75 protein-coding genes, 1 other RNA gene and 2 pseudogenes (1 of these 78 cut by a window edge) are annotated in these 93,403 nt (G+C 72.2%); 37 read left to right on the forward strand and 41 right to left on the reverse strand.

Features of this window, described 5'->3' with window-relative positions; genetic code table 11:
* The 4 genes in view from IPQ09_06740 to IPQ09_06755 are tightly spaced (at most 27 nt apart) and all read right to left on the reverse strand, a layout consistent with a single transcriptional unit that may run on beyond the window.
* Positions 1-16, reverse strand: the beginning of a protein-coding gene (locus IPQ09_06740) for a hypothetical protein (GenBank protein MBL0193912.1). It extends 1,679 nt beyond the left edge of the window; only the first 16 of its 1,695 coding nucleotides appear in the window; its start codon is at positions 14-16; its stop codon lies beyond the left edge, outside the window.
* On the reverse strand, positions 13-1,308 hold the full coding sequence (locus IPQ09_06745; GenBank protein MBL0193913.1) for a hypothetical protein: 1,296 nt from the start codon (positions 1,306-1,308) through the stop codon (positions 13-15). The genes IPQ09_06740 and IPQ09_06745 overlap by 4 nt, the downstream gene beginning before the upstream one ends.
* 27 nt (positions 1,309-1,335) lie before the next feature.
* Positions 1,336-1,656, reverse strand: a complete 321-nt coding sequence (locus IPQ09_06750) for a hypothetical protein (protein MBL0193914.1) — start codon at positions 1,654-1,656, stop codon at positions 1,336-1,338.
* A complete protein-coding gene (locus IPQ09_06755) occupies positions 1,653-2,393 on the reverse strand; it encodes a HesA/MoeB/ThiF family protein (protein ID MBL0193915.1) in 741 nt (246 codons plus the stop codon). The genes IPQ09_06750 and IPQ09_06755 overlap by 4 nt, the downstream gene beginning before the upstream one ends.
* Before the next feature lie 102 nt (positions 2,394-2,495).
* Here IPQ09_06755 and IPQ09_06760 point away from each other — a divergent pair, with 102 nt between their 5' ends.
* The 3 genes from IPQ09_06760 to IPQ09_06770 all read left to right on the forward strand — a co-directional run bounded on the left by IPQ09_06760 (position 2,496) and on the right by IPQ09_06770 (position 5,342).
* Complete coding sequence (locus IPQ09_06760; GenBank protein MBL0193916.1) at positions 2,496-3,497, forward strand: dipeptidase; 1,002 nt, start codon at positions 2,496-2,498, stop codon at positions 3,495-3,497.
* A 124-nt stretch (positions 3,498-3,621) separates the two neighbouring features.
* Complete coding sequence (locus tag IPQ09_06765) at positions 3,622-4,914, forward strand: HlyC/CorC family transporter (GenBank protein MBL0193917.1); 1,293 nt, start codon at positions 3,622-3,624, stop codon at positions 4,912-4,914.
* Positions 4,911-5,342, forward strand: a complete 432-nt coding sequence (locus IPQ09_06770) for a hypothetical protein (GenBank protein MBL0193918.1) — start codon at positions 4,911-4,913, stop codon at positions 5,340-5,342. The genes IPQ09_06765 and IPQ09_06770 overlap by 4 nt, the downstream gene beginning before the upstream one ends.
* Positions 5,343-5,513: 171 nt before the next feature.
* On the opposite strand, the gene IPQ09_06775 is transcribed toward IPQ09_06770, so the two are convergent.
* Entirely contained in the window at positions 5,514-6,728 is a 1,215-nt protein-coding gene (locus tag IPQ09_06775; GenBank protein ID MBL0193919.1) for a hypothetical protein, read from the reverse strand.
* Between the two features lie 181 nt (positions 6,729-6,909).
* Here IPQ09_06775 and IPQ09_06780 point away from each other — a divergent pair, with 181 nt between their 5' ends.
* Both IPQ09_06780 and xerD read left to right on the forward strand, forming a co-directional pair.
* Positions 6,910-7,341 carry a hypothetical protein gene (locus IPQ09_06780; GenBank protein ID MBL0193920.1) on the forward strand — a complete coding sequence of 144 codons (432 nt, stop codon included), beginning with the start codon at positions 6,910-6,912 and terminating at the stop codon, positions 7,339-7,341.
* A 39-nt stretch (positions 7,342-7,380) separates the two neighbouring features.
* A complete protein-coding gene (gene xerD / locus IPQ09_06785) occupies positions 7,381-8,346 on the forward strand; it encodes a site-specific tyrosine recombinase XerD (GenBank protein ID MBL0193921.1) in 966 nt (321 codons plus the stop codon).
* A gap of 65 nt (positions 8,347-8,411) precedes the next feature.
* Here xerD and IPQ09_06790 read toward each other — a convergent pair whose 3' ends face one another.
* The 3 genes from IPQ09_06790 to IPQ09_06800 form a co-directional block, all read right to left on the reverse strand.
* Positions 8,412-9,230 carry an N-formylglutamate amidohydrolase gene (locus tag IPQ09_06790; protein MBL0193922.1) on the reverse strand — a complete coding sequence of 273 codons (819 nt, stop codon included), beginning with the start codon at positions 9,228-9,230 and terminating at the stop codon, positions 8,412-8,414.
* Between the two features lie 100 nt (positions 9,231-9,330).
* Positions 9,331-9,555: a 50S ribosomal protein L28 gene (gene rpmB / locus IPQ09_06795; protein MBL0193923.1), complete on the reverse strand. Its 225-nt coding sequence runs from the start codon at positions 9,553-9,555 to the stop codon at positions 9,331-9,333.
* A gap of 112 nt (positions 9,556-9,667) precedes the next feature.
* Positions 9,668-10,453: a DUF2071 domain-containing protein gene (locus tag IPQ09_06800; GenBank protein ID MBL0193924.1), complete on the reverse strand. Its 786-nt coding sequence runs from the start codon at positions 10,451-10,453 to the stop codon at positions 9,668-9,670.
* Positions 10,454-10,571: 118 nt separating this feature from the next.
* Here IPQ09_06800 and IPQ09_06805 point away from each other — a divergent pair, with 118 nt between their 5' ends.
* A complete protein-coding gene (locus IPQ09_06805) occupies positions 10,572-11,468 on the forward strand; it encodes a matrixin family metalloprotease (protein ID MBL0193925.1) in 897 nt (298 codons plus the stop codon).
* 53 nt (positions 11,469-11,521) lie between these two features.
* Here the strand turns inward: IPQ09_06805 and IPQ09_06810 are convergent, their stop codons facing one another.
* The 5 genes and pseudogenes from IPQ09_06810 to IPQ09_06830 form a co-directional block, all read right to left on the reverse strand.
* Complete coding sequence (locus IPQ09_06810; protein MBL0193926.1) at positions 11,522-12,613, reverse strand: hypothetical protein; 1,092 nt, start codon at positions 12,611-12,613, stop codon at positions 11,522-11,524.
* A 6-nt stretch (positions 12,614-12,619) separates the two neighbouring features.
* A complete protein-coding gene (locus IPQ09_06815; protein MBL0193927.1) occupies positions 12,620-13,357 on the reverse strand; it encodes a DUF72 domain-containing protein in 738 nt (245 codons plus the stop codon).
* Positions 13,358-13,432: 75 nt separating this feature from the next.
* Positions 13,433-17,050 (reverse strand): annotated as a pseudogene (locus tag IPQ09_06820) (FAD-dependent oxidoreductase).
* 294 nt (positions 17,051-17,344) lie between these two features.
* A complete protein-coding gene (locus tag IPQ09_06825; protein ID MBL0193928.1) occupies positions 17,345-17,629 on the reverse strand; it encodes an oxidative damage protection protein in 285 nt (94 codons plus the stop codon).
* Positions 17,630-17,765: 136 nt separating this feature from the next.
* Positions 17,766-18,611 carry an MBL fold metallo-hydrolase gene (locus IPQ09_06830; protein MBL0193929.1) on the reverse strand — a complete coding sequence of 282 codons (846 nt, stop codon included), beginning with the start codon at positions 18,609-18,611 and terminating at the stop codon, positions 17,766-17,768.
* Positions 18,612-18,718: 107 nt separating this feature from the next.
* Here IPQ09_06830 and IPQ09_06835 point away from each other — a divergent pair, with 107 nt between their 5' ends.
* From IPQ09_06835 to IPQ09_06845, 3 genes are all read left to right on the forward strand, one after another.
* Positions 18,719-20,923, forward strand: coding sequence for a zinc ribbon domain-containing protein (locus IPQ09_06835; GenBank protein ID MBL0193930.1), 2,205 nt, complete (start codon positions 18,719-18,721; stop codon positions 20,921-20,923).
* A complete protein-coding gene (locus IPQ09_06840) occupies positions 20,920-22,206 on the forward strand; it encodes a hypothetical protein (GenBank protein ID MBL0193931.1) in 1,287 nt (428 codons plus the stop codon). The genes IPQ09_06835 and IPQ09_06840 overlap by 4 nt, the downstream gene beginning before the upstream one ends.
* Positions 22,207-22,308: 102 nt before the next feature.
* Positions 22,309-22,632 carry an iron-sulfur cluster assembly accessory protein gene (locus IPQ09_06845; protein MBL0193932.1) on the forward strand — a complete coding sequence of 108 codons (324 nt, stop codon included), beginning with the start codon at positions 22,309-22,311 and terminating at the stop codon, positions 22,630-22,632.
* Positions 22,633-22,757: 125 nt separating this feature from the next.
* Here IPQ09_06845 and IPQ09_06850 read toward each other — a convergent pair whose 3' ends face one another.
* Together IPQ09_06850 and metH are read right to left on the reverse strand one after the other, a co-directional pair.
* Positions 22,758-23,687, reverse strand: coding sequence for a hypothetical protein (locus tag IPQ09_06850; GenBank protein ID MBL0193933.1), 930 nt, complete (start codon positions 23,685-23,687; stop codon positions 22,758-22,760).
* A complete protein-coding gene (gene metH, locus IPQ09_06855) occupies positions 23,684-27,382 on the reverse strand; it encodes a methionine synthase (GenBank protein ID MBL0193934.1) in 3,699 nt (1,232 codons plus the stop codon). Before metH ends, IPQ09_06850 begins: the two co-directional genes overlap by 4 nt.
* A gap of 171 nt (positions 27,383-27,553) precedes the next feature.
* On the opposite strand from metH, the gene rnpB reads away from it, so the two are divergent.
* Positions 27,554-27,984, forward strand: an RNA gene (gene rnpB / locus IPQ09_06860) — RNase P RNA component class A.
* Positions 27,985-28,326: 342 nt separating this feature from the next.
* On the opposite strand, the gene IPQ09_06865 is transcribed toward rnpB, so the two are convergent.
* The 4 genes from IPQ09_06865 to IPQ09_06880 all read right to left on the reverse strand — a co-directional run bounded on the left by IPQ09_06865 (position 28,327) and on the right by IPQ09_06880 (position 32,884).
* On the reverse strand, positions 28,327-29,307 hold the full coding sequence (locus IPQ09_06865; GenBank protein ID MBL0193935.1) for an NAD-dependent epimerase/dehydratase family protein: 981 nt from the start codon (positions 29,305-29,307) through the stop codon (positions 28,327-28,329).
* Positions 29,304-30,914, reverse strand: a complete 1,611-nt coding sequence (locus IPQ09_06870) for an AMP-binding protein (GenBank protein ID MBL0193936.1) — start codon at positions 30,912-30,914, stop codon at positions 29,304-29,306. The genes IPQ09_06865 and IPQ09_06870 overlap by 4 nt, the downstream gene beginning before the upstream one ends.
* 67 nt (positions 30,915-30,981) lie before the next feature.
* Positions 30,982-31,863: an alpha/beta fold hydrolase gene (locus IPQ09_06875; GenBank protein MBL0193937.1), complete on the reverse strand. Its 882-nt coding sequence runs from the start codon at positions 31,861-31,863 to the stop codon at positions 30,982-30,984.
* Between the two features lie 4 nt (positions 31,864-31,867).
* Positions 31,868-32,884: a 3-oxoacyl-ACP synthase III gene (locus tag IPQ09_06880; GenBank protein MBL0193938.1), complete on the reverse strand. Its 1,017-nt coding sequence runs from the start codon at positions 32,882-32,884 to the stop codon at positions 31,868-31,870.
* A gap of 192 nt (positions 32,885-33,076) precedes the next feature.
* Here IPQ09_06880 and IPQ09_06885 point away from each other — a divergent pair, with 192 nt between their 5' ends.
* Positions 33,077-35,776 carry an SBBP repeat-containing protein gene (locus tag IPQ09_06885; GenBank protein ID MBL0193939.1) on the forward strand — a complete coding sequence of 900 codons (2,700 nt, stop codon included), beginning with the start codon at positions 33,077-33,079 and terminating at the stop codon, positions 35,774-35,776.
* A gap of 109 nt (positions 35,777-35,885) precedes the next feature.
* Here the strand turns inward: IPQ09_06885 and IPQ09_06890 are convergent, their stop codons facing one another.
* The gene (locus IPQ09_06890; protein ID MBL0193940.1) at positions 35,886-37,229 is read right to left on the reverse strand and encodes a glycosyltransferase family 39 protein; all 1,344 of its coding nucleotides are present in this window, start codon (positions 37,227-37,229) and stop codon (positions 35,886-35,888) included.
* On the reverse strand, positions 37,219-37,878 hold the full coding sequence (gene maf, locus IPQ09_06895) for a septum formation protein Maf (GenBank protein ID MBL0193941.1): 660 nt from the start codon (positions 37,876-37,878) through the stop codon (positions 37,219-37,221). The genes IPQ09_06890 and maf overlap by 11 nt, the downstream gene beginning before the upstream one ends.
* 290 nt (positions 37,879-38,168) lie before the next feature.
* Here maf and IPQ09_06900 point away from each other — a divergent pair, with 290 nt between their 5' ends.
* A complete protein-coding gene (locus IPQ09_06900) occupies positions 38,169-39,374 on the forward strand; it encodes a hypothetical protein (protein ID MBL0193942.1) in 1,206 nt (401 codons plus the stop codon).
* Positions 39,375-40,162: 788 nt separating this feature from the next.
* Here IPQ09_06900 and IPQ09_06905 read toward each other — a convergent pair.
* Positions 40,163-41,104, reverse strand: coding sequence for a hypothetical protein (locus IPQ09_06905; GenBank protein ID MBL0193943.1), 942 nt, complete (start codon positions 41,102-41,104; stop codon positions 40,163-40,165).
* A 159-nt stretch (positions 41,105-41,263) separates the two neighbouring features.
* Between IPQ09_06905 and IPQ09_06910 the strand changes: the two genes are divergently transcribed.
* The 7 genes from IPQ09_06910 (at position 41,264) to IPQ09_06940 (ending at position 47,071) form a co-directional block, all read left to right on the forward strand.
* Positions 41,264-42,214 carry a sphingosine kinase gene (locus IPQ09_06910; GenBank protein ID MBL0193944.1) on the forward strand — a complete coding sequence of 317 codons (951 nt, stop codon included), beginning with the start codon at positions 41,264-41,266 and terminating at the stop codon, positions 42,212-42,214.
* A 108-nt stretch (positions 42,215-42,322) separates the two neighbouring features.
* Positions 42,323-43,024 carry an SRPBCC family protein gene (locus tag IPQ09_06915; protein ID MBL0193945.1) on the forward strand — a complete coding sequence of 234 codons (702 nt, stop codon included), beginning with the start codon at positions 42,323-42,325 and terminating at the stop codon, positions 43,022-43,024.
* Positions 43,025-43,028: 4 nt separating this feature from the next.
* The gene (locus IPQ09_06920; protein MBL0193946.1) at positions 43,029-43,628 is read left to right on the forward strand and encodes a hypothetical protein; all 600 of its coding nucleotides are present in this window, start codon (positions 43,029-43,031) and stop codon (positions 43,626-43,628) included.
* Positions 43,628-43,963 (forward strand): hypothetical protein, encoded by a 336-nt coding sequence (locus tag IPQ09_06925; GenBank protein ID MBL0193947.1) that lies wholly within the window; start codon positions 43,628-43,630, stop codon positions 43,961-43,963. The genes IPQ09_06920 and IPQ09_06925 overlap by 1 nt, the downstream gene beginning before the upstream one ends.
* Positions 43,960-44,661, forward strand: a complete 702-nt coding sequence (locus IPQ09_06930) for a hypothetical protein (GenBank protein MBL0193948.1) — start codon at positions 43,960-43,962, stop codon at positions 44,659-44,661. The genes IPQ09_06925 and IPQ09_06930 overlap by 4 nt, the downstream gene beginning before the upstream one ends.
* 72 nt (positions 44,662-44,733) lie before the next feature.
* Positions 44,734-46,308, forward strand: coding sequence for a D-lysine 5,6-aminomutase subunit alpha (locus IPQ09_06935; protein MBL0193949.1), 1,575 nt, complete (start codon positions 44,734-44,736; stop codon positions 46,306-46,308).
* A gap of 1 nt (position 46,309) precedes the next feature.
* Positions 46,310-47,071, forward strand: coding sequence for a cobalamin-dependent protein (locus tag IPQ09_06940; GenBank protein MBL0193950.1), 762 nt, complete (start codon positions 46,310-46,312; stop codon positions 47,069-47,071).
* Between the two features lie 329 nt (positions 47,072-47,400).
* On the opposite strand, the gene IPQ09_06945 is transcribed toward IPQ09_06940, so the two are convergent.
* From IPQ09_06945 to IPQ09_06975, 7 genes are all read right to left on the reverse strand, one after another.
* Positions 47,401-47,610: a (2Fe-2S)-binding protein gene (locus tag IPQ09_06945; GenBank protein MBL0193951.1), complete on the reverse strand. Its 210-nt coding sequence runs from the start codon at positions 47,608-47,610 to the stop codon at positions 47,401-47,403.
* A 164-nt stretch (positions 47,611-47,774) separates the two neighbouring features.
* Positions 47,775-48,245, reverse strand: a complete 471-nt coding sequence (bfr, locus tag IPQ09_06950; GenBank protein MBL0193952.1) for a bacterioferritin — start codon at positions 48,243-48,245, stop codon at positions 47,775-47,777.
* Between the two features lie 81 nt (positions 48,246-48,326).
* Complete coding sequence (locus IPQ09_06955; GenBank protein MBL0193953.1) at positions 48,327-50,267, reverse strand: hypothetical protein; 1,941 nt, start codon at positions 50,265-50,267, stop codon at positions 48,327-48,329.
* 255 nt (positions 50,268-50,522) lie between these two features.
* Positions 50,523-51,029, reverse strand: coding sequence for a hypothetical protein (locus tag IPQ09_06960; GenBank protein MBL0193954.1), 507 nt, complete (start codon positions 51,027-51,029; stop codon positions 50,523-50,525).
* A gap of 163 nt (positions 51,030-51,192) precedes the next feature.
* Positions 51,193-53,004, reverse strand: coding sequence for a hypothetical protein (locus IPQ09_06965; GenBank protein MBL0193955.1), 1,812 nt, complete (start codon positions 53,002-53,004; stop codon positions 51,193-51,195).
* Between the two features lie 223 nt (positions 53,005-53,227).
* Positions 53,228-54,448 carry an aspartate kinase gene (locus IPQ09_06970; GenBank protein MBL0193956.1) on the reverse strand — a complete coding sequence of 407 codons (1,221 nt, stop codon included), beginning with the start codon at positions 54,446-54,448 and terminating at the stop codon, positions 53,228-53,230.
* A gap of 39 nt (positions 54,449-54,487) precedes the next feature.
* Complete coding sequence (locus IPQ09_06975) at positions 54,488-55,732, reverse strand: hypothetical protein (GenBank protein ID MBL0193957.1); 1,245 nt, start codon at positions 55,730-55,732, stop codon at positions 54,488-54,490.
* Positions 55,733-55,904: 172 nt separating this feature from the next.
* On the opposite strand from IPQ09_06975, the gene IPQ09_06980 reads away from it, so the two are divergent.
* The 4 genes from IPQ09_06980 (at position 55,905) to IPQ09_06995 (ending at position 59,756) form a co-directional block, all read left to right on the forward strand.
* A complete protein-coding gene (locus IPQ09_06980) occupies positions 55,905-56,891 on the forward strand; it encodes a RimK family alpha-L-glutamate ligase (protein MBL0193958.1) in 987 nt (328 codons plus the stop codon).
* Positions 56,888-57,643 (forward strand): enoyl-CoA hydratase/isomerase family protein, encoded by a 756-nt coding sequence (locus IPQ09_06985; protein MBL0193959.1) that lies wholly within the window; start codon positions 56,888-56,890, stop codon positions 57,641-57,643. Before IPQ09_06980 ends, IPQ09_06985 begins: the two co-directional genes overlap by 4 nt.
* Positions 57,644-57,715: 72 nt before the next feature.
* Positions 57,716-59,002, forward strand: coding sequence for a hypothetical protein (locus IPQ09_06990; GenBank protein ID MBL0193960.1), 1,287 nt, complete (start codon positions 57,716-57,718; stop codon positions 59,000-59,002).
* Between the two features lie 61 nt (positions 59,003-59,063).
* A complete protein-coding gene (locus IPQ09_06995; protein ID MBL0193961.1) occupies positions 59,064-59,756 on the forward strand; it encodes a metallophosphoesterase family protein in 693 nt (230 codons plus the stop codon).
* Between the two features lie 8 nt (positions 59,757-59,764).
* On the opposite strand, the gene IPQ09_07000 is transcribed toward IPQ09_06995, so the two are convergent.
* Positions 59,765-60,688 carry an LD-carboxypeptidase gene (locus IPQ09_07000; GenBank protein ID MBL0193962.1) on the reverse strand — a complete coding sequence of 308 codons (924 nt, stop codon included), beginning with the start codon at positions 60,686-60,688 and terminating at the stop codon, positions 59,765-59,767.
* 107 nt (positions 60,689-60,795) lie between these two features.
* Here IPQ09_07000 and IPQ09_07005 point away from each other — a divergent pair, with 107 nt between their 5' ends.
* Genes IPQ09_07005 through IPQ09_07020 form a run of 4 tightly spaced genes read left to right on the forward strand, consistent with a single transcriptional unit; the run spans position 60,796 to position 65,871 of the window.
* Positions 60,796-61,617 carry a hypothetical protein gene (locus tag IPQ09_07005; protein MBL0193963.1) on the forward strand — a complete coding sequence of 274 codons (822 nt, stop codon included), beginning with the start codon at positions 60,796-60,798 and terminating at the stop codon, positions 61,615-61,617.
* Between the two features lie 44 nt (positions 61,618-61,661).
* Positions 61,662-63,944: a hypothetical protein gene (locus tag IPQ09_07010; GenBank protein ID MBL0193964.1), complete on the forward strand. Its 2,283-nt coding sequence runs from the start codon at positions 61,662-61,664 to the stop codon at positions 63,942-63,944.
* Positions 63,941-65,095 carry a hypothetical protein gene (locus IPQ09_07015; GenBank protein ID MBL0193965.1) on the forward strand — a complete coding sequence of 385 codons (1,155 nt, stop codon included), beginning with the start codon at positions 63,941-63,943 and terminating at the stop codon, positions 65,093-65,095. Before IPQ09_07010 ends, IPQ09_07015 begins: the two co-directional genes overlap by 4 nt.
* Positions 65,092-65,871, forward strand: a complete 780-nt coding sequence (locus IPQ09_07020; GenBank protein ID MBL0193966.1) for a 1-acyl-sn-glycerol-3-phosphate acyltransferase — start codon at positions 65,092-65,094, stop codon at positions 65,869-65,871. The genes IPQ09_07015 and IPQ09_07020 overlap by 4 nt, the downstream gene beginning before the upstream one ends.
* A gap of 4 nt (positions 65,872-65,875) precedes the next feature.
* Here IPQ09_07020 and IPQ09_07025 read toward each other — a convergent pair whose 3' ends face one another.
* Both IPQ09_07025 and IPQ09_07030 read right to left on the reverse strand, forming a co-directional pair.
* The gene (locus tag IPQ09_07025; protein MBL0193967.1) at positions 65,876-66,670 is read right to left on the reverse strand and encodes a lytic polysaccharide monooxygenase; all 795 of its coding nucleotides are present in this window, start codon (positions 66,668-66,670) and stop codon (positions 65,876-65,878) included.
* 22 nt (positions 66,671-66,692) lie between these two features.
* A complete protein-coding gene (locus tag IPQ09_07030) occupies positions 66,693-67,301 on the reverse strand; it encodes a DNA-3-methyladenine glycosylase (protein ID MBL0193968.1) in 609 nt (202 codons plus the stop codon).
* Between the two features lie 129 nt (positions 67,302-67,430).
* On the opposite strand from IPQ09_07030, the gene IPQ09_07035 reads away from it, so the two are divergent.
* The 3 genes from IPQ09_07035 to IPQ09_07045 are packed head-to-tail and all read left to right on the forward strand — an operon-like array spanning position 67,431 to position 70,403.
* The gene (locus tag IPQ09_07035) at positions 67,431-68,015 is read left to right on the forward strand and encodes a hypothetical protein (GenBank protein ID MBL0193969.1); all 585 of its coding nucleotides are present in this window, start codon (positions 67,431-67,433) and stop codon (positions 68,013-68,015) included.
* Positions 68,015-69,211 (forward strand): hypothetical protein, encoded by a 1,197-nt coding sequence (locus tag IPQ09_07040; GenBank protein MBL0193970.1) that lies wholly within the window; start codon positions 68,015-68,017, stop codon positions 69,209-69,211. Before IPQ09_07035 ends, IPQ09_07040 begins: the two co-directional genes overlap by 1 nt.
* A gap of 22 nt (positions 69,212-69,233) precedes the next feature.
* Positions 69,234-70,403 carry a GNAT family N-acetyltransferase gene (locus IPQ09_07045; GenBank protein MBL0193971.1) on the forward strand — a complete coding sequence of 390 codons (1,170 nt, stop codon included), beginning with the start codon at positions 69,234-69,236 and terminating at the stop codon, positions 70,401-70,403.
* Positions 70,404-70,415: 12 nt separating this feature from the next.
* Here the strand turns inward: IPQ09_07045 and gloB are convergent, their stop codons facing one another.
* Together gloB and IPQ09_07055 are read right to left on the reverse strand one after the other, a co-directional pair.
* Positions 70,416-71,210, reverse strand: coding sequence for a hydroxyacylglutathione hydrolase (gene gloB, locus IPQ09_07050; GenBank protein MBL0193972.1), 795 nt, complete (start codon positions 71,208-71,210; stop codon positions 70,416-70,418).
* Positions 71,211-71,313: 103 nt separating this feature from the next.
* Positions 71,314-72,747: a sulfatase gene (locus IPQ09_07055; protein MBL0193973.1), complete on the reverse strand. Its 1,434-nt coding sequence runs from the start codon at positions 72,745-72,747 to the stop codon at positions 71,314-71,316.
* 126 nt (positions 72,748-72,873) lie between these two features.
* Here IPQ09_07055 and hemW point away from each other — a divergent pair, with 126 nt between their 5' ends.
* The 4 genes from hemW (at position 72,874) to IPQ09_07075 (ending at position 77,017) form a co-directional block, all read left to right on the forward strand.
* On the forward strand, positions 72,874-74,070 hold the full coding sequence (gene hemW, locus IPQ09_07060; protein ID MBL0193974.1) for a radical SAM family heme chaperone HemW: 1,197 nt from the start codon (positions 72,874-72,876) through the stop codon (positions 74,068-74,070).
* 78 nt (positions 74,071-74,148) lie between these two features.
* Positions 74,149-74,538: a YhbY family RNA-binding protein gene (locus IPQ09_07065; GenBank protein MBL0193975.1), complete on the forward strand. Its 390-nt coding sequence runs from the start codon at positions 74,149-74,151 to the stop codon at positions 74,536-74,538.
* Positions 74,539-74,603: 65 nt separating this feature from the next.
* Positions 74,604-75,656, forward strand: a complete 1,053-nt coding sequence (locus tag IPQ09_07070) for a D-alanyl-D-alanine carboxypeptidase (protein MBL0193976.1) — start codon at positions 74,604-74,606, stop codon at positions 75,654-75,656.
* A gap of 74 nt (positions 75,657-75,730) precedes the next feature.
* Positions 75,731-77,017 carry a hypothetical protein gene (locus IPQ09_07075; protein MBL0193977.1) on the forward strand — a complete coding sequence of 429 codons (1,287 nt, stop codon included), beginning with the start codon at positions 75,731-75,733 and terminating at the stop codon, positions 77,015-77,017.
* Positions 77,018-77,093: 76 nt separating this feature from the next.
* Here the strand turns inward: IPQ09_07075 and IPQ09_07080 are convergent, their stop codons facing one another.
* The 4 genes from IPQ09_07080 to IPQ09_07095 all read right to left on the reverse strand — a co-directional run bounded on the left by IPQ09_07080 (position 77,094) and on the right by IPQ09_07095 (position 81,530).
* On the reverse strand, positions 77,094-78,350 hold the full coding sequence (locus IPQ09_07080) for a twin-arginine translocation signal domain-containing protein (protein MBL0193978.1): 1,257 nt from the start codon (positions 78,348-78,350) through the stop codon (positions 77,094-77,096).
* 23 nt (positions 78,351-78,373) lie between these two features.
* Positions 78,374-79,141 carry a hypothetical protein gene (locus IPQ09_07085; GenBank protein MBL0193979.1) on the reverse strand — a complete coding sequence of 256 codons (768 nt, stop codon included), beginning with the start codon at positions 79,139-79,141 and terminating at the stop codon, positions 78,374-78,376.
* A gap of 17 nt (positions 79,142-79,158) precedes the next feature.
* Positions 79,159-80,142 (reverse strand): hypothetical protein, encoded by a 984-nt coding sequence (locus tag IPQ09_07090; GenBank protein MBL0193980.1) that lies wholly within the window; start codon positions 80,140-80,142, stop codon positions 79,159-79,161.
* A gap of 119 nt (positions 80,143-80,261) precedes the next feature.
* The gene (locus IPQ09_07095) at positions 80,262-81,530 is read right to left on the reverse strand and encodes a hypothetical protein (GenBank protein ID MBL0193981.1); all 1,269 of its coding nucleotides are present in this window, start codon (positions 81,528-81,530) and stop codon (positions 80,262-80,264) included.
* 612 nt (positions 81,531-82,142) lie between these two features.
* On the opposite strand from IPQ09_07095, the gene IPQ09_07100 reads away from it, so the two are divergent.
* On the forward strand, positions 82,143-85,463 hold the full coding sequence (locus IPQ09_07100; protein MBL0193982.1) for a vitamin B12-dependent ribonucleotide reductase: 3,321 nt from the start codon (positions 82,143-82,145) through the stop codon (positions 85,461-85,463).
* 176 nt (positions 85,464-85,639) lie between these two features.
* Here the strand turns inward: IPQ09_07100 and IPQ09_07105 are convergent, their stop codons facing one another.
* The 3 genes from IPQ09_07105 to IPQ09_07115 are packed head-to-tail and all read right to left on the reverse strand — an operon-like array spanning position 85,640 to position 90,341.
* Positions 85,640-87,397: an ABC transporter substrate-binding protein gene (locus IPQ09_07105; protein MBL0193983.1), complete on the reverse strand. Its 1,758-nt coding sequence runs from the start codon at positions 87,395-87,397 to the stop codon at positions 85,640-85,642.
* The gene (locus IPQ09_07110; GenBank protein MBL0193984.1) at positions 87,394-88,434 is read right to left on the reverse strand and encodes a hypothetical protein; all 1,041 of its coding nucleotides are present in this window, start codon (positions 88,432-88,434) and stop codon (positions 87,394-87,396) included. Before IPQ09_07110 ends, IPQ09_07105 begins: the two co-directional genes overlap by 4 nt.
* Positions 88,431-90,341, reverse strand: a complete 1,911-nt coding sequence (locus IPQ09_07115) for a serine/threonine protein kinase (GenBank protein MBL0193985.1) — start codon at positions 90,339-90,341, stop codon at positions 88,431-88,433. Before IPQ09_07115 ends, IPQ09_07110 begins: the two co-directional genes overlap by 4 nt.
* 729 nt (positions 90,342-91,070) lie before the next feature.
* Between IPQ09_07115 and ltrA the strand changes: the two are divergent.
* A pseudogene (gene ltrA / locus IPQ09_07120) lies at positions 91,071-92,418 on the forward strand (group II intron reverse transcriptase/maturase).
* 112 nt (positions 92,419-92,530) lie between these two features.
* Positions 92,531-93,250: a class I SAM-dependent methyltransferase gene (locus IPQ09_07125; GenBank protein MBL0193986.1), complete on the forward strand. Its 720-nt coding sequence runs from the start codon at positions 92,531-92,533 to the stop codon at positions 93,248-93,250.
* Positions 93,251-93,403 lie beyond the last annotated feature (153 nt).

The following is a 93,403-nucleotide window of genomic DNA, read 5'->3' on the forward strand; positions in this document are numbered from 1 at the left end:
TGCTCGCCGCGCTCACGGCGTGGCCGCCTTCCCCGCGCCCGCGGCCACGCGAAATACGGCGAGCCCCCAGCGCACCTGCGAGCCTCGCGCGGCGACCGAGAGCCGCGCGACCCGCTCGCGGCTCGCGCAGAACGCGACCACCCCTGCGTCGTCACCGGCGCCGCGCTCGTCGGCGGCCTCGAGTGGGCCGCCCTCCACATGGATCCCGAGACCGCGCGGCGTGCCGTGCGAGACCGCGCCCACCGCGACGTAGCAACTCAGTCCGTCGAGCGGCACGGGGACGCGGGTAGTGCCGGTCACCCCCTGCGCGACGAGGACGGGCGCCCCCTGCACGGAGGCCCGTCGCTTGCGCAGGGCCCTGTCCATGCGGAGTCGAGCGTCTTCGCCGAACACTCCGGGCACCGCGTCGCGCACGGGAAAGCGCGCCGACACGAGCGCGAGCTCGCTGCCCTCCGGTGCGCCCGTCACCGACACGGTGATGTCCTTCGCGGTGGTGGTGCAGGGCTCGATGCGGGCGTCGGGCGCGTCCGTCTTGTCGCGCGCGACGATCGCGCCCTCATCGTCCCGCGCCTCGGCGTCCACGTCGACGGCCTCGGCCTCGGCGCGGCCGAGCGCGGTGGCGACCACGGTGATCGCCGTGCACCCCGGGCGGAGCCGCAGCCGCAGCTGGCTCACCTGACCGGCGACGCGCACTCGCTGCTGGTCGCCATCGGTCGCGCCCGCGGCCAGGGCGATCGCCTCGGCTGCGCGCACCCGGCTCTCGGGAGCGGCGAGGTGGATCGGCAGCGGCGGCTCGGGAGGGTGCTCGCGCGGCGCGCCACGCTCCGGCAGCAGCGCGCCGAGCGTTGCCAAGGCGACCGTCGGCGCGTGGGACACGACGAGGACCTCCACTGCGCCGCGGCCCGACTCGCTGCTGACGACGAGGCGACTGGCGCCCTCCTGGCAGCGTGAGAGCTGCAGCGCCCCTGCGTGGCTCACGGCCCGAAGGGCGGCGTCGACGGCGCCGTCCGAGAAGCGCGCGCGGAGGCTCGCGCCGCGAGGCCCGATGACGGCGACCCGCACACACGCGCCGCGGGGCGGCGCTGGGAGGCGAAACGACGCCGACTCGTCGTCGAAGAAGTACCGCGAGCCCAGGAACAGAGGCTGCGCGCCCGCGCGGCGCCACGCCGCCCCCACCCGATCGCGATCCCCCTGAAGATCGGCGTGGGCCGGCGAGGCCTCCATCAGGCCGAGGACCGGGACCAGCGCGACGCTCGCGAACCGCGCGAGCCGCGAGGCGTGGCGGCGGCCGCTCCTCACGCGTCGCATCGCAGCAAGAGGAGGCGGCTCACGCGGTCACGGTAGCACCGTAGGACCGCGGGTGTCGTCGAGCGCGTCGTCGGGCGGCCCCAGCCCAAGCGCCGCGCGGAGGGCTACGAGCGCGGCGAGGGCCCCCTGACCGACGGCCTCCGGGCCGGACGAGAGGCCGAGAGGACGCACCTCGGAGGCCGGGCCCGGCGCGACCGTACAGCCCGCCCCACGCAGGTAGCGCGCCTCGATCTCGCGCGCGAGCGAGCCGTCGTCCGGGACGGTCACCCGGGCGGCGGCCAGCCGCTCTTGCCCCGCGGTCCCGACCTCGGGGAGGGTCATCTGACGCACGTAAGATCTTGAATTCATGAGGCATACCTGGAGGCGACCAACGGCGGCGCCACCGCGCCCTCACCGCAGAGCTCGCACCCGGCGCGCGACGCGACGCGGGTGGTGCGGCGCGTGAGGCGCTTTCCGTCGAAGGAGACGAGCGTCCCCGCGGCGGAGCCCGGCCTGCCCGCCCCATCCGGGCCCGCCAGGTCGGGCGCGACGAGGCGCAGCGCCAGGTCGGCCATGAGCGCCCCCACGACCCCACACACGGGCCCCATCACGCCCGCGTCCGCGCAGCTGGGCGCGGGACCGGGCGGCAGATCCTCGAACACGCAGCGGTAGCACGGGCGGCCGACGGCGCCGACAGCGAGGGCCGTGCCGAGCCAACGCAGCGCGGCTCCATGGACGACGGGCTTGCGCGCGAGGGCGCACGCGTCGGCGACCAGGAACTTCGTGGCGAAGTTGTCGGCGCCCTCGACCACCACGTCGACGCCGTCGAGGAGCTCAGCGGCGACGCTGGGCAGAAACCGCGTCGCGTGCCCTCGCACGGAGAGCGCCGGGTACCGCGTGGAGAGGGCCGCGACGGCCGTGGCGACCTTGTCGCGGCCCACGTCCGCGGGGCCGAAGAGGATCTGGCGGTGCAGGTTCGACACGTCGATCTCGTCGTCGTCGGCGAGCCACAAGGTGCCCACGCCGGCCTCGGCGAGCGCCCACGCCGCGGGGCACCCGAGCCCGCCCACCCCAACGACCAGCACGCGAAGCGACGACAGAGACATGGCGCCGCATGGGTAGCCGGGGCCGCCACGAGGAGCAAGCCCACGCGCTCTGCGCCGCACGCGTGGGCACCACAGCCAGCGAATCGGTGTACCCTCGGCCCGATGCTCGGCTCCGACGAAGCCCACGCGCTCCACGAGGCGCACCCCGCGATCGACCTCCACGCCGACACGCTCATGTGGTGCCGATGGCTGGGCTACGACCTGCACAAGATGCACGAGCCGCCGCTCTACAAGGCAGCGCTCGGCGGCCACGTCGACGTGCCGCGGATGGTCGAGGGCGGGATGGGCGCGCAGTTCTTCGGGCTGGTCTCGCTCCCCATCGCCGAGCGACCGCGGGGGATGGCGCGCGTCATCGACGAGCAGATCGACGCCCTCGAGCTCGCGCTCGCGCGGAACCCCTCCAGGCTCCGCTTGGTCCGCAAGGCCCGCGAGGTCGAGGCGTGCCGAGCGGAAGGCCTCGTCTCGGCGCTGCTCGGGATCGAGGGGGCCCACGCGCTCGAGGGCGACGTGTCGCGCATCGACGGGTTCGCCCGGCGCGGGGTGCGTTACCTCGGGCTGCTCCATTTCAGCTCGAACGAGGCCGGGTTCCCCGCCTATGGGCGCGGTCGGCGCGATCACGAGGGGCTCACCAAGTTCGGCGTCGAGCTCGTCGAGCGCTGCGAAGACAACGGCGTGCTCGTCGATCTGTCGCACATCAACAAGCGCGGCTTCCTCGACGCATGCCGCCTCGCGCGGAGGCCGCCGATCGTGAGCCACACCGGCGTGCTCGGGGCCTTCGAGCACTGGCGCAACATCGACGACGAGCAGCTGCGAGCGGTCGCCGACAAGGGCGGCTGCGTCGGCGTGATCTTCTGCCCGAAATTCCTCGGGGGCGACGGGCTGGAGCCCGTGGTGAAGCACATGAAGCACATCATCGACGTGGTCGGCGAAGACGCGGTCGCCCTTGGGAGCGACTGGGACGGGTTCATCGTGCCGACCCAGCCGCTCCGGGATCCGCGCGGGCTGCCCTTGCTCACCGACGCGCTGCTCGCGGCCGGCGTCTCGCGCGTCGCCGTTGGCAAGGTGTTGCGCGAGAACGTAATGCGCGTGCTTGCGGAGGCCTGACGGACGCGGGCGCGCGACGCGCGAAGGCGTGCCGCCGTGCCGGCCTCGCCTTCCCCGCGGCGACCGGGTGGGTTAGGGTACGCGCGCGGCCTCGGTCGCTGGGGAGTGCTTCGCTTTGAATCCAGTGCCCGTCGGCCCGCTCGTCCTCGCCGCCACCATCGCCTGCGTCGGCTCTTCGTTCGCGGCCGCCGACGCCGCGCTGACGACCATCCACGAGACGCGCATCGACGTCCTCGCGACGACGGAGGCGCGCTTCGCGCGCTACCGCGCCCAGCAGCACCGCGTTCTGGCGCGGTGGCTCGCGGGCCGCGTCAGCGCCGTCGGCCTCGCGGCGGTTCTCCTCGACGACACCCTCGAGAAATCGTTCGGTGTGGAGAACGCGGTCGTCCCCGCCCTCCTCACGGTGCTCCTCTACGGGGCGCTCGCGGCGGCGTTCAGCGCCGTCGCGCGCCAGCGCCCAGAGGCCACCGCCCGGCTCGCGCTCACGTGGCTCTTCCCCCTGGAGTGGGCGTTCGCCCCCATCGCCTGGCCGCTCTCGTGGCTCGACGCGTTCGTCTCGGCCCGCGTCACCGAAGAGCACGTCGTGGATCCGGCGTCTGCGGAGGCCGAGCTCGCGAACGCCGTCAACGTGGGCCAGGAGGCGGGCACCATCGCCGAGGAGCCCGCCGAGATGATCCGGAACGTGCTCGACTTCCAGGACCTCACGGCGAAAGACGTCATGGTGCCGAGGCGGCACATCTCGGCGATCGACATCGCGAGCCCGCTCACCGACGTGCTCGGCTTCGTCACGAAAGATCGCCACTCGCGCTACCCGGTCTATCGAGAGACGATCGACAATGTGCTCGGCCTCCTCTACGTCAAAGACCTCTTCGACGTGCTGAACGCCGGCACGCTCGCCGAGGTGACGCTCGACTCGCTCGTGCGGCGACCCGTGCTCTTCGTGACCTCCTCGCAGCCGGCGCTCACGATCCTTCGCGAGATGCGCAGCCGACGCCTCCACCTCGCGGTGGTCTCGGACGAGTTCGGCGGCACCGCCGGCATGGTCACCCTCGAGGACATCATCGAGGAGATCGTGGGCGAGATCCGCGACGAGTACGACACCGAGGCGGAGGCCGCGCTCCACAAGCTCGCCGACGGCCGCTACGTCGCGAGCGCCGAGATCCCCCTGTCCGACCTCGAGGAGCAGCTCGGCTGCGTGCTGCCCACCGAAGGCGCCTACGAGTCTCTGGGCGGGCTCATCATCCACCGCGCCGGCCGGGTGCCCGGCGTGGGCGAGGTGCTCGAGCTCGGCGGTTTGTCGCTCACGGTCGTCGAGGCCGACGCGACGCGCATCGTGAAGGTCGAGATCCACCTCCGCCCGCCGATCACCTTGAAGCCGCCGGTTGCCGCACCGAGCGAGGGAGACGCCTCCGAGTGAGGCTGCTCGAGCGACCCGCGGAGCTCCGCACCGTCGCGGTGCTGCGGCGGGCGAGCCACGAGGTCGAGGGGGCGGCGGTGTATGCCCCCACGCCCTTCGCGCTGAGGTCCATCCACGAAGCGGGGCCGGACACGCTGCGCGTCGTGTGGGTCGACGCGGACGACGCGACGAGCGCAGGGGGTGTGGCGAGCGCACTCGTCGAGGCCTCGGCCCTCCCCGCGGGCGCGCGCGTCGCGATCGTCGATCGCGCACGGCGGGCGCCAGGGCTCGTCGCGAGGCTCCGTTCGCCCCTCGAGGTCGCCGCCGAGGACGCGTGCGCAGCGCTGCTCGCGCGGGGCTACGTCGGCATCGAGCGCGGTCGCTGCCCGAACGGCGCGGGCGTGCTCGTCCTCGCGCGGGTGCCCATCGCGCGCGCGCCCTCCCCGTAAACGCGTGAAGTTGAGCACAGTTCGCGGGGCGCGGAGCGGCTCATGGCACGAGCAGCACCTTCCCGCGCGCCTTGCGATCGTGCGTGCACGTAGTGGCGCTCGGCGTAGAAATGGCATCGCCCGACCTCGCGGGAGGCCGGGCTCGCCAAGCGACAGGCGCGGGCCGCGAGCCTACTTGCCTCCCGAGGAGACCTTCTTCAGCGCCGTGCTGAGCTTGTCGGCGCGCTGGACCATGCCGGGCTTCGCCTCGGTGACCACGTTCTCCTGGGGCTTCTCACCGTTGATGTCGCTGGCGACGCGCCCGAGCTGGCTCACGAGCTGCGCGATCTTGCCGGTGACCTCGCTGGGGAAGTTCTTGGTGATCGACGCGGGCGCGATGTACAGCGCCGCGGGCTTGGAGAGATCGCCGCCCGAATACTTCGGGACCTCGACCTTCTGGCCTGCGGTCACGTCGATCGCCTTGAACTTGTCGGGCAGCGAGATGTTCGGCGGGGTGATGGCGAGCGGCGCGTCGAGGGGCGCCAGGATGCCGTAGTAGTTCTTCGCGGGGTCCTGGCGACCGAGGAGCACGACGAAGCCGAGGCTTGGCTTGTCGGCCTGCTGGAAGCCCTCGGTGATGGGCTTCTGCAGCGCGTTCAGCAGGTTGATGATGACGAGCTTGCGGTCGTTCAGCGACTGCACGGCGGTGATGAACTCGATGAGCCCCGACGTGGTGTCCGCGGAGAAGCCGCTGAAGCGGACGCCGGCGAGCTTCCCGCCGTCGAAGTCGACGTTCATGCCGCCGAGCTCGCCCGCGAGCTTGTCGGGGAACTTCTTGTCGGTGATGAGGGCCTTCTTGCCCTCCTCGAGCTTCTTGGCGAGCTTGTCGAGGGTGTCCTTCGACTTGTCGATGTCGCCCGCGAGGCTGAGGGCGTCGGCCTGCGCCTTCTTGCGACCCGAGCTCGCCTCCCCGCTCATGCCCGCGACGTACCCGACCAGGCCGAGGATGACCGCGAGGACGCCGCCGATCATGACGCCCTTCTTGGTGCCGCCCTTCGCGGCCTCCTGAACGGCGGCCTCGTCGACCTCGATGCGCTGAGGCTGCACCGGCTCCGGCGGCCGGGCCGCGTGGGCAGCCGCAGCGGCCGCAGCGGCTGCAGCCGCGATCGACGGATCGACGAACCCGGGCGGCGGCGCGATGGGCGAGCCCGCGGCGGGCTTCGGCGCGGGCGCCGGGGCTGCGACTCCAGGCATGGCCGCGGGCGCGGGCACACTCGGCGGAGGGACGGCCCCCCCGGGGACCGGCACCGGGATCGCCCCAGGGGCGGCCGGTGGGGGGGTGGCTGCACCTGCGCTCTTGCCGAGTCGCGCCTTCAGGTCGATCTTCGGCTTCTTGTCTTCGGCCATGGTTCTCCGTGTGCGCCTTCGTTGACGCTTTCGCGCGCCAAACGTTAGTTTCCCGAACGGTTCCGTGTCAACGAAGCATCCTCCCGATCGCACGCTATCCATCTCACGACCGCCGCCGGCCCGTGCGCCGACCGCCGGCCACGCGCTCCGGCTCCGACGCCGGGGTGTCGCGGCCGCCGCCTTGACAGCGCTCGCCCTCGCGTGCTCTCGCGCGCCCGACAGAGGGCCCGACGACGCGGACCGCGCGCGGCTCGGCGCGCTCCTCGCCGCCGACGCGAAGGTCGACGCCTTCCTCGGCGAGGCCGATCGGCTCGACCGCGCGGGCCGGGGCGCCGAAGCGGCCTCGCTCGTCGAGGGCGACGCGGCGCGCGCAGTGACCGAGGCCCGCGGACTCCTCGGCCGCACGACGGTCGAGACCCCCTGGGGCCGCGCCCGCCGCGAAGACCTCGACAAGCTCCTTGTCGATCGAGCCGCCGCGATGCCGGGCTACGCGGCGGCGCTGCGCGGCGGCGGGCCGCAGGCGAAGGTCGACGCGCTCGTCGCGCAGGCCGCCCACGAGAAGCGCGCCCTCGCGATCGCCGCTGCAGTGAGGGCGGCTCGCGCCTCGCCTTGAAGGGTCCCGGTTCGGCGAGGCGCGCGTCGTCTACCGCGGTTGGGCGCGACCGGAAACGTGCCGCCGCCGGCCGCGGCCGCTACGCTTCCGCCCGTGGACCTCTACGCCTACATCGACGCGTACCTAGACCACCTGCGGGTCGAGCGCGCGCTGGCGAAGAACACCCTCGAGGCGTACTCACGCGACCTCGGGCGCCTCGCGCGCGCGGTGGCGACGGCGGACGGCGCCGCCCTCCCCTCGGACGTCTCCGCGGAGGCGCTCGCGCGGATGCTCGTGAAGAACACCGAGGAGGGCCTCTCCGCGCGATCGAGCGCCCGCCAGCTCTCCGCGGTGCGCGGGTTCTGCCGGTTCCTCGTGCGCGAGCGCGCGGCGCCTTCGGACGAGACCCGCAAGGTGGCGCGGCCTCGGCTCGCCCGAAAGCTCCCGCGCGTGCTCACCGAGGACGAGGTCCTGCGCCTCCTCGGCGCGCCGGGCCTCTCCACGCCACGAGGCCTGCGCGACACCGCGATGCTCCAGCTCATGTACGCGTCAGGGCTCCGCGTGACCGAGCTGTGCGAGCTGCGCCTCTCGGAGCTCGACATGCAGCGGGGCGTGGTGTCTCCGCTCGGCAAGGGCCAGAAGCGGCGGCTCGTGCCGGTCGGCGAGGTCGCCCTCGGGCACCTCGACGTGTACCTCGCGGACGTGCGCGGCGTGACGCCGGGCGCCGAGCTGTCACCCCACGTGTTCGTCTCCCCGCGTGGCAAGCGCTTCACGCGTCAGGGCTTCTGGAAGCTCGTGAAGCGCTACGCGCGCGTCGCCGGGATCACCGCAGAGCTCTCGCCGCACAAGCTGCGCCACTCGTTCGCGACTCACCTCCTCCGCGGCGGCGCCGACCTCCGCGCGGTGCAGGCCATGCTCGGCCACGCCGACCTCGGAACTACTGAAATTTACACACGAATCGCCCAGGATCACGTGCGCGAGGCGTACGACCGGGCGCACCCGCGGGCGCGCCGCATCACCGGCTGAGCGCCGCGCGCACCGTCGCGAGAGCGCTCGGCCGAGCCACGAAACGACGCAGAGCGCGGCGACCGCTACGAGCGAGACAGCTCCACGAGCGCCGCGGTGAGCTCGCGGCAGAACCGGCGCGTCTCCATGAAGCGCGGCGAGGGCTGGAGGGTGGCCTCGTCCATGTAGAGCCGCCGCGCGAGCTCGACCTGCACGACGTGGACGCCACGCGCCGGAGCGCCGTAGTGGAGGGTCGTGAAGCCGCCCCGGTAGGGATCGTCGTGGGCGACGGTGAGCCCCGCGCTGCGTGCCTTCGCGTCCACGACGTCGATGTAGCGCGCGGCGGCGCTGGTCCGGCCGCGGGTCCCGGGGACCACGTCGGCCCGGAGCGCGCGGGCCCCGCGAGACGTGACGCCCACGCTCGGCATCGAGTGCGCGGCGACCACCACGGCGTGGCCGAATCGACGCACCTTGCCGGCGATGAGCCCCGCGAGGGCCTCGTGGTAAGGGCGATAGACGCGGGTCAGTCGGCGCTCGAGCTCGGCGCGCTCGAGGGGCGCCGCGAGGACCGGCTCGCCGGCGCCCGAGAGGCGCCAGATTACGCCGCGCGACGCTCGCAGCGGCCCCGGCACGCCTCGCACGGAGGCCCCGTCGACGTCGCCCTCGCCGCGGTTCAGATCGACGACGTAGCGCGAGTGCTTGGCCGCGAGCAGCGTTGCCCCGACCGAGGGCGCGTCCGCGTAGAGCTCGTCGACGAGCAGATCGGCGTCCTGCGCGACCGCGCGAGCCGGAGTCATTAACAGGCGGGAGGTCTCGGGGTCGACGTAGGTTCCCGCGTGTGGCACCTCGACGAGGACCGGCGAGTCGACCTCGGGCTCGAGGATGAGGAAGGGCGGCGGCGCCATCGGCTGAGCGTCTCACGGCCGCGCGGTGCCCCGAACAAAACTCGAAACGCCGCGCCCCCAGCGGAGGCACGGCGCGGCGGAACGGAGCGTGCGCGGACGCCTACAGCTTGACGTTGTAGCGCTTCGCGTACGCGAAGAGCCCGATCTTGTCGATCGTGCGGATGTCGCGGGTCGTCAGGTTGAGGGAGACGAACCGGTTCAGCTCGGGCACCCAGAGACGACGGGCCTGGACGTTGACGTGCTGCCAGCGCTTCGTCTTGATGTTGGAGTGGGAGACGTTCTGCGCGCTGAGCCTGCGCTTGCCGGTGATGTCGCTCTTCGCCATGACTACCTCGGGAAAATAAAGCCTCGCGGTGGCCCGCGGGAGGCGCAACCTGCTACTTCGGCCAGTGTCTGTCAAGCGAATCCGGCGGGCGACGTGATTGGCGCGTCGGCCGTCAGGCCGGACCGTCGGGCTCGGCGGCCTCGGGCTCGTCCCATGGCCCGAACACCTCGACCTCGACGCCGGGCGAGAAGTGAACGGCGCTCGGCGCGCGCTCGGTCCGCGGCAGCCCCGCCGCCACCATCAGATCGTCGTGCGTCGCGTGGAGCGTCGCCTCGTGGGCGGGGTACGCGAGGTGGTGGACCTGCCCCTTGCCCACGCGCCCTGGCTTCCCGTCGCCCCCGTTCGTGACCGTGAAGAGGTAGTAGCGCTCGAGGAGAAAGTGCTCGAGCGTGCCGGCCTGCGAGGTGCCCAGCGCGGCACCGACCGAGTATTCGAACGTGGCCCGAACGGGCGGCGAGGCCCCGCGGCGACGGGTCTCGTAGCGGACGCGATCGCCCTCCCTCGTCGTGCTCATGTCGGCATGAAAATAGGGCAGCCCCCACCCGAAGCGGGCCGCCTCGACCGCCAGCAGCGAGCTCGCCTCGAGAGAGAAGAAGAACACCCCCGGCTCGCCCCGCCGGTGGACGTAGGTCCGCAGGTTGGTCTCCAGGAAATCGAGGCCGATCGGGACGAAGGCGGGGCGAATGTGCTTCATCTCGAACGGCACGATGCCGACCCACGCCTCGCCACGCCAGAGGTCGAGGTCGAGGTCTGCAGGCACCAGCGGCCGCACGACCTCCGCGGGGAACGTGTAGTGGACGAAGAGCAGGTTCTCCCAGGTCTGGTGCCCCGCCGCGCGGCCTTCGGGGCGCCTGCACGGGCTCACGCGGTCCAGAGCGAGGCAGGAGGCATCGGACATCGCCGCAGTCTACGCGACTCACCGGCGGGCCGTCCGGGGAGAAACTTCACACCGCGACGCGCGTGGTGGGCGATTTCGCGGGCAGTTTCGCTATGCTGAGGCGAGGAGCTTGTCTTTGATGCGTTGTCTCTTGGCTGTCGGCTGTGCGGCGGCGGTGTGGCTCTCGACCGTCCCCGCCAGCGCGTTCTGCCGCACGACCACGGTGCCGACCGATCCCAGCTTCTCGCCGGAGCCCGGGGGTTGCTGGGCCGAGGGCAAGTTCGTGTACCACTCGCGCGCTTGCGTGGGGTACGCGGTGGAAGCGCCCGGGTCGAAGAAGCTCGACATGCCGCGCTTCAAGGAGCTCGCGGCCCAGGCGTTCGCCACGTGGGAGGCGGTGAGCTGCGGCGGCAAGCGCTTGACCATCGACGCCCAGTTCACCGGCGACACGTCGCGGACCGCGCTCGGCTACGACACGCGGGGCGGCGCCAACGCGAGCGCGATCGTCTTCTGGGACGACAAGTGGCCGCACGGCTCGACGAGCGAGGTGATCCTCACGACCCTCACCTTCAATAAGCTCACCGGGGAGATCCTCGACGCCGACATGGAGGTGAACACCGCGAACGTCTCCTTCGCCTTGGGCGATCCGGTCCCGCGGACGGGCACCGACATGGCGAGCGCGATGGCGCACGAGGTCGGCCACTTCTTTGGGATCGCGCACTCTCCGCTGCGCGAGGCCACGATGTTCGCGCGCTACACGCCCGGCACGATCACGTTTCGCGATCTCGAGCCGGACGACACCGAGGCGATCTGCTCCGTCTACCTCCCGAGTGGCCGCCGCGCGACCTCGAGCGGTGAGGTAGCGGCGGGCGCGTGCGATCCCTCGGCGCCGCCGCCGCCGACGGGGAGCGACGACGGCGGCTGCAGCGCGCGGCCCGGCGCCTCCGGCGGTCTTGGGGTCGGCGCCGCGGGGGTGGTGGGCTTCGCGTTGCTGGGGGTGTTGCGCGCGCGGAGGCGGCGCGCGCGCACGGCGTAACCGCCTGTTACCAAAGGCGTTTTTTTGTCACTACCGGGAGCCCCGTCAAGCCTTCAGCCGAACGCGGAGGCGCGATCACCCGTCTGGGCGACCGCGAGCATTCGTGCGCCCGAAGACTGCGGCCTCTCGCCGCTCACGGCGCGCGTCAGGAGGGCGCGGGCGTCTGCTTCGCCCGTGGGGGACTGCACCACGACGAGGCCAAGCTCGAACGCGCCGCGACGTTCGACGAGCCCCGCCGGGAACGGCGCCGCGAGGACCGTGCCTGGACGCACGCGCGGGGTGCCTCTCCGCACGGGCTGGGCGACGAGCGGCGCCGCGAGGCCAAGCTCGGGGATCGGGAGCACGTCGAGGTGGACCTCGAACACGGCCAACGCGAACAGGCCGTTGCGATCGACCGCGAGCACCGCGTGGACGTTGCGCGCGTCGAGCCCGGATTCACCCTCGGCCGCGGAGGGCAGCGTGGCGCGTGAGCCCCATGGCACCGTGAGGAGGCCGCGGGGCTCGCCGTCAGCGCCCACTTCGGCCGGCTCGAGGGCGCAGCGCTCGACGGCGACCCGCACGTCGTCGAGGTCCTCCCGCGTGAGCGTGCCGCCCGCCACGCGATTCGCGGCGTGAACGAGCTCCTCCGCGAGCGTGCCCTCGCACATCGCGCGCGGGCCGAGGCGCGCGACCTCTGCCAGCACCGCTCTGCGCGGCGTGCCGCGCGCGAGCTCGACCGCCGGCCCAACGACCTGCGAGAGCGAAGCCTGCCCCGCGGTCGCCAGCGCCGCGACGAGCGCCGCGGAGAGCGCGGGCACCGCCACGCGCGCCGCGTCCGGCACACGATCGCCGTCCCGGAAGCCGCGCGGCCGATCGATGCCTTTGCCCGACTGGAGCAGCCGGCCGGACACCGCCTGGTGCCCTGCCCCGCCGCCGCCAAAGAGGAGCTGGACGGGACCGAGGAGCACGGAGGGCTCGGCCGCGGCCGCGGCGAACACGCCCGCGACCACCGCGTCGACGGCGTTGCCTTTCAGCAGCAGCGCCTCCGCCGCCTCGCGCGCGGGCGGCAAGGTGGCGTGAGTCGCCCGGGCGCGACCGCCGGTCGCCCCGCCTGCGCCGCCTGCGCCACCTCCACGCTGACCCGTGCTCGTGCGCGCGCCCGCCATCGTTGGCTACTCCTGCTCGTCGTCGCGAACCTTGAGGGTCAGGTTCCGAGGCCGGATGACGCGACCCCGCCCGCCGTCTTTGGCGGCCGTACGCTGCGAGAGCTGGCGGAGCTTCTTGCACTCCGCGAGCGCGGTCGGCGAGTCGATGACCACGTAGGCCTCGCGCCGGTCGCCGATGGCCTGCGTGACGCGCTCGAGGGCCGCCGGACCGAAGGAGCGCGACTCGCCGAGGGCGCGAAGCCGCGCGTACGCCACGGGGCCCGCGGGCACCGGCTCGCGTGTGGGGTCGACCGAGAGCGCCACGCCCCATTTGCACGCCCACACGGCGGCGTCGTCGGTCTCCCAGACGCCGCGGGGCTCCCACGCGATCTGCGTGACGTCGCGCGGCAGACGCTCGAGCAGCCGCGCGATGCGGTCGCGCGAGAGCGCGGTGGGCGTGACCTCGGCAGGAGTCGCGAGGAGGATGCAGCGGGACTGGAGCGCCGTGGCGGCGGCGAGCGCGGTCTCGAGCTCGGACTCCAGCTCCGGAGAGGCCTTCAGTCGACCCACCGCAGGGCCGAGCACGACCACGAACTCGAAGTGCGGCGGCGCCGCCTTCCGCCACTTGCGCAGCGTGGTGAGGGTGGGGCCAACCTTCGGCTGCGCCGCGCTGGGAGGGCGGACCTCGAGCATGTCGAAGCGCTTGGCGTAGGCGGAGAGCTCGCCTCGCAGCTCTTTGGCACCGATGTGATAGCGCGTCGCCATAGGGGCGGTCCTACTCGCACGCCCGGGCGCTGCGCGAAAGCGAGAAAGACGCCCGCGCAGCTCGGGTCTGAATTTCTAGCGCAATTCCGGATGTTTACGAAGTACGTGCTCGAGCCAGGAGCTCACGATTTTCTCCTGCACCGAGTTCGCGCGCAGGCGCTCGCGGAGGTGCGCGAAATCGACGTGGTCGAGCTCCTGGTCTTGATTGAAGCACGAGAAGACCACGTGCTCGCGCCCGGTGACCGGATCGCGGTGCTTCTGCAGGCACTGCGCGCAGATCTCCTTCATCATGCACTGCATCGGCGAGTTGATGCTGCCGATAGCCAGGTGTTTCGGGTTGAGCAGCGGGAGAAGCACGCCGTGCCGGGCCTCGCGAACCGCGTCCATCATGCGGTCCGAGCCGATCGCGAGGATCCGGTGCACCGAAGAGAGCTTCGCGACCGGCGCTCGCAGCTCGCCCTTCCCGAACGCGAGCATGGCCTGGACGATGTTGCCACGGAAGTGCGCGTCTTGCGGCCGACGCGGGGTGATCTCGACCCCCTTGTCGGTGCACCACACGACCTGGTCGGTGTGCGCCTCGATGTCCGCCTGCTTGAAGAGGTCGTCACCGTCTTTGTAGCCGGCGAAGTAGAGCACCGTGGCGCCGAGCGCCTTGAACGCTCGCGCGATCGAGAAGAGCACCGCGTTTCCGAGGCCGCCGCCGAGGAGCAGCACGGTCTCGTCGCGGGCGATGTCGGTGGGCTGCCCGGTAGGCCCCATGAGGACCACGGGCTCGCCGGGCTTGAGCGACGCGCACAGCCGCGATGAGCCGCCCATCTCGAGCACGATCGTGCCGAGGAGGCCTCTCTCCGGGTCGGTCCACGCGCCCGTGAGCGCGAGGCCCTCCATCGCGAGGCGCGTGTCCTCGGCCAACGGGGCGAGCGCTTCGAAGTTTTGCAGTCGGTAGAACTGCCCTGGCTGGAACTTTCGCGCCGCCATGGGCGCCCTCACGACCACCTCGACGATGGTCTTCGTGAGGCGGTTCACCTCGACGACGTGCGCGCCGAGCTCCGCGTCGAGGTGCGCGAACCGCTTCGCGAGGGCGAGGTCGCGCGCGGGCTGCTCCGCGGGATCGAGCGTCGCGAGGTCCGGGAAGAGCGCCGCCACGTGGCGGTAGCCGTCCTTCGCGCTGGCCATGGCCTTCACGACGCTGCCGGCGTAGTGCGGGTGGTTGTCGCCGTAGACGCTGACCACGCGCCCATCCTTCGCGTAGCTCGTGAAGAAGCCCTCGCGGGGGCGCGCCTTCTCGAGGACGACGCCGCCGTCGACTCGCTTCGCGCTGTGCACCTGGTAGTACTGACCGCGCGCGTCGAGCTCGAAAGTGCCCGTGTATTCGCGCTCGTAGGTGACGTTCGGGCTGGTGCCGGCCGCCACGCACACGGTCCGCGCGGGGAGCTCCACGAGGCCGCCGTCTGGGCGCTTGAACGAGACGGCCTTCACGTGACCGAAGGTGTCGAGCACGGCCTCCACGGGCGACAGGTTCTCGACGTAGCGCACGCCCTCGCGGAGGCTCTCGTGCACCTCTTCGTGGTTCAAGCGGTACGCGGGCGAGTCTTGGACGGCCTTGCGGTACACGAGCGAGACCCCGCCCCAGCGCTCGACCAGCGCCCGCGAGGTCGGGCGCGCCCCTCCGCCGCGGCGCGAGCGCGCTCCTCCTGGAGCTCGCGGCCGTGGGCGAGGTGCTCGCTCAACGTCGCCCACTCCTCCTCGTCGAACATCGCGCGGAAGGCCTGCTCGCCGAGCTCGGCGCGGAGCGTGTCGGTCCGCGCGAGCGTCTTTTCGGCCTGGACCGGGTAGTAGGCCAGGAGCTCGGTCGCGGTGTCGATCGCGGTGAGGCCGCCGCCGATGACGAGGGCCGGGAGCTTCACCTGGAGGTTCGCGATCGTGCTCTTTTTGTAGGCTCCGGTGAGCTGCAGAGCCATGAGGAAGTCGCTCGCCTTGCGGATGCCGCGCGCGAGGTTGTTCTTCATGTCGATGAAGGTCGGGCGCCCCGCGCCGGCCGCCAGGGCGACGTGGTCGAAGCCCAGGGCCCACGCGTCGTCGAGGTCGAGCGTGCCCCCGAAGCGGACGCCACCGTGCAGCTGCAGCAGCCGGTTACGCGCGAGGGTGACGTAGAGCACCGTGAGGAAGTTCTTGTCCCAGCGGACGGTGATTCCGTACTCGGAGACGCCGCCGAACCCGACGACCAGGCGCTCGTCGAGCTCCTGGCAGATGGCGCCGAGCTCTCGCACGGGGCCGGGGCAGCCGCTCGTCGCCGATGAGCTCCGGGCAGCGGCTCGATCTTCAGGCCGTCCACGCCCACCACCGCGAACCCCTCGCACGTGAGGTGGTGCGAGAGCGTGTAGCCCGCCGGCCCGAGGCCGACGACGAGCACGTTCTTGCCGTTGTACGGCAGCGCGTGGGGGCGCTTGACGTTGAGCGGGTTCCAGCGCGAGAGCAGGCCGTAGATCTCGAAGCCCCACGGCAGCTCGAGCACGTCGGTGAGGACCCGCGTCTCGATCTGCGGGATGTTCACGGGCTCCTGCTTCTGGAAGATGCAGGCCTTCATGCAGTCGTTGCAGATGCGGTGCCCGGTGCCCGGGCACATCGGGTTGTCGATGCACACGACCGCGAGCGCGCCGAGCGCGTCGCCGTCGCGGCGGAGCGCGTGCATCTCGCTGATACGCTCCTCCAGCGGGCAGCCCTCGAGCAGGACGCCGATCGGGTTCTTCTTGACCTCGTTGGACTTGTTGTCGCGCAGCCCCTTCGAGCACGAGTCCTTGTCGCGACGTCGCGCGCGGCCATGCGCCGGTCCGTGAGCGCGAAGCCGTCGCGCGGCCGGCGGTGCTCGGCGGGGCCGACGAAGAGCTCGGGGCGGGCCGGATCAGGACGCACGACCTCCACCAGCTTCGAGAAGTCTAGGTTCCGCGGCGCGTGCAGCGACGGCCAGGCGTGGGCGGGGTCGTGGTGATCGTGCCGCCGGTGCGCGAGCCACGCCTCGAGCGCGTCGAGCGCAAACGCGGCGACCCTCCCGTCCTCCGCGGGCGAGGGCGAGGGCCCGTCCACCGCGACCGCGGTCGCCGCGATCTCCGCGCACGTGGGCTCCCGGAGGAGCGCCTCGCGGAGCTCGGCCGCGCGCGCCGCGAGCGCGGGGGTCCACACGGCGCCGCCCGCCTTCGCGCTCTTGCGCGCGGTCTCGTCGAGGTCGACGAGAGCGACGACGGCGCTGGCGATCCGGAGCTCTTCGTCGCCCCGATCCGCGGCCGCGGCCTCCGCCGGCGCGCACGCGATGGCCACGCGCGCGACGGCCGTCGCCTCCGCAGGGGTGCCGCTCCACGCCTTCCCCGCGCTCTCCTTCAGCACGCGCTTCTTCGCGAAGGCCGCCTTGAAGCGCCACAAGGCGCCGCGCTCTTCGGCGCTCGCGCGCAGGGCCTCGAGGGGCTCCTCGACCGCGAAGAGCCGGCCCACGAAGCGCGACACGTACGGCGCCGCGACGAGCACCGCGGTGCTCGCGTCCTCCGGCTTCACGCGCGCGCCGCTCCCGACGGCGTCGGCGTAGGCGGTGAAGGTGCTCGCCGCCTCCGGCGCCTCGGCGCGGAACCACGCCCAGAAGGTCGCGTGGAGGTCCGCGAGGCGCGCGGGCTGGTGCAGGTCGGCGTACGAGAACCCGGGCACGCCGAGGGCGAGCTCCGGCGTGGCCGGTGGATCGGTCGGGCGGGGAAGTCGGGGGAAGAAGGACGACGAGGGGCTCGTGATCACGTGGGGCCGTACTCCGGCGAGAGCGCCGATGGGGGGGATACCGACTGGATGGGACCGAGGGGAATCGACGAGAGGCTTCGCTGGGCGGGTGAGCGAGCCGCTTGTTTCCGCGGAGGAGTGAGCGAGCGCGACGCCGGACCCGCGGAAGGGAGCGCGCCGCTTCTTGACGCTGCGGCGGCGACGGGCCGACGGGAGTAAATCAACGGGCGGCTAGGCCTTGTCGGCGGGGACGAACGCCGTCTGCGCGAGGTCGCCGTCTTCCCAGCCGAAGTAGATCGCGCACTGCTTGAACATGAAGCGCTGGCCGTCGGCCGAGGTGAGGTCCACGCGGTAGGTGTTGATGAACTTCACCGAGTCCTTCAGCCACTGGTCCCACGCTTCTTTCGAGATCTCCTCGTAGATGCGCTTGCCGAGCTCGTTCTTGTAGGGCGGGCGTGAGAGGCCGGGCAGCTCCTTGCCGAGCTTCGAGCATTGGACGAGGCGGGGTTCTGACATGCGCGAGCTTCTAGTCCCACTCCCTCGCGATTTGAAGACCCTCGGCGCGCGTTCACCCACCGCTTCCGCGAAGCCACCGCGCAATACCTGCGCGCGAGCCGACGCGGCGCCGCGCGAGATCATCTGGGGCCTGCTGCTACTGGAGCGCGAGCGACAGCTGAACCGGAGCGCGGCGCGCCCTAGGCCGCACGACGATGCGCTCTGTGGCGCCGTGCTCGAGCACGCGCACGCGCGCCCCGGGGGCGCCGGCCTGGACCGCGGCCATCGCGCGCGCGGGGGTGTTGTTCGTGCGCGAGAGGTGGCAGAGCGCGACGAGTGGCTCTCCGAAGCGCCCCATCTCGGCGACGAGCGCGCCGGCCTGAGTATTGGATAAATGTCCGGTATTACACGCAATTCTGCGCTTCAGCCGCTCGGGATAGGGACCGCTCGCGAGCAGCTCCTCGCAGTGGTTCGCCTCGAGCAACACGAGATCGCTCGCGCCGAGGAAGGCGGCGAGGCCTCGCGGGGCGTGGCCGAGGTCGGTCGCGTACGCGAAGGCCCCGAGCGGCCCCGACACGCGCACCGCGACGTTGGGTGCGTCGTGCGGGAGCGGGTAGGTCTCCACCACGAGCGCCCCGAGGGGTCGCGCCTCGGCGCGGCGGAGCGGCACGATCGCGTGGGCGAACCGCGCGCGCACCTTGGGCGCCCCGATCCCCTCGTGGAGCCAGAGCGGGCACTTCAGCGCGCGCGCGAGCGGCAGCACGTGCGCGGCGTGGTCGCCGTGATCGTGCGTGACCACGAGCGCGTCGATCCCCCGGGGGAACAGATCGACGCCGAGGCGCCGGAGCCGCTCGGCGCACATGCGCGGCCCAAGGCCCGCGTCCACGAGCACGCGCGTACCTGCCGACTCGACGAGGACCGCGTTGCCGGACGACCCGGAGCCGAGGACCAGCACGTGGAGCGCCTGCCCTGCGCCGAGGCCCCCGTCGTCGACTCCCGGCATGGGCGAGCTATGCCACGTTTGTGAGCGCGAGGCGATGGGCGCGGGGCGCCTGGTCCCCACGCGTATGTCGCCGGCAGCGGGCAAACCATGTACGGTTGGGCGGGCTCATGTCGACACGAAGCTGCCCGCTGTGTGGGCACACGATCCTGAAGGTGGCGCGCTTCTGCGGAGCGTGCGGCCAGCGCATCCCCGAGGAGCGCATGGCGCTGTCCGCGCCCATCATGGTGGACGCGACCCCGCTGCCGGCCGACGAGTACTCGGATTTCACGCGCCCCAACTGGAAACCCGATCCCGAGACCCTCGCGGCGGCCACCCGTCAGGTCGACTCACAGCGGCGGATCGGGGCGGCCACTCTCCTTGGCGCCGCGGCGCCGAGTCCGCCGGGCGACAACCCGCCGACCGTCTCCGACGCGGGCGCCCCGAAGCGCGCGTTCGAGATGATGTCCGATGGGCAGCTCGCGGGGCTCCCTCTCACCTCCCCCCTCGGCGGCCCGATGGCGGAGGTCCTCGCGCTCGGGGCGCCCGCGTCCCCGGTGGGGGCGCCTGCGCCTGGGTTCGCTCCGCCTGCGCCTGCTCCGCCTGGGTTCGCTCCGCCTGCGCCTGCTCCGCCTGGGTTCGCTCCGCCTGCGCCTGCTCCGCCTGGGTTCGCTCCGCCTGCGCCTGCTCCGCCTGGGTTCGCTCCGCCTGCGCCTGCTCCGCCTGCGCCTGCGCCCGCTCCGCCCGTGCAGCCTCGCCACCAAACGATGCTCGGCATCGCCATGCCCGGCATCGCGCCCACGCCCACACAGAGCGCGGCCGCGCCCGCCGCGGCGCAGCGGAACGCCCTCGGGACTCTCCTCGGCGTCGCGTCGCCCACGCTCACCCCCGCGCCAGGCCCGGCAGCGCCCGCGGAGCCGGCCCCACAGGAGGCCGCGCCGCAGCCGGCAGGCCCAGCGCGCGCGCGCCCCAACGCTACGCTCCTCGGGCTCGTCGGCCCGCAGCCGGCGGTCTCCCCGAGCGAGCCCCCTGAGAAGATCCCCTCGGTGCTGCCGGCCCCGCTGCGGCCAACGCGCGAGGAGCTGCCGCCCGCGCCCGAGCCACCGGTGCGGCGTGGGGTCCCGATGGCGCCGGTGGTGGGCGGCGTCGCGGTGTTGCTCGCCCTCGGCGGAGGCGCGCTGCTGCTCGTGTTGCGGTCGGGGCCACCGATCACCGCGCAGGCCCGGGTCGACGAGAAGGGCAACGAAGCGCTCGCCGTGCGCTGTCCATCGTGCCCGGACGGCACGACCCTGGCGCTGGCCGGCGGGGCCGCGCGGAGCGAGGTAAAGGGCGGCGAGGCCCTCGTGCCCCTCCCCGCTCCGCTCGCCCTCGGCCCGAACGACCTGACGATCGCGGTCGATCGTCCAGGGAGCGGCCGCGACGAGACCGTGAAGCTCCGCGTGCCCGTCTCGTACCGCGTCCGGGCCGACCCGAGCACGCTGGCCGCGAACCCACCCACCATCACCGTGCGGATCGAGGCTGCCGCCGGGACGACCGTCGACGTGGACGGCAAGCCGGTCACCCTCGCCGCGGGCAAGGGCGAGGTCGTCTACCCCGTGGGCTCGGACGGGCTCGGCCCCGCCAACGAGACCAAGCCCATCGAGAAGGTGATCGCCTTCAGGGTGACGACCGCGGGGCGGACCGAGGAGGGCGCGATTCCGGTGCGTGGGCGCATCGTCCCCCTGCACCTGGACGCGCCGGGCCCCCGCGCCTTCATCGACGGCGCCACCTGCCACGTGACCGGCCAGACCCTGGTCGGCGGCACGGTGACCGTCGGGGGTGCCAGCACCACCGTGGGTCCGCGCGGCGAGTTCTCCGCCGATCACCCCTGCGCCCAGGTCGGGCGCCACCGCGTCGAGGTCGTCGCCGGCGCGCCTGGCTTCGCGACCCGCGCCGCCACGCTCACGGTCACGCGCGTGGCGGGGCTCGAGGCCGAGGCGCAGCTCTGGGAGACGCGCGGCCCTGCGCAAGATCCCCTCGGGGAGAGCGGCGGCGCGCCGGCGCCCACCGTCGCGTTCGAGGCGCTCACGCGCCCGGAGGCGCTCGGGAAGCCCGCCATCGTGGAGGGGCCGGTGGTGGACGCCCGCACGACGAATGGGTTGACCGTCGCGCTGCTCGAAAACCGGCGCAAGTGCAAGACCTCCTGCCTCACGCGCCTGCTGTACGGTGGCCCGTCCACTTTCCAAAAAGGTCAATCATTGCGGGCCTATGGCTTTGTCGCAGGGGCGGTCACCGCCGACGGGCGCACCCTCCCCGAGCTCCACACGTCGTTCGTGTTACCGGGTGCGTTGAAGTGAAGCCCGGGGCGCCTCCCGACGCTGGGCGCAGCGCCTCGCGGGCGCGCGGCCGTGGCCTCGCCGCGCTGCTGGCGCTCGGCTCGCTGGCGCTCGGCGCGGGGGCGGCCGCCGACGGGTTCGACCCCCGCGCGCCGCACGCGGTGGTCGTGGGGGCGCCGCGGGGCGCGGCACCGGTGGTGCGGGTCAACGCGGCGCGCGACGGCCTCACCCAGGACCCGCTCCCCTCCAAGAAGCTCCACGTGGCCTGGCGCAAGTCGACCGGCGCGCCCCTCGAGGGCCCACCGGTCGTGGACGAGCGCGGGCGCGTGATCGTGGCCGGAGCGCGCGGAGACGTGGTGGTCCTCTCGCCTGACGGCGTCGAGCTCAGCCGGGCGGCGACCGGCGCGCAGGGCGCCGGTCCCCTCGCCCTCACCGCCGACGGGACCGCCGTGTTCACGACCTCGAGCGGAGACGTGGTCGGAGCGCGCGGCGCGACGCGACGGTTCCTCGTGCACGCTGGCGCACCGTCGTCGTTCAAGGTGGCGCCGCTCCCCATGCGCGACGGCGGCTTCGTGGTGGCGGTCGGCGCCGCCCTGGTGTTGCTCGACACCGAAGGCCAGGAGCGTGCTCGCGCACACGGCCCAGAGCCCTTCGTGGGCACGCTCGTCGCCGTCGGCGCGCGCGTGCTCGGCGCGAGCCGGGGTGGCACGGTGTTCTCGTGGTCGCCTGGCGGCGAGATCGTCCGCGTCGGCAGCTTCCGGGCTCCCCTCGATGGGGGCCTCACGGTCGAAGACGGCGTACGACTGCTCGCGGTCACCGACGGGCGCCAGGTCACGGAGCTCGATCTCGCGCGCGGGGCCACGCGCCCACGCGGCACGGCGCCGCTGGGCTCGATCTACCTCGGCCCCCTCGCGCTCTCGCGGGGCTACATCGTGCTCCAAGGCGTCGGGCTCGGCTCGACGTACCTCGTCGTGCTCGACCGAACGGGGCGCGAGACCCGCGTCCCCTTCGGTCCCTCGTCGCCCACGCTGATCCCGCTGCTGCCCGACGGCGGCACCCCGCCGCTCGTCGCGCCACCGCACACGGGCGCGCTCGTCGACGCGCGCGGCACGATCGCGTTCCTCACGCCGACGGGGGTCGTCGGCGTGAGCTCCCCCGAGTCCGGCACCTCCACGCTCGCCGAGCCCGTCTGCGGGCCGTCGGTCGGCAGGCTCGCGGTGATCCCCGGACTCGCACCGGCAGGACCCCAGGCGTTCGTCGTGGCGTGCGAGAACGGCGCGGTGGTGAAGGTCGTGGGCGAATGAGCGACTTTCTCGGCGTGCCCCGCGGCCGCGTCCCTGGCGCGGCGCGTCTGTTGGAAGCGCTCCTCGCTTGATGCGCCGGGCGCCGCGCGCTACGCTGCAGCCATGATCACCGTCACTGAGCGCGCCGCCGAAAAGGTCCGAGAAATCGCCGAGGCGGAGAACCTCCAGGGTCAAGGCCTTCGGCTCAAGGTCATCGGCGGCGGCTGCGCCGGCTTCAGCTACGACCTCTACTTCGAGGACGCCGTCACCGACATGGACGAGTCGTTCGAGTGCCTCGGGGTGAAGCTCTACATCGACCCCCTGAGCTTCCAGTACCTGGAAGAGACCGAGATCGACTACGTCGAGGGCGCGCACGGCGCGGGGTTCAAGTTCAACAACCCGAACGTCAAGGGCAGCTGCGGCTGCGGGTCGTCGGTCAGCTTCTGATCTTTGCCTGAGACTCCGAGGGAGGCCTCCGCGCCCCGTGCGCCGAGGGCCCACCGGCGGTCAACGGCGCGGCCAAGCCCTCGAGAGTCCAGGGGATTCGGCAGGGTGCTGCGGGCGGCGGTGGCTCAGAACTGTGCGAAGAAGTCCCACGTCGCCTGGCGGCCGGGGCCCCACACGGCGTGCCCCTGGCCCGGTACCGTGCACACGAGCACCGGCCGCTGGCAGCCCTTCGGCCCCTCGCACGGCGTGGGCGCCGCCGGCTGTCGGGCGGCGTCGCAGCCGTTCCAGAACGACCAGTGGCGCACCGCCTTCTCCCCCTCCGTGGGGCTGACGCTCGTGTCCGCGAGGCCATGGAAGATGGCGGCGGCGACGGGCGGCGTCGGGCAAATCAGGTGGCCGGCGGCGTCGTAGTCTCCAGGGGTTTGGAAGGGTCCGCCCCCCGCGTGCGCCGCGATGGCGCGCAGCACGCCGCCGCGGCCGCAGGCGAGCTGGTTCGCGAAGTACGCGCCGGCGCTCGTGCCGACCGCGAAGAACCGCGTGGCGTCGAGGCACAGGGTGTCGGAGAGCTCCCGCATCAGCGCGTCGAAGAACGCGAAGTCGGGGTTCTGCGCGTACGGCGTGTTGAGGTCCCAGTTGCCTCGGATCGCGTCCGGGTACACGAACACGGCGCCCTCCGACCGCCCCTCGAGATCGAGGTAGGGCCGGGCCGACGCGCCCGTACGGCCGCCCGAGTGCAGGCCAACGACGAGGCGATGGGCGCGTCGCGGATCGTAGCGCTCGGGCAGCCACAGGGTGTACGTGCGCGGCGTCCCCGCGACGGTGAGCGCGAGCCCCTCGCGGAGCCCCGAGACCACGACGGCGCCGCACCCCGGAGTGCCGTTCGGCGGGGGCGCGGCGTCGACCGAGGGCGCCGCAGCGTCGACGGGCTCCGGCTCGCCGCTGACGACCGGCGTGGCCGAGCCGCCCGGGGACGCAGAAGGGGCGGGCTCACTCGAGCAGCCGAGCGCCCACACCGAGACGCCGACGAGCGCCGCGAGCCCGTGACCCGCTCTCACGGGGTGTAGCCGAGGCTCGGCCCCAGCCACTTCTCCACCTCGGCGACCGTCACGCCCTTTCGCGCGGCGTAGCTCTCCACCTGATCGCGGCCGATCTTCCCGAGGTTGAAGTACCTCGCCTCCGGATGCGCGAGGTAGATCCCCGACACGCTCGAGGCCGGCCACATGGCGAACGACTCGGTGAGCGTGATGCCCACCTCGCCGCAGCCGAGCAGGTCGAACAGCGGCCCCTTCAGCGTGTGGTCGGGGCAGGCCGGGTACCCGAACGCCGGCCGAACGCCGCGGTAGCGTTCGGAGATGAGCTCCTCGTTCGCGAGGTCCTCGGCGGGCGCATACCAAGCCCGCCGCACCTTCTGGTGGAGCATCTCCGCGGCGGCCTCCGCGAGGCGATCGGCGAGGGCTTTCACGATGATGGCCGCGTAGTCGTCGAGCTTCGCCTCGAGCTCGCGCACGAGGGCGTCGCTCCCGACGCAGCTCACGGCGAAGGCGCCGACGTGATCCTGGGCCGGGGTGGTCTCCGGCGCGACGAAGTCGGCCAGGCAAGCGTGCACTTTGGTGGTGTCGCCCTCCTTCGACTGCTGCTGTCGCAGCATCGGGAAGAGCACGACGTTGGAGCCCTGCGGGCGCGCGCCCGGCCCCGCGGGGTCTGCAGGATAGAGCACGAGATCATCGCCGCGCGACGCGGCCGGGTAGACCCCGTACACCCCTTTCACCGCGATGCGCGGATCGGAGGCCATCACGCCGAGCCAGTGTTGCGCCGCCTCGTAGAGCTCCGTCGCCGTGGCACCCACGGTTGGATCCATGAGTATTTTCGGAAACTTACCGACGAGCTCCCAGGCCGTGAAGAAGAAGGTCCAGTCGATGTACTTGGCGACCTCGGCGACGGGCGCCGAGAACAGCTGGCGGCCGAGGCTCGGGGCCGGCGCCACGGTGGTCGGGTCGAAGGTGCAGACCGCCGCCTTCTCTCGCGCGGCGGCGTAGGGGATGAGCGGGCGAACCCGCTTCTGCGCGTGGAGGTCGCGGAGGCGCCGCTGGTCTTCGCGGTTCTGCGCGTCGAGCACCTCGCGTTGCTTCGCGTCGAGGAGCCCGGCGACGACGCCCACCGCGCGCGACGCGTCGAGCACGTGGACCGTCGAGTGCTCGTACTTCGGGGCGATCTTGACCGCCGTGTGCTGCCGGCTCGTGGTCGCGCCGCCGATGAGCAGCGGCGTCGTCATGCCGCGGCGCTGCATCTCGTCCGCGACGCTCACCATCTCGTCGAGCGACGGCGTGATGAGGCCCGAGAGCCCGATGATGTCCGCCTTCTCGGCGACCGCGGTCGCCAGGATTTTGTCGAGCGGGACCATCACCCCGAGATCGACGACCCGGTAGTTGTTGCAGCCGAGCACCACGCCCACGATGTTCTTGCCGATGTCGTGGACGTCGCCCTTCACCGTGGCGAGGAGCACGGTGCCCTGCCCGCTCGTGTCGGCGTTGGCCGCCTTCTCGGCCTCCATGAACGGCAGGAGATACGCGACGCCTCGCTTCATGACGCGGGCGCTCTTCACGACCTGGGGCAGGAACATTTTCCCAGCGCCGAAGAGGTCGCCGACGGTCTTCATGCCGTCCATCATCGGCCCCTCGATGACCTCGAGCGTGCGGGGGTAGGCGTGGCGCGCCTCCTCCACGTCCGCCTCCACGAAATCGACGATGCCGTTCACCAACGCGTGCGCGATGCGCTCGCCGACGGGGCGGGTGCGCCACTCGAGGTTCACCTCGCGCTTCTTCCCCCCGCCCTTCACCGTGCCTGCGAAGTCGACGAGGCGCTCGGTCGCGTCCGGGCGTCGATTGAAGAGCACGTCCTCGACGCGCTCGCGGAGCCCGGGCTCGATCTCCTCGTAGACGACGATTTGCCCGGCGTTGACGATGCCCATGTCGAGCCCGGCGCGGATGGCGTGGTAGAGGAACGCCGAGTTCATCGCCTCGCGCACCACGTTGTTGCCGCGGAACGAGAACGACAGGTTCGAGATGCCGCCGGAGATCTTCACCCCGGGGCAGCGCTCCTTGATGAGCGTGGTCGCTTCGATGAAGCTCTTCGCGTACTCGGCGTGCTCCTCGAGGCCCGTCGCGATCGCGAGCACGTTCGGATCGAAAATGATGTCCTTGGCTGCGAAGCCCGCCTTCTCGGTGAGCAGCTTGTAGGCCCGCTCGCAGATCTCGAGGCGGCGCGGCGTGTTGTCCGCCTGCCCCACCTCGTCGAACGCCATCACCACCGCCGCCGCGCCGTAGCGGCGCACGAGGGCGGCCTTCTTCAGGAAGTCGGCCTCGCCCTCCTTCAGGCTGATGCTGTTGACGATGGCCTTGCCTTGCACGCAGCGGAGCCCCGCCTCGATGACCTCCCACTTGGAGCTGTCGATCATGAAGGGGACGCGCGCCACCTCGGGCTCGGTCGCGAGGATGTTCAGGAACGTGGTCATCGCGACCACGCCGTCGAGCATGCCCTCGTCCATGTTGACGTCGAGGATGTTCGCGCCGTTGCGCACCTGCTCGAGCGCGACGGCGGTGGCGGACGTGAAATCGCCGGCCTTCACGAGCTCGGCGAACTTCGCGCTGCCGGTCACGTTGGTGCGCTCGCCGATCATGAGGAAGTTCGTGTCCGGCAGCACCTCGAGGCGCTCGAGCCCCGTGTACACGGTGTAGGGGCGCGCCTCCTTCGGCTCGGGGCGTGGCGCGAGCGCGCCCACGGCCTTGGCCACGGCGGCGATGTGGTCGGGCGTGGTGCCGCAGCACCCGCCGAGCACGTTGACGAGCCCGGCGGCGGCGAACTCGCCGACGAGCGAGCTCATGGTGGCCGGGTCTTGGTCGTACTCGCCGAAGGCGTTGGGGAGACCCGCGTTCGGGTAGCAGGAGATACGGCACTCGGCGACCTTCGCGAGGTCGACGAGATAGGGGCGCATCTCCTTGGCGCCGAGCGAGCAGTTGATGCCGACGCTGAGCGGCTTCGCGTGCGCGATCGAGGCCCAGAACGCGTCGACGGTCTGGCCCGAGAGCGTGCGCCCGGACTGGTCGACGATGGTGAGCGAGATCATCACCGGGAGCCGCACGCCCTTCTCGGCGAACACCTCCTCGAGGGCGACCACGCAGGCCTTCACGTTGAGCGTGTCGGTGACCGTCTCGGCGAGGAGGAGATCCACACCACCGTCGATAAGCCCTCGAATTTGCTCCACATAAGCCCGTCGAACCTCTTCGAACGTGACAGTGCGCATCGCCGGATCGTTCACGCTCGGCGACATCGAGAGCAGGCGGTTCAAGGGCCCGATGGCGCCCGCCACGAAGCGCGGGCGCGACGGATCGCGGGCGGTGAACTTGTCGGCCGCGGCCCGCGCGAGCTGCGCGGCCGCCACGTTCATGTCGAGCACGGCGTGCTCGAGCGCGTAGTCGGCCTGCGCGATCGACGTCGAGCTGAAGGTGTTGGTCTCGATGATGTCGGCGCCCGCCGCCAGGTAGCTCTCGTGGATCTCCTGGATGACGTCGGGCCGCGTCAGCACGAGGAGGTCGTTGTTTCCCTTCAGGTCGTGCGCGTGGTCGCGGAAGCGCGCGCCGCGGAAGTCAGCCTCGCCGAGGCCATAGCGCTGCACCATCGACCCCATCGCGCCGTCGAGGATCAGAATGCGTTGATCGAGCAGGTCGCGGATGCGTTTCTCAGAGGTCTTCACGGGGCGGGCTCCAGGCGGTTCGGGCCGTCATAGCACAGCGCGGCGTGCGCGCCGGTGCGCGGCGCCGCTGCCCTGCTCGGGCTTGCCCGCTGTCCGTCGCCTCCTCCCGCGCAGCCAGCGAGCGAGAAAACGTTTGCCCGCCTGTAGGCGCGAGGGTACGTGTCACCCGTCCGGGCCTCGCAGACGATCGCCGGCGGGCGCCCTCCCTCGGGGGCGAGCGCGGGAGGAAAGTCCGAGCTCCACAGAGTGCGATGCCGGGTAACGCCCGGTGGCGGTGACGCCAAGGAGAGTGCCACAGAGAACAGACCACCGGCCCGCGTACGCCTCCTTGGAGCGCGTGCTCGCCGCCGGTAAGGGTGAAACGGTGGGGTAAGAGCCCACCGCGAGGGCGGTAACGTCCTCGGCATGGCAGACCCCATCGGGAGCAAGGCCGCGTAGGCGGGCGCGGACGTCGCGAAAGCGCCGTCCAAAGGGCGACTCGCCCGAGCCCGTGGGTTGGCTGCTCGAGCCGTTCGGTAACGACCGGCCTAGAGGAATGATCGTCGGCGCGGCGGGGGCGATCCCGTCGCGACACAGAACTCGGCTTATGCGGCACCCGGACCGCTTCGAGCCTGTCCTCGCGAGGGGGTGGGCTCGAGGTGTTTTTTGTGGGCCCTCGCGTGGTCCCGGCGGCCGGGCGGCCGCGACCGCGAGAGGGTGCGGGGACGGTGCGGGGGGATGGAGGTGTCCGTGACGGCGGGTGGGCAGACGCCGTGTCGTGCGCGCGGTGCGCGCGGTGCGCGGTGCGCGGGGGATGGTGGAGGGGCGCGCGGGCCCCACCCACGCGGGTGGCACCGCGCGCTCCCCCACCCGTCCCCGCCCCTCGCGCGCCCCGCGCGCACGCCGCCGGCGGACACCCGACCGCGCCCGTGGAGCGCAAGCCCGAAGCGCCCCAGAAGCCGCGCCTACGGCCGAGTGGCCGCGAGCCTCGCGAGGCCGTCGGCCACCGACAGCTCGGGCGCGTACCCGAGGTCCCGCTTCACGGCGGAGATGTCGTACCAGTGCGCGGTGGCGAGCTGCCGCGCGATGAAGCGCGTCATCGGGGGCTCGTCGCTCCTCCGGAGGAGGGTCCACACTCCCTCCAGCAGCGCGCCCACGCCCACCGCGAGGCCTGGCGAGACCGACTTCGTGCAAGGAGGCAGCCCCGCGGCCGCGAGGATGCCGTTGATGAGCTCGCGCTGCGGCATGGGCTCGCCCTGCGTGACGAAATAGGCCTTCCCCGCGCACGGAGCCCCTGGACCGAGGGCGTCGAGGGCGAGCACGTGGGCCAAGACGGCGTTGTCGACGTACACCGAATCGACGAGCTTCTCGCCGCCGCCCACGAGGCGGAGCCGCCCGGCGCGCGCGCGGGCGAGCACGCGCGCCGTAAGCTGGGTATCGCCGGGACCCCATATGAGGTGAGGGCGAAGCGCGACGGTCGCGAGCGTGGGGCCGTTGGCCGCGAGCACGAGCCGCTCGGCGTGGGCCTTGGTCGCCGGGTAGTGAGCGTCGAAGTGCGTGGCGTACGGAGCGCTCTCGTCGACGCCCTCCACGTCGCCTCCACTGTGGATGACCGACGGCGTGCTCGTGTAGACGAGCTTGCGGATGCCGAGCGTCCGACACGCCGCGAGCACGTTCTCGGTGCCGATGACGTTCGCGCGGTGGAAGCTCTCGCGGCTCCCCCAGGCCCCGGCCTTCGCGGCCACGTGAAGGACCGCGTCGCAGCCCTCGAGCGCGGTCATGACGGCGGCCGTATCGCCCAAATCGGCGCGCACCACCTCCGCCCCGAGCTCGCGAAGCTGCGGGGCGTCGCTGCGTTGCACGCTGCGCACAGCTTCGCCGCGCGCGAGGAGCCGCCGGACGATCGCGCCCCCGAGGAAACCTCCGCCCCCGGTCACCACGATCATGGGATTCGCTCCTGCGCCCAGACGGCGAGCTTCTCGCGCCCGATCTTGGCGTTGTGCCGGATATCGACCGGGAAGCCTGGGTGCACGAGAAACTGCGCGATTCCGGCGGTGTGGGGGTGCTCCTTGCCGAGCGCTCGGAGCTCGTCGCAGAGGGCGGCGTTGGAGAGCTTCGACGCGGGCTCGCGCTCCACGCAGAGCACGGGCACGCGCTCGCCTCCGACGTCGACGCCCACGAGCGCGGTGCGGAATACCCCGGGGTGCGTGTTGAAGATCTCTTCCACCGGCGTGGAGAACAGCGTGGTCTCGCGAAGCTCGACGCGGTGCGACTTGCGCCCACCGAACCAGAGCCGCCCCTCGGCGTCGAAGTAACCCACGTCGCCCATGCGGTGGACGAGCACGCCGTCGCGATCGATCTTCGCGCGACTCGTCGCCTCGGGAGCCGCGTAGTAGCTGCGCGTCACGGTCGGCCCGGAGACCGTGATCTCGCCCATCTCGCCGACCGGAAGCTCCCGCGCCTCCGACCACGTGGGAATAGGCTCGTCGGTGATCGCGATGACGCGCACGTCGTTCGGCGGGACCGGGCGCCCGACGCACACGCCGAGGCCGCGCTCGGTCGCCGCGCGTGTCTCACCGAGCACGGCGCGGCTCCCGATGCTCGCGACCGGCAAGGCCTCAGTGGCGCCGTACGGTGTGAAGATTTCGGCGTCTTCCCCGAGCATGAGGTGAACCCGCTCGAGGGTCGCGGCGGGGACGGGCGCGCCTGCCGAGATGATGCGCCTCACGGTGGGCCACTTCACGCCGTTCGCGGCCCCGTGCCGACTGACTGTGCCGAGCAGCGCTGGAGAGCCGAACACGTTGGTGACGCCGAAGTCGGCGATCGCCTCGTGGATCTTCACGGGGTCGACGCTCGCGGGGCGCGTGGCGTCCATTTCGGGAATGATCGTGGTCATTCCGAGCGCGGGATCGAACAGCGCGAAGAGCGGGAACGTAGGCAGATCGACCTCCCCCGGCTCGATTCCGTAGGTCTCTCGAATGAGCTCGACCTGGGAGGTGAAGTGCCCGTGGGTGTAGACGACGCCCTTGGCGACGCCGGTGCTGCCGCTCGTGAAGAGGATGGCGGCCGTCTCGTCGTCTTGGGTGTCGGCCAAGACGGGCTCGACCTCGCGCGGCTCGGGCGCGATGGCCGCGAGGGTCGCGCCACCCCAGAACCACCGCCGCCCCACGGTCACGAAGCGCTTCAGCGTGGGGCGCGCCCAGCCGAGCACGAGACGCGCCGCGTGCGCCGGGGGAATGCCGATGAACGCCTCCGGCTCCACGCGGGCCAGGCACTCCTTGAGCTGCGCGAGGCCCAGGCCCGGATCGATCATCACCGGGACGATGCCGGCCTTGAACAGCGCGAACGTGAGCGCGAAGAGCTCGAGGCTCGGCTTCACCATGAGCACCGTGCGGGCGCCCCGCGTGATCCCGTAGTCCACGAGGCCTCGTGCGATCTGGTCGCTGCGCCGATCGAGCTCTCGGTACGTGCACCGGAGAGACGTCCGCGAGCCGTCGCGAGCGCGCCCTCTCGGAAACACGATGGCGGGCGCGTCGGGGCGCTGGGCTGCCATGGCAGGCAAATACGAGGCGATGTTGACCCGCGCGCCTCGCGGCACTCCGAGCGCGCCGGACACAGTATCAGCCCGCTCCACGAACGAACGAAGCGATCAAGGGAATGAGCTCTTCGTCGGCGTCTTCGAGCACGTAGTGGCCCGCGTCGGCGAGCGCGTGAACCACCGCCTGCGGCAGCCGTCGCCGCCACTCGTCGAGGAAGTGACGATCGAACACGAAGTCGCGGAGGCCCCACCCGATGAACGTGGGGGTCGCGCCGAACAGGTCGAGGGACTTTGCCGTCGCGTCGATGAGCTCGTATCCCGGGTCGCCCGGGCGGAGCGGGATGTCTTGGACGAAGCGGAGGGTCGCGACGCGGTCTCGCCAGCTGTCGTAGGGCGCCGTGTAGGCGGCGCGCACGGCGGCGGGCACCGATCGGCGCGTGCACCCTACACGTATCGCCGTCCAGGCGAACGCGTTGAAGCCACGGACCAGCACCGTGCCGATCGGGGTGCGCGTGAGCGCGAGCGGCCACGGGAACGGCTTCGACGCGGGCAGGGGGAAGGCGGCGGTGTTCAGGATGACGAGCCGCGCGACGCGCTCGGGGTGCTTGGCGGCCCAGGTCATCGCGATCATGCCGCCCCAGTCGTGCACGACGAGGGTGACGGGCTCCTTCACGGCGAGCTGCTCGAGCCACGCGGTGAAGTCGGCGACGCGCTGCGCGAGCGTGTACGGGTAGTCGACCGGTTTGTCGGAGAGCCCCATGCCGATGTGATCGGGGACGAGGCAGCGGTGGGTGTCGCGAAGAGCCAGGACGAGGTTGCGGTAGTAGAAGGACCACGACGGGTTGCCGTGGACCATGACCACGGGCGGGCCGCTCCCCTCGTCGAGGTAGTGCATCCGCTGCCCACCTCCGCGATCGAAGAAGTGGGAAGCGAAGGGGTAGAGCGACCGGTCGAAGTCCCTCATGCGGTCACCACACGATCTCGGCCATGCAGCAGTTCAGCCCCGAGCCAATCCCGAGGAGACCTACGCGCATGCCCTTCTCGAGGCGGCCCGCTTCGCGCGACTTCGAGAGGACGATGGGCACGGACGCCGGGCCGATGTTTCCGAACTCGGGGTAGATGGCGAGCGCCTTCTCCGGTTCGAGCCCGAGCGTCTCGAGCAGCTGGGTCGTATGGCTCGCGCTCACCTGGTGAAGCACGATGTCGTCGAGGGTGTCCGCCTGCCAGCCGAGCGACCGCTGGGCGAAGCCCCAGGTCTCTCGCGCGAGGAGGATGCCGTTGGCGAGCAGCGCCTTGCCGTCGGTGTACATCCCGTCGACCTGCCCGCGGCAGAGGCCTCGGTGCTGGGTGGCCGAGCGCTCGACCGCGCCGATGAAGCGGTGACCGTTCGGTGCGAGATCTCTCCGGGCGAGGAGCATGGCGACCCCGCCCGAGCCGAGGGTCAGGGTGGCGAACTGATCGCGGAGATCCTGGGGTGTGGTCTGGGGGCGCAGCAGGCGGGCGATGGTCGCCTCGACGGCCTCGCGAGCGCCCTCGCCGTCCACGATCAGCGCGTGCTCGATCTGGCCACGCTCGATCATGTTCCCGGCGATTTGCATCCCGGTCAGGAACGCGAGGCAGGCGTTGCCCACGTCGAAGTTCAGGCACGAGGCGGGCAGCCCGAGGTTGCCGTGGACGAGGCACGCGACCGACGGCTCGACGTAGTCGCGGCAGACCGAGGTGCTGATGAGCACGTCGACTCGACGACGGTCGAGCCCCACCTCGGCGAGGCACTTCTCGGCGGCCAGGGTCGCCGCGTCGCTCGGTTGAAACCCCACGTCCCAGAAGCGACGCGCGGTGATACCAGAGGCGCTCTCGAGCAGGTCGGAGCCCATTCCCATGCGCGAGAGGGTCGGCCCGAGGCGCTCACAGATCTCCTCGGAGGTCGTCCGATGAGGGGCGTCGACGTGCGCCAGGCCGAGGATGGAGACGTTCTGGAACTGCATCAGGCTTTGGGTCGGCCGCGCGCGGGGGAGGGGGTGGCGGGCGCGCATAGGAAGACCAAAGGCGCGGCCGCGTCAATCCCGGATCGCCGAGCGCGGCCCAAAAGGTGATGCCGGGGGCGCGGGCGCGGGCGCGGGCGCGGCGAAGTTGATCATTCTCCGTGCGCGAAGTGCGCGTCAACCTAGCCTGACCTCATGCGCCTTCGTCCGTTCTCGCTCGCAGTCCTCCTCTCCGTGCTCGGGCTCTCGGAGCGCCCCCCGACAGGCCCCTCTCGCTCCGCTCCGCTCACGGCCTCCGCGCTCGCCGCGCCGCGCGTGAAGCTGTGGCCCTTGGCCTTCGAGCCCAACGTGGGCCAGGTCGACGAGCCCGTGCGGTTCGTCGCGCGGCGCAGGGGCACTGCGCTCTTCCTCTCGGACGAGGGGGCCACGTTGTCACTGCGGGCGCCCCACCAGGGAGACCGGGATGACGCGAGCGCGCCCGTCGAGCCCGACGTGGTCCTCACGCTCCGCGTCGCGGGCGGCCGCCGTGTCTCCCCGACCGCGAGCCACCGACTGACCGCGCGCGCGAGCTACTTCGTGGGCGCCGATCCGTCGAAATGGCGGCGCGACGTGCCGACGTTTGGCGAGGTGAGGTACCCCGCCGTGATCGACGGAGTCGATCTCGTGTACCACGGCGAGGAAGGGCAGCTCGAATACGACTTCGTCGTCGCCCCCGGCGCGGATCCGGGCGCCATCGCGCTCGAGGTCGGAGGTGCCCAGGGCCTGTCGCTGACGCCCGCGGGCGAGCTCTGCGTGCTCACGGCGAGGGGGCGCTTCGTGCAGCCGCGGCCCCGCGTCTTCCAGCGTGATCCCTCCGGGGCCGAGCGAGAGGTGGTCGCCGGCTACCGCCTGGTCGGCGACCGCGCGGTCGGCTTCGAGGTGGCGGCCTACGACCGGGCGAGCGAGCTCGTGATCGATCCGGTCCTCGCCTACTCCAGCTACCTGGGCGGGACGTTTGGCGACGCGTCGCGCAGCATCGCCGCGGACTCCGACGGCAACACCTACGTCGCCGGCTGGACCCAGTCGGCCGCTTTCCCAACCCTCGCTCCCTACCAGGCGGCGCGGCGAGGCCTCGAGGACGCCTTCGTGGCCAAGCTCGACCCGACGGGCGCGCTGGTCTACTCGACGTACCTCGGTGGCGCGAGCATCGACGGCGCCTACGGGGTGGCCGTCGACGCCGCGGGGAGCGCGTACGTCACCGGCGGCACCAACTCGATCGACTTCCCGACCGTCAACGCGATGGCCTGCCCCGCTTGCGGAGTCTTCGTGACGAAGCTCGCGCCGGCGGGCAACGATTTGATCTACTCGACGTACGTCGGAGGCTTCAGCAGCAACCAGCGCGCGACCGCCATCGCGGTCGACGGGCTCGGGAGCGCGTACATCACCGGCTTCACGACCTCGACGAGCTTCATGACGGTGAACCCCATCCAGGCGGCGAAGGCCGCGGGCCTGGACAGCTTCGTGAGCAAGCTCTCCCCCACGGGCAGCTCGCTCGTATTCTCCACCTACCTGGGCGGGGCCCTGGACGACCTCGGCTACGGCATCGCCGTAGACGGCGCCGGAAACACCATCGTCACCGGGTGGACCCAGTCCACCGACTTCCCGATGGCGAACGCGTTCCAAGTCACGTCGCGAGGCGGGAGCGCGGAGGCGTTCGTGTCGAAGCTCCGCCCTGACGGGACCGCCTTCGTCTATTCCACTTACCTCGGCAGCACCGCCGAGGATCGCGCCTACGGGGTCGCCACCGACGCGGCCGGGAACGCGTACGTGACAGGGATGACGTCGGGACCGACCTTCCCGACGATGAACGCGGTCCAGCCCACCCTCGGTGGCGCGACCGACGCCTTCGTGACCAAGCTGAACCCCGCTGGCAGCGCGCTCATCTACTCGACCTTCCTCGGCGGGCCCCTCGCCGACGTCGGCGCGGCGATCGCCGTCGACCGCGGCGGCCGGGCCTATGTCGGCGGGCTCGCGAAGTCGGGCCTCCCGGTGCTGAACGCGATTCAGCCCACGTTCGCCGGCGGAAACAACGACGCCTTCGCGGCGAGGCTGACCGTCGATGGCCGCGCGCTCGCCTACGTGACCTACCTCGGCGGGGGCGGCACCTCCACCTCGGACGCGGTCAACGGCATCGCCGCCGACGACCACGGGACGGCCTACCTCACCGGAGACACGAGCTCGACGACGTTCCGCACCTCGGCGCCGGCGCAGGCAGCGCTCGGCGGGGGGCAGGACGGCTTCGTCGCGGCCATCAGGACGACCTTCCTGACGCCCGAGACGGCGACGGTCGCGCCGCTCGACACGCAGACGTTCGTCGCGACCGGCGGCGACGGCGCGGGCTTCGTGTTCGCCTTCGAGACGAACGCGTCGGGCGGCACCCTCGACCCCGCGACCGGCGTGTACGTGGCGGGTCCGGTGGGCGGAGTCACCGACGTCATCACGATGACCGACTCGGAGGGCCTCAGCGCGAGCGCTCGGATCACCGTGACCTCACCCGTCACCGATGCGGGCGCCGACGGCGCCCCCGATGCCTCGCTCGACGCCAGCGGAGACGGCGCTGCGAGCCCCGACGCGAGCACGGCGGACGCTGGAGACGGGGGCCCGAGCGACGCGAGCGCGGTCCCCGACGCGAAGGCCGATGCGGCGCCCCCGGACGCAAGCCCGGCCCCCCTGGACGCCGCGATGCCCGCAGCGGACTCTGCAACGGACTCGGGCGCCGGAGGCTCGGCGGAGACCTCGACCGGAGCGGGCTGCAGCTGCGGTACTACGCCCGCGGCGCCCGTGGGCCCTAGGGCAGGAAGCCTGATCGTCCTCGCGGGAGCGCTGCTCCTGCGTCGTCGGCGCTTGGCTCGCTGAGCCGCTGCCCGCTCCCTTCGACGAAGCCCAAGTCTTGTCGGTGGGGGAGTAGTTGGCCGGCGGCGAAACGCAGCCCCGCATGATTCGAGACCCAACGGCGGGGCTACGGTCACCCCCGCCGCCGCTGCACGAACCCGAGCGCCGCCACGAACGGCGCCGCCACGAGCCCATACCGCCCACCGCCGAAGAACACCGCGTGGAGCGCCGCGGTAGACCCCACCACCGCCAGCGCCGCGGGTACGACGCCCGGCCCGCGTAGCAGCCCCCGCACACCGAGCAGCGCCCCCATCGCCACGAGGCCCAGATACGCGGGCCACGCGTGGACCGAGGCCGCGGACACGAGGCTCGCGGCGCCCACGCCAAAGCGCGCCACGCGCCGCCTCCCGCGCAGCCTCGCCATCGCCACGAGCGCCCCGATCAGCAGCACGCGAGACGCCACGGTCTCGAGCGCCCCCAAGGCCACCTTCGCGTCGTACGGGAACGCCTCCGGGTTCGCCTGGTGCAGGTACCAGGGCGCGCCCCCAAAGTAGTCGAACGTCACCGCGAGCTTCTGCGGCATCTTCGCGACCCAGAGCCTCGGGTCGGCGAGGATCTGTCTGCGGGCCGCGCGCCCGAAGCACGCGTCCTTCCCCGCCTCGTCCCAGACCGCGCGGCATTCGTCAGGCACCTTTACTTCTTCCCAGGCGCCCCCGCGGGTCTGCGCGCCGATCAGGAGGTTCCACCCGCCGTTCACGCTCACGAGCGCGCAGCTCTCCATGCGCACGCAGTTGCGGACCGTCCAGGGCGCGCAGACGGCGAGCGCCAGCGCGGTCATCCCCGCCGCCACGCCAAGCCGAGGCCCCCAGGTTCGCGCGCGCGCGAAGACGATCCCGAACGCGGGCGCGAGCACGATGCACTGCGGACGCGCCAGCGTCGCGGCGCCCAGCAAGAGCCCCGCGACCGCGAGGCCAAGGAGCGACCGCCGCCGCGAGGCGAGCCCGACGGCGCAGGCCGCCGCGACGAGGGTCGTGGTCACTCCCTCGGTCATCAGCGCCGGTGTGTACGGCACCAGCGCGGGGTGGAGCGCCACGACCAACGCGCCCCCAAGCGCCAGCCCCCGCGAGGCCGCGCGCGAGAGCGCCACGAAGAGCGAGACCGCGAGGAGCGCGCCGAGGACCGCGTTCACCGCCATCGCCACGCCCGCGTGTGCACCGAAGAGTCGGTACGGGAGCGCGAGGAGCGCGGGGTAGCCCACCGGGTAGTGCGACGCGTAGGTGACAGCGCCGTCGGGCCAGGCCCACGTGTAGCCGGCCCCACGCGAGAGCCGCTCAGCGAACGTGTGGTAGTACGTGCCGTCCGCCGCGGCGGGGATACGTGGCGCCGCCCACGCCACGACGAGGCCGCGCGCCACGAGCGCCACGAGCGCGAGAAGCCCCGCGAGCGCGGCGCGTCCGAGCCTCGGCCTACGGTCCACGGAGGCCGAGCTTCTCGAGCGCGACGGCGACCTCGCACGCGGGGAGCCCCACCACGTTCGAATACGAGCCCTCGATGCGCGAGACGAGCGCGCCCCCGAGCCCCTGCGCCGCGTAGCCGCCGGCCTTGTCCTTCCCCTCCCCGCTCGCCGCGTACGCGCGGATCTGCGCGGCGTCGAGGGGGCGGAAGGTCACGCGCGTGACGACCGTCTCGGCGTGCTCCACCTCTGCGAAGGGCCCGTCGAGCCGCGCGAGACAGAAGCGAGTGTGCACCTCGTGCGTGCGGCCGGCGAGGCGCGCGATCATCGCCTCGGCCTCCTCCAATGTCTCGGGCTTCCCCAGGATTTCGCCATCAACGATGACCGACGTGTCGGCCACGAGCACCGCGCGCGCGATCGCCCGGAGCGCGTCCGGGAGGGTGCGGACCACGTCGGAGAGCTTCGCCTCGGCCACGCGGGCGAGGTACACATCGGCCTCCTCCGAGGGCAACACGTCCTCGTTCGCGTCCCCCTTGTGGACGACGTGGGGCACCGCGATGGACGTCAGGATCTCGCGACGACGAGGAGAGCCGCTGCCGAGCACGAGGGGGTGGGCGTCGGAGAGGACTCCACGCGAGTCGCCCGCGATCGGACCGTGAGTGCCAGGGCTCATGGGCCCCGTATGCTGCCGGCGAGCGCGTCGTGTCAACGGCGTCCGCGCGATGGCGAGGAGAAGCGCCGATGAAGGACGACGAGCGGGACGACGAGCGGGGACGAGGAACGAGGAGCGGGGAAGACGAACAGCGAGGATCGCGGGACACGCTCCCTGTTCCTCGGCGCGAACGCCCGCTCCCCTGAACGTGGGCGCAAACCGCCTCCTCCCCGCGGGATCACGAAGAAAAAGGGGACGCCCTCCGACGACAAGGGTGCCGCGCCACGCCTAGCCTTGGTAAGGTGCCGGCCATGAAGTCAGGCACGGACGCCCGCGGAAGCGCAGCTCCGCCACCACGCACGTCACGCCGGCTCGCGCTGGGCTGCCTCGCGCTCGCGGTGGCGGTCGCCGCGCCTCGCGTGGCGCGCGCGGAGAGCCCTTGCGGCGGGGACCCGGCCGTGTGTCTCAACAGCGACACCTTCTGGCCCTCTCCCGGGCCCTCGCGTTTCGCGGGTGTCTCGGGCACGCAGACCACCACGCCCGGCGAGCTCTCGCTCGGCCTCGTCACGAGCTACCAATCCCGCCCGATCGCCCTGCGGACCGCTTCTCCAGGCCCGTCGGGCGCGAGCGCCGAGACGTTCGCGATCGACGATCAGGTCACCACGAACTTCCTCTGGCAATACGGCATCACGTCGCGGCTCGGCTTCGACGCGGCCCTCCCGATCACCCTGGGCCAGAGCGGCGCGGGGCTCTCGGCGCTCACCGGAGGCGAGGGCGTGAAGGCCACGTCGATCCGCGATCTCCGCTTCGGCGTGGCCCTCGCGCTCATTCCACGCGCGCGGGTCGACGTGCAGACCAGCCAGAAGGCGCGCGGCGCGGGGCACAGCTACGCGCTCACGCTGCGGGTCGGCGCGACGGCGCCCATCGGCGACAAGGCCGACCTCGCGGGCGAGCGGACCACGGTGTTCACCCCTGCCCTCGCAGGCGACTACCGCGTCGGCCGGGTCTCGCTCGGCGCCGAGCTTGGCGCGCGGGTCCGCCCCACCTCGAACCTGCTCGGGGCGCGAATCGGCACGCAGATCGCCACCGGCCTGGGCGGCGGCTTCGACGTCCTCCCGCGCGAGCTCCTCACTGTGCAGCTCGAGGCCCGCGCGCTCGTCAACCTCGCCGAACAGGCCGACGTCACCCGAGGTCCGAGCGGTACGGTCTCCACGCCGAACGGCCGCCTGCTGGTGCCCGCCGAGTGGCTGCTGTCGGTCCGCACCGCGCCGCTCGCGTCGGGGGATCTCTCGCTCCTGCTCGGCGGCGGCGGCGGACTCTCCCCCGACACCGTCACGGTCCCACGCTTCCGCTTCGTGCTCGGGATCACGTACGCGCCCGAGGGCCGCGACTCGGACGGCGACGGCATCGTCGACAAGTACGACCGCTGCCCCCAGGAGCCCCAGCGCGGCGAGCCTCGCGACGGCTGCGACCACACGACCCCCTCCTCAGCGCCGCGGCCGGAGACCCAACCATGACGACCCGACTCCTCCGTGTCCCCGCGGGCGCATCTCTGCTCCCCTCGCTCCGCGCCGACCGCCCCGGGCCCGCCTGGGTTCACGCCGCAGGCCGACTCGCCGCCGCCGAGCTCCGGGCCGCAGACGGCAGCGCGCACACGCTCCTCGGCGAGCTCGTGCTCGTGTCGCTGGAGGGACGGCTCGACGGCCCCCTCTTCGCGCTGATCCAAGTCCTGGAGCCGCTGGGCGCGCGCCTCGCCGCGGGCGAGCTCGTCGAGGCGGTGACCGCCACGGCGCTCGACGCGTGCCTCGTGGGCGAGGGCGAGGCCCCCGCGGCCCCGCGGGCTGCCGACAGCGCCGCCTACGTGCGCGCGCCTCACCCCTCCGCGCCCTCTGTGCCTCCCACGCCCGCGCTTTCCACGCTTTCCACGCTCTCCACGCTCGCCACGCCAGCCGCGGCGCCCAGCGAGCCGTCCTTCGCGCGAGCGATCGAGGCGAGCGCCGACCGTCCCTCCTCGCCGTCTCCCTTTGTGGGCGGCCTCGGCGGCGCGGGCCTCGCGCAGCCGATCCCCACGCGCCCCGTGCGCCCGCAGGTCGCCGAGGAAGAGACCCCCACGCCCGATCCCGGTGACCGCGTGGAGCACTTCGCCTTCGGGAGCTGCGAGGTCGTGAAGAGCGACGGCGAGCGGCTCCACCTGCGCCTCGGCAAGAACGGCTCGATCAAGCGAGATCGCGCTGGAGATGTTGCGCGTGTCGGAGCTCCCCGCCGACGAGGGCCCAGGCCGACGCTTCAAGCTCGAACGCCGACTCTAAGGACCCTGAGTCGCCACACGGGGCTCTTCGGAGACGATCGCGTGCACTCTGCACGCGTGCGCCCCCACCTGCACCTCGCCCCCGGCGACCGCGAGGGCGCGCTTGAGCATGCCGAGGCCGGTCCACCCGGTCGGCGAAGCCACGGCGCTCGTCACCGCGCCCACCTCGGCGCCGTCGGCGCGGGCCACGGGGGCCCCGACCGGCGGCACCTCGCCCGCTCCCTCGAGGCGCACGAGCCGCTGCTTGGCGTGGCCGCGGTGCTCGAGCATATACAGCACCTCCTGGCCGAGGTAGCAGCCCTTCGAGAACGAGACGCCGAGCCCGTGCAGCGAGGTCTCCTGCGGGTAGTTCGAGGGGCCGTAGTCCACCCCGAGGCGCGGGAGCCCTAGGGAGACCCGCACCCCCTCTTCCACCTCCGCCGAGGCGAGCCCACCGTCGGCTTCGCGCAGCGCACCCGCGAGCGCCTCGCCGAACGTGTCCGCGTCCGCTTCGTCCGTCGGCCCCAAGAAGAGCCCACCTCCCTCCCCGCCGACGGACCACGCCCACCCGCCCAGCGACGTGAGCACCGCGGGCGCCCTCGGACCGTACACGCGAAAGATCGGCTGCTCGGAGACCGAGAGGCTCACGTCCTCCATGATGAGGTGGTGGTCGAGGACCTCGAGCACGCTGGCGCGAGAGGCGGCCGGCACGGAGAGCAGCGCGCGGTCGGCCTCGAAGACAACGTGCAGATCGCACACGATCTTGCCCTTCTTCTCGCAGAGGAAGGAGAAGGCCACCTGGCCGGCCCGGGCGCAGCTCACGTCGGCGGTGAGGAGGCCGTTCAGCCACCCGACGCGGTCGGGCCCTTCGGCCACGACGAGGGCGCGGTCGGGCGCCGGCGCCACGAGCGCGCTCGTGCGGGCGAGGGTGAGAGCGTCTTCCAAACGGACAGGTTTCACGCGTCGGGCTCCTTCGTAGGCGGCACTTTCGCCGCGTGAGCCGCGCGAGCCGCGCGAACGCGCGAGCTGCGCGAGCCGCGCGAATGAGCCTACGCACCCGGGGAAGAAAAGCGACCGTTCCTTGACGGATCGATCGCGCGGGGGAATGCTTCGCCGCGAATGGCTGGAATCGGCGTCGTCCTCAACCCCAAGAGTCGGCGAAACCTCAAGGACCCGCGCGCGGCGCGGCGCCTCGCGAGCGCGCTCGGCGATCACGGCGTCGTACGGGAGGCCCGCTCCCTCGACGACCTGTATAAAATTGCTGAAGATTTCAAGCGGCTCGACATCGACGTGCTGGGCATCAGCGGCGGCGACGGGACGAACCACGTCACGCTGACCGGCTTCATCGACGTGTACCGTGGCAGCGCGCTCCCGCAGATCGCGTTCCTCCGCGGCGGCACCATGAACACAGTGGCCAACTCGGTCGGCGTCGCGCGGGGAAGGCCCGAGGGGCTCCTGTCGCGCGTGCTCCGGGCGTACGCCGCGCGGGCCGTCCGCCCGCTCTCCAACGTCGAGCGCTACGTCGCCCGTGTCGGCAACCACTACGGGTTCTTGTTCGGCACCGGCGCCGTCCGGGGCTTCCTCGCGGAGTACTACGCCGGCGGCCCACCCGACCCGGTCATCGCGGCGCGCACGCTGCTCCGCGGAGTCGGCTCGGCGCTCATCGGCGGCGCGACGGTTCGCCGCATGGCCGCGCCGTTCCGCGGCGAGGTGCACTTCGACGACGGCACCTCCTGGGAAGAGCGCGACTACCTCAGCGTCGCGGGGGGCACGATCGACCAGATGGGCCTGAATTTTCGCCCATTTCACCGTTACGCGGAGCGCGACGGGTGCTTTCACCTGCTCGGCATCCACGCGTCGCCGGCGCGGTTCGTGGCGAACCTCCCCCGCGTGCTCCTCGGCCGGCCGATGTCCGCGAGCGCCACGTACGAGGCCGTGGTCCCCGGGGCCACGATCGTGGCGCGCGGCGGCGAGCGCGTCGAGTACATGATCGACGGAGATCTCCACGAGAGCACGGGGCGCGAGCTGCGCGTGACCACCGGCCCCAAGGTCCGCATCGTCACGCTCTGACCCGCGGGTCGAGCCCGGGAGAGGAAGGCCAGCGCGCCCTACCGCGCCCTACCGCGCCCTACCCGATCCTTGCGCGCGTGCTCGGGGCATGATTACCCTCCGGGTGCCGTGCGTTCTCCTTCCATGCACAGCCAGACTCCCGCTTCGTCGGCGACGGCACCCACGCGGCGACGCCGCGCGCGAGGCCTCCTCGTGGCCGCCGCCCTCGCGACGGCGCCCCTCGCCACCGCGGGCCGTGCCCACGCCGAGGAGCTCTCGCCGACCGAGCGCGCGCGGCTCGCGCGCGGCGAGACCGTCACGCGAGCGGTGACGATCGAGGGCGAAGATCGGCGCTACGTCGGGGGCCTCACCTACGCGGTGATCGACGCCTCCGTGTCGGAGCTCCAGGAGATCTTCGAAGACGTCGCCTCCTACCGGCACCTGCTCCCCCGCACCAAGCGCGCCACCCTGGTCGACCGCGTGGCACAAGACGACCTCGTCGAGCTGCGCCAAGGCACCGCGATGATCGAGGCGAGGTACACGCTCCGCGTGCGGCACGAGCCGTGGCGCCGCGAGGTGCACTTCTGGCTCGTGCCCAGCCGCCCGCACGACGTGCGCGACGCGTGGGGCTACTTTCACGTCGATCCTGTCCCTCCTAGCGAAGGTGCCACGGGGCCGCGCTCGCTCGTGACCTATGCCGTGCTGGTCGACCTCGGCCCCGGCCTCGTGCGCGACCTCTTCGAAGAGCGCCTGCGCACCGTGTTGCTCAGCACGCCCGACATCCTCCGCCGGTACATCGCCGCGCGGCACAGCCCCCCTCGCCAGGGCTAGGAACGTGCTCCAACGCATCCTCGCCATCGCGCTCAATAGCTATCGTGAGGCCGTGCGCGCGCGCGTGCTCTACGGGCTGTTCGGGCTCGCGCTGGCGACCACGCTCTACTCGGTGATCCTCGGGGCGATGTCGCTGCACCAAGAGAAGCGCGTCGTGTCCGACGTGAGCGCGGCGTCGATCTCGCTCTACGCCGTGCTCGTCGCCATCGTCTTGGGTTCGACCTCTCTTCATCGGGAGATCGAGCTGAAGACCTTGTTCCCGATCCTGACCCGGAGGCTCGTCCGGCACGAGTTCGTGCTCGGCAAGTTCGTGGGCACCTGGCTCACGCTCGGCGTGTTCGTCATGGTGGACGGCGGCACCGCGCTCGGGCTCTTGGCGCACCAGTCGGGCCGCAGCCTCGCGGCGGTCGCGGGGGCCGCGGCCGGGCTCCTCGCGCTGCTCGGCGTCGGCCTCTGGCGCCTCAAGGCCGCGCGGGCGTTCTTGCTCGCGCCATGGTCGGTCGTGTTCTTCGCCGTGATGGCGCTCCTCGCCGCGCCGGCCGCCGGAGAGCGCTCGCTGGTCCTCGCGTCGTGCGCGCGCTCACGATGCTCGAGGTCGCGATAGTGACGGCAATTACCCTATTTTTCTCCGCGTTTTCATCACCGTTCCTCACGGCGATCTTCACCGCGGGCATCTTCATCCTGGGGCGCTCCGCCGAGACCCTCGCGAACCTGCCCGTGCGGGTGGTCGGGCCGCTCGCCCGCAGCACGGGGAGCCTCATCGCGAGGGTGGTCCCGAACCTGAACCTGTACGTGCCCGAGCGCCCGGTGCTCCTCGGCCAGGTCGACGGCGTCCCGGTGGTGGGGTACGTCGCGCGGTGCGGCGTGAACGCCCTCTGTTACTCGGCCCTGCTGCTCGTGCTCGCGTCGCTCATCTTCCGCAAGCGGGACCTGCAATGACCGACGTTCACCGCGCGGCAGGGCCCCGCGCGGCGCTCTCTTCGCCGCCCGGCCCAGCCCGGCGACGCGCGTGGCTCGGTGGAGCCGCGGCCGGGGCTCTCACCCTCGCGGCGCTCGTCGCCGCCGCGAGCACCCACGAGGCCGACGAGGGCGCGCGCGCCATACGCGCCAGCGACGCGGCCCTCGCGGCGAAGAACCCCGAGCTCGCGGTGGCAGAGGCCTACCTCGCCGCGACGCACGTCGCGCCCTTCTCGCCGTGGGCCGACCGTGGCCACGCGCGCCTCCAGGCCATCGCCGACGACGCCGAGGCCCGCGGCGACGACGACCTCGCCGAGATCGCGTGGCACGCCATCCGCTCCGCCGAGGTCGCGACCTCTGGACCGCTCTCGGGGAACCCGGCGAGACGGCGCCGCGCAGAGCTCGCGCTGGGGCGAATCGACGCCCGGCGCATGCTCGTCCTCGCGGCCCGCACGCCCGGGCTCGCGCGACCGAACGAGGGCGCCCTCGCGAAAGCGCACGGCGAGGACGGCACGCCCAAGGCCGCGGCGCTCGCGTCCCTCGGCGCGGGCTCGCTGCTCGCCGCCGTCTGCGCGCTCGCGCTCGTGAGCGGCGGCACGCGAGGGGGCCGCCGCGCGCTGGCCGCCGCCTGCGGGCTCGTGGTCGGCCTCGCGGGCGTAGCCTTCGCGCTCGTGCGCTGACCGCGAACGCCTCCGGCCGCGCCGGGGAGGCAGAAACATTGGAAGTTCCCGGCTCTTGTGGCAGGAAAGCCCATGGCCACCGTTCCCATGGACACTGAGAAGGTCGCGGGCTGCCGAGCGCTGGCCGCGGGGGTCGCCGACGACGTGCAGCGTTACATCGACCGCCACACGAGCGTGGGCGTCGAGCGCACGATCCTGCGGTCGTACGGCGTCGACGGCGTCGACGATCGCGGCGCGCCGCTGGTCAACGTCGCCGTCGAACGCTACCAAAAGGCGGGCGTCCTCGGCCGCGGCATCAGCTTCTTCCTGGGGCGCGCGCTGCTCGCCGGCGCCGACGATCTTCAAGACGCCGCCGAACGCCTGGCCTTCGGGCGCGACCTCGACCGCGGCGAGGGTGGCCCCGGTCCGGACGAGGTGCGGCGCGCGCTCGCCCCGCACACCCAGGCGGCGATCCAGCGCATCGACACCGCGCGAGCGCTCCGCGAGGAGAAGAAGGCGCGCACTCCGCCGGGCCCCGCGCCCCTCAAGTACGTCATCGTCGCGACCGGCAACATCTACGACGACGCGGTGCAGGCGAAGGCCGCCGCGCAGGCGGGCGCCGACATCGTCGCGGTCATCCGCGCGACCGCGCAGTCGCTGCTCGACTACGTGCCCCACGGCGCGACCACCGAGGGCTACGGCGGCACGTTCGCGACCCAGGAGAATTTCAAGATCATTCGGCGCGCGACCGACGAGGCCGCCCTCGACTACGGCCGCTACATCCACCAGACCAACTACTCGTCCGGCCTGTGCATGAGCGAGATCGCGTGGATGGCGGCGGTCGAGCGGCTCGACATGCTCCTCAACGACGCGATGTACGGGATCCTGTTCCGCGACATCAACATGTGCAGAAACTTCGTCGATCAGTACGTCTCCCGCCGCTTCATCGCGCGGAGCGGGATCGTCATCAACACCGGCGAGGACAACTACCTCACCACCGCCGACGCGGTCGACAAGGCCCATACGGTGCTCGCGAGCCAGTTCATCAACGAGGCGTTCGCCCTCCGCGCCGGGGTCACGGAAGAGCACATGGGGCTCGGCCACGCGTACGAGATCGACCCTTGGCGCGAGGACAGCTTCCTTTACGAGATCGCGCAGGCCCAGCTCATTCGGCAGGTGTTCCCTCGGCACCCCATCAAGTGGATGCCGCCCACCAAACACAAGACCGGCGACGTCTTCCAGAGCCACGTCCACGACGCGCTCTTCAACCTGGTCGGCATCGCCACCGACCAGAGCATCGAGCTGCTTGGCATGTTCAGCGAGGCGATCCACAACCCGATGCTGATGGACCGCTATCTGTCGCTGAAGGCGACGCGCTACGTGTTCAACGCCTGCAAGCACCTCGGCGACGAGATCGAGTGGAAGCGCGACGGCATCGTCGCGAAGCGCGCGGCGCTCGTGCTCGACGAGGCGCACGACCTGCTCGTGTCCGTGAGCCAGGAGGGCCTCTGGGATGCGATGTCGCGCGGCGCCTTCGCCGACGTGAAGCGCACCCGAACAGGTGGCAAGGGCTACGCGGGTGTGTTCGAGCGCTCGCCCGGCTACCTGAACCCCGTGCTCGAGCTGCTCGAGGCCAACGACGCCACCCCGACGACTGGAGAGGCCTGACATGCACCCGCCCGAGACCCACGCGCCCCCCCTCCGCGCCTATGGCGACCGCGAGGGCGACGGCATGGTCCAGATGTCCTTCGTCCTCCCGCTGCCGCCCTCGGCCCGGGCGCGCGAGGCCGCGAAGCGCTTCGCGAGCGAGCACGGGCTCCGCGAGCCGCTCGTAGCCACGATGGAGGAGTGCGCCGCGGGATACACGTATTTCGTGGTGTACGGCCACTCCGTCCACTCCGTCGACGTCTCGGTCATCGACGTCCCCGAGGTGCGCACCGAGGCGCTCACGCGCGAGGAGATCGAGCACCGCATCAAGGCGCGGCTCGGCCGGAAGCTCGTGGTCGTGGGGGCGTGCACCGGCTCCGACGCCCACACCGTCGGCATCGACGCCATCCTCAACTACAAGGGCTACGCGGGCGACAAGGGCCTGGAGAGCTACAAAGGCTTCGAGTCCTTCAACCTCGGCGCCCAGGTCGAGAACGAGCAGCTGTCGGAGCGGGCGCGCGCCCTCCACGCAGACGCCGTGCTCGTGAGCCAGATCATCACGCAGCGCAACTGCCACAAGGAGAACGCGCTCGCGTTCGTCGACCTCGTCAAGAAGCAGGGCTACCGCGACAAGGTGCTGCTGCTCCTCGGCGGGCCGCGCATCGACCACAAGCTCGCCCTCGAGCTCGGGTACGACGCGGGCTTCGGCCCGGGCACCAAGCCGAGCGAGGTGGCCTCGTACCTCGTCGAGCAGCTCGCGACGCGCCACGAAGGCGAGCCCTGAGCGCTCAGGCGCAGACTTGTTCTAGTCCCCTGGAGTCGTGGTTCGTATCAGAAGTCCGGTCTTCGGTGTCATGCCGAGGAGCGATGGGGTGCCCCGTTTTCGGCGGCGGCGGGCCCGTCCTCAACTCGGACGTCGTTCCGCGCGGTGGAGGCGGCGCTTTGCGCTCAGGGGACAGTGCTTTTGGGTGTGACCGCGCGAGAACGCCGACCCTCGAACATGAGTATCCTCCCACCGCCGCCGAAAACGGGACACCCCCTCGCTCCCTTGTGGCGAAAGGCCGAGCCGCGCGACTTCTGGAAGGGATCACGTTTCCAGGGGACTAGGCCTGCCTAGGCCGCGCAGAACTTACGGCCGAGCGCGCCGCACGGGACGAGGTCGGCCTCGCGGTCGGCCAGGAGCTCGGCGATTTGCCCATGGCACGCGCCGCAGTCGCCGCCGGCGCGGCAGGCGCGGGTCACCTCGGCGACCGAGCGCGCGCCCGCGTCGAGGACTTGCTCGATCTCGGAGTCGGTAACGGCGAAGCAGCTGCACACGTACATCGCCCTTGAGTGATACTGAAACCCGTTTTCAATTTCAAGGGGCGCCAACGTTTTCTTCGAAACGGCGGCTTCAACTGACAACCGGCCTGAGGCCTCCTCGAAAACACGAGCCGCCGCGCCGCTCTCGGCGGCGCGGCTCCGGTCACGTCGCGCGAAGCGCGGACCTAGTCGCGAATTTGCTGGGCGAGGTAGTTGGCCTCGCCGAGCTGCTTGACGAGCTCAAGCTGAGCCTCGAGCCAGTCGACGTGCTCCTCTTCGGAGGTGAGAATGTCTCGGAGGAGCTCCTCCGTGCCGTGATCGCCGGCGTCACGGCAGGTCGCGATCGAGCGGTTTAACAGCGGGATCGCGACGAGCTCGACGCCGTAGTCGTTCTTCAACATCTCGGGGACCGTCTGGCCGACGTTGATCTTGCCGAGCCGCTGCACGTTCGGCAGCCCCTCGAGGTAGAGCACGCGCTCGATGAGGCGGTCGGCGTGCTTCATCTCGTCGATCGACTCGGCGTGGAGCTTCGCGGCGAGGCGCGCGAACCCCCAGTTCTTCAGCATCTTGCCGTGCAAGAAGTACTGGTTGATGGCGGTGAGCTCCCCCGTGAGGATTTCGTTCAGCAGATCGATGATTTTGGCGTCGCCCTTCATGCCCTCTACGATGCCGAAGTTCTGCTTGGGTTGCAACGCAACTGACCGAAATCACGGAAGATTCGCCTTTGACTTTCACTTTCACTTTGGCGGCGCGCCCCGGTCGGTGAGGACCTCCAGGCTGAGCCACACGTCGACGCCGGGGCGGCCGAGCCGACCGGAGCCGACCGCACGCACGAGCAAGCACTGGCAGGCGTCGCGGAGCTCGAGGGCGCCGAACGCGCCGAGGAGCGTGGGGCTGCGCGAGGTCAGCACCGCCCCGTCGGCCCCGCCGGAGACGCTCACGCGCCGCGCCACCGGGACGGTCCCACGACCTCCGACGGACGTGCCCGCGGAGGTCAGCCACGGACCGGGCGTGTCGGCGCCGCCGTCCGCGAGGCGCGCGGCCCCGGTCGCGTCGACCGTCGAGCCGTAGACGACCCGCCCCTGCACACGCACCCCGTCCTCGGGGCCCACCCGCGCTCGCGCCTCGGCGAAGGCGGCGCTGGGGAGGCCGGTGGCGTCTCCCGCGAGCCACCCCCCCTGCGCGGACGCCGCCGCCCAGCGCGAGCGCGCCGCGAGCCTGCCCTGCGCGCCGGCTGTGGGGCGATCGCGAGCGGTCAGCGCGCCCGCCGTGAGCTCGAGGCTGAGCGCCGAGCGGCTCGCGACGGGGCCCAGCGCCGTCCTCACGCCCGCAGCGACCGCCGCGGAGCGAGCCTCAGGCACGTCTCCGGAGAGCGGAGTGATCCCGAGGGCGGGGCGGCCCGACAGACCTCCTGCGGCCGCCGTGACGAGCGGCTCCACCGTGTGCACCAGTCCCCCGTTTCGGTCGCCGAAGCGGCGGGCGAGCGGCACGCCCGCGCGCGCGCGGACGAGCGCCGCGAGGAGCCCCAGCGAGTCTCGCTGCGGGCCGAGGCCGGGCCCGTGGGTGCCGGTCGCTTCCGCTGTCGCGCCGACCTTTCCGGCGATCGCGCCGAGCGTGCCCACGAGCTCCGCGCCGCCGCGCGCGCGAGCAACGTGAACCACGCCGCTCGCCTCGCCGGTCGTCGACAGCGAGCGCGCGGCCGCGTCGATCCAGCCCTGCGCCGCACCGCCGGCGGACACGCCGCGTGCGCCAAAGCCAACCACGGGGCCCGTCGCGCCGAGCGAGTCGATCGAGCCCCCGCGAGGGAGCGCGCTCTCTGCGCCGCCCGTCACGCGGCCCCACCCGGGAGCCCAGGTAGCCTCGATGGAGGCGCGATCCCAAGGCCGCGCGGCGTCGTCGAGCCGCGTCGTGGCGACGAGCGCGCGGTCCCCGCGGAGCAGGTCGAGGTCCCAGGACACGGGCGCGAGCGCGCCCGCGCCGAAGCCCCGTGCGTCGACGGAGAGCCCCGTGCGGGTGAGGTGATCCACGCGCACGTGGGTCTGCGAGGTGGGCGAGAGCAAGCGCGCGTCGACGACGCCCCCTCCGCGCGTGTAGCCGCCGAGTCGGAGGTCGAGCGCGCCGATCTCGCCCGAAGCGCGGTGCCATGGGAGGTGGCCGCCCAGACCTCCGTACAGTCCATCGCTGCCGCGGTACGCGAGAACCGGCGGGGGCAGACCCGGCCGGGACGGCGCGCGGAGCCAGAACGCGGGTAGCCAGAGCACCGGCAGGCCGTACAGCGCGAGCGTGGGGCGCTCGAGGAACAGATCCGCGGGCGGCGCCACCTTCGCCCCTTGGAAGGTGACCGAGAGCGGAGCGCCGAGGCACGGGCAGAAGGCGAGCGTCCCCTCGCCCTTCACGTCGAGCGGTCCGCCTCCGACGCGACGGAGGGAGACGCGGTGGCTTCGGAGGTGAAACGGCGGCGAGTCGACGCGGACGTCGCCCTCGAGCAGCAGCTCTCCGCGACCCGCGTCGAAGGTCACCGAGGAGGCGTGCACCTCCGCGTCCGCCGCGCGCGCGGCGCTCGGGTGCAGCCCGACGCACACCGCGGCGAGGCTGGCCCACGCGCGCTTCGTCGCGCGCAGCGAGCGGCGACGCACGCGGGGGACCGAGGCGCAGCGGCGGGCGGGGAGACAGCTCATGCAGCAACGGACCGAGGCGACGTGGCCATGGGTGTTACCACCACTCGGCGACGCCGCCTCGTTCATGCGCGCCTCCGCGCGCCGCTCAGGCCCGAGCGTCTGTCCTACGAGGTGCGGACGAGCTGAGCGCGGACGAGCTGTGTGCGGGGCTCAGACGCCCGAGGTCGACCCGGGCCGCCCCCCTACGCCGCGAGGTCCTCCGACGTGGGGCGCCGTCATGGGTGGATCCGGTGTCACTGGATCGACCCCCGAGCGTCAGAAGACGGTCGTGAACGTGTCGCGCCGCTGGCTCGGCGGCCACGTGAGCGCTCGCACGGACTTTTCGGCGCAGGCGACGATCTTCCGGGAGAGGCCCGCCTCGTAGCGGAGGGTCGCCGAGGACACGCCCCTCGGCTTGTGCTCGAACGCGACCGTCGCGGTCACGCCGATCGCGCGGCCGTTCCGCACCGCGGTCCTGATCGTGACCTTCGCGTGCGAGGGCACGGAGCAGCGGGCGAGGACGCCGTTCATCGGGCCCGTGAGCTGAGGGTCCGTGAGCTGGAGGCGGTCGTCGCGCGGGCCGGTGGGCTCGGGCTCACGGATCGCCTCCTCGTAGCTCGCGGTCGAAGGGGGCGCCGGGGTCGGGGCAGGCGTGAGGGGCACCTTGGACCAGTCCGTGGGTGGCGGCCTGACGTCGGCCGGGGGAGGAGGCGCCTCGGGAGGTGGAGGCGGCGCCGCGCACGCCGCGATCCGCGCGATCACGAACCATCCGAAAGGGAGCACACCCCGCACCCTCGCGAAGGTACTACAGCTTCGAGGCGATCGCCGGTGCTGTCGCCCGTCCATGGACCGCACGGACCGCAGAAACGACGGAGGCGACGCGACCGAGGGTGTTTCCACCACTCGGCGACGTCGCCTCACTCATCCGAGCGGCAGCGCGGCGCGCTCAGTAGGTGCGCGCGCAGCGCCCGCTGGCCTTGCCGTACTGCCAGGTGACGGGCTTCCAGCTCGCCGGCGTCGCGTTTCGGCCGGCGAGGTACGCCTCGTTGTAGCGCGCGTGGCCCTCCCACGAATAGCCCACGAGGGGCAGGTGCGGGAGGGGCCCCGAGTACCGCAGCACGCCGTTCTTGGGATTGCCCGCGCTGTCGATGCGGGTGCAGGCGGTCTCGCCCGGACCCGGCCTGCCGAACGTGGTGTCACAGTAGTCGGTGATGCGCGAGTTGACGGGCACCGGCGCGTCGGTCGGCGGGTTGTCGACCCACCCGGTCTCGAGGTTGTCGCCCGCGACGTCGTACCACCCCTGCCCGTTCGCCGAGGTGGCGAGCGTCTCGTCCATTTGGAAGCGGCCCGGCGCAGAGATGAGCGGGATCCCGTCGTTCGCGAGGTTGATGTTGGTGCCGTTCGCGTTCCGCAAGGGGAAGCGGTAGTGGTTGGGCTGCGTGTCGTCGATGCATCCGGGCCAGCCGACCGGGCAGCGGAAGCCGAGCGTGCCCTCGGTCGCGTGGAACCCGTTGCGCCAGTTGAACTCACCGGGCTGCAAGATCGCCGCCCACGGGTGGTACACGGTCGGGCCGCCGGGCAGCGCCTCCGCCTGACTCCCCCACACCTCGCGGTAGTCTTCCATGCGCGCGAGCTCGCCGCCGTCCCAGGCGCAGAACGCCATGTACATGAGCGAGTTGACGCAGTTGATGGGCTTCTCGTCCAGCGTGGCCTGCGAGTGCACGCGCGGCGTCATGCGGAAGGCGTTCCGCGTGGCGTCGTTCCAGTAGTAGGTCGAGTGGCCGTAGGAGCCGTTGCCGACGTAGCAACCGTCGGCCACGTTGATGGGATCGATGACCAAGGTCCCCATCGTGGTGACGAGGCTGAGGGCGGCCGTGGGCGTGGCGGTCGCCGGCACCACGCTGTCGATGAGGCCCGGGAAGTTCGCGGCGAGGTACCCGAGCTGCGAGGTGGGGTTCGCCGCCGCGTAGGCGTTGACCCACGCGCGGATGTTCGCCACGCCGCCGTTCGCCGCGGTGATCCCCGCGATGAAGCGGCGCATGCGGCCCGCGGTGATCTCGTACTTGTCGAGGCGACGCGTGGTCGTGGCCGGCAGCTTGAGCGTGGAGCAGCAGCTCTCGTGCGTGGCGGAGGGGGTCTCGCCGCCGCCGCAGGTCTCGATGCCCGACACGCCCTGGGTCGCCGTGCTCGAGCACGACGCGCCCGCCGCGCAGGTGTTCGTCTTCGGGCTGCAGGAGAGGCTCTTGCAGTCGTCGTTCACGAGGCACGCGATGGTGTTCTCGCAGCGGTACGCGGGGTTCGCCGCGGCGCCAGGGCCGCCGCAGTCGATGGCGGTCTCGCCCAGCGACGGCGAGAGCTTCCCGTCGGTGTACGACGGAGGCGCGCACACGCCGCCGGTACAGAGGCCCTCGCAGTCGTCGTCGCTTCGACACCGGTCACCGACGTTGCACTGCGCGGGGAACCCTACGCCGCAGGTCTGCGGCGGGGCCGAGTCCGCCGCGTCCGGTGTGGCGTCGGGTGTGCCGCCATCCGACGCGTCGGGGCCAGCGTCCGGCGGGGTCGCGTCGGGCCTCGCGCCATCCGGCAAGGTCGCGTCGGGGACTGAAGTGTCGGGCCTCGAGCCGTCAACGGGTGGAACCGTGGAGTCTACGCCCGGACCCGCGCCGTCCGGCAGCGCGCCGTCCGGCGAGGTGCTGCTGTCCGGGTTGTCCCCGGGAAGGTCCGCGTCGCCGCACGCGGCGACGAGGAGAGGGAGCATGACCGATGATCCCGCAAGCCAGAACAGTCGCTTCATGTGGACGGCCTCCAAGCCTACGAAGGTAGCGTGCACACATGAAACGCGCACTCACATTCTTCTCTTTCCCGTTAGATTCCAGGAGGCAGCAGCATGTAGGAGGGGCGCGCAGACCGCCCTTGGGCGGCCATGTGGTGAGCAGCCCCCCCTCCCCTGCCAGCCACTGCAAGGCCACTGGCCACAAGCGTCAGCCGACTGCCAACGAGCCAACGAAGGCCGCGTGCAGGGCGCGCTGGGCGGCCGCCGAATCGGCGCGACGGACGAGCGCGGAGAGCCGCAGCGCGTGACCTCCTCGCGACAGCGTGCGCACGCCAGCCGACGCGAGCGCCGAGGCGAACCGGGGCAGCCCGCGGTCGTTCAAGAGCCCGTCACCGACCACGGACACATAAGCCAGCTCCTCGTCGAGCGAGCCGCCCCCGAGGGTCGGCGCCAGCGCGGCCCGCGCGGAGCTCCAGTCGGGCACGTTCAGGAGCGGGATCACGGCGAAGGCATCGCCCTCGTCCTGCTCGAGGACGTCGAGCAGCGGCACCTCGCGCTCGTGCGCGCACTCGAGAAACGGGCCCGCGACGCCTCGCACCGTCGCGCGAACGACGTTGTCGAGGCCGACCACCGCCCGGGCCCCGGGCGCGGCGCCCGGCGACGCCACGGTCTCACGAACGGGCTGCCCCTCAGGGACCACGGGATCGCCGGTCCGTCGCGCGTGGAGCGCGATTTTGTTGCGCCGCGCCCACTCGACGGCCTGGGCGTTCAGCACCTTCGCGCCGGCCTCGCTCATCTCGGAGAGCGTCGCGAAGTCGACCTCAGGGAGGTGCTGCGCGTCGGCCACCACGCGTGGATCGGCCGTGTAGACCCCGTCGACATCGCTGTAGATCTCGCACCGATGGGCGCTGAGCGCGGCGGCGAGCGCCACGGCGGTCGTGTCGGAGCCTCCGCGTCCGAGGGTGGTGATCTCGCGCTTGTAGCTCATGCCCTGGTAGCCAGCCACGATCACGACCCGCCCGCGCGCGAGCTCGTCCTCGATGCGGTGGGGTCGCACCTCGATGATGCGCGCGTCGAAGTGCCGATCGTTTGTGAGGATGCCCGACTGGCTCCCCGTGAAGCTGATGGCCTCTTCGCCGCGGCCCGAGATCGCGATCGACAGGAGCGCCATCGTCACGCGCTCGCCCGTCGAGACGAGCATGTCGAGCTCTCTGCGCGGCGCCTCGCGCGGCTCGCGCGCCGCGCCGCTCGCCGCTGCCACCCGCTTCGCGAGCGCAAGCAGCTCGTCGGTGGACTTGCCCATGGCGCTCACGACGACCACCACGTCCCACCCGGCGCGCCGCGCCGCGACCACCCGATCGGCCACGTGCCCCACCTTCTCGACGTCGGCGACCGACGAGCCACCGTACTTCTGGACCAGCACCGCCATCCGAAGCCTCCTCTGTGAGGGCCCGAGCCCGCAGGACCGCTACCCGCTCCTTGGGGGTCGCCAAGCGACGAACAGCCCGAGGTGAGTTGCAATATACACACAATCGCCCTCGGGGTCGTACACGAGCTGCGCAGCCGCGCCCGACGCCGGCGCCGGGCTCCCGCGCGCCTCGAGGGCGCCGACGACCCGCGGGCCGTCCGCCCCGTGCGCGACGAGGGTGACGCGCCCCGGCTCCGCGTGCGCCGACACCACCACGGCCCCGCGCGCGCCACGCGCGCCCATGACGGTGAACGCGGACGCGCCGCGCGTACCCTCCAAGCGCTCGGCCGCCGGCGCGCCGGGCAGGACCTGGTAGACGCCGACCTCGTCGACCCGCAGCGCGACCAGTCCATCGCGCGCCGCGACCTCGCTCGGCGTGTGCTCGAACGGGAGCGCCGGGATGACGCGGCCAGGGAGCCGCGCCGAGGCGAGGGTGAGCTCGCCGTCGTCGTCCACGGCGATCCACAGCTCTTCGCACCCGCCCACTCCGCGCGCCACGTGGCCCGAGGGCAGCTCGGGCGGCGCGGCTCGGCGGGCCCGGGCCGCGGCCGCAGCGCCGGCGTCGAGCGGGGCGAGCGCCAGCACCTCCCGCGTCAGCTCGGCCGCCGTGGGGCGCGCGAACGCAGTGCTCCCCTGCACTCCGTCGGCGCAGATGGCGCCATCGACGAGCGCCACCGAGGTGACCCCCCCCTCCGCGAGGAGGCGAACCCCCCAGGCTTCGTCGGCCCACCCGAGGTCGCGCGGGTGCGCCTCGGCCACGAGGGCCCCGCGCTCGTACAGCTCCGCGTCGTCGACCTCGCCCTCGTCGTCCGCGTCGAGATCCGGGAGCGCGTCGGCGGTGAGCTCCTCGTCGTCTTCGGTCGGTCCCTCCTCGCCCTGATCGCCGGGCTGCTCTCCGGCGAGCGTGTCGACCCCGTCGAGGGCGTCCGCGTCGTCTTCTCCGCCGACGACGCCCTCTTCGAGATCGGCGACGAGCGACAGCTCGGGGAGCTCCGCGCCGAGATCTTCGTCCGGCGCGACGCCCGCGGCCTCTTCCTCGAGAGGGAGCCGGTCGGCGGCGAGCTCACTCAGGTCGACCTCGAGCCCATCGTCGCCGAGGCTCGCGACGGCGTCCTCGAGGGGATCATCGTCGTGCAGCTCGTCGTACTCCACGGGCGTCGCGGACTCATCGGCTTCGCCGTCCGCCTCTTCGGCCGGCGGCAGCTCCGGCAGAGGCTCTTCGTCTTCGCTTCGCGGCCAGGTCATGTCGCTCGAATGCGCGGAGCTTACGCCGTGTCGCCGCCGCGCGCCCCGAATTTCGTGGGGCAGGCTCGGGCGCCCGACGAGAGGCCACTTGCGTGACTTAGTCGCATTATTTCATAGACTTCGAACTCCACTTCCCACACAAGTGCGACCCAGCTAGCGTTGCCTTCCCACGATGCGACTGCTCGTTCTGTCTCGAAACGCGGCCCTCTACTCGACCAGCCGCCTCGTGCTCGCCGCCCGGGCGCGCGGACACGAGGTGAGCGTCATCGATCCGCTCGACCTCCAGATCGCCATCTCGAGGGGGCGCCCCGAGATGTACCTCGGCGCCGGGCCCATCCCGCACGCCGACCTCGTCGTGCCGCGCATCGGCGCGTCGATCACGAACTACGGGCTCGCGGTCGTGCGCCAGTTCGACATGATGGGCATCCCGGTGCTCAACACCGCCGTCGCGATCGCGCGCTCCCGCGACAAGCTGCGCAGCCTTCAGCTCCTCACACGCAAGGACATCGACGTCCCCAAGACCGTCTGCGCTCGGTCGCCCGACTCAGTGGGCACCGCGCTTCAATTCATCGGCGGGCCGCCCGCCATCGTGAAGCTTCAGCAGGGGGCGCAGGGCATCGGCACCATGATCGCCGAGACCCCGGCCGCGGTGACGTCGCTGCTCGAGACGCTCTGGGCCATGGGCCAAGACATCATCCTCCAGGAGTACATCGCCGAGTCGAAGGGGCGTGACTACCGCGCGATCGTCGTCGGCGGGCGTCTGGTCGCGGCGATGCGACGCCAAGCGAAGAAGGGCGAGTTCCGCTCGAACCTCCACCGCGGAGGCGCCGGCGTAGCCGTCGACCTCCCCGACGTGTACCGACGCGCCGCGATCGACGCAGCCCGGGTGATGGGCCTCGAGGTCGCGGGCGTCGATCTGCTCGAGGGGCGCGACGGCCCGAAGATCCTCGAGATCAACAGCTCGCCGGGCCTCGAGGGCATCGAGCGAACGAGCGGCGTGGACGTCGCAGGCGCGATCATCGCGCACGCCGAGCGCATCCATCAGCGACGCGCAAAGCGTGGTCACGACTCGGGCCTCGACGGCGAGCGCCGGAAGCGGCGGCTCATGCCCGCGAAGTCGGGGAAACTCGAGAAGCCACGGCGCAAAGGCCCCCTGTGATCACTGCATCCCGGCGCGGCACGACGCTGGTCCTCACGGTCGATCGCCCGCGCTCCAAGAACGCGCTCACGCGGGCCACGATCGCCGAGCTTACGCGGGCGTTCTCGGCCCTGCCGTCCGACGTGCGCGCTGTGGTCCTCACGGGCGCCGGCGGCACGTTCGTGTCCGGGGGCGATCTGCGCGAGCTCCGAGGCGTGAACGACCACGCCACGACGCGGGCCTTCTGCGACGAGGGGCGCGCGATGTGCGACGCGATCGAGGAGGCGCCGGCGCCCGTGCTCTGCGCGATCGAGGGGCACGCGCTGGGCGGCGGCGCGGAGCTCGCGTGCGCGGCGGATCTCCGCGTGATGGCCGAGGACGCCGTGCTCGGCTTCCGCCAGACGCGGATGGGGGTCACGACGGCCTGGGGCACCTGGGCGCGGCTGGCCGCGGAGCTCGGCCCCTCGCGCGCCGCAGACCTCGTCCTCACCGCACGCGATCTGACCGCGCGCGAGGCCCTCGACCTCGGGCTGGTGCAGCGCACCGCGGCCCCTGGCGGAGCCCTCGCCGAGGCGCTCGTCGTGGCCGGCGAGATCGCGGCAGGGGCCCCTCGCGCGGCCTCCGCCGTGAAGGAGCTGCTCCGGGCGTCGCGACGCTCGCCCGAGCTCCGGGCGCTCGAGCGCGAGCGGTTCGTCGACACGTGGACCTCGGACGACCACGCCCGCGCGGTCGAGGCGTGGTTCGAGGGACGCCCGCCTCGCTGGGGCGGGTAATTCGGTCGGCGGCGAAAACGCCGCCGTTCGGCGCTCGTCGTCGCGTCGGTTTTCGCGTAGAAAGCGCCCACCGTGCGCACGCCCCCCGCCCTCGCCGCCCTCGCCCTCAGCTTCCTCGCGGCCACCGCGTGCTCGCGCCCGCCCGAACCCCAGGCGAATCACCCGGCTTCCCCGTCCGCGGCGCCCTCGGCGGCGCCACTGCCCGCATCGTCGGCGGGCCTCGACGCGGCGACCGCCCCGACCGAGCGCGACGCTGCGACCGGGCTCGCCGACGCCGCCCCCGCGGACGCGCAGGAGTCGGCCCCGCCGGGCGCCGATTTCACGCCCCACGCCCTCGCGATCTTCAAAGCCGCGGCGTGCGGCGGCGACCGCGCGGCCCCCGCGAACATTCCCCCGGCCCTCATCGAGGCCCACTGCAAGGTGCTGCTCGCGTCCTATGCAGAATACAAGCGCTCGTGGGTCGACGTGGCGGGGCCGTTCATCGCGAAGCTCCGCCCCGCGAACCTCCCCGACACCGTGGTGTACCCGTTCGGCGGCGGCGACCTCGTGTCGACGCTCGCCACGTACCCCGACGCGCGCGAGATCACGACGATCTCGCTCGAGCCCGCCGCCGACCCCCGCGGGGTGATCGGCATCAACACGCCCCAGATGACCCGCGCACTGCGCGACATCCGCGCGCACCTCGGCAAGCTGTTCCTGAAGGCCCACAGCCGCACCGACAACCTCGGGATCGAGTCGCAGAGCGTCATCCCAGGCGAGATCGCCTTCTCGATGGCGGCGCTGGTCATCTATGGGTTCGAGCCCGTGTCGCTCCGGTATTTCCGCTTCGAGGACGACGGCAAGCTCCGCTACGTCACCGACGACGACCTCAAGGTCGCCGACAAACGGGCGCAGCGCGCCCTCTTCCAGAACGCGGAGCTGCGCTTCAAGCGGCCCGGCGAGGCGCGATCCCGTGTGCTGCGACACGTGGGCTACGACCTGTCCGACGGCAACCTGAAGGTGCGACCCCAGGTGATGCGCCACCTCGAGGCCAAGGGCAAGGTGTCGGCCATGACGAAGGCGGCGAGCCACCTGCTCTGGGACGACTCCTTCACGACGGTGCGCGAGTACCTGCTCACGCGCATGGAGTGGATGATCTCCGACACGACGGGCATCCCTCCTCGCCGCATCCGCGGGCGTGGCTTCGTGCACGAGGTGTACGGCGTGTACGAGTGGCCCGAGACCTTCGGCCTCGTCAACAACCGCGACGCGACCGACTTCAAGGAGCTCTTCAAAGGCCACGAGGCGATCTCGTTCCGCTACGGCTACCCGGACAACCGCGGCCATGGCCACATCGTCGTGACCAAGAAGGCGCCGTGAGCGCGCCGCGTCCCTTCGCGCGGCGAGCGCCGCGCTTCTGTACTAGTGTCTCCTGACGGCGATGCTGATCCTCTGCCTCTCCGACATCCACGGCAACCTCGACGCCCTCCGCGCGGTCCTCGCGACGGCCGAGCGTCGGAGCTTCCACAAGCTCCTCGTGGCCGGCGATCTGGTGTTCCCGGGCCCCACCGCGGAGTACGTGCCGGGTACGGCGCTCGAAACCTGGCGCCGGCTCTCGGCCGCGAACGCGGTGCTGGTGCAGGGGGTCTCCGACCGCGCGGTCGCGAGCCTCGACACCGACCACGTGGTCGCCACCTCCGACCACGAGCGGCTCATGCTGGCTCGCCTGCGTCAGGTGCGCGCCGAGCTCGGTGACCTCGTGGTGGAGCGCCTGCGGCGGCTGCCCACCCACGCGCGCATCCCCCTCGAAGACGGCGGCGAGCTGCTCCTCGTGCACGGCTCCCCCGCCGACGCGGCCGAGCCCCTCACGCACGACCTGGACGAGGAGGAGGCGAGCGCGCTCATCGGCGTCGACGGCGCCGACGTCGTGGTGTGTGGAATGAGCCACGTGCCGTACACGCGCGAGCTCGGCGACCTCAAGATCGTGAACGTAGGCAGCGTGGGCGAGGCCCCCGACGGCGCCCTCGACCTGCCGAACGGCTGGAAGAGGCCGCGCGTCGCGCACGCGACCTGGATCGAGAGCACGCCCGGCGCGCTGTCGATCGAGCACATCGCGGTGCCGCTCGACGGCTGAGGCCGCGCTCAACCGGGGGCGCGGAGCTCGAGCGTGGGGCCTTCCAGAACGGCGGTAAACCCCAATGGAATCGGCCTATTGCGCGTCCCATGCCCGAAGGGCGCGCCGGCCACGACCGGCACCCCGAGGGCGGCGGTGCGCTCTGCGAGCACGGCCTCCACGGTCACGCCGTCGGGGCCCGGCGCGCACTCGGTGAAGTCGCCCAGGACCACCGCCGAGAGGCGGCTCAGCGCCCCGCTCGCGCGGAGGGACGTGAGCATGCGGTCGAGCCTGTAGGGGCGCTCCGTGACGTCCTCGAGGAACAGCACGGCCCCGCTCGGTAGGGCGAGGCGACCCGCCGCCGCCTGGGTCGCGAGCATGGTCAGGTTTCCCCCCACGGCCGGGCCGCGCGCGCGTGCGACGCCGCTCGGGGCGTGGACGCTCTCGAGGTCGCTCCACACCTCTCCGGCGCCGCGCTCCAGCAAGGCCATGAGTCTCGCCCGCTCCAGGGGCGTGGCGCGCCCGAGCCCCGTGACGTTCGCCGCGTGGAGGCTGACGACGCCGCGACGCTGCGCCTCGAGGTGCAGCGCGGTGATGTCCGAGAAGCCCACGAGCCAGCGCGGGCTGCGCTCGAACGCCGCCCAAGGGAGCCCCTCGAGGACGCGGGTGAGCCCGTACCCCCCGCGCGCGCAGAACACGGCCCGGACCTCCGGATCGACGAGGGCCGAGGCGAGCTCCGCGGCCCGCCTCGCGTCGCTGCCCGCGAGGTACCCCTCGCGCGAGAGCACGTCGGCCCGGACGCGGACGCGGTAGCGCTGCGCGAGCCACGCGAGCCCGGCGAGCAGCTCGCCCCGCGGCGCGGGGCTCGAGGGGGCCACGACAGCGACGAGATCGCCTGGGCGAAGCGGCTCGGGGAGGCGCACGGCCGGAGTGTGGCAGAGCACGGGGCGCATGCCGAGCGCTTCGGCCGCCGACCGCGGGCGGGGCGACGCGGGAGCCGAGACTCGATGAGGCGCGCAAGTCGTTGAAACGCCTTTCGACAGGCTGCTAGGCTTAGGAGATGCAGTCTCGTTCGCGCTCATCGTCCGCGACGTCCGCGTCGCCTGCCGCCGTCGCCGCTCTCGCGCTCGCCCTCGCCGGGTGCAGCGCTGGCACCGGCGACGTCCCGGCGAAGAAGGAAATCGGTCCCCCTGTCGGCGACGGCAACCGCATCCGCGAGATCGCCGATCCGGGGATCGCCACGCGCCCGGCGCCGGGCTCCGACGTGACCGTCACGGGCGTCACTGTCGTCGCGGTGGACACCTTCGACGAGACCAAGAACGGCAAGAGCCGCGGCGCCATCTTCGTGCAAGATCTCGGGTCGAAGGAGCCGTACTCCGGCATTGGCATCTTCGCCCCGGCCTTCGTCCCTGGCGATCTCCGCGTCGCGGCGGGTGACGTGCTCGACCTGCGCGGCGAGTACCAGGAGAACAAGAACATTGGGACGGCGATCTTCCCCGAGGGCCAGGTGCTGCCGCAGCTGTCGCGACCGGTAGCGACCTTCCGGTACGATTTCAGGCCGCCCGAGCCCCGCGAGATCGACGTCAAAGACCTAAACGACTACGCCATCGGTCGACGCTGGATCGGCATGCTCGTCACCGTGAAGAACGTCGCCGTCGACGGGCGCATCACCGACAACGGCGGCCGCGTCACCGGCTTTCTCTTGCCCAAGGGCAGCGGCGCCGACGACCGCAATCGCCCGACGGTCACCAACGAGCTCTACGACCTGAAGCCCGCCGACGCGGAGAACAACCAAGGGTACGCGTCGATCACGGGCGTCGTGACCTACTTCTTCAACCTCCACATCGCGCCGCGGTCGGCGGCGGACCTCGTCAAGAGGTAGGTATTCGCGCAGGCCGCACATCGCGCGCGGACGCGAACGCGAACGTGACCGTGACCGTGACCGTGACGGCGCGAGGGAGACCTGGCTCGGGTCGATGGCCGGTCGCGGCCGCAGCGCTCGCGTTCGGTGCGCTCGCGTGCGGACCTCCGGCGCCCGCGGCGAGGCCAGGCCCGGACCTCGCACCGGAGCTCGAGCAGGTGCGGCGCGAACCGGGGCGCCCGGCGCTCGGCTACCAGGTCAGCGAGAAGCCCGCAGGTGCTGTGACGCTGCTGCTCTTCACCGCGGGCGCGCCCTCCGAGGCCCTCGCGGTGGCGACGCTCCTCGAGACCCGCCTCGCGCGCGACGGGCTCGCGCCGCGCCTGGTCGTCCGCGCCGACAGCGTCGAGGCGACGCTCCTCGTCGTGGGCCCCGAGGAGACGGCCCGCGCGCTCGCCGCGCTCCGCCTGGCGATGACGCGTTCGGTGGCCGCTGACGACGAGGCTGCGCTGCGCCGCTTGACCGAGCGCGCGAAGCCCTCCGCTCACGAGGTGCTCCTGCCGGTCCCCGCGCGCTGCGTCGCCGAGTCGACGGCCGCGGATCCCGGTCCGACCACGCTCACCGATCTCGAGCGCGCGCGGCGCGCCGCCGCGACCCAGCAGCGCGCGTCGCTTGGGGTCGCTGGGACCGAGCGCGCTGTGGAGGCCGCGCGCTCCGCGCTTCGCGAGGGCAACGCGTGGCCCTCGGACGCCACGCCGCCGTTCACCCTTGGGCCGGAGAGCCCGCCCGGGAGCGACGCGGGGCCGCGCCCCCACACGCTGCGCCTCCACGTCTCGCTCGAGACCCGCTCGGGCGCGAGCGCGGGGCGCGCGGCGGGCGTCCTCGGGCGCGCCGAGGGGCCCCTCGCCCGCCTCGTCGCGCGCGAGGGCGGAAAGGTGGTCCGCGTGGCCGGCGTCCCGCACCTCGGAGGGGGGTGCCTGGACCTCGAGCTGGCGCTCCCGCTGGAGCTGCCGCGGGCACGCGCGGGGCGGCTCGTGGCGCGGGCAGAGGCGCTCGCACGCGGCGCAGAGGCCACCCCGCCCACACGAGGTGCCGCACCCGAGGTGCCGAGCGAGGCGGCGCAGCGGGCGGCCGTGCTGGCCGCGACGAGCGTTCCGCGGACGGCGCCTCTCCGCGCCTATTTGTCTACATTTCCGGCGCTGGAGCTCCCGCCCGCCGCGCCGCCCGCGCGGAGCGCGACGGCCCGCGTGGAGTCCGGCCCGGGCGCGGAGACCTGGGTGCTCCTCGCGGCGCCCTGCGGGGCGCGCGACGAGTCCGAGGACGACGCCGGGTTCGCGGCGGTCGCCATGTCGGCGGCCGCGTCCACGGCGCCCTCGGGCGACGGCGCCGTCGTCGAGCCGTGGATCACGCCTACCGCGATCGGCCTCCTGGCGCATGGCCCGCCGCGCGCGGGCGAGCCGGCCCGGGCGACGCGCCAACGCCTCGCCTCCCTGGCCGCCGCGGCCCTCGCGGCGCCCGCCCCCCGCGGCGCCCTCGCCGCCGCCCGGGCTCGGGCGGTCGCGCACGTAGCCTCGAGCCGCGTGCGAGCCCTCTCGGCGGCAGGCGAAGCGCTGCTGCCCGGTCGTGTCCCCCTGGTGCTCCCCGGTGGCACGGCGACGTCCCTCGCTCGGGCAAGCGACGAGGCGCTCCGCGAGCGCGCGGTCGCGCTGGCAGAGGGCCCCCTCCAGGCGATCGTGCTGGCGCCGACCCCCGATGGGGCCGCGCCGCGCGATGTGGGGGAGGTGCTCGCCGCGTTTGCGTTGGGCAGCGATCCTGGCGCGAGCGCCGGCGGCTGCCGAGAGCTCCCGAAGCTCTCGCTCCCGACGACAGCGCGCGCGCTGACGGAGATCCCCCACGGAGGGGACGCCTCCGAAGTTCTGCTCCTCTTCCCGGACGCCAGCGAGGCGCCGGAGGAGGCCCTCGCCGGCCTCGCTGAGCTCGTGACCGAAGGCGGCCTCGCGAGCGAGCTCGGCGCCCGCGCGGCGGAGCTGCGAGTCGACGTGATCCCCGTCGCGGCCTCGCGCGCCCTGTCGGTGCGGTTCGTGGCGTCCGGCGGCGCCCGTGGAGCCCGCGAGGCGATCCTCGCGGCCCGCACCTTCCTGGCGCGCCCACCCTCCGAGCAAGCCCTGGCCCGACTCTCCCAGCTGGCCGAGGCGCGCCGCCGTCACGCCGACCAGGACCCGCGCGCGCTCCTTGGGCGCCTCCTCGTCGGAGCGCCCGCGCGACCCCTCTCGAGCGCCGCCCTCCGCGCGTCGGCGACCCATCTGTTCGCGTCGGGAGGTCTGGCCGCCGTCGTGGGACGGGCGCGGTGAGCGGCAACTTCCCCTGGGGCGCAGCGCCCACGCTCCCGACCTTCGGCGTCGACAGCCATGCCCTCCGCCTCCTCCGAGACGGCGTCGAGGCGTTCCCCGCGATGCTCGGCGCCATCGCCGCCGCTCGCGTCGAGATCCTCGTCGAAATGTATTGGGTCGGCGACGACGCCGTGGGCGCGCGCTTCCTACGCGCCCTCGTCGAGAAGGCGCACGAGGGCGTGCTGGTGCGCGTGGTCGTGGACGCGGTGGGCAGCTTGGGCCTCCGCGACAACTTCTGGGCTCCCCTCGAGCGCGCCGGTGGCCTCGTGAACGTCTACCACCCGCTCTCTCCCCTCGCGCGCTCGTTCCAGCTCCGGGCGATCGAGCTGCGCGACCACCGCAAGCTCCTCGTCGTCGACGGCGAGGTCGGCTTCACCGGTGGCATCAACCTCGCCCTCCCGTGGCTCCCGCGGGAGCACGGCGGCCAAGGGTTCCGCGACGAGGCCGTCGAGGTGCGCGGCCCGGTCGTGAGGCAGCTCCGAGGCCTCTTCTACAAGACGTGGCAACACCTCACGCGCGCGAAGCCGCCCGCCGACGTGCACCCGCTCGCGGTCGCCCGGAAGGGCCACGTCTGGGTGCTCGCCAACCAGCGCACGCGCCGCGGGCGGCGCGAAATCCTGCGCGAGTACCTCTTCCGAGTGCAGCGCGCCCAGCGCACGATCGATCTCGCCAACGCCTATTTCGTCCCCGAAGGCGCGTTCCGACACGCCCTCTACGGCGCCGTGAGGCGGGGGGTTCGCGTGCGGGTGCTCGTCCCATTTCGTGGCGACGTGGCCATCGTGCAGATGGCCCAAGAGTCGCTCTATCAGGACTTCCTCGACCACGGGCTCGAGGTGTATCTCCTTCGAGGAAGCGTGCTCCACTCCAAGTCCGCGATCGTCGACAGGCACTTCGTGACCCTCGGTAGCTACAATTTTGACGAGCGCTCGCGCTCGAAGAACCTCGAGCTGAACCTCGCCGTCGAGGACCCCGCCTTCGCCACGCAGGCGGAGGCGATGTTCGAGGCGTACCTCACGTCGTCGGAGCGACTGACCGGCGAGGCGTGGGCGTCGCGCGGCTCGCTGCGGCGAGGAGCCGAGCTCGTATCGTTCACCCTCCGGAGGTTCCTGTGAGCCTCGCGAGGGCACGCCAGGCGGCGCGCGCGGCCGGCTTCGTCGGGATCACGGGCGCTTTGATTCCCGTCTACGTGGCCCGCGATCGTCTCGCGAGCGCCGCGACGCGCGACGCCGTCCGTGATCGCTGGCTCGCGCGGTGGGCGGGCGCGCTGCTCCGCTTGTTCGCGGTGCGAGTGGAGCCCCTCGAGCCCCCGCCGCGCGCGTCCCCGGCGGCTACGCGGCGGGGCCGCCTCGTGGTGTGCAACCACCGGTCCGCGATCGACGTGGTGGTGCTGCTGGGCGTACTCGGGGGTCGCATGGTGAGCCGCGCCGACCTCTCGGGATGGCCCGTCGTAGGGGCCGCCGCGCGCTCCGTGGGGACGGTGTTCGTCGACCGAAGCGACCCGACGAGCGGCGCCTCGGCGATCCGCGAGGTGCGCGCGCTGCTCCGCGCCGGGCAGACAGTGATCGTCTTCCCAGAAGGCACCACCTTCGCCGGCGACGAGGTGCGCCCCTTCCAAGCGGGGGCGTTCCTCTCGGCCGTAAGCTCCGACGCCGACATCCTGCCGGTGGGTCTCGCCTACGAGGCGGGCTCGGACGCCGCGTACTTCAACGAGACCTTCCCAGCCCACCTCGCCCGTCTCGCTGCGGCGCCCCGAGAGACCCGCGTGCGCTTGGCGATCGGCCCAACCATCGCCACGCCGAAGGGCACACGCGCGGGCTCATTGGCGCAGGAGGCCCACGCCGCGGTCGAGCGTCAGGTCCGGCGGGCTCGCGCGTCGTTCGGTTCCTGAGGCGTCAGCTCCGCCGCGCTCGCCGCCGAGCGACCACGACGCCGGCGAGGCCCGCGATCGCGAGCAGCCCCAACGCGCTCTTCGCCATCGCGTTGCGCGGCGGGGCCGTCGCGCAACCACCCGCGTCGTCGGGAGGCAGGAGAGTGCGCGGGCCGCTCGACGACGGCGCCGCCGGTCCTGGGGTCGTACCGGCGTCGCCTGGAGGCGCTCCGCTGTCCGTCGTCGACGTCGACGTAGGCGGAGGCGGCGGGGGCGGCGGCGGCGACCCCGCGTCGGGCGCGGGCGGGGCCCCTGCGTCGACGCAGGCAGGCCCGACGCAGATGTCGGCGCACGTAAAATACGTATCGCCAGCAGCCAGGGATTGCTGATTATTTCCGCACGCTTGCCCGATCATCAGCTGGCGCACCGCGAGGGTACACGCGGTGCACGACTTGCCCGCGGGCAGCGTGACGCTGACGGTGCGCTTCGACGGCACCGCGGTGCCCGCGGGGTCGTTCACCTGGGTGAGGATTTGAAAGCCCTGGTCGTTCGCCTCCGAGAAGAGCACCTGGAAGCACCCGCGGTGGTCGATCGTCTCGGTGAACTCGACCTGCACCGTCTGCCCCACAGTGTACACCGTGGGCTTCGTCGTCCGGGCGACGCCGCCGCACGGGCCATTCTTGTGAGCGTCCGCGCCAGCCTTCCCCACGTCGCGAGGTGGCGGCACGTTCAACAGCGTGTGCGCCGCCGCCGGCGCGGAGACGGAGACGGAGACGGAGACGAGCCCGAGCAAGAACAGCGGGACGAGACGTGGGCGCATAGGTTGAACTTACACCGTCTTGTCAACCTCGTCTCGTCGGACGCGTCGGGTCGGCGAGACCCAGGCCGATCTGACCCGCGGGCGGCCTCGACACGGAGCGGCTCGCGGGGTCGAAGAAGCGCCAGGCGCGCTCTGCGTGGTCCCCCGCGTAACCCACCCCCACACGCGGCGACACGGCCACCACCCGCGGCGAGCCGGCCTGCTCCGCGAGGTACAGGGCGGTGGACGTGACGAGGTCGACGCCGCCGGCCTCTCGCCCTATCCCCAGCGCACGCGTGACGCGCCCGGGCCCATCGCCCCTCGCGTCGCCTGGCCCGTCCGGCTCGACCCCCCGGACGAGCACGGCGTGCCCCTCTCCCTCACTCGCGCACACGACGTTGAAGCAGAGGTGCATGCCGTAGACGAGGAACACGTACGCGTGGCCGGGCGGGCCGAACAGATCTCGGCGCGCCGCGGTGCGACCGAACCGGGCGTGGCACGCGCGGTCTTCCGGGCCCGCGTACGCCTCGGTCTCGACGATCGTCCCCACGCGGCGCAGGCCGCCGACCTCGCGCACGAGCCGCGCCCCGATCAGCGCCCGCGCGACGCACACCGCGTCACGCGCGAAGAACTCTCTCGTGAGCCTCCGCACCCGCCACCTCCGCTTCGCCACATCGACTCCCGTCGGCGCCCCGAGAGCCTACCTCGCCCGCGCGCGTGGCGCGACGGGCCCGAGTCCGACCGCTCCCCGGAGGGAGTGGCGTGTGCTAAGCAAGCCCCCATGGATCTCACAGTGCTCCTCGAGCCGAAGCTCGATCTGGCGCGTCTCACCGACGTCCTCGACGGCATGGGCCACGAGGGGCGCCTCCACACGGTGCGGGGCTGGGGCAAGCACCGCCAGGCCGAGCTCTTCGAGGCGGCCAAGGGCTACCGGCCGCTCACGCTCAGCCACTTCGTGCCGGACGACGTGCCCGATCTGACCGAGGTCATCCACGACGGCAGGAACACCCTGCCGCTGTTCAACAACTTCCAAAAGCGGTTCTGCCGACCCGAGGCGGGCGCGACGGAGCTCCACGGGTACAACGAGGGCTCGACGCGCGTCTTCACGGGCCCCGGGTACTACGTCGCGACCGAGCGAGATGGCGAGCTCGTGATCGACTACCGGAAGAAGGCCACGGTGAAGGACCCCCGCTGGCCGGAGATCCTGCCGAACAGCCAGAAGCTCGGGTTTCTCGTGTACGAGGGCATGGTCGACTACATGCGCGGGCTCTCGAACCACGTCTCCATCGGCCGCGCGGAGAAGGGCGGCAAGCTCATCGACGCGTATTTCGTGCTCGTGCGGCAGGACAGCCCCGCGGCCTCCTGATGTCGTTCGACCAGTTCGTCGAGCTGCACGCGGCGCTCCTCGTGAAGCACGCCCGTGCGCACGCGGCCCACACGCCCGATTCGCTCGCGCCGGAGGACCTCGTCGCCGAGCTCGCCCGCGTGCTCGAGGGTGTGGAGTCGTCGGGCGTCGACCTCTTCGCCATCCCGAGCCCGGACGGATACCTGCGGGCCGCGATGCCGCTCGTCGGCCGACGCGCGAAGCGGCGGCGCACGCTCCTCGAGCAGATCACCTCCGGCGACGACGTCGACGCCGTGAGCGCCGACCTCGCGGCGCTCGAGGCCGAGCTTCCGCCCGCGCCGGCCCCAACCTCCGCGGCCGCGCGCGACGCGCGGGCCCGGCTCGACGCCGTACACGCGGGGCTGTCTCCGCGGGACGCCCTGGCGTTCGCGCTCTGCTTCGAGGACGACCGGCAGCTCGAAGGGGCCGCCAGCGCCCTCACCACCGCCACCGAGGACCTCGCCGCGAGCCGCGCGAGGGCCCTCACGCTGGTGCGCGAGCTGCGCACCTTCGGCGAGTCGGCGCGGCACGCGTCCGACGAGGAGCTGGGCCAGCTGCTGACCACGCTCGCGCGGGAGGCCGCCGATCCCGCCTGCTCGCCCAAGCACCTCGACGACCCGCTCATCGCGCTCGTCCGGAGCGGCGATCCGAGCGACGACCTCGCCGACGCGGTGTCCCACGTCGCCAAGTGTGTGGATTGCCGCGCCCGCGTGGCCGAAGGCGAAGCCACCCACCGCGCGGTGGTGGTCATGGCGATCGACGCCGGGGCGAACGCCACGGCCGCGTTCCTCGCGAAGGCGGCCGAGGGCTCCCACGCGCGCCTCGTCGACCGCGGCGGAGGGCGCTACACCGCCGTGCTCGAGGCCGATAACCTGAGCGACTTCAAGGCCAAGCTCACGGCCGGCGGGGTGGCCCGGGTCGCCGTCGCGGGTCAGGTCGAGCTGCCCATCGCGCGACGGCGCGCCGCGAGCCTCGTCGATCCGACGGAGGCCGGGGGGACCGACGGCGCGGAGCTGAAGGCGTGGTCGGACATCGCGAAGGTGCAGGTCGCGCGACCGCCCGCGCGACCGCCCACGGCCGACGGCCCCGCGAGCCGCCCGCACGTGGGTGTCGTGCTCGCCGCCCTCGCCGCCCTCGCCGCGCTCGCGATCGGCGTCGCGGTGCTGGCATCTCACTGAAGTCCGCCGAGGAGCGGCCGCCATGCTTCCCCCACGCAGCGACCACGACTCCACGACCTCGCTCACGCTCCGCGTGCTCACGTCGATCCGCGAGGTGCCCGAGGCCGCGTGGGACGCGCTCCTCACCGAGCGCTCGAGCCCGTTCGTCGAGTGGCAGTGGCTCGCGTGCCTGGAGGACAGCGGCTCGGTCGGCGAGGGCACGGGGTGGCTCCCCCGCCCCTTCGCGCTCTACGAGGACGAGCGCCTGGTCGCCGCGGCGCCCGCGTATGTGAAGCTCCACAGCGAGGGAGAGTTCGTCTTCGACTGGAGCTGGGCCGACGTGGCCGCGCAGCTCGGCGTCGAGTACTACCCGAAGCTCGTCTTCGCGGTGCCCTTCACGCCCGCCACGGGCGACCGCGTCCTCGTCGACCCCGCGCTCCCTGCCGAGCGCCGCGCCGAGCTCGTCGCGGCCATCGCCGACGCGGCCTCCCGGCTCTGCGGGGACGTGGAGCTCTCGTCGGCGCACGCCCTGTTCGTGCGCGACGACGAGGCCGCGGCGTGGGGCCGCGCCCGCTACTTCGAGCGCCACGGAATTCAATTTCACTGGCACAATCAAGACTTTACGAACTTCGAGGGCTTCCTCTCGACCCTGCCCTCCAAGAAGCGCACGCAGGTCCGCCGCGAGCGCGCGCAGCTCGCGCGCGACGGCGTCGAGCTCCGCACCGCGCGCCCCGACGAGCTCACCCCCGAGCTCGCGCGCGAGATGCACGCGCTCTACCTCACCACCGTCGACAAGTTCGTCTACGGCCGGCGTTACCTCACCCGGCGGTTCTTCGAGCTCGTCGCGGAGCGCTTCGCCGGACGCCTCGCGTGGGCGCTGGCGCGGCGAGACGGCGCGCTCATCGCGAGCGCCTTCAACGTCAAGCGAGGCGGCGTGCTCTACGGGCGCTACTGGGGCGCGCACGTCGACCTGCCCTTTCTGCACTTCAACGTGTGCTTCTACCACGGCATCGAGGAGGCCATCCGCGAGGGTCTCCACACGTTCGAGCCTGGGGCGGGCGGCGAGCACAAGCGGGTCCGCGGCTTCCGCCCCACCCTCACCCGCTCGATGCACCGCGTGCGCGACCCGCGCCTGGCTCGGCTCGTCGAGCCCTTCCTCGCCCGCGAACGCGCGGCGATCGCGCGTCACCTCGCGGAGGACGCCGAGGGCTGAGCGCCGCGCCGATCAGCGCGCGACGAAGGTGTCTTTCGCCTTCCGGGCCGCGGCGAAGGCGTCGACGTCGGAGGCGTCGCCCGGCACCCCGAGGGTCGCGCGGAGCTCGGGCGACGAGGCCCGCAAGAACGGGTTGTGGAGTCGCTCGCGACCCATGGTGCTGCCCACGGTAGGCTCGCCACGACCGCGGGCGGCCACAGCCTCCGCGCGGGCCTGGGCGATCGCCTCGCTCGACGGCTCGAGGTGGGCGGCGAACGCCAAGTTCGCCACGGTGTACTCGTGTCCGCAGTAGACGCGCGTCTCGGCGGGGAGCGCGGCGAGCCGGCTCAGCGAGGCGTGCATCTGCGCGGGGGTGCCCTCGAACATGCGCCCGCACCCGGCGATGAAGAGGGTGTCGCCCGTGAACACCGCGGGCGCGGCGCCCTCGGCCTCACAGACGTACGCCAGCGCGCCGAGCGTGTGCCCCGGCACGAACATCACGCGCACGCGAATGTCGCCGAGCGTGTGGGTGTCGCCGTCGGCGAGCCCGAGGGTGAGCCTCGGGAGGCGCGCCCGATCGGCCTCGAGACCGACGACGACCTCGACTCCGAACGTGTCGCACACGTCGTCGACCCCGCCCACGTGGTCCAGGTGGTGGTGGGTCGCCCACACCTCGCGGAGCGCGAAGCCCTCCGCCAGGAGGGCGCGCACCGGCGCCTCGACCCCCGCGAGGTTCGACGGATCGACGAGCGCCGCGGTGCGCGTGGCGTCGCACACGACGAGGTAGGCGTAGTTGTCGCTGAGGCACGGCACGGGGAGGACTCGCATGGCCCCGGAAGGTACCGGCAGGACGGCGGCACCTCAACCGCGCTTCGATCCCCCGCGCGCTCCACCCGTCAGGGCGCCTTCGCGCGCCGCGCCCGCGCGTCGGCTATTTGCTGCCCTCGAGGCACCCTTTCCCGCACCGGGTCGCGGGCACGTCTTTGATGCCCGCCGTCGCTTCCTTGTATCGTGCACGCATTCGTTCGAAGTCGTCGCCCTTGAGGATCGGCGAGAGCTCGCCCGGATCGGCCTCGAGGTCGAAGAGGTTGAAGTAGAGCTGCTGGGCGCCATAGGCGACCATCTTCCACTTGCCGGAGACCACGGCGCGGCGACGGTCGTTGTCGCTGGTCGCGGGAAGATCGACGACCACATCACGCGCCACCGCCGGCCCGCCCAGGAGCTCGGGGACCAGGCTCTTTCCTGGGAGCGTCTCGGCGCCCTTCACCCCGAGCAGGTCGAGGAACGTCGGCGCGAGATCGATCGCGCTCCGCGGCTCGTCGATGCGTCGCGGCCGCGCTCCGGGCGCGCGCACCATGAGCGGCACCCGCACGAGGTTCTCCCAGATCTCGAAGCCGTGGCGGGTCTGGCCGTGCTCGCCGAAGGCCTCGCCGTGGTCGGACGTCACCACCACGACCGTGTCTTTGCCCCACGGGGCGGCCTCGACGAAATCGAGGAGCTTGCCCACGTACCGATCGGTAAAGAGCACCTCTCCGTCGTATCGGTCGCGGGCCCTCTTGCCGAAAGGCTCGACGCCGTCGGCCGTGTGATCCTGGTAATTGTCGTGCGGGTCGAGGAAGTGAAACCAGGCGAAGAACCGCCCGCTCTGGGCGCGCGCCGCGGCCGCCGTGAGCAGCTCCTCGGCGAGCTGCTCGTGCGCGGGGCTCGTGACGTTCTCGTCGGCCTTCGCGTTCCACTTCAGGTTCGGCAGGATCTTCCACACGTCGAAGCCCTGCTCGAAGCCGGCGCCCTCGAAGTACCCGTGGGCGTGCGCGCTCGCCGTGTGCACGTGCGCGGCCTGGAGGAGCTCGGGAAAGAACTGATTCGACGCCGCGTACTTCCCGAAGAAGTAGCCGTCGCGCGAGAGCTCGTGGGGGTAACGCCCGGCGAGCAGGCCGCCGAGGCTCATGGAGGTGTACGACGAGATCGCGTAGGCGTGGGTGTAGCTCACGCTCTGGGCCTCGAAGGCCGTGAGCCGCGGGGCGATGGCGCGCGGGTACCCCGCCCACGGCATGTCGCTCCGGAGCGAGTCGACGCTGATGAGCAGCACGTTTCGAGGGCGCGCGGGAGACGGCGCGGCGGCGGCGGCGTCCGCGAGGGCGGCGACCGGCGCGGGCGGCGCGGACGAAGGCGAGGCGCCGCTTGCCGGCGCCCCTGGCTTCGCGACGCTGGCCTCCGACCGCGAGCAGCCCGGGAGCGCCGAGAGCGCCACGAGCGCCGCGGCGAGCGCCGACCCGAGGGCCGCGCGGCCACGGCGCGGGCGCGCCGGGTCGAGCGTGACCTCGTCGGAGTGCGGGCGAGCCCCGCGCGAGTGCCGTTTGCGCATCGGGCTGCAAGAGCGCATCTCGGCTAAAAACGCAACTCTTGTGCAAATTTGGGCGCCCGCGCGGCGTTCTCCCTCCGAGGGGTGTGTCCGCTTGCCACGCGTCGCCTTCTCTGCGAAGCCGCTCGCATGGGCTCCGTGTACGTCCACTTCCCGTACTGCCTGGCCAAGTGCCCGTACTGCGACTTCACGAGCTACGCGAGCCCGCGCGACCGCATCGACCACGCGGGGTACGCCGACGCGGTCTTGGCCGAGCTCCGCGGGCGGGCGCGCTCTCTCGCCGGCCGCGCGCGCGAGCTCCGGGTGGCGACCGTGTTCTTCGGCGGCGGCACGCCCAGCCTCTGGGAGCCCGCCGAGCTCGGCCGCGTGCTCGAGGGGGTTCGCGCGACCTTCTCGTGCGCCCCCGAGCTCGAGGTCACCGTCGAGTGCAACCCCACGTCGCTCGACGCGGCGCGCGCCCAGGCCCTCCGCGACGTGGGAGTGGGGCGGCTGTCGATCGGATCGCAGTCGCTCGACGCGGAGGAGCTGCGCTTCCTCGGCCGACTCCACGACCCGGCCGGGGCGCTCGCGGCGGTGCGCGCGGCGCTCGGGGTGTCCGGGCTGCGCGTGTCGACCGACCTCATCTTCGGTCTGCCTGGACAGGCGCCCGAGACCGCCGCGGCGCAGGCGACCGCGCTGGCCGACCTGGGCCTCCAGCACGTGTCGGCGTACCAGCTCACCATCGAGGCCGGCACGCGCTTCGGCGAGCTCGCGAAGGTCGGGCGGCTCCCGCTCGCGGACGACGGCCGCGTCGCGGAGGCCTTCCTCGCGGTGGACGAGGCGCTCGTCGCGCGCGGGTTCGAGCACTACGAGATCTCGAACTTCGCCCGACCCGGCGAGCGCGCGCGCCACAACGAGGGGTACTGGCGGGGCGACGAGTACCTCGGCCTCGGCTGCGGCGCGGTGGGCGCCCTCGAGCGCGACGACGGGCGCGCGGCCACGCGGTACCGCAACCCCGTATCTCCTGCAGACTACATGCTTCGAGCGACGGCCTTCGGAGACGCGCCGACCACCGGGCTCGACGGCGAGGGCCTCTCGCTCGAGGTGGAGTCCCTGCCCCCGGAGACGCGGCTGAAAGAGCGCATCATGTTGGGGCTCCGCCTCGCCGAGGGCTTCGACCTCGACGCCGCCGCCGCGGAGGTCGGCGCCGAGGGCTTCACGCCGGAGCGCGAGCGCGCGATCGCGCGATCGGTGGCGCGCGGTCGCCTGATGCGCGAGGGCACGCGGCTCTCGATCCCCCGGGCGGCGTGGCTCTTCACGGACGACACCGCGGCGCGGCTCTTCTGACCGGCCCCGGAGCCAGCGCCCGCCCCGGCGTGCGGTGTGCTATGGGGAGCGCCCGCCACGACCCGATCCGAGGAAGTCATGCCCAAGCAAGAGCGCGCCGAGCGCCCCCGCAAGAAGCCGGTGCGCCGCAACAAACCGAAGAAGCCGGAGGACACCAAGGTGCCGGCCTTCGACCCCACGACGGGCCCCGCCCTGCGCGGCCTGCGTGCCCTCGGCCACGCGCTCGACCCCGTGCTCGTCATCGGCAAGGACGGCCTCTCCGATGGCGTGGCCGACGCCTGCAAGGCCGCGCTCCTTCGCCACGAGCTCATCAAGGTGAAGGTGCTCGCCGAGGCCCCGGTCGACCGCAAAGAGGTGGCCGCCGAGCTCGCCGCCCTCACGGCCTCGACCTTGGCCCAGGTGCTCGGGCGCACGTTCTTGCTCTACAAGCGGCACCCCACGAAGCCCCGCGTGCGCGTCGATATCTGAGCGGTCCCGGCACGGAGAGGCGCCGGAGACGTGCGCGACCGCAAGCGGCCTGGTAGGGTCGACCCATGCGCTTCGCTACGTGCCTCCTCGTCTCGCTCCTCGCCGGCTCCGTTGCGTGCTCGGCCGAGCTCTCGGGCGACCCCGGCGATTCGAGCGATCCGAGCGGCGAGAGCCTCGAGGGGCTCACCGCGGAGGACGCCGAGGTGCGCGCCGAGCGGATCCTGCGCGAAGCGAACGCACGCCGCACCGACTTCGAGCCCGAGGAGAACGCCACACGCGCGGCCGCGTCCGAGGGCAGCGCGACGGCCGGCGGCCCCCTCCCGCTCGCGCCGGCGCAGATGGGTCAGGTCGGGCTCCGCACCCTCACCGACGACGCGAGGGCGGCGCTCGGCCTCGGCACCTGGGGTTTTCGCTTCGTCGTGGTCCCCGTGGGGGCGTCGGCACCGCGGCGCGTGCTCTCGGAGTCCGGCACGTCCACGAAGCTCATGGGCGCGTCCACGTTCAAGATGTTCACCGCGTGGACGGCGTTCAAGACGGGGTCCACCGGGCACAACACGCTGACCCTCATGCTGCGCGCGAGCAAGAACCCGCTCGCGAACCTCGCGATGTGCCAGAACGGCGAGAAGCTCCGCGGCTACGACGCGCCTTGCGTCGCGCGCACGAACGCGACCACGTCGATGCGCTTCAAGGACGCCATCCCGGCGACGCGGGCCCACCTGGTCGCGGAGAACGTCGCGTTCTCGAGCCTCTTCACCCAGCGCGACGGCTCCGGGCTCGACCCGGCCAACGTCCTCACGGTCGACGACCTCACGTCCCTCCTCGACGACATCAACACCGACGCCAAGCGCTCGGAATTCCTCAACATGTTGGCACAACCGGGGGTCGCCTCCACCCTCGAGACCCGCTTCCCTGGCCTCGAGGGGAAGCTCTTCGCCAAGACCGGCACCTACTTCGAGGACGGCGGGGGCGTGAAGTCGCTCGCCGGCATGGTGGACCTCGGCGGGGGCTCGACGCTGCTCTTCGTCGTGGTCGGCAACGGCGTCGGCGATCCGAAGAAGGCGCTCGACCGCATCGAGACCGTGGTCCGCTTGAACATCGCCGCGGCCTCGCCTCAGTAGCCGCGGCGCACGCGCCACGATCCGCGGCGAGCTGCCTTTTGACGCGGCCGGCGCCCGTGCGATGCTGTGACGCTATGCTGCTCGCGCCCCGCGCCTTCACGATCGGTCTCTTCGCGTTCGGCACTGCCCTCGCGTGCGGCGCGCCGACGCTCGCGGCCTGCGGGAGCACCCCGCGCCCCGAGAGCTTCGACCCACCGACCGAGGCCTCGGCGCCCCTCCCCACGGCCACGGTCCCGGCCCCGCCCACGCCGCCGTTCGTGCTCGACGCCGGCGCCGACGCCGACGCGGCGAAATTCGAGGCGTGCGCGAGCACCGCGGTGGAGGCGAAGCGCGACCCGCTCCCGGTCGACATCGTGTGGATCGTGGACAACTCCGCGAGCATGGCGCCCGCGGTGGCCGAGGTACAGGCGGGGCTCAACGCGTTCGCGGCCTTCGTGGGCACGAAGGGCCTCGACTACAAGATGGTGATGCTGTCGCTCCGTGGAGACGGGCCCACGACGATCGGCGGGCAGTTGCTCTACCCGGTCTGCGTGCCGCCCCCGCTCGGCGGCGTCGACTGCGCGGACGGCCCGAATTTCCGTCACGCCAGCCTCAACGTGCTGAGCACGCAAATCTTCGAGCAAGTGCTCGGCACGCTCGACCAGACCAGCGGCTACGCGGTCGGCGCGACCCGCGGCGGAGAGCCGTGGGCCTCGTTCCTGCGCCCGAACGCCACCAAGAGCATCGTCGTGGTGAGCGACGACGACTCGCGGTTCCCGGCGCGCAGCTTCGAGATGTTCCCCGGCGGCCCGAACCCCTACACCACCGGCATCGTGCTCCCGCCGGGGCTGCTCCACCCCTCGCGCCGCGACGCGTGGAAGGGCTACGTGTTCCACGGCATCTTCGGGTGGGGCTCGACCCTCGACGACAGCATCCGCTGCGTCTACCCCGGAGGCAGCCGTCCCTCGTCGTCGGGTGCGGAGTACTCGCTCCTCGTCGCGAAGACCGGCGGCGTCCGCGCGCAGATCTGCGACGGAAGCGCCGCGTGGGGCCCGTTCTTCGACGCGGTCGCGACCGCCGTCCTCCGGACCGCCCGCGTGGCGTGCGAGCTCACCCTCCCCAAGCCGGAGGGCGGCGTGCTCGATCCGGGCCTCGTCAACGTGCGGGTCACCGACGGGTCGAAGCCGCCGCTCACCGTGCCCAAGGTGACCGACGTGGCCGCGTGCGGCGCCGGCGAGGGCTGGTACTACGACGCTGCGACCCCACCCACCAAGGTGACGCTCTGCCCCACGTCGTGCGAGAACGCCCAGGCCAAGCCGGGCGCGGGCGTGAACATCCCGAAGGTCGAGGTGCTCCTCGGCTGCAGCACGATCGCCCGCTAAATTTAGCCCGGAAAATTCGCGAGGTTCGGGCGACAGCGCAGCGCGCAGCGCGCAGCGCCCGCGGGGCGGCGGCGCTCTACAGCAGCAGCGCGTGGGGGTTGGGGCCGAAGGGGGTACCCGGGCACTTCACCGCGGCGGCGAGGGCCGCCCAGTGGGCGTCGACGTTGGGCGTGTTCGGGTTGAAGCGGGCGTTGCCGTCGCAGAGGAAGCTCGTCCCCTGCTTGACGTTCTTTCCGAACACCGCGGTGACCACGCCGTCGCCGTGATCGCCGTTGGGCACGCGGACGAAGTCGCCCGTGATGGCCACCACCACGTTGCGGTCGGGGAGGTTCAGCATGCGGGTCATGAACGTGCGCAGCGGCGTCATGCGGTCGTCGAACGAGCCGGCGCCGAGCAGGCGGTTGCGCGAGAAGAGCATGTTCTGCGAGACGCCGCCCGACACCTGGTGGAAGTCCCACCCGACGAAGCCCTGGTCGAACACCGAGATCACGTTCGACTGCGCGGCGCGGATCATCACCTCGGCGCCCGCCAGCTGCGACGCGAGGCTCTGCACGGTCGTCGCGCCATTTAGTCCGTAAGCTGTTGATATTTCTGGAAAAGTAACAGGCGGCGGCGCGGGCTTGTTGAGCGCGGCGATGCCCGCCTGGTACGCCTCGTTGACGCTGAGCAGGCTGCGCGGGTTCGCGTTGATCTGCGTCTGCGAGATCGCCTGCGACGACCCGAGCCCGGCGCCGGCGATCGCGCGGTCCGGGGCGGTGGGATCGGCGACGCCGGCGCCGAGCGCGCGGATCGCGCTCGCGAGATCGGTGACGCGCTGGAGAGAGACCGCGCCCGCGGCCGGCTGCGTGCGGTACGCGGGGTAGTCGCCGAGGTGCACCGCCTTGAGCGCCGAGTCGCCGCCCATCGCCGCGGCGAGCTGCGTGAGGTAGCTGCCCGTTCCACGACGGGTCATGGCGCGCTCGCCGCCACCGTTCGAGTTGTCGGGGGTCGTGTGGCTCGAGACACCGTGGCGCGCGCCGAGCGCGAACCAGTGCTGGTGCGCGAAGGCGGGCAGCGTGCCCATCGTGGCGCGGTCGCAGGTGACGCCGTTGCCGATGACCTGAATGTTGGTGCTGGTGAGCCCGAACTTGTTGCCCGTGACGAAGGGCATCGCGGCGCCGCCCAGCGCAGCGTTGAAGCCGCCCGGCAGGAAGATGAAGACGAGGTGGGAGGTCTCGCCCGCGGCGTGTGCGCTCGGCAGGAGCGGGCCGCCGAGCCGGGCGCCCGCGGCGACGCCGCCGAGGGCGAGGACGCCCTTCAAGAATCCGCGACGGGTGGGGTTGCGTGCGCTCATGTCGCCTCGGTCAGGTCAAGCGGTCAGTAGGTCAGGAAGCCGGTGGAGGTGAGCACGCTCGCGAAGACGTAGGCCCACTTGCGCTGCGGGTTCGTCTCCTTGTCGAGCTTCGTCGTGGCGAGCGCCACGCACTCGGTGATCTCGTTCGGCGAGGCCGCGCGGCTCCACGCCTTCGTCATGAACGCGCCGCACTCGGTCGCCGCCGTGGCGGCCGTGGGGGCGGCCGCGTATTTGGGATCGGCCTTCGCGTAGGCGAGCGCGCCCTCGAAGCTCACGGTGTAGAGCGTGGCGAGGCCCACGCCCGTCGCGCGGGGCTCCTCGTACCAGCGCGCAGGCGGCGTCTCGAACGAGCCCGATTCGGCGGCGAGTCCGGCGGGCGCGCGCCCGAGCACGCGGGTGAACTCGCCCGCGAGGACCGCGAACGGCTTGATGCGGCCGCGGTTCAGGCCGACGTTCTCGTTGACCCGCGCCGCCTCGAGGCCAGCGCCGTCGAAGCCCTTGTACGAGCGCCCCGGGGGCTTCTCGGTGCACTCGAGCGCGACAGGGGGGGGCTCGCCGCCGCCCGGGGTCGTGCTCGAGCCCGACGGGTTGGTCGCCGGCCCGCCGGGGCCACCCGCGGGCTGCCGAAGGAGCGTGTCGGCGTCGCCCCCGCTGCAGGCGGCGAGCCCCACCGCGACGCCGGCGAGACTGAGGGTCGCGGCGAGCAGCGGCGAGCGCGGCGCACCCGCGCGCCTCGTAGCGCGGGGGGTGGCGGGCGGCGGAGAGGAGTCGGAGTTTTTGGAGGTGGGCACCGGCGTTTCCTGTTCGCTTACTGACAAAACGAGGCGTCCTTCGCGATCACGGCGATGGCCGGGACCACGCTGCCCTTCGAGAGCTCGTCCACGCACTTGTCGAAGAGCGGGGCCTCGCACTGGTTCTCGGGGCGGCCGTAGAGAAACTTGTAGATCAAGCGGCACTGGCTGAACTTGAACGCGTCGGAGTCTACGAGGGTCGTGACGAGCTCGCGATCGTCGCGCAGCGTCTTGCCGAGGAGCGCGGTGGGCGCGACGGTGGTCGCGTCGAAGGTCACGGTGCCGTCGGCCGCGACGCGCTTCTGCGAGAGCACCGCGGCGGCCTTGTCGAGCGCGAACCACGACGTGAAGTGGCATCCCTCGCACGCCGCCGCCTGCCGCCCCGCGGCGGTGCGATCCTCGCCAGGCTTGGCCACCGACGCGGGGACCTCGAAGCCCGTCGTGTTGTGGATCATGTGGTACGCGGCGGAGAGGCGGATGCCCTTCTCCTCGTTGCCCGCGTACCGCACCATCCACGGGGTCGTGCGGAAGTACCCGAGGCCATTCGCGCTGGGCACGACGTCCAGCGCCCGGCGATCGGCCGTCGGCCGCACGTCGTACGCACCGACGAACAGGTCGCGCCACGGCTTGTTCTGCTCGAGCACGTAGCGCGCGAGGAAATAGATCGGATCATTCGTCGGGTCGGTCGTGGGGCCGCCGTTGAACGAGGCGTTCACGAAGCTCGCGAAGCGGTCACGGAACTCGGGCGTGGCGAGCATGGCGTCGACGCGGCTGGCCGGGTCGTCGGCGCCGAGCAGGGCCGCGTCCGGGCTCTTGCCGAGGAGCGTCACGGAGAGCCTCGTCGCGCACCGCTGGTTGCGCGCCGCGCGCCCCGGATCGTCGGCGTGGGCCACCCGGCCTGACAACGCAGGGATCGAGGCGAGAAGCAGCGCGCCAAGCGCGACGCCGGCGACGGGGGCGAGAACCGGGAACGCGAGAGCGAGTGCGCGGCTTCGTTTCATGGGGCCCTTTGGGCGTACGTGAGCCGGTCACGCCGCGCAAGGTGAGGTCGCCCGGAACGCGCAATTTCTTCGCGAGTTTCGGTGACGCTGAAAGGTTCCGCCGTGGGTACCCTCCGCGCTCACGGAGGCGGCTTCGGCGTCGCCGCATGCACGCTCCGGGAGCGCGCCCCGGTGCGCGCGTCGAGCAGGGCGACCCCGCTGCGGGGGCCGCACAGCCACGCGACGACGAGCGCCTTGTCGGGGTGCCCGAGCGCCACCTCGCACGGCGCGCCGCTCTCCGCGCCGCCATCGGCCGCCCCAACCGCAGGTCGGAGGGGGACGGTCGCGCGAAAGAGCTCGCGAATGTCGGCCCCGTCCTGCCCCTTCACCTCGTACCCCACGACGCTCGCCTCGTCCCCCCGCGCGGCGTCGAGCGCGGCCAGGTAGACGACGTCCTCCACGTCGAGCACGTTGAGCGCGGTCGCGCCCGCGAACGGCACCTCCTTGCGCCACGCGACCGGGGGGCCGCCGCCGCGATCGTCCGCGCGACCCAGGCGGAGCAGCTCGCGCCGCGTCGCCACGAACAGCTCGCCGGGGGCGGCGCGCAGCGAGAAGACGCCCGCGCCTACCAACGGAGACGAGAGGTCGACCTCCCTCCACGCTGGGCTCCCCGGTCCGACCACGCCCTTCGCGAGCGGCGGGTCGACGAGGAGCAGGCGCTCGGCGCCGCCCGGGCCGGCCGTCGTGAACACCACGAAGTGGCCATCGGCGACCTGGCCTCCCTGGCCTCCCTGGGCGCCGCGCTCCGCGGCGTCGCGTGGGAGCATCACACGGAAGGCCTCCTCGCCGGTCTTTCCGCGGTGCGCGACCGCCAGGCCCGCGCCGCGCCCGCTCGGCCCCACCGCGAACGCGAGATCTCCCGGGAGCGCGATCAGCGACGTCGCGTGGGTCCGCTGCGCCCAGGTCGGCCTGCCGGTCTGGCGATCGAGCGCCTGGAGGCGACCGCCCTCGAGGGCGATCGCGACGTGCGCGAACACGACGCCCGCGCGAGCGCCCGCGCGCCCTGAAGGTCCCGCGCGTCCCGTGTGCCCCGCGTCGCTCGCCGCCCCGAGCGGGACGCGGAAGGTCTCCGCGTCGCCCTCACGCAATACGGCCGCTCCCGACTCGACCTCGAGCCGCGCGAACGGGGGAGCGACGCGCCACACCTCTCCAGTCGCGGGGTTCGCGCGGTGGGTGCGGCAGTCGAGCGGCTCCGGAACGAGCCGCGGGCCGGCGTCGCTCGGCGCGGGGCTGGGCGGCGGCGGGCGCTCTCGGCAGCTCACGAGCGCGAACGCGAGCGCGAACGCGAGCGCGAACGCGACGACCACACCTTCGCGGCGAGCGCGGGCACCGGCGCCGAGGGTTCGCATCGTGCGACGGTACCCACGGCGAGCGACGGGACGCAACGCGGGCGCGCTCGGCCTTCCCGCGGGGCAAGCTGTGGAGAACCGCTGAACAAGCTCCGCAGCGCCTCGGGCCAACCTGTGTTCAAGCGAGGCGTCGGTTCAGTACCGAAGGATTTCATGGACCTCGGCCCTCGGCGGCACGAACCTACCGCATGGAGTATCCATTGGGCTTGCGCGGCCCCACATCTAGGGGCTAAGAACACTGCGGGCCGCAGCCACGGCGGGCCCGAGCGCACGGGCCCAGCGGTCCGTGGCCGGGCTCGCCTCGCGCCGAACCGCCGAAACGCGGGCTCGGATGTGCAGGCTTTTGCGAGCTCAGACTGAACATACGGACAGAGCACACCTGATCCCTCCTGAACACGGCGGCGAGCTAAGGTACTGGGACATCAGGGGAAATCGATCCGGCCGGGACACGGCCGGTGCGCGCGGGAAGGACGAAGGGGCATGGCACAATCGACGAACGGCGGCGGGGTGGGAGCACGTGGGTTCATCGCGGCGGGCAGCGCCGGGAGCGCGGGGAAAGGGCGAGGCGCCTCGAAGTCCTCGACGACGCGCGAGGCGCCGGCCAAGGGCGGCATGCGTGATCCGCGCGGTGGCGCCGCGGCGCGCAAGGCGCGCGGCCTGACGTTCGCCCGCGCGCACACTCGCCCGGGCGTCGATCCGCTCCGCGCCGGCGCCCCGGGTCCCGGCGGCGCGCCGCTCGTCTACGAGCGCCGCTCGTCGATCATCACGAACCCCGACGGCTCCATCGTCTTCAAGATGGAGGGCGCGGAGATCCCGTCCACGTGGAGCCAGCTCGCCACCGACATCGTCATCTCGAAGTACTTCCGTAAGGCCGGCCTCCACGGCAAGAAGGAAGAGGGCGAGCGCAGCGTTCGGCAGGTGGTCCACCGCATCGCGCACACCATCCGCGACGCGGGCGAAGGCTTCGGCGGCTACTTCGCGACGAAGGCCGACGCCGACGCCTTCGAGGCCGAGCTCGCCTACCTGCTCGTGCACCAGCACGGCGCCTTCAACTCGCCCGTGTGGTTCAACTGCGGCCTCTTCCACGAGTACGGCATCGTCGGCTCGGGCGGCAGCTGGGCGTGGGACGTGAACAGCGATCCGCGCACCAACGCCACCCTCGAGAGCGCCAACGCCTACGAGCGGCCGCAGTGCTCGGCGTGCTTCATCCAGTCGGTCGACGACGACCTGATGAGCATCTACGACCTCGTGAAGACCGAGGCGCGCCTCTTCAAGTACGGCTCGGGCACCGGCACGAACTTCAGCGCCATCCGCGGCCGCCAGGAGAAGCTCTCCGGCGGCGGCACGTCGAGCGGCCTCATGAGCTTCCTCGAGGTGTTCGACCGCGCGGCGGGCGCCACCAAGAGCGGCGGCACCACGCGGCGCGCGGCCAAGATGGTCTGCCTCGACATGGACCACCCGGAAATCGTCGACTTCATCAACTGGAAGGTGCGCGAAGAGAAGAAGGCACACGCCCTCATCGCCGGCGGATACTCCAGTGATTTCAACGGCGAAGCGTACCACACCATCAGCGGTCAGAACTCGAACAACTCGATCCGCGTGACCGACGAGTTCATGAAGGCGGCGCTGGCGGGCGGCACCTGGCAGACCATCATGCGCACCACCGGCGAGGTCTGCGAGACCCTCGACGCGAAGGACGTGTGGCGCCAGGTCGCCGAGGCGGCGTGGGGCTGCGCTGACCCCGGCGTGCAGTACGACACCACGATCAACCGCTGGCACACCTGCCCGAACAGCGGAAAGATCCGCGGCTCGAACCCGTGCTCCGAGTACATGTTCCTCGACGACACGGCCTGCAACCTCGCGAGCATCAACCTCACGAAGTTCCTCCGCGACGAGGGCCACGAGGGCGGCTGGTTCGACGTGGAGGCGTTCCGCCGGGCATGCCGCACGTTCTTCGTCGCGCAGGAGATCCTCGTCGACCTGTCGTCGTACCCCACGAAGCAGATCGCGGAGAACAGCCACGACTACCGCCCGCTCGGCCTCGGGTACGCCAACCTCGGCTCCATGCTCATGCAGATGGGCGTGCCCTACGACTCCGACGAGGGGCGCGCGATCTCCGGCGCCATCACGTCAATCATGTGCGGTCAGGCGTTCGCCACCAGCGCGGAGATGGCGCAATCGAAGGCCCCGTTCAACGGGTTCGCCGCGAACCGCGAGCCCATGCTCCGCGTGATGGGCATGCACCGCGAGGCGGCCTACCAGATCCACCGCGAGCACTGCCCCGCCCCGCTCTACCGCGCGGCGTGCGAAGACTGGGACCGCGCCGTGAAGCTCGGCGAGGCCCACGGCTACCGCAACTCGCAGGCGACGGTGCTCGCGCCCACGGGCACGATCGGCCTGCTGATGGACTGCGACACGACGGGCGTCGAGCCCGACTTCGCGCTCGTGAAGTTCAAGAAGCTCGCCGGCGGCGGCTACTTCAAGATCGTCAACCAGTCGGTGCCGGCCGCGCTCCGCAAGCTCGGCTACTCCGAGCGCGAGGCCCAGGAGATCGTCGCCTACATCTCGGGCACGAACACCCTGCTCGGCGCGCCGCACATCAACCGACGCACCCTGAAGGAGCGCGGCCTCACCGACGCCGATCTGGCGAAGGCCGAGGCGGCCCTGCCGGGCGTGTTCGACCTCGACTTCGCCTTCGGCTCGTGGGTCCTCGGAGAGGAGACCTACGAGCGCCTCGGCCTCGCGAAGGAGCAGCGCGGCAAGCGCTCGTTCCTCGAGCAGCTCGGCTTCACCAAGACCCAGATCGAGGAGGCCAACGAGGAGATCATCGGCCGCATGACGATCGAGGGCGCGCCCTACCTGAAGCCGGCCCACTACCCAGTGTTCGACTGCGCGAACCGCTGCGGCAAGACCGGCGAGCGCTTCCTCGCGCCGATGTCGCACATCAAGATGATGGCCGCCGTACAGCCCTTCCTCTCGGGCGCCATCAGCAAGACGGTGAACCTCCCGAACGACGCCTCCGTCGACGACGTCGCGCGCGTCTACGAAGAGGGCTGGCGCCTCGGCCTGAAGGCGGTCGCCCTCTACCGCGACGGCTGCAAGGCCTCGCAGCCGCTGTCGACCTCGAGCAAGGAGAGCAAGGACGACGCGCTCGAGGCGAAGAAGGCCGCGCAGGCCGCCGAGACCCTCACGCCGATCCCCCGCACCTCGGCCCCGCAAGAGGCGACGCAGCTCGCGCTCCCCATGAAGGGGCGGCCCGAGGGCCTCCGCGTTCGGCTCCCCAAGAAGCGTGTAGGCTTCACGCAAGAGGCGCGGGTCGGTGGCCACAAGATCTTCCTCCGCACGGGCCAGTACGAAGACGGCACGCTCGGCGAGATCTTCATCGACATGCACAAGGAGGGCGCCGCCTTCCGCTCGCTCATGAACTGCTTCGCCATGAGCGTCTCGGTGGGCCTCCAGTACGGCGTGCCGCTCGAGACCTACGTGAACCAGTTCACCTTCACGCGCTTCGAGCCCCAGGGCCAAGTCGAAGGCCACCCGTACATCAAGCTGTCCACCAGCATCGTCGACTACCTGTTCCGGGTGCTCGGCGTGGAGTACCTCGGCCGCTACGACCTCGCGCACGTGAAGCCCGAGGGCGATCCGACCCAGCACGTCGGCTTCGTGGGCGGCGGCCTCGCGGAGGACCCGGAGACCGAGTCCCTCGCGTCGTCGCGCCTCGCCGTCGGCCGCAGCGCCGCGATGTCGGAGACCCTCGAGCAGCGGCTCCCCGGCCGGAACGACGAGGGGGCCGCGCAGGCCTCGCCGCTCGACGCGCAGCTCGACGCGATGATGGGCGACGCGCCCGTCTGCGACGTGTGCGGCCACATCACGGTGCGCAACGGCGCTTGCTACAAGTGCCTCAACTGCGGCAACTCGATGGGCTGCTCCTGAGCCGCTGAGCCTCGCACGGACCGACTCCGGCTTCGCCGGAGGGCTCGAAGGCCTCGCGCTCACCAGGCGCGGGGCCTTCGCGCGTCCCGCGGGTGAGCGCACGCCTCGTGGGCCTGCCGGTGGGCATGACCGCGCCGCGCGCGAGCGAGCGGGCGCGGCGAAGCGGTCGGCGCGGATCAGGGGCAGACGAACGAGCCGACGACCATCTTCGTGGCCGCGTTGTAGTACTTGTCGGTCGAGAAGAACGTAGGCGAGCCCGTGCCCTTCGGAACGCACCACACCTCGATGTCGGCCGGTGACTCGCCTGCCTCGTCGAACTCGAGCGGGCTCGACGCCCCGTTCAGATCGAACTCGCCGCCCGCGCGCACGAAGCGCCCCGCGACGTCGATCCCCGCCGGTCCCACCTCGACGACCGACGCCGGCACGACACGCGTGGCCTTCCGGATGCCGGCGGCCACGCTCGCGCCGGTGGGCGAACCGCCGGTCGTGTAGCCGAGGCCGTAGAGCAGGAGGTACGCCGCGTCGTACGCCCCCGCGGTGCCGAAGGTCGTCGCGGCCGACGCCTCCCCCGGGAAGCGCGCGTTGTACCGGAGGATGAACTTGTCGTTGACGCCGTTGCGGCGACCGGGGGCGGTGCCGCGGACCCGCGCGCGGAGGCCCTTTGGGGGCTCCGCGGCGAGGTCGTCTTTGATCGCCGCGATGAGCTTGTCGGCCTTGAGCCCGTCGGTCAGCACGTACATGGGCAGCGCCTGGCCGGCGGGCCAGCCGGCCTCGATGGGCTTGATGAGGCCGTCGACCGTCTCGTTGGTGCCGGCGATGACGATGATGTGGGGCCTGTACGCGAGGGTCGCCGTGACGAACGGCGCGAAGTCGAAGCCCGCGTCGGTCTTGTACTCGAGCCCTCGGTAGAAGTCGGCGTTGCCGGGATCGCTGAGCTTCTTCCCGTTGAACGTGAGGTTGTCGACGATCTGGTCGCGCAGCCCCTGGCCGTAGCTGTCGCCCTTCGAGAAGAGGGAGAGGCGCAGGTCGGCGGGCGTGGTGGTGCCCGCTTCGATCTCGTTCACGAGCTGAACCAGGGGGATGGCCTGGAGGGCGTCGCTCGGCGCCGTGCGGAAGAACAGGCCGGCCTTGTCGGGGTTGTTCGTGAGGGCCGGGGTCGTCGCGCTGGGCGCGATGAGCAGCGTGCCTTTCAGCGTGGTCTCCTTCAGCGCGGCGGTCGTGGTGCCGCTGTTGCCCCCGCCGAGGATCGCCGGCACGCCGACGGTCGACACGAGGTGGCGCGCTGCGCGCACGGCCGCCGGGTCTTCACCCCCGTCGGGCTGGACGAGATCGATGTCGTTGCACGACACGAACGCGACCGGCCGGGTCTTGTCGCCGACGGGCACGCCGCCGCGGGTCGAGAACTCTTGGAGCGCGAGCTCGATCGCGTTGACGCGCGCCTCGCCCTTCAGCTGGTTTGGGCCGCGGAGCGAGGTCAGCGAGCCGAGCACGATGGTCGCGTCGTCCTCCACCGCGCGCCGGTCGGTCACCACGTCGCCGCTCGCGGCGACCGCGACGACGCGCGGGCAGTCGGGGCTCACAAGCTTCACGCAAACGCGCGTATCTTTACGACAAATCGCTGGCTCGCCGCCGCTCGCGTCGATGCACTGGCGGTTGGTCGTGCAGGCCGGCGGGGCGTCGACCGAGGCCTGGTCGGCGAGGCTCGCGTCAGCGACGCGGCACACCTTCTCGGCGGTGCACCGCGCGCCGCCCCCGAAGCCCGCGCAGTCGGCGTCGGTCGTGCACTGGGTCGCGCCGCGCGTGACGAGGAGCGAGCACGCCGCGAGGCTCGCCGAGAGCGCGACGGCCCACGCGACGGCCACGCGGGGCCAGGGGCGCGCGCGAGGGAGGTCCCCCGCGAGGGGCGCGCGCGAGGGCGAGGACGACGCGGTCACTGGAAGCTCCCCATCAGCATGGCTCCACCGAGCGTGGGGGCGACGCGCACGGCGGGCAACGCCTCGCCCGTCTTGCCGGGATTGCCCGCCTCGCCCGTCTTGCGCGGCTCGGCGGCGCCGAGGGCGCGCACGGTGAGGTACACGCTGACGCCGGCGGCGACGAGGGTCGCGCCGAGGAAGATGTCGGTCACGAGGGCGGAGGTGCCGACGCCGCTGTCGAGCGACTTGAGCCGCGCCGGATCGGCCGTGGCGAGCCTCTTCTCGTCGGCGAGGTCGGTGGCCTTCCCCTGGGTGAGCACCGCGAACACGATCGTGCCGGCCGCGAGCCCGCCGGTGACCGCGTAGCCGACGACCGGCGCTGTCCACGACACCGGGCGCGGCGGCTCCCGCGGCGGCGCGACCACGACCACGGGCTTGGGCGGCGGCACGGCCACGAGCGCGAGCGTGACCGTGCGCGCGTCGCCGCCGGTGACGTCCACCTGCGCGAGCCCGCGCTGGAAACCCGGCGCCGTGGCCTCCAGCTTGTGCCCGCCGGGGTTCAGCTTGATGGGCTCGTCGGCCTTGACCGCCTCGCCGTCAATTGAGAGCTGCGCGGTGGCGGGCGTGAGCTGAACGGTGAGCGTGGCGATCCGAGCCTTCAGCTTGGCGATCTCGCCGGCGACCTCGCCGCGCTTGTCGTCCTTCACCTTCCCGCCGCCGTCGGCGAGGAAGCGCTCGAACGCCGCGAGCGCGCCCACGTAGTTCGTGAGCTGGTACTCGCACTGGGCGATGTTGTAGAGTACACGGTAATCGTGCTTGCTCGCCTCGTAGGCGCGCCGGAACTCCGCGGCGGCGGCGCGAAAGTCCGCCTCCTTGTACGCCTCGACGCCCCGCTTGAAGATGACGTTGACCTCGGCCGAGGTCTCGGCTCGAGCGGGCACGTCGATCGAGGCGACGGCGACCCCCACAAGGGCCGCGAGGCCCAGCCGTGCGCCCGCCTGAAAGATGCGGCGCGGGCGAGGCGCTCGGGCCTCGCGCGAGCAGACGGCAACACTCACTTGAGCACCTCGATGATCGGTCGGTCCGGGCGCTTTGGGCCCGCGGGCGTCGCCGCGGTGGCCTCGGGCGCGGGCGCACTCGCGGCAGGGGCCGGGACGGCTCGCCCGGGCGCGGGCCGCGCCGGGATGGAGTGGGCGACCGTCGCCGCGCCTGCGTCGATGGGGAGCACCTCGAGCGTGATCGAGAGGCGCTGGTCGCGATCGAAGCGCACCGCCGTGGTGTGATCCTTGTGGCCCGGGGCCTTCACGACGAGCGTGTGATCGAGGCTGTCGCGGACCACGCGGAGCTCGCGACCCAACGCGACCTCGCGGCCGTCGACCGTGGCGGAGGGGGTGGACGCCCCGGCCGCGACGACGAGCTCGAGGCCGACGTCGAGCGCAGCCGAGCCCGACGTCGCGGCCGAGGGCACGGGCGCCGGTCCGGACTGCGCGCGACCGGACTGCGCGCGGCCGGCGCTGAGCGCCGCGGCGCCCACGGCGAGGAGGAGGACGCAGACGCCGGCGACCGCGGCGATCGCCCACGCGGCACTTTTCCGGCCTCCGGGGTCGATCGATGCCCCCATCACGGGGCTGCCGGTGGTCGCCCCGAGGCTGCCGGTGGTCGCCCCGAGGCTGCCTGTGGTCGCCCCGAGGCTGGGGTGCGACGGCGTGTGCGAACGCGGCTGCGGCTGCGAATATGCCTGAGAATAGGGCTGTGAATAGGGCTGCGAGTAAGGACCCGACGACCGCTGAGGATCCGACGACGCCATCGAGTGCGAGGGTGTCAGCGTGTGCGACGCGTCGATCGGCGTGAACGACGGCTGCGAGGGGTACGTAACGCCCGTGTTCAGAATCGCCAACGTGGGCCCGGGTACCGAGGGGGCACCGCCGCTCGCCGTGAGGCCCAGCATCGCGGGCATTTCTCCGGTCGAGGCGGCCGCGCGGATCTGCCGGATCGCCTCGTCGACGACGCGCCGCCGCTTCTCCCGTTCGACCTCGAACTGCTGTGTCACGAGCTCGGAGAGCGCGCGGGCGCCTGTCTCGGCGCGGGGCAGCGTGTCGAGGTAGGCGTCGAGATCGAGCGCCAGGGCGCGGGCGGTGTCGTAGCGGGCCTCGCGATCGGCCGCCGTGGCCTTATGGATCATCGCGCGAAGCGCCTGCGGTACGGGCACGCCGCCGACGACCGCCGGGACCTGAGGGATGTCACGGCTGACGAGCTTCGCGAGCACCTGCACGTCGATGAGGTCACCCCACATGCGGGCGCCGACGACGGCCTCCCACATCATGACGCCTAAGGAAAATACGTCTGCGCGGCGATCGAGCACCTCGCAGCGCGCCTGCTCCGGCGCCATGTAACCGACCTTGCCCTTGAGCACGCCGGTGCTCGTCTGGTGGGACGCGCCGGAGACCTTCGCGATGCCGAAGTCGAGCAGCCGCGCGTGGCCGTCGTAACCGACCATGACGTTGTGGGGCGACACGTCGCGGTGGACGAGGTGCAGGGACGTGCCGTCGTGGTCGGTCAACTCGTGCGCGTAATGCAGCCCCTCGAGCACGTCGCGGAGCACGCGCAGGTGGGCGCCGAGAAACGGCACTTTTCGCTCATGGAGGCGCTTTCGCACCCCGCGGAGGGGCTGACCGTCCACGAAATCCATCGCGATGTAGAAGTGCCCCGCCTCCACACCGAACTCGTGCGTCTGCACGACGTTGGGGTGGTTCAGGTTCGCCGCGACGCGCGCCTCGTCGCGAAACATGTCGAGAAACTCGGTGTCTTCGGCCAGCTCGGGCTTCAGCACCTTCAGCACGACGAGCTTGTTGAAGCTCCCGCCGCCGCCCGCCATGGCGAGGTACGCGTTGCCCATGCCGCCGCGCGCGATCAACGCGATCGGTCGGTACTTCCCAAGCGTTCGTGGCAGAGACGTCGTGGACACCGGGACCTTGACGGAGAGCCGTGACGCGCGCGCGCCTCGGCGGCGCGACGCGGGAAAGCCCCCCGACCCGTGCAGGGTAACGGTCGGCCGCGCCTGTGTCGACCAAAACGCAGGCCACGCGGGGCCCTCCGCGGACCGCGGCTCTCGGGCTACACTGGGGCCATGGTGCGCCGTGAAGAAGATCGGACCGAGCCGCGAAGCGGCGAGGTGCTTTCTTCGCGCCGCACTTCTCCAGCGGGTGCAAGTCCCGTCCCGGTAGGCGTCGGAGCGCCGGGTAGCAGGCCCCAGCCGAGCGGGAGAGATCCCGACGGCCGAGCGGGGCGTCGAGAGGGTCCACGGACCGAGCAAGCACGCGGGCCGCAACATGAAGTGAAGCCTGCAGCCTCGACAGAGCAACAATCCGGGAGCCGAGCCGCTCATGTCACGGCGAAGGCAACATCCTCGGCGCTCGTTCCGAAGCGCGCCGTCGGTCCCGGCGGGGTAAGGGGCGCAGCACGCGTGCAAGGAGAGGTGCGGAACTCAGGAGACCCGTCTGCGCGGCCCTCGTCAGGGCAAGGCGGGCCGTATAAGCCAGGTGCGAAGTCGGCCGCTGCACAGCGGAAGTCCGAGGGGACCACGGTACCGAAGACCGGGGCGCGTGCTCCGGGAACGAACGCCGCGCAGAAGAACGCGGCGGGAGGGAAAGGTCCCTGGGGTGGTCGTGTCGGCAGAGCAGGTAAGCGCGAGGGCATGGCCGGCGAGACCGGTTCCAACCACCCCCGAGGGCACGAGCCCGCGGACAAAGTGCGACAACTGCAACGCCGACTCTGTGTCGCAGCCAAGCGGCAACCGGAGCGCCGGTTCCACGCGTTGTACGACCGCATCGCGAGGCGTGACGTCCTCGCGGAAGCGTGGAAGCGGGTGAGGCGGAACAAGGGAGCCGCGGGCGTCGATGCCCAGACGATCGCGTCTCTCGAAGAGCAGGGCGTGGAGCGCTTCCTCGAAGAGCTCCGCGTCGTGCTCCTCGCAGGCAGGTACCGGCCGGCAGCGGTGCTGCGTCGGTACATCCCGAAGGCCGATGGGAAGAGGCGGCCGCTGGGGATCCCGACGGTCCGGGACCGGGTGGTGCAGATGGCAGCGAAGCTGGTGCTGGAGCCGATCTTCGAGGCGGACTTTCGTCCGTGCTCGTACGGCTTTCGGCCCCGGCGGAGCGCGACGATGGCCCTGGAGCGCTGAGGAAGCTCGGCGCGAAGGGGGGTCATCATGTGCTCGACGCCGACATCCGCGACTACTTCGGGAGCATCGACACGACAGGCTGATGAAGCTCGTCGCTCGACGCATCTCGGACCGAAGGGTGCTCAAGCTGCTGCGGCAGTGGCTCACGGCGGGCGTGATGGAAGACGGCGTGGTGACGACCCCCTCGCGCGGCACGCCGCAAGGTGGGGTGATCTCTCCGCTTCTGTCGAACATCTACCTGTCCGTGCTCGACACCGTGTGGGAGAAGCGGTGCGCACATCTGGGCGTGCTGGTTCGCTACGCGGACGACTTCGTCGTGCTGTGCAAGACGAAGCGAGACGTCGACGAGGCCGAGCGACGCGTGAAGCATGTGCTGACGCGGCTCGGGCTCGAGCTACACCCGGAGAAGACGAGGAAGGTGGACCTCTCCTGGGGCAAGGAGGGTTTCGACTTCCTCGGTTGTCACCTGCAGAAGCGCATGAGCGGTCCCATCTGGGAGCGAGAAGGCCGAAGGGTCTACTTCCTCCAGCGCTGGCCGAGCGCGCGTGCGATGAAGCGGGTCCGACAGCGCGTGAAGGAGCTGACCCCGAGGTCACGCTGCCACGAGGATCTGCGCGAGGTCATCGCGCTGCTCAACCCCGTGCTGCGTGGATGGGGCGGCTACTTCAAGACCGGGAACGCCGCCGTGAAGTTCAACCAGCTCGACTCGTACGTCTATCGGCGTCTCAGGACCTTGCGCGTCAAGCGCGCGGGCTCTCGGATGAAGGCGGGCGCGTTCGAGAAGTGGACCCGCGACTACTTCACCAAGGGCTTCGGTCTCCACCGACTGCGAGGCACCGTCCAGTATCCGGAGGCCGCGTAATGCGGCGACACGAGAGACCACCGGTAAGCCGTGTGCGGGAAATCCGCACGCACGGTTTGAACGGGGGTTTTGCATATGGCCACCTTCGCGTGGCAGAAAGCTGAATCTACCAATGTTTCAGCCAGGCGGCCCTTCGCTCTTCGAGCTCCTCCAGCAGGCGCTCAGCGACACGACCGAAGGGTACGACAAGCTCGCACCCAAGTTCGACAAGACCCCGTTCCGCACGCCCGACGCCGTCCTGGAGACGTTCGCGCGGCAAGCGGCGAAGCAGCCCTTCGACGCCGCGCTCGACGTGTGCTGCGGCACGGGCGCCGCGATGAAGCACCTGCGGCCCTACTGCGGCCGCGTGGTGGGGCTCGACCTGTCACGGGGCATGCTCGACGTGGCCGAGCGCGAGCTCGCGGCGGAGGCCGGGCGCGCCGAGGTCGAGCTCGTGCAGGGCGACGCGCGCGTCTTGCCCACGCGCTTCCACGGGGCGTTCGACCTGGTGACCAGCACGGGAGCGTTCGGGCACATCGAGGAGCGCGACGAGCACCGCTTCCTCACCGAGATCCGGAAGGCCTTGAGGCCCGGAGGGCGGTTCGTGTTCGTCACCGGTGAGGCGCCGCCGATCACGAGCGCGTGGTTCTGGCTCGCGCACGGCTTCAACGCGACCATGCACCTGCGGAACGCGCTGCTGCCGTCGCGGTTCGTCATGATCTATCTGACGTTCTTGTGGCCCGAGGTGAAGCGCAAGCTCGTGGCGGCGGGGTTCACGGTCGAGGCGCGCCATGGGCTCTTCGCGCCACCGTACGCCCGCGCCATCTACGTCGAGGCGGTGAGGCGCGAGTGACGCGCCCGCGCTCGCCGCCCTCAGGCCCAGACGCGGCTCTCCGGGGGTTCGCGCAGGGGGGACGCGCGAGCCTGGCCTGCCTCGCCGTGGGCGGCCTCGCGCTGTCCTTCGGCTGCTCGCGCTCGCGGGCGGATCCGGGCGTGACCGCGACGC

The organism is Myxococcales bacterium, from assembly GCA_016720545.1.
Lineage (GTDB): Bacteria > Myxococcota_A > Polyangia > Polyangiales > Polyangiaceae > JAAFHV01.

Coding starts and splice junctions, on each gene's coding strand:
- IPQ09_06745 (MBL0193913.1), bottom strand. CDS start 1,308: ATGCGACGCGTGAGGAGCGGCCGCCGCCACGCCTCGCGGCTCGCGCGG.
- IPQ09_06750 (MBL0193914.1), bottom strand. CDS start 1,656: ATGAATTCAAGATCTTACGTGCGTCAGATGACCCTCCCCGAGGTCGGG.
- IPQ09_06755 (MBL0193915.1), bottom strand. CDS start 2,393: ATGTCTCTGTCGTCGCTTCGCGTGCTGGTCGTTGGGGTGGGCGGGCTC.
- IPQ09_06760 (MBL0193916.1), top strand. CDS start 2,496: ATGCTCGGCTCCGACGAAGCCCACGCGCTCCACGAGGCGCACCCCGCG.
- IPQ09_06775 (MBL0193919.1), bottom strand. CDS start 6,728: ATGGCCGAAGACAAGAAGCCGAAGATCGACCTGAAGGCGCGACTCGGC.
- IPQ09_06790 (MBL0193922.1), bottom strand. CDS start 9,230: ATGGCGCCGCCGCCCTTCCTCATCCTCGAGCCCGAGGTCGACTCGCCG.
- rpmB (MBL0193923.1), bottom strand. CDS start 9,555: ATGGCGAAGAGCGACATCACCGGCAAGCGCAGGCTCAGCGCGCAGAAC.
- IPQ09_06800 (MBL0193924.1), bottom strand. CDS start 10,453: ATGTCCGATGCCTCCTGCCTCGCTCTGGACCGCGTGAGCCCGTGCAGG.
- IPQ09_06805 (MBL0193925.1), top strand. CDS start 10,572: ATGCGTTGTCTCTTGGCTGTCGGCTGTGCGGCGGCGGTGTGGCTCTCG.
- IPQ09_06810 (MBL0193926.1), bottom strand. CDS start 12,613: ATGGCGGGCGCGCGCACGAGCACGGGTCAGCGTGGAGGTGGCGCAGGC.
- IPQ09_06815 (MBL0193927.1), bottom strand. CDS start 13,357: ATGGCGACGCGCTATCACATCGGTGCCAAAGAGCTGCGAGGCGAGCTC.
- IPQ09_06825 (MBL0193928.1), bottom strand. CDS start 17,629: ATGTCAGAACCCCGCCTCGTCCAATGCTCGAAGCTCGGCAAGGAGCTG.
- IPQ09_06830 (MBL0193929.1), bottom strand. CDS start 18,611: ATGCCGGGAGTCGACGACGGGGGCCTCGGCGCAGGGCAGGCGCTCCAC.
- IPQ09_06835 (MBL0193930.1), top strand. CDS start 18,719: ATGTCGACACGAAGCTGCCCGCTGTGTGGGCACACGATCCTGAAGGTG.
- IPQ09_06845 (MBL0193932.1), top strand. CDS start 22,309: ATGATCACCGTCACTGAGCGCGCCGCCGAAAAGGTCCGAGAAATCGCC.
- IPQ09_06865 (MBL0193935.1), bottom strand. CDS start 29,307: ATGATCGTGGTGACCGGGGGCGGAGGTTTCCTCGGGGGCGCGATCGTC.
- IPQ09_06870 (MBL0193936.1), bottom strand. CDS start 30,914: ATGGCAGCCCAGCGCCCCGACGCGCCCGCCATCGTGTTTCCGAGAGGG.
- IPQ09_06875 (MBL0193937.1), bottom strand. CDS start 31,863: ATGAGGGACTTCGACCGGTCGCTCTACCCCTTCGCTTCCCACTTCTTC.
- IPQ09_06880 (MBL0193938.1), bottom strand. CDS start 32,884: ATGCAGTTCCAGAACGTCTCCATCCTCGGCCTGGCGCACGTCGACGCC.
- IPQ09_06885 (MBL0193939.1), top strand. CDS start 33,077: ATGCGCCTTCGTCCGTTCTCGCTCGCAGTCCTCCTCTCCGTGCTCGGG.
- maf (MBL0193941.1), bottom strand. CDS start 37,878: ATGAGCCCTGGCACTCACGGTCCGATCGCGGGCGACTCGCGTGGAGTC.
- IPQ09_06900 (MBL0193942.1), top strand. CDS start 38,169: ATGAAGTCAGGCACGGACGCCCGCGGAAGCGCAGCTCCGCCACCACGC.
- IPQ09_06910 (MBL0193944.1), top strand. CDS start 41,264: ATGGCTGGAATCGGCGTCGTCCTCAACCCCAAGAGTCGGCGAAACCTC.
- IPQ09_06930 (MBL0193948.1), top strand. CDS start 43,960: ATGACCGACGTTCACCGCGCGGCAGGGCCCCGCGCGGCGCTCTCTTCG.
- IPQ09_06935 (MBL0193949.1), top strand. CDS start 44,734: ATGGCCACCGTTCCCATGGACACTGAGAAGGTCGCGGGCTGCCGAGCG.
- IPQ09_06940 (MBL0193950.1), top strand. CDS start 46,310: ATGCACCCGCCCGAGACCCACGCGCCCCCCCTCCGCGCCTATGGCGAC.
- IPQ09_06945 (MBL0193951.1), bottom strand. CDS start 47,610: ATGTACGTGTGCAGCTGCTTCGCCGTTACCGACTCCGAGATCGAGCAA.
- bfr (MBL0193952.1), bottom strand. CDS start 48,245: ATGAAGGGCGACGCCAAAATCATCGATCTGCTGAACGAAATCCTCACG.
- IPQ09_06955 (MBL0193953.1), bottom strand. CDS start 50,267: ATGAGCTGTCTCCCCGCCCGCCGCTGCGCCTCGGTCCCCCGCGTGCGT.
- IPQ09_06965 (MBL0193955.1), bottom strand. CDS start 53,004: ATGCTCCCTCTCCTCGTCGCCGCGTGCGGCGACGCGGACCTTCCCGGG.
- IPQ09_06970 (MBL0193956.1), bottom strand. CDS start 54,448: ATGGCGGTGCTGGTCCAGAAGTACGGTGGCTCGTCGGTCGCCGACGTC.
- IPQ09_06975 (MBL0193957.1), bottom strand. CDS start 55,732: ATGACCTGGCCGCGAAGCGAAGACGAAGAGCCTCTGCCGGAGCTGCCG.
- IPQ09_06980 (MBL0193958.1), top strand. CDS start 55,905: ATGCGACTGCTCGTTCTGTCTCGAAACGCGGCCCTCTACTCGACCAGC.
- IPQ09_06995 (MBL0193961.1), top strand. CDS start 59,064: ATGCTGATCCTCTGCCTCTCCGACATCCACGGCAACCTCGACGCCCTC.
- IPQ09_07000 (MBL0193962.1), bottom strand. CDS start 60,688: ATGCGCCCCGTGCTCTGCCACACTCCGGCCGTGCGCCTCCCCGAGCCG.
- IPQ09_07005 (MBL0193963.1), top strand. CDS start 60,796: ATGCAGTCTCGTTCGCGCTCATCGTCCGCGACGTCCGCGTCGCCTGCC.
- IPQ09_07025 (MBL0193967.1), bottom strand. CDS start 66,670: ATGCGCCCACGTCTCGTCCCGCTGTTCTTGCTCGGGCTCGTCTCCGTC.
- IPQ09_07035 (MBL0193969.1), top strand. CDS start 67,431: ATGGATCTCACAGTGCTCCTCGAGCCGAAGCTCGATCTGGCGCGTCTC.
- IPQ09_07040 (MBL0193970.1), top strand. CDS start 68,015: ATGTCGTTCGACCAGTTCGTCGAGCTGCACGCGGCGCTCCTCGTGAAG.
- IPQ09_07045 (MBL0193971.1), top strand. CDS start 69,234: ATGCTTCCCCCACGCAGCGACCACGACTCCACGACCTCGCTCACGCTC.
- gloB (MBL0193972.1), bottom strand. CDS start 71,210: ATGCGAGTCCTCCCCGTGCCGTGCCTCAGCGACAACTACGCCTACCTC.
- IPQ09_07055 (MBL0193973.1), bottom strand. CDS start 72,747: ATGCGCAAACGGCACTCGCGCGGGGCTCGCCCGCACTCCGACGAGGTC.
- hemW (MBL0193974.1), top strand. CDS start 72,874: ATGGGCTCCGTGTACGTCCACTTCCCGTACTGCCTGGCCAAGTGCCCG.
- IPQ09_07065 (MBL0193975.1), top strand. CDS start 74,149: ATGCCCAAGCAAGAGCGCGCCGAGCGCCCCCGCAAGAAGCCGGTGCGC.
- IPQ09_07070 (MBL0193976.1), top strand. CDS start 74,604: ATGCGCTTCGCTACGTGCCTCCTCGTCTCGCTCCTCGCCGGCTCCGTT.
- IPQ09_07075 (MBL0193977.1), top strand. CDS start 75,731: ATGCTGCTCGCGCCCCGCGCCTTCACGATCGGTCTCTTCGCGTTCGGC.
- IPQ09_07080 (MBL0193978.1), bottom strand. CDS start 78,350: ATGAGCGCACGCAACCCCACCCGTCGCGGATTCTTGAAGGGCGTCCTC.
- IPQ09_07090 (MBL0193980.1), bottom strand. CDS start 80,142: ATGAAACGAAGCCGCGCACTCGCTCTCGCGTTCCCGGTTCTCGCCCCC.
- IPQ09_07095 (MBL0193981.1), bottom strand. CDS start 81,530: ATGCGAACCCTCGGCGCCGGTGCCCGCGCTCGCCGCGAAGGTGTGGTC.
- IPQ09_07100 (MBL0193982.1), top strand. CDS start 82,143: ATGCGTGATCCGCGCGGTGGCGCCGCGGCGCGCAAGGCGCGCGGCCTG.
- IPQ09_07125 (MBL0193986.1), top strand. CDS start 92,531: ATGTTTCAGCCAGGCGGCCCTTCGCTCTTCGAGCTCCTCCAGCAGGCG.